General features: G+C 52.9%; 103 protein-coding genes (1 of these 103 running past the window's edge). 9 read left to right on the top strand and 94 right to left on the bottom strand.

Translation table 11 applies throughout. From position 1 onward, the window contains the following. Window positions 1–257 precede the first annotated feature (257 nt). The 28 genes from EDM54_RS06305 to EDM54_RS06440 form a co-directional block, all read right to left on the bottom strand. A complete protein-coding gene (locus EDM54_RS06305; RefSeq protein ID WP_003388386.1) occupies window positions 258–989 on the bottom strand; it encodes a M23 family metallopeptidase in 732 nt (243 codons plus the stop codon). Window positions 990–1,097: 108 nt separating this feature from the next. Beyond that, entirely contained in the window at window positions 1,098–2,102 is a 1,005-nt protein-coding gene (spoIID, locus tag EDM54_RS06310; RefSeq protein ID WP_039070266.1) for a stage II sporulation protein D, read from the bottom strand. Between the two features lie 141 nt (window positions 2,103–2,243). Further along, window positions 2,244–3,581 (bottom strand): UDP-N-acetylglucosamine 1-carboxyvinyltransferase, encoded by a 1,338-nt coding sequence (gene murA / locus EDM54_RS06315; protein WP_122957948.1) that lies wholly within the window; start codon window positions 3,579–3,581, stop codon window positions 2,244–2,246. Between the two features lie 18 nt (window positions 3,582–3,599). Continuing rightward, on the bottom strand, window positions 3,600–4,373 hold the full coding sequence (locus EDM54_RS06320; RefSeq protein ID WP_024983772.1) for a YwmB family TATA-box binding protein: 774 nt from the start codon (window positions 4,371–4,373) through the stop codon (window positions 3,600–3,602). A 98-nt stretch (window positions 4,374–4,471) separates the two neighbouring features. Next, window positions 4,472–4,702 carry a DUF1146 family protein gene (locus EDM54_RS06325; protein ID WP_003388393.1) on the bottom strand — a complete coding sequence of 77 codons (231 nt, stop codon included), beginning with the start codon at window positions 4,700–4,702 and terminating at the stop codon, window positions 4,472–4,474. 338 nt (window positions 4,703–5,040) lie between these two features. Continuing rightward, the gene (gene nuoN, locus EDM54_RS06330; RefSeq protein WP_122957949.1) at window positions 5,041–6,564 is read right to left on the bottom strand and encodes an NADH-quinone oxidoreductase subunit NuoN; all 1,524 of its coding nucleotides are present in this window, start codon (window positions 6,562–6,564) and stop codon (window positions 5,041–5,043) included. Window positions 6,565–6,567: 3 nt separating this feature from the next. Further along, on the bottom strand, window positions 6,568–8,103 hold the full coding sequence (locus EDM54_RS06335) for a complex I subunit 4 family protein (RefSeq protein WP_024983770.1): 1,536 nt from the start codon (window positions 8,101–8,103) through the stop codon (window positions 6,568–6,570). Next, on the bottom strand, window positions 8,093–10,015 hold the full coding sequence (nuoL, locus tag EDM54_RS06340) for an NADH-quinone oxidoreductase subunit L (RefSeq protein ID WP_122957950.1): 1,923 nt from the start codon (window positions 10,013–10,015) through the stop codon (window positions 8,093–8,095). Before nuoL ends, EDM54_RS06335 begins: the two co-directional genes overlap by 11 nt. 27 nt (window positions 10,016–10,042) lie before the next feature. After that, window positions 10,043–10,354, bottom strand: a complete 312-nt coding sequence (gene nuoK, locus EDM54_RS06345; protein ID WP_003388398.1) for an NADH-quinone oxidoreductase subunit NuoK — start codon at window positions 10,352–10,354, stop codon at window positions 10,043–10,045. Continuing rightward, window positions 10,351–10,860 (bottom strand): NADH-quinone oxidoreductase subunit J, encoded by a 510-nt coding sequence (locus EDM54_RS06350; RefSeq protein WP_003388399.1) that lies wholly within the window; start codon window positions 10,858–10,860, stop codon window positions 10,351–10,353. The genes nuoK and EDM54_RS06350 overlap by 4 nt, the downstream gene beginning before the upstream one ends. A gap of 2 nt (window positions 10,861–10,862) precedes the next feature. Next, entirely contained in the window at window positions 10,863–11,276 is a 414-nt protein-coding gene (nuoI, locus tag EDM54_RS06355; protein WP_003388400.1) for an NADH-quinone oxidoreductase subunit NuoI, read from the bottom strand. A 45-nt stretch (window positions 11,277–11,321) separates the two neighbouring features. Continuing rightward, window positions 11,322–12,332, bottom strand: coding sequence for an NADH-quinone oxidoreductase subunit NuoH (nuoH, locus tag EDM54_RS06360; protein WP_171506720.1), 1,011 nt, complete (start codon window positions 12,330–12,332; stop codon window positions 11,322–11,324). Next, entirely contained in the window at window positions 12,329–13,477 is a 1,149-nt protein-coding gene (locus EDM54_RS06365) for an NADH-quinone oxidoreductase subunit D (RefSeq protein WP_003388402.1), read from the bottom strand. Before EDM54_RS06365 ends, nuoH begins: the two co-directional genes overlap by 4 nt. Window positions 13,478–13,480: 3 nt before the next feature. After that, entirely contained in the window at window positions 13,481–14,587 is a 1,107-nt protein-coding gene (locus EDM54_RS06370) for an NADH-quinone oxidoreductase subunit C (protein WP_122957951.1), read from the bottom strand. Then, the gene (locus tag EDM54_RS06375; protein ID WP_003388404.1) at window positions 14,584–15,102 is read right to left on the bottom strand and encodes a NuoB/complex I 20 kDa subunit family protein; all 519 of its coding nucleotides are present in this window, start codon (window positions 15,100–15,102) and stop codon (window positions 14,584–14,586) included. The genes EDM54_RS06370 and EDM54_RS06375 overlap by 4 nt, the downstream gene beginning before the upstream one ends. Then, window positions 15,093–15,464: an NADH-quinone oxidoreductase subunit A gene (locus tag EDM54_RS06380; protein WP_003388405.1), complete on the bottom strand. Its 372-nt coding sequence runs from the start codon at window positions 15,462–15,464 to the stop codon at window positions 15,093–15,095. The genes EDM54_RS06375 and EDM54_RS06380 overlap by 10 nt, the downstream gene beginning before the upstream one ends. A 157-nt stretch (window positions 15,465–15,621) precedes the next feature. Then, window positions 15,622–16,365 carry a DUF6042 family protein gene (locus EDM54_RS06385; RefSeq protein WP_003388406.1) on the bottom strand — a complete coding sequence of 248 codons (744 nt, stop codon included), beginning with the start codon at window positions 16,363–16,365 and terminating at the stop codon, window positions 15,622–15,624. 238 nt (window positions 16,366–16,603) lie between these two features. Further along, window positions 16,604–17,005, bottom strand: a complete 402-nt coding sequence (locus tag EDM54_RS06390) for a F0F1 ATP synthase subunit epsilon (protein WP_024983766.1) — start codon at window positions 17,003–17,005, stop codon at window positions 16,604–16,606. 25 nt (window positions 17,006–17,030) lie between these two features. Further along, the gene (gene atpD, locus EDM54_RS06395; RefSeq protein WP_003388408.1) at window positions 17,031–18,440 is read right to left on the bottom strand and encodes a F0F1 ATP synthase subunit beta; all 1,410 of its coding nucleotides are present in this window, start codon (window positions 18,438–18,440) and stop codon (window positions 17,031–17,033) included. Window positions 18,441–18,488: 48 nt separating this feature from the next. Next, complete coding sequence (gene atpG / locus EDM54_RS06400) at window positions 18,489–19,349, bottom strand: ATP synthase F1 subunit gamma (protein ID WP_003388410.1); 861 nt, start codon at window positions 19,347–19,349, stop codon at window positions 18,489–18,491. Between the two features lie 74 nt (window positions 19,350–19,423). Then, window positions 19,424–20,935, bottom strand: a complete 1,512-nt coding sequence (atpA, locus tag EDM54_RS06405) for a F0F1 ATP synthase subunit alpha (protein WP_003388411.1) — start codon at window positions 20,933–20,935, stop codon at window positions 19,424–19,426. Window positions 20,936–21,040: 105 nt separating this feature from the next. Further along, window positions 21,041–21,568, bottom strand: coding sequence for a F0F1 ATP synthase subunit delta (locus EDM54_RS06410; RefSeq protein WP_003388412.1), 528 nt, complete (start codon window positions 21,566–21,568; stop codon window positions 21,041–21,043). Beyond that, window positions 21,565–22,068 (bottom strand): F0F1 ATP synthase subunit B, encoded by a 504-nt coding sequence (atpF, locus tag EDM54_RS06415; RefSeq protein ID WP_003388413.1) that lies wholly within the window; start codon window positions 22,066–22,068, stop codon window positions 21,565–21,567. The genes EDM54_RS06410 and atpF overlap by 4 nt, the downstream gene beginning before the upstream one ends. A 185-nt stretch (window positions 22,069–22,253) precedes the next feature. After that, a complete protein-coding gene (gene atpE, locus EDM54_RS06420; protein ID WP_003388414.1) occupies window positions 22,254–22,475 on the bottom strand; it encodes a F0F1 ATP synthase subunit C in 222 nt (73 codons plus the stop codon). Between the two features lie 49 nt (window positions 22,476–22,524). Beyond that, on the bottom strand, window positions 22,525–23,346 hold the full coding sequence (gene atpB / locus EDM54_RS06425; protein ID WP_003388415.1) for a F0F1 ATP synthase subunit A: 822 nt from the start codon (window positions 23,344–23,346) through the stop codon (window positions 22,525–22,527). Window positions 23,347–23,416: 70 nt separating this feature from the next. After that, on the bottom strand, window positions 23,417–23,785 hold the full coding sequence (locus tag EDM54_RS06430) for an ATP synthase subunit I (RefSeq protein ID WP_003388416.1): 369 nt from the start codon (window positions 23,783–23,785) through the stop codon (window positions 23,417–23,419). 11 nt (window positions 23,786–23,796) lie between these two features. Further along, on the bottom strand, window positions 23,797–24,006 hold the full coding sequence (locus EDM54_RS06435) for an AtpZ/AtpI family protein (RefSeq protein ID WP_003388417.1): 210 nt from the start codon (window positions 24,004–24,006) through the stop codon (window positions 23,797–23,799). Window positions 24,007–24,206: 200 nt separating this feature from the next. Continuing rightward, complete coding sequence (locus EDM54_RS06440) at window positions 24,207–25,403, bottom strand: acetyl-CoA C-acetyltransferase (protein WP_003388419.1); 1,197 nt, start codon at window positions 25,401–25,403, stop codon at window positions 24,207–24,209. 270 nt (window positions 25,404–25,673) lie between these two features. Here EDM54_RS06440 and EDM54_RS06445 point away from each other — a divergent pair, with 270 nt between their 5' ends. Continuing rightward, a complete protein-coding gene (locus EDM54_RS06445) occupies window positions 25,674–26,159 on the top strand; it encodes a PPC domain-containing protein (protein ID WP_003388420.1) in 486 nt (161 codons plus the stop codon). A gap of 253 nt (window positions 26,160–26,412) precedes the next feature. Here EDM54_RS06445 and bioC read toward each other — a convergent pair whose 3' ends face one another. From bioC to EDM54_RS06525, 15 genes are all read right to left on the bottom strand, one after another. Beyond that, on the bottom strand, window positions 26,413–27,222 hold the full coding sequence (gene bioC, locus EDM54_RS06450; RefSeq protein ID WP_031932674.1) for a malonyl-ACP O-methyltransferase BioC: 810 nt from the start codon (window positions 27,220–27,222) through the stop codon (window positions 26,413–26,415). After that, window positions 27,212–27,958, bottom strand: a complete 747-nt coding sequence (locus EDM54_RS06455; protein WP_031932675.1) for an alpha/beta fold hydrolase — start codon at window positions 27,956–27,958, stop codon at window positions 27,212–27,214. The genes bioC and EDM54_RS06455 overlap by 11 nt, the downstream gene beginning before the upstream one ends. Further along, complete coding sequence (gene bioF / locus EDM54_RS06460) at window positions 27,955–29,241, bottom strand: 8-amino-7-oxononanoate synthase (RefSeq protein WP_003388424.1); 1,287 nt, start codon at window positions 29,239–29,241, stop codon at window positions 27,955–27,957. The genes EDM54_RS06455 and bioF overlap by 4 nt, the downstream gene beginning before the upstream one ends. Window positions 29,242–29,254: 13 nt before the next feature. Then, complete coding sequence (gene bioB / locus EDM54_RS06465; RefSeq protein ID WP_122957952.1) at window positions 29,255–30,253, bottom strand: biotin synthase BioB; 999 nt, start codon at window positions 30,251–30,253, stop codon at window positions 29,255–29,257. A gap of 18 nt (window positions 30,254–30,271) precedes the next feature. Further along, window positions 30,272–31,012, bottom strand: coding sequence for a dethiobiotin synthase (gene bioD / locus EDM54_RS06470; RefSeq protein WP_003388426.1), 741 nt, complete (start codon window positions 31,010–31,012; stop codon window positions 30,272–30,274). Continuing rightward, window positions 31,009–32,364 (bottom strand): adenosylmethionine--8-amino-7-oxononanoate transaminase, encoded by a 1,356-nt coding sequence (gene bioA / locus EDM54_RS06475; RefSeq protein WP_122957953.1) that lies wholly within the window; start codon window positions 32,362–32,364, stop codon window positions 31,009–31,011. Before bioA ends, bioD begins: the two co-directional genes overlap by 4 nt. Window positions 32,365–32,521: 157 nt before the next feature. Then, window positions 32,522–35,683, bottom strand: a complete 3,162-nt coding sequence (locus EDM54_RS06480; protein ID WP_024983757.1) for a phosphodiester glycosidase family protein — start codon at window positions 35,681–35,683, stop codon at window positions 32,522–32,524. A 218-nt stretch (window positions 35,684–35,901) separates the two neighbouring features. Beyond that, window positions 35,902–37,050, bottom strand: a complete 1,149-nt coding sequence (wecB, locus tag EDM54_RS06485; protein WP_003388429.1) for a non-hydrolyzing UDP-N-acetylglucosamine 2-epimerase — start codon at window positions 37,048–37,050, stop codon at window positions 35,902–35,904. 13 nt (window positions 37,051–37,063) lie between these two features. Beyond that, complete coding sequence (gene upp / locus EDM54_RS06490; protein ID WP_003388430.1) at window positions 37,064–37,693, bottom strand: uracil phosphoribosyltransferase; 630 nt, start codon at window positions 37,691–37,693, stop codon at window positions 37,064–37,066. Window positions 37,694–38,325: 632 nt separating this feature from the next. Continuing rightward, window positions 38,326–39,576: a serine hydroxymethyltransferase gene (gene glyA / locus EDM54_RS06500; RefSeq protein ID WP_003388432.1), complete on the bottom strand. Its 1,251-nt coding sequence runs from the start codon at window positions 39,574–39,576 to the stop codon at window positions 38,326–38,328. Window positions 39,577–39,663: 87 nt separating this feature from the next. After that, window positions 39,664–40,233, bottom strand: a complete 570-nt coding sequence (locus EDM54_RS06505; RefSeq protein ID WP_003388433.1) for a TIGR01440 family protein — start codon at window positions 40,231–40,233, stop codon at window positions 39,664–39,666. A 1-nt stretch (window position 40,234) separates the two neighbouring features. Continuing rightward, window positions 40,235–40,690 (bottom strand): ribose 5-phosphate isomerase B, encoded by a 456-nt coding sequence (gene rpiB / locus EDM54_RS06510; protein ID WP_003388434.1) that lies wholly within the window; start codon window positions 40,688–40,690, stop codon window positions 40,235–40,237. 187 nt (window positions 40,691–40,877) lie between these two features. Further along, entirely contained in the window at window positions 40,878–41,327 is a 450-nt protein-coding gene (locus EDM54_RS06515) for a low molecular weight protein arginine phosphatase (RefSeq protein ID WP_003388435.1), read from the bottom strand. 108 nt (window positions 41,328–41,435) lie between these two features. Then, on the bottom strand, window positions 41,436–41,996 hold the full coding sequence (locus tag EDM54_RS06520) for a manganese efflux pump MntP (protein WP_003388436.1): 561 nt from the start codon (window positions 41,994–41,996) through the stop codon (window positions 41,436–41,438). A 75-nt stretch (window positions 41,997–42,071) separates the two neighbouring features. Further along, a complete protein-coding gene (locus tag EDM54_RS06525; RefSeq protein ID WP_024983754.1) occupies window positions 42,072–43,151 on the bottom strand; it encodes an L-threonylcarbamoyladenylate synthase in 1,080 nt (359 codons plus the stop codon). Window positions 43,152–43,376: 225 nt separating this feature from the next. Here EDM54_RS06525 and EDM54_RS06530 point away from each other — a divergent pair, with 225 nt between their 5' ends. Beyond that, entirely contained in the window at window positions 43,377–44,174 is a 798-nt protein-coding gene (locus EDM54_RS06530) for a DUF3298 and DUF4163 domain-containing protein (RefSeq protein WP_031932678.1), read from the top strand. 101 nt (window positions 44,175–44,275) lie between these two features. Here the strand turns inward: EDM54_RS06530 and spoIIR are convergent, their stop codons facing one another. From spoIIR to EDM54_RS06600, 14 genes are all read right to left on the bottom strand, one after another. Beyond that, window positions 44,276–45,145: a stage II sporulation protein R gene (spoIIR, locus tag EDM54_RS06535; protein ID WP_003388439.1), complete on the bottom strand. Its 870-nt coding sequence runs from the start codon at window positions 45,143–45,145 to the stop codon at window positions 44,276–44,278. Between the two features lie 260 nt (window positions 45,146–45,405). After that, complete coding sequence (gene prmC, locus EDM54_RS06540; RefSeq protein ID WP_031932680.1) at window positions 45,406–46,308, bottom strand: peptide chain release factor N(5)-glutamine methyltransferase; 903 nt, start codon at window positions 46,306–46,308, stop codon at window positions 45,406–45,408. Beyond that, a complete protein-coding gene (prfA, locus tag EDM54_RS06545; protein ID WP_003388441.1) occupies window positions 46,292–47,368 on the bottom strand; it encodes a peptide chain release factor 1 in 1,077 nt (358 codons plus the stop codon). The genes prmC and prfA overlap by 17 nt, the downstream gene beginning before the upstream one ends. A gap of 238 nt (window positions 47,369–47,606) precedes the next feature. Beyond that, window positions 47,607–48,104, bottom strand: coding sequence for a YhcN/YlaJ family sporulation lipoprotein (locus tag EDM54_RS06550; RefSeq protein ID WP_122957954.1), 498 nt, complete (start codon window positions 48,102–48,104; stop codon window positions 47,607–47,609). Between the two features lie 85 nt (window positions 48,105–48,189). After that, window positions 48,190–48,762, bottom strand: coding sequence for a thymidine kinase (locus EDM54_RS06555; RefSeq protein WP_024983749.1), 573 nt, complete (start codon window positions 48,760–48,762; stop codon window positions 48,190–48,192). 178 nt (window positions 48,763–48,940) lie between these two features. After that, window positions 48,941–49,141: a 50S ribosomal protein L31 gene (rpmE, locus tag EDM54_RS06560; protein WP_003388445.1), complete on the bottom strand. Its 201-nt coding sequence runs from the start codon at window positions 49,139–49,141 to the stop codon at window positions 48,941–48,943. 105 nt (window positions 49,142–49,246) lie between these two features. Then, the gene (locus EDM54_RS06565) at window positions 49,247–50,518 is read right to left on the bottom strand and encodes a radical SAM family protein (RefSeq protein WP_003388446.1); all 1,272 of its coding nucleotides are present in this window, start codon (window positions 50,516–50,518) and stop codon (window positions 49,247–49,249) included. A gap of 70 nt (window positions 50,519–50,588) precedes the next feature. After that, window positions 50,589–51,485, bottom strand: a complete 897-nt coding sequence (locus EDM54_RS06570; protein ID WP_003388447.1) for a M23 family metallopeptidase — start codon at window positions 51,483–51,485, stop codon at window positions 50,589–50,591. A gap of 106 nt (window positions 51,486–51,591) precedes the next feature. Then, a complete protein-coding gene (rho, locus tag EDM54_RS06575) occupies window positions 51,592–52,869 on the bottom strand; it encodes a transcription termination factor Rho (RefSeq protein WP_003388448.1) in 1,278 nt (425 codons plus the stop codon). 51 nt (window positions 52,870–52,920) lie between these two features. Then, complete coding sequence (gene glpX / locus EDM54_RS06580; protein WP_003388449.1) at window positions 52,921–53,883, bottom strand: class II fructose-bisphosphatase; 963 nt, start codon at window positions 53,881–53,883, stop codon at window positions 52,921–52,923. A 28-nt stretch (window positions 53,884–53,911) separates the two neighbouring features. Further along, the gene (gene murA, locus EDM54_RS06585; RefSeq protein ID WP_003388450.1) at window positions 53,912–55,195 is read right to left on the bottom strand and encodes a UDP-N-acetylglucosamine 1-carboxyvinyltransferase; all 1,284 of its coding nucleotides are present in this window, start codon (window positions 55,193–55,195) and stop codon (window positions 53,912–53,914) included. 94 nt (window positions 55,196–55,289) lie between these two features. Next, window positions 55,290–55,934 (bottom strand): fructose-6-phosphate aldolase, encoded by a 645-nt coding sequence (gene fsa / locus EDM54_RS06590; RefSeq protein WP_003388452.1) that lies wholly within the window; start codon window positions 55,932–55,934, stop codon window positions 55,290–55,292. A gap of 15 nt (window positions 55,935–55,949) precedes the next feature. Further along, window positions 55,950–56,804, bottom strand: coding sequence for a class II fructose-1,6-bisphosphate aldolase (gene fba, locus EDM54_RS06595; RefSeq protein WP_122957955.1), 855 nt, complete (start codon window positions 56,802–56,804; stop codon window positions 55,950–55,952). Between the two features lie 101 nt (window positions 56,805–56,905). Continuing rightward, window positions 56,906–57,280: a response regulator gene (locus tag EDM54_RS06600; protein WP_003388454.1), complete on the bottom strand. Its 375-nt coding sequence runs from the start codon at window positions 57,278–57,280 to the stop codon at window positions 56,906–56,908. Between the two features lie 158 nt (window positions 57,281–57,438). Between EDM54_RS06600 and EDM54_RS06605 the strand changes: the two genes are divergently transcribed. Beyond that, window positions 57,439–58,236 carry a lipid II flippase Amj family protein gene (locus EDM54_RS06605; RefSeq protein ID WP_031932681.1) on the top strand — a complete coding sequence of 266 codons (798 nt, stop codon included), beginning with the start codon at window positions 57,439–57,441 and terminating at the stop codon, window positions 58,234–58,236. Window positions 58,237–58,376: 140 nt separating this feature from the next. On the opposite strand, the gene pyrG is transcribed toward EDM54_RS06605, so the two are convergent. From pyrG to speE, 19 genes are all read right to left on the bottom strand, one after another. After that, entirely contained in the window at window positions 58,377–59,978 is a 1,602-nt protein-coding gene (pyrG, locus tag EDM54_RS06610) for a CTP synthase (protein ID WP_003388456.1), read from the bottom strand. A gap of 214 nt (window positions 59,979–60,192) precedes the next feature. Continuing rightward, window positions 60,193–60,747 (bottom strand): DNA-directed RNA polymerase subunit delta, encoded by a 555-nt coding sequence (rpoE, locus tag EDM54_RS06615; protein ID WP_003388457.1) that lies wholly within the window; start codon window positions 60,745–60,747, stop codon window positions 60,193–60,195. A gap of 330 nt (window positions 60,748–61,077) precedes the next feature. Further along, window positions 61,078–64,329: a fused isobutyryl-CoA mutase/GTPase IcmF gene (icmF, locus tag EDM54_RS06620; protein WP_003388458.1), complete on the bottom strand. Its 3,252-nt coding sequence runs from the start codon at window positions 64,327–64,329 to the stop codon at window positions 61,078–61,080. Between the two features lie 56 nt (window positions 64,330–64,385). Continuing rightward, complete coding sequence (locus EDM54_RS06625; protein ID WP_003388459.1) at window positions 64,386–65,015, bottom strand: TetR/AcrR family transcriptional regulator; 630 nt, start codon at window positions 65,013–65,015, stop codon at window positions 64,386–64,388. 158 nt (window positions 65,016–65,173) lie between these two features. Next, entirely contained in the window at window positions 65,174–66,121 is a 948-nt protein-coding gene (gene meaB / locus EDM54_RS06630; RefSeq protein ID WP_024983746.1) for a methylmalonyl Co-A mutase-associated GTPase MeaB, read from the bottom strand. A gap of 33 nt (window positions 66,122–66,154) precedes the next feature. Beyond that, on the bottom strand, window positions 66,155–67,297 hold the full coding sequence (locus EDM54_RS06635; protein WP_003388464.1) for an acyl-CoA dehydrogenase: 1,143 nt from the start codon (window positions 67,295–67,297) through the stop codon (window positions 66,155–66,157). 27 nt (window positions 67,298–67,324) lie between these two features. After that, a complete protein-coding gene (locus EDM54_RS06640) occupies window positions 67,325–68,467 on the bottom strand; it encodes an acyl-CoA dehydrogenase (protein WP_003388466.1) in 1,143 nt (380 codons plus the stop codon). Window positions 68,468–68,498: 31 nt separating this feature from the next. Next, entirely contained in the window at window positions 68,499–69,350 is an 852-nt protein-coding gene (locus tag EDM54_RS06645; protein WP_003388468.1) for a 3-hydroxybutyryl-CoA dehydrogenase, read from the bottom strand. 19 nt (window positions 69,351–69,369) lie between these two features. Then, complete coding sequence (gene mmgA / locus EDM54_RS06650) at window positions 69,370–70,548, bottom strand: acetyl-CoA C-acetyltransferase (protein WP_122957957.1); 1,179 nt, start codon at window positions 70,546–70,548, stop codon at window positions 69,370–69,372. A gap of 325 nt (window positions 70,549–70,873) precedes the next feature. Further along, on the bottom strand, window positions 70,874–72,103 hold the full coding sequence (locus EDM54_RS06655; protein ID WP_024983743.1) for a hypothetical protein: 1,230 nt from the start codon (window positions 72,101–72,103) through the stop codon (window positions 70,874–70,876). After that, the gene (locus EDM54_RS06660; RefSeq protein ID WP_003388473.1) at window positions 72,094–72,639 is read right to left on the bottom strand and encodes a sigma-70 family RNA polymerase sigma factor; all 546 of its coding nucleotides are present in this window, start codon (window positions 72,637–72,639) and stop codon (window positions 72,094–72,096) included. Before EDM54_RS06660 ends, EDM54_RS06655 begins: the two co-directional genes overlap by 10 nt. Before the next feature lie 122 nt (window positions 72,640–72,761). Further along, window positions 72,762–74,834, bottom strand: coding sequence for a heterodisulfide reductase-related iron-sulfur binding cluster (locus EDM54_RS06665; protein WP_122957958.1), 2,073 nt, complete (start codon window positions 74,832–74,834; stop codon window positions 72,762–72,764). Between the two features lie 495 nt (window positions 74,835–75,329). Further along, window positions 75,330–76,682 carry a lysine 2,3-aminomutase gene (gene kamA, locus EDM54_RS06670; protein ID WP_003388475.1) on the bottom strand — a complete coding sequence of 451 codons (1,353 nt, stop codon included), beginning with the start codon at window positions 76,680–76,682 and terminating at the stop codon, window positions 75,330–75,332. A 270-nt stretch (window positions 76,683–76,952) separates the two neighbouring features. Continuing rightward, window positions 76,953–78,398, bottom strand: coding sequence for a sigma-54 interaction domain-containing protein (locus tag EDM54_RS06675; protein ID WP_122957959.1), 1,446 nt, complete (start codon window positions 78,396–78,398; stop codon window positions 76,953–76,955). 65 nt (window positions 78,399–78,463) lie between these two features. Further along, window positions 78,464–78,856 carry a hypothetical protein gene (locus EDM54_RS06680; RefSeq protein WP_003388477.1) on the bottom strand — a complete coding sequence of 131 codons (393 nt, stop codon included), beginning with the start codon at window positions 78,854–78,856 and terminating at the stop codon, window positions 78,464–78,466. Between the two features lie 105 nt (window positions 78,857–78,961). Next, a complete protein-coding gene (locus EDM54_RS06685) occupies window positions 78,962–79,378 on the bottom strand; it encodes a YwiB family protein (RefSeq protein ID WP_024983738.1) in 417 nt (138 codons plus the stop codon). Between the two features lie 45 nt (window positions 79,379–79,423). Next, window positions 79,424–80,674: an MFS transporter gene (locus EDM54_RS06690; protein WP_003388479.1), complete on the bottom strand. Its 1,251-nt coding sequence runs from the start codon at window positions 80,672–80,674 to the stop codon at window positions 79,424–79,426. A 530-nt stretch (window positions 80,675–81,204) separates the two neighbouring features. Further along, window positions 81,205–82,077: an agmatinase gene (gene speB / locus EDM54_RS06700; protein WP_003388480.1), complete on the bottom strand. Its 873-nt coding sequence runs from the start codon at window positions 82,075–82,077 to the stop codon at window positions 81,205–81,207. An 18-nt stretch (window positions 82,078–82,095) separates the two neighbouring features. Further along, window positions 82,096–82,929, bottom strand: a complete 834-nt coding sequence (gene speE, locus EDM54_RS06705) for a polyamine aminopropyltransferase (protein ID WP_003388481.1) — start codon at window positions 82,927–82,929, stop codon at window positions 82,096–82,098. A 303-nt stretch (window positions 82,930–83,232) separates the two neighbouring features. On the opposite strand from speE, the gene EDM54_RS06710 reads away from it, so the two are divergent. Then, window positions 83,233–85,284, top strand: coding sequence for a transglycosylase domain-containing protein (locus tag EDM54_RS06710; protein ID WP_003388482.1), 2,052 nt, complete (start codon window positions 83,233–83,235; stop codon window positions 85,282–85,284). Between the two features lie 76 nt (window positions 85,285–85,360). Here the strand turns inward: EDM54_RS06710 and EDM54_RS06715 are convergent, their stop codons facing one another. After that, complete coding sequence (locus EDM54_RS06715) at window positions 85,361–85,639, bottom strand: hypothetical protein (RefSeq protein ID WP_003388483.1); 279 nt, start codon at window positions 85,637–85,639, stop codon at window positions 85,361–85,363. A 248-nt stretch (window positions 85,640–85,887) separates the two neighbouring features. Further along, window positions 85,888–86,385, bottom strand: a complete 498-nt coding sequence (locus tag EDM54_RS06720; RefSeq protein WP_003388484.1) for a YwhD family protein — start codon at window positions 86,383–86,385, stop codon at window positions 85,888–85,890. A gap of 182 nt (window positions 86,386–86,567) precedes the next feature. Here EDM54_RS06720 and EDM54_RS06725 point away from each other — a divergent pair, with 182 nt between their 5' ends. Further along, a complete protein-coding gene (locus tag EDM54_RS06725; protein ID WP_003388486.1) occupies window positions 86,568–86,867 on the top strand; it encodes a hypothetical protein in 300 nt (99 codons plus the stop codon). Window positions 86,868–87,084: 217 nt separating this feature from the next. Here the strand turns inward: EDM54_RS06725 and EDM54_RS06730 are convergent, their stop codons facing one another. The 14 genes from EDM54_RS06730 to mnmH all read right to left on the bottom strand — a co-directional run bounded on the left by EDM54_RS06730 (window position 87,085) and on the right by mnmH (window position 107,196). Beyond that, window positions 87,085–87,399, bottom strand: a complete 315-nt coding sequence (locus tag EDM54_RS06730; RefSeq protein ID WP_039071036.1) for a hypothetical protein — start codon at window positions 87,397–87,399, stop codon at window positions 87,085–87,087. Window positions 87,400–87,432: 33 nt separating this feature from the next. Next, window positions 87,433–90,093, bottom strand: a complete 2,661-nt coding sequence (locus EDM54_RS06735) for a lipase/acyltransferase domain-containing protein (protein ID WP_122957961.1) — start codon at window positions 90,091–90,093, stop codon at window positions 87,433–87,435. 69 nt (window positions 90,094–90,162) lie between these two features. Continuing rightward, complete coding sequence (locus EDM54_RS06740) at window positions 90,163–94,179, bottom strand: ABC transporter permease (protein WP_141334148.1); 4,017 nt, start codon at window positions 94,177–94,179, stop codon at window positions 90,163–90,165. A gap of 4 nt (window positions 94,180–94,183) precedes the next feature. Beyond that, window positions 94,184–95,077 carry an S-layer homology domain-containing protein gene (locus EDM54_RS06745; protein ID WP_031932694.1) on the bottom strand — a complete coding sequence of 298 codons (894 nt, stop codon included), beginning with the start codon at window positions 95,075–95,077 and terminating at the stop codon, window positions 94,184–94,186. A 76-nt stretch (window positions 95,078–95,153) separates the two neighbouring features. Next, window positions 95,154–95,552: a thioredoxin family protein gene (locus tag EDM54_RS06750; protein ID WP_003388494.1), complete on the bottom strand. Its 399-nt coding sequence runs from the start codon at window positions 95,550–95,552 to the stop codon at window positions 95,154–95,156. Between the two features lie 237 nt (window positions 95,553–95,789). Continuing rightward, on the bottom strand, window positions 95,790–96,314 hold the full coding sequence (locus EDM54_RS06755; protein ID WP_003388495.1) for a YwgA family protein: 525 nt from the start codon (window positions 96,312–96,314) through the stop codon (window positions 95,790–95,792). Continuing rightward, complete coding sequence (locus EDM54_RS06760) at window positions 96,307–97,602, bottom strand: HD domain-containing protein (RefSeq protein ID WP_003388496.1); 1,296 nt, start codon at window positions 97,600–97,602, stop codon at window positions 96,307–96,309. Before EDM54_RS06760 ends, EDM54_RS06755 begins: the two co-directional genes overlap by 8 nt. A 584-nt stretch (window positions 97,603–98,186) precedes the next feature. Further along, window positions 98,187–101,300 carry an efflux RND transporter permease subunit gene (locus tag EDM54_RS06765; RefSeq protein ID WP_122957963.1) on the bottom strand — a complete coding sequence of 1,038 codons (3,114 nt, stop codon included), beginning with the start codon at window positions 101,298–101,300 and terminating at the stop codon, window positions 98,187–98,189. Next, window positions 101,297–102,529, bottom strand: a complete 1,233-nt coding sequence (locus tag EDM54_RS06770) for an efflux RND transporter periplasmic adaptor subunit (RefSeq protein ID WP_003388498.1) — start codon at window positions 102,527–102,529, stop codon at window positions 101,297–101,299. The genes EDM54_RS06765 and EDM54_RS06770 overlap by 4 nt, the downstream gene beginning before the upstream one ends. Window positions 102,530–102,607: 78 nt before the next feature. Further along, window positions 102,608–103,234: a TetR/AcrR family transcriptional regulator gene (locus EDM54_RS06775; RefSeq protein ID WP_003388499.1), complete on the bottom strand. Its 627-nt coding sequence runs from the start codon at window positions 103,232–103,234 to the stop codon at window positions 102,608–102,610. Between the two features lie 239 nt (window positions 103,235–103,473). Then, complete coding sequence (locus tag EDM54_RS06780; RefSeq protein WP_081924370.1) at window positions 103,474–104,430, bottom strand: RluA family pseudouridine synthase; 957 nt, start codon at window positions 104,428–104,430, stop codon at window positions 103,474–103,476. A gap of 71 nt (window positions 104,431–104,501) precedes the next feature. Beyond that, on the bottom strand, window positions 104,502–104,672 hold the full coding sequence (locus tag EDM54_RS26400) for a hypothetical protein (RefSeq protein WP_170208343.1): 171 nt from the start codon (window positions 104,670–104,672) through the stop codon (window positions 104,502–104,504). Window positions 104,673–104,977: 305 nt separating this feature from the next. Next, entirely contained in the window at window positions 104,978–106,090 is a 1,113-nt protein-coding gene (locus tag EDM54_RS06785; RefSeq protein WP_003388501.1) for an aminopeptidase, read from the bottom strand. A gap of 38 nt (window positions 106,091–106,128) precedes the next feature. Next, window positions 106,129–107,196 (bottom strand): tRNA 2-selenouridine(34) synthase MnmH, encoded by a 1,068-nt coding sequence (mnmH, locus tag EDM54_RS06790; protein ID WP_122957964.1) that lies wholly within the window; start codon window positions 107,194–107,196, stop codon window positions 106,129–106,131. Window positions 107,197–107,284: 88 nt separating this feature from the next. Between mnmH and selD the strand changes: the two genes are divergently transcribed. The 4 genes from selD (at window position 107,285) to EDM54_RS06815 (ending at window position 111,813) form a co-directional block, all read left to right on the top strand. Then, window positions 107,285–108,337, top strand: a complete 1,053-nt coding sequence (gene selD, locus EDM54_RS06795) for a selenide, water dikinase SelD (RefSeq protein ID WP_122957965.1) — start codon at window positions 107,285–107,287, stop codon at window positions 108,335–108,337. A 486-nt stretch (window positions 108,338–108,823) separates the two neighbouring features. Further along, window positions 108,824–110,092, top strand: coding sequence for an MDR family MFS transporter (locus tag EDM54_RS06805; RefSeq protein ID WP_122957966.1), 1,269 nt, complete (start codon window positions 108,824–108,826; stop codon window positions 110,090–110,092). A 486-nt stretch (window positions 110,093–110,578) separates the two neighbouring features. After that, window positions 110,579–111,199 (top strand): hypothetical protein, encoded by a 621-nt coding sequence (locus EDM54_RS06810; protein ID WP_003388507.1) that lies wholly within the window; start codon window positions 110,579–110,581, stop codon window positions 111,197–111,199. Window positions 111,200–111,243: 44 nt separating this feature from the next. Next, window positions 111,244–111,813 (top strand): hypothetical protein, encoded by a 570-nt coding sequence (locus EDM54_RS06815; RefSeq protein ID WP_024983728.1) that lies wholly within the window; start codon window positions 111,244–111,246, stop codon window positions 111,811–111,813. Between the two features lie 57 nt (window positions 111,814–111,870). On the opposite strand, the gene EDM54_RS06820 is transcribed toward EDM54_RS06815, so the two are convergent. Together EDM54_RS06820 and EDM54_RS06825 are read right to left on the bottom strand one after the other, a co-directional pair. Then, window positions 111,871–114,879, bottom strand: coding sequence for a DUF4855 domain-containing protein (locus EDM54_RS06820; RefSeq protein ID WP_255320286.1), 3,009 nt, complete (start codon window positions 114,877–114,879; stop codon window positions 111,871–111,873). A gap of 91 nt (window positions 114,880–114,970) precedes the next feature. Next, window positions 114,971–115,343, bottom strand: partial view of a THUMP domain-containing class I SAM-dependent RNA methyltransferase gene (locus EDM54_RS06825; RefSeq protein WP_031932561.1) — the final stretch only. It continues 788 nt past the right edge of the window; only the last 373 of its 1,161 coding nucleotides appear in the window; its start codon lies beyond the right edge, outside the window — the gene reads right to left on this strand; the stop codon is at window positions 114,971–114,973.

A 115,343-nucleotide genomic window follows, 5' to 3' on the forward strand; every position in this document is an offset into this window, starting at 1 on the left:
CTTAACGAGGCTGCAGGATTCACTTTATGTTACGGCCTGCTGATTTGCTCGCACTCTTTCGAGTTACTTTGTCACAGGGCTTCAACCTTAGGATTTCTCCACCAGTTGCCTGTCAGCTACGAGGTGACTTGGCTCCTGCCTCGGTTGGACTTTCACCAACTAGCAATTAACGGCTTGCTGGGCACGCTTCATAAAAAAAAGCCTGCAGAGCGAACCTCTCTACAGGCTTGTCGGCATTTCTGAAATTCCTGGAATCGTTATTGATCCTGCATTTCCGATTGGAGCAGGTATTGCTCCGGATCGACAGACGCACCGTCAACGCGAACTTCGAAGTGAAGGTGAATACCGGCATCCTTTTCATACACGCTGCGCCCCGCTGTACCCAGCACCTGGCCTTGGGTTACTTCATCGCCAGGCTTGACATTCACTTTGTCCAGGCTTTGATACACGGTGACCATCTTGTCGGCGTGCTCGATTTCCACCACGCGACCGACGAGCGGATCGTTTTCCACCTTGCTCACCTTGCCAGGCAGAGCGGCGGTTACATCAAAGCTCTTGCCGTCAGTCGACTTCAGGTCGATACCAGTGTGCGGCATAAACGTGTTGTCATACTTGACGAGAGCTTTTTGCTGTACATCCTTGGACGCTTGCTCGTCGAAGAAATTCATTCCCTTTTCGTACTGAACTCCTTTGGCTACAGGCCAAGCAAGCTGTTGAACGGTTCCAGATACCGGAACAGCGCTGTTTTCGTCAGCTTCAGACGGATCTTTGGCGCCTTCCTGCGGTGTCGTGATCGCAATGCCGCCCTCGGCTTGGCCGGGGAGATTGTCGGTCACACCGCCGCTCTGATACCACATCACAAAAGCGAGAATAATTGCTGCGGTGCCGATGTAGATCGCCGGAAACGCCCATTTTTTGCCCAAAACGTTTTTCCAGGAGCTTGCCTTTTTGAATGGAATCGGTTGATTTTGATTTTTTTGATCTTCCATTGTATTCATCACCTCATCCCTCAGTATCGCCAGATTTTCGGCGGATAAACCTGAGAGAGAGGGGAAACTTGTAAATTTGCTGAAAACAGCCTTTTTTCTCTTTTGCCTTTATCCTTTCAGGATGAGGTCGCAATTTTCCAAGGCGATTCCCTGGTAAAAGTATTTGACGATCTGCTCGGCACTCTTCCCTGCCTTCGCCATTCCGTTGGCCCCCCACTGGCTCATCCCGACACCGTGGCCGTATCCTTTGGTCGTAATATGGACTTCATTGCCTCGCAGCTCCAGCGTAAAGGCGGAAGATTGGAGTCCGAGCTTCTCGCGGAATTCCCTGCCGCTGAACTCTTTTCCGCCAATGCTGATTTTGCCCACGCGATTGCCCGTCGTCCGCTCCACGATGCGATACCAGCTGCCATTGCCGGAGGCTTCCTTTGTCAGTTTGATTCCGAGACGCTGCTCCAGGTCCGCTGCGGCGATTTTGACGGTTTTTTCAAAGCTGGGCGATTGAATGTCCCAGGGGCTTGCCACGCTTTTCAAATAGGGAACCGGCTCTTCAAAATACTCGTTGGCATTTTCCGTAAACCCATTGCTGGTGGAGAAAAAGGTCGCGTCGATCGGCTTGCCTCCGTAGGTCAGAACGACCCCGGCCGTCGCCTGCACAGCCTGGCGGATGCGCGCGTTTTTCCACTCGAATTGGTCCCCCCAGTTCTGCTTGCGCTGCGCCTCGTCGAGAAAGGCCTGATGCTTCACCGTATCGGTGACCTGTGCTCCCTTGGGAACGTCATCAAATTTCTTCGCATCGAGCCTGCGGATGATGTACGTACGGGCTGCCATCGCCTGGGCCTTGAGCGCCTCCAGCTCGAACTCTGCCGGCATCTCCGCCGCCACTACGCCCTCGATGTACGTTTCCAACGGCATCGTTTCCACAGCCTGTTTGGCGGTCCGATATACCTTCACCTCGATCGCCGACTGATGAACAGCCGGGTTGTTCGGGGCAGAGACTTGCGGAAGCCCCTCGCTTCCGGGTGGAGAGGAAAAAAAGTAGACCAGCGCGGCAGGCAGCATCACGAGCAGTATCGGCAATCCGATGAACCACGCCACCAGGTAACGTTTCATGCGTCATATCCCCCCTCTTGTGCTGGACTATTTCAGTCTATGTCCAAGCCTCGGGAGGTAGAACGAGAGAATAAGAGAGATGGAAGAGTTTGCTGAAAATGAAAAAGACTTCCCCGCTTACAGGGAAGTCTCGGTATGTGTTTACGCAAAATTGGGAGAAAACTGGACTTTGATCGGTTCGGTTTTTACCTGTTCAACCGCTTCTGTCTCGACTTCTTTCGCTGGCGAAACACGCTCTACAAGAGCGCCCAGGCCGCGAAGCTTTTCCGTGAACTGGACATAGCCCCGGTCGATGTGGTGAAGGCTGCTCACTTCTGTTTCGCCCTCGGCCACCAGGCCCGCCAATACGAGCGCAGCTCCTGCTCGCAAATCCGTCGCCGCCACTTTGCTTCCGGTCAGCTTGGCGCCGCCTTCCACGATCGCGCTGCGTCCCTCAATCTTGATATTGGCATTCATCCGGCGGAATTCTTCCACGTGCATAAAGCGATTTTCAAAAACGGTCTCGGTAACGATGCTGGTGCCTTCCGATGCCAATAGCAGCGCCATCATTTGCGACTGCATGTCCGTCGGGAAGCCGGGATACGGCAAGGTCTTGACGTCGACAGCCTTGAGACGGCCATTGCTTCTCACGCGAATGCCGTTCTCCTGCTCGTCCACTTCCACGCCCATTTCTCTCAGCTTGGCAGTAACGGACTTCAAATGATCACAGATTGCACCTTCGACAAAAACGTCCCCGCCTGTAATCGCGGCAGCTACCATGAAGGTACCCGCTTCGATCCGGTCCGGAATCACGCAGTGCGTGCAGCCTTTCAATCTCTCCACGCCTTCGATCCGAATGGAACCGGTACCTGCTCCGCGAACCTTGGCTCCCATCCCGTTGAGGAAGTTGGCCAAATCCACGATTTCCGGTTCTTCGGCTGCGTTTTCAATAACGGTGGTTCCCTCAGCCAAAGCAGCAGCCATCATAATGTTTTCGGTAGCGCCTACGCTGGCGATATCCAGGTAGATTTTCGCTCCCTGCAAACGTCCCTCGACACTGGCTTCGATAAACCCTTGTCCGATCTCAATCTTGGCTCCCATCGCTTCAAAGCCTTTGAGATGCTGATCGATCGGGCGGGTACCAATGGCGCACCCTCCCGGAAGTGCTACACGCGCCTTGCCTTCTCTGGCCAGGAGCGGTCCCATTACCAAAAAGGACGCTCGCATTTTACGAACCAGTTCGTAAGATGCTTCCACACTCGTCACATGAGAGGCGTTGATGGTCAGCACTTCTTTATCGTATGTAAGGGTGATACCCAATGTTTTCAGGAGATCGCATATGATCCTGACGTCTTCCAGAGCGGGTACGTCGTGAATGACGTTGGTTCCCTCTTCGGCCAGGATAGCTGCTGCAATAATAGGGAGTACGGCATTTTTGGCGCCGGAAACTTTCACATTCCCCGCCAAAGCCTTCCCACCGCGGACAATAATTTTATCCAATGTGTACCCCTCCGCGTGCTAATATTCCGCTGTGATAATCGGTGTACCTGCTGTAATCCACGTACCGTTCAAACTGTCCCGGTGAGTGGCGACCTGCAGATTCATCCGAGCTTGTCCGTTTAGTGATAAGAACGAATTCCACTCAGAAGTGTAACCAGATATGCTGACAACCGTCTCATCTTGTAAACGTTCCAATTCTTTTGCATGGAGGGCGTCAAATATCGACAAAATTTTCCCCTCCTGTTGATCAACACTCAGTTTAACATTGTACAATCCGCGAATACAAGTGCTAAATTGCGGAATGAAGCCGGCTTGCTTCAGGGCTTGTTCGTGCTTGTTCTGTATCAAATCAACATATGGTAGAGAATCGCGATTTCCTTTTATGGACAGTACTAGATATGTGTCGATACCATCTTTGTGAGGTACCCCGGTAACCTGATAATCGAGCTGAACCCCGTACAGATTGGCCGGGACCTGATAGGTAAACAGATGGGATGATTGCGTCCATTTTGCTTCGGATAGCGGCATGTCAAGCCGATCCGCCCATTTCGCAGCCAAATCCTTCATTTCTTCGGTGCCGGACAGTTTCCCCAAGGAAATGCGCGTACGCACCTCCACGCTTGCCACCCTGGCTCCCGAGCCTTCCAATACGTCGAACAATCGGGCAGATGCCCGCGTTTCCTGCTGCTCCTGATGTAGCTGCCTTTCGTTCTGCGCTTCTGCCGGCATCCACCACGCCGTACCCAGTGCAGCCAATCCTATCAAAACAAGCCAAACGTTCCGTTTCCCCATTTTTATCCCTCTCCCTTTTTACGCGCTTCTCTTTGTACTTCTCAGTTTGCACGTAAAACTGGTGGGATATACCAATCAATTCCTGTCGAATCCTGCGGTCAGGAAAAGATTTGCCCGAAGATCAAGGACCAGCCGAGATATTCCATGAGAAAGCTCGCCATCTGGTATCCGAGAAAGATGGACATGATGATTTGCAAGAGCTTTGCTTGCGGCCCTTGCGGATTTTTCAGAAAGAGGTCAAATCGAAAAGCCTGCAGGGCCCACCAGCTGACGCCGATCAGGGCGACTGAGACGATAATGCTTACAAAACCGTACATACCTTGCGACACGTTTGTTTCCTCCTTGCCTTTCCGTTCATCGATTTTTCACTGGGATCAAACCAAAGACCGCTTTATACGTGGCTGTAGCGAGAAGAAGCACGGTGCCGTTCCTAACCGAAACTGAGTAAGTCGGAACTGAGTAAACCGGAACCGAGTAGCCGTACCGAGTAACCGGAACAGAGTAGCCGGAACCGAGTAGCCGTACCGAGTAGCCGTACCGAGTAGCCGGAACCGAGCAAACCAGAACCGACCGCACCACTTGCCTCTGCTCGCCACGGCAACTGATATGTAAAAAGGGGGCGGCTCGCAAGCCGTCCCCTCTATTGTACCTGATCCCTGACCGCAATTCATTGAAAGTTCGGTGGCAGCATGTCGCCAAAATTAAACCCGTGATTGAGGTGCGTTTGGACATAATCAGTCACAAGCCCCGGGAATGCGCCGAACACCACTGTGGCCAGCGCCAAAATCAGGACCAGCGCCCCAATCGTTTTCGGTACGGACAAAGGAGCCTCTGTCGCTCCCGGGCGCATGTACATCTGCCGAATGATGCCAAAGTAGTAGTAATACGACACGACACTGGTCGCGATCATAATCGCTGCAAGAACATAGCTCTGCTGCGCGATCGCCCCCATAAAGATGTAGAACTTCCCGAAGAATCCGGCGGATACCGGAATGCCGGCAAGCGACAGCAGGAAGATGCTCATCGACACTGCCATCAGCGGCGAGCGGTGATAAAGTCCTGCAAAGCCCTTCAGATCATCGGTTTGTTGATCGCGAGCAACCACCATGATGACCGCAAAGGCACCAAAGCTGGCCAGCAGGTAGGCGAACAGGAAGAATGTCACTTCGCCGAAAAACAGGATGGTCGGCGGCGCAAACGCCACCAGCATATAGCCCGCCTGCGCAATTCCGGAGTAGGCCATCATCCGTTTTACATTGGTCTGACGCAGAGCCATCGTGTTCCCGATAATCATCGAAGCCCCCGCTATGATCGCCAGGTAAAGCGCTCCCTGATCGAAAAAGAAACGCGTATCGGTCTGGATGTTGAAGAAGCCGATCAGCAGCAAGCGGAAGACGAGAGCAAAGCCGGCAGCTTTGGAGACGACCGCCAGGAAGGCCGTGACCGGAGTCGCCGCCCCTTGGTACACGTCCGGTGCCCACATGTGGTTGGGTGCAGCAGAGATTTTGAAGGCAAGCCCTACAGCCAAAAAGGCGAATCCCGCATACACCATAAACTCATAGCCGGCCATCGCCGCTTCGGACAGCCGTACGGAAATTTCATAAATGTTTGTCGTTCCGGTTAATCCGTATACATAGGACATCCCGAAGAGCGTCACCGCCGTGGAGATCGATCCCGAGACGATGTATTTAAACGCCGATTCATTGGACTGCAAGGAATGCTTGCGCAAGCCCACCAGAACGTACGAGGACATGGACAACAGCTCCAAACCGACGAACATGGTGATCAGATCGGCAGAAGAAGCCATCACCATTGCGCCCAGAAGACCGGTCAGCAGCAAGTAGTAATACTCGCCGCCATGCCTGATTTCGTCCTGCTTCATATAAGAGAGAGAAAGCAGCACGGTAAAGGCGACTCCTCCGAGGAACAGCAGCTTGAACGCATTTCCGTAATCATCGATGCGAATCGTATCCGCCATGTATGCGTACGGTTCATCCAGTTTCCCTATGTTTACAAAGACGAAAACGGCAGCCAGCACCACTCCCGCCAGCGTCAGCCACCCGATGACGGATTTGCCCAAACGCTTTCCGGCAAACAGATCGAGCAGCGACAGGGCGGTCGCGAATCCTAGAATGATGAATTCGGGCAGAAGGTAGCTCCAGTCATACGAGAAAATATCTTTTACGTCCATGGATTACCCTCCTATTCCCGTAACGATTGGGACGATCGTTTTCAACGTTTGCTGCAGAGGATTTGCCAAAACGGCCGGATAGACGCCGATCAGGATAATAAATCCGAGCAGGACGACCAGCGGCACAACCTCCATAGGCTGGGCATCTGCCACACCTGCAAACCGCCCCGGAGTCGGTCCAAACGTCGTTTTCAAAACAGCCCTCAGCAGATAGACGGCTGTGAGTACGATGCCAAGCGTACCGATAGCCGCCAGGATCGGCATTTGCCCAAACAAGCCGAGGAAGGCGAAAAATTCGCTAATAAAGCCGGACATCCCCGGCAGTCCCAGAGAAGCCATCGCTCCCGCCAGCATGATTCCGCTGGCGAACGGCATGGATTTCGCAAGTCCGCCCAGCTCGTCGATCATCGAGGTCTTGGTTCTCTCCCAAATCATGCCGATCAGGAAGAACAGCAGCGCGGAAATAAAGCCGTGCGAGATCACCTGGAACATCGCCCCCTGGAAGCCGATCGTATTCATCGCGGCAAATCCAAGCAGGACAATTCCCATGTGGCTGATACTGGAGTATGCCATCACCATCTTCAGATCCTTTTGGACAAAGGCCAGCACGGCACCGTATAGAATGTTAATTATTCCGAGCACAGCCATCCACGTCGCGAACTGGTAGGCTTGTTCAGGGAAAAAGCCGATACCCATGCGCAAAAGTCCGTACGCACCCATTTTCAGCAAGATGCCGGAGTGGATCATGACGATCGCCGGCGGAGCCTGCACGTGGACCTTCAGCATCCAGGTATGGAACGGAAAGACCGGCAGCTTGATCGCAAAGGCGATAAAGATCGCCAAAAACAGGCCGAAGCGGAACTCCGGCGACATGGCCGCTGATGCCGGATTGCCTGATGAGGCGAGAATCTCGGCGATTTTATCCATGTTCATCGTGTTCAGATACATAAACAGCACGATAAAGGCGATCAGCATGACTGCCGAACCGATACCGTTGTACAGCAAAAACTTGTTCGCAGCCTTTTCCCTCTCTCCATAGCCCCAGATGCCGATCAGGAAGTACGTCGGTACCAGTGTCAGCTCGAAGAAGATGAAGAACAAAAACAGGTTTTGCGAAGCAAACACGCCAAACATTCCGATCAGCAGGAGATGGAACAGGATGAAGTACTCCTTCAGCCGCTTCTTTTGATTCCATGAGGCTACAGCGGCCAGAGTCGCTATGATCGCGGTGAGCACGATCAAAGGCATCGAAATTCCGTCCACGCCCAGCTCGTAGCCAAGGTCAAACGAGAAGATCGCGCCCGACTGCTGCAGTCCGACCGGAATCGAGATCCATTTCGCCGTCTCGGTGAATTGCAAGCCTGAAGATTCGTAGTTGAATGACGCAAACAGCATGAGTGACAAGGCCAGCGGCAAAAGTGTGCCCAGCACGCCAATTTTCTTGATCACGCCTCCTTGATGCCGGGGAACGAACGCCAGTATCAAGACAGCCAAAAGCGGTGAGAAGACGATCAATGTAAGCAGTATACTATTGGCCAATCCCAAGGACTCCACCTCCCTGCGCCGTCAAAGTGATGGCGACAATCAACAACAGCAAGCCAAACAGCACCATGGCCCCGTACGATTGCACCTGACCGTTTTGAGCACGTCCATGCAGTGCGCCGATGCCTCGGGTAATTTTCGCTATCAAAGAAACCAGGCCATCAACGATATACTTGTCGAACAGATTGAGCAGGTAGCCGAGCCAGCCGAGCGGAACAACCACTACATAATGATAGAACTCGTCTACGAAATACTTGCGATAGGACAGTTGGTACAGCCACGGCATCGCTTCCGGTATGGCATCGGAAGGAATAGCCCGCTTTCCGTACATCAGCCAGGCCAAGAGGATTCCCAGGATCGACACCCCGAGCGCCGCGATTTGCAGCCAGGCTGCCGCGTGGCCTTCTCCTGCGCCAAACACGTCCTCAATGATCGTGCCTACTTCTCCGCTCAAGAGCCAGTCGCCAAAGACCGGCGCATACGGCGTATTGATGAAGCCCGCAACAATGGCCAGAAGCGCCAGAATCAACAGCGGTCCGGTCATGACTCCCGGCGACTCATGCGCTTCATGCTTGCCCCGCGCTTCTCCGGCAAACGTCAGGAAGAACAGACGGAACATGTAGAACGCCGTAAAGAACGCAGCCAGTATCGCGATAAACAACAGATCGTAGCGATGCGCTTCGTAAACCGCGCCGAGTATCGCTTCTTTTGACCAGAATCCGGCAAACGGGAAAATTCCCGCAATCGCCAGACAACCAATCAAGAAGGTCAAGGCCGTGATCGGCATTTTCTTCCATAAGCCGCCCATTTCAAAGACATTCTGGGTATGTACGGCATGGATCACGCTGCCTGCCCCCAAAAAGAGCAGCGCTTTGAAAAAGGCATGTGTCATCAGATGGAATGTACCTGCCACGTAACCGGCTGCCCCGGCTACCCCCAGCGCCAGCATCATGTAGCCGAGCTGACTCACAGTGGAATAGGCAAGCACGCGCTTGATATCTTTTTGTGTCAAGCCGATGGATGCCGCAAAAATGGCGGTGAATCCACCGATATAGGCAACGACGTTCAACGCCGCATCCGAAGCGATAAACAGCGGGTACGTCGCTGCTACCAGATATACCCCGGCCGCTACCATTGTCGCCGCGTGGATCAACGCAGACACAGGTGTCGGACCTTCCATCGCGTCCGGAAGCCACGTGTGCAGCGGAAACTGACCCGATTTCCCGATCGCGCCGACAAAAATCAGGATAGCCGCCAACGTGATCATCCACGGCTCCAGTTTTCCGAGCGCAATGCTGTCAAAGATTTGTGACAGTTCAAAGCTGCCGGTCCACCAGAACAGCAGACAGATCCCGATGAAAAGACCCAAATCGCCGATGCGGGTGACGATGAACGCTTTTTTCGCCGCAGCTTTCGCTTCCGGCTTGAAATAGTAGTAACCGACAAGCAGGAACGAACATACTCCAACCAATTCCCAGAAAATGTATATTTGCAGAAGGTTGGGGGCAATCACCAGACCGAGCATGGAGAATGTAAAGAGCGCCAGGTACTGGTAGAACACCGGAAAACGCTCATCCCCGTGCATATAGCCTTTGGAGTAGATTTGTACGAGCAAGCTGACGAGGGTGACAATCAACAGCATCAACGCATTCAACTGGTTGATTTCAAACCCCATGGTAATGACAATATCCCCAACCTTCAGCCAATCGATCGAGAACTTGTAGTCAGTCGCTCCCTCCTGAAACCTCTGCCAGAAGGTCAGTACCGCCAATCCGAATGAAACGGCAGTAAAGAGAATTCCGACAGCAGCTGCTCCTTCTTTCAACTGACGGCCAAACGAGACGATCACGATGAAAGCAAGAAGCGGAAACAGAGGAATCAACCAAGCGTATTGCATAAGGGTATCCATCTTTGTCCTCCTTTTCGAATCCCTGTCCTAGCGTTTCATCGAATCCATCTCATCGACATTGACTGTTTCCTTGTTGCGGTACAAAGCTATCAGGATTGCCAGCGCGACCGCTACCTCAGCCGCGGCCACCGTCATGGTGAACAGACTGAAGATATGTCCCGTAACCGCCGGATACAGCCCGTATTTGGAAAAGGCAACCAGGTTGATATTGACCGCATTGAGCATCAATTCAATCGAAATCAGGACGACGACGGCATTCCTTTTGGTCAATGCACCGTACAAGCCTACGCAAAAAAGGATCAAGGCCACTAACAAATAGGAGGTAATGCTTACGCTCATTCCTTGTTCCCCTCCTTCTTCGCCATGATGATTGCGCCTACCAAAGCCACTAACAGAAGTACGGAAATCAGCTCGAACGGAATCACGTACCTTTTAAATACGTCTAAACCGATCTGCTTTACGTTGCTGACATCTGAAGCAGCCGTTTCCGGTGGTGCCGGCCATACGGAGCTCTGGATGCCCCAGAACATCAATCCGAACAACGCCGCCACAAAAATGAGGCTCAGCCAGTTTTTCCACGTGTTTCCCGTGCCCTCATCAGAAGCGTCGTGCTTGGTCAGCATGATCCCGAACAGCATGAGGATCGAGATCGCCCCGGAGTACACGAGAACCTGTGCCACCCCGACGAACTCTGCCCCCAGCAGGACGTACAATCCGGCGATGCTGATAAACGTAATCCCGAGCGAGATGACCATGTGCACGACGCGCGTAAAGCTGATCATGAACACGGCTCCGCCAATCGTCAGGAGGGACAGGACAAAAAAGGCAATAAACTCGCCAGTCATCGCTAGTTCTCCTCCCTGACATTGGTATTGTTGTCGTCGAGCCAGGTCAGGTTCTTGTACAATTCATCCCGGCTGTACGTTGCCAACTCGAAATTGTTCGTCATCACGATCGCTTCTGTCGGACAAACCTCTGTACACAGGTCGCACAAGATGCATATTTCAAAGTTGATATCGTAGGTGTCGATAATTTTTCCCTTTTTCTCCGGATCAGGATGGGGCTTGCCCGTCAATTGAATGCACTCTGTCGGGCAAATGCGCGCACACTGGTTGCAAACGATGCACTTCTCCGGCGAAAAATGCTGGATGCCGCGAAAGCGGGGCGGCATGGGAAAGGGCACATCCGGATAAAAGTGAGTCACCTTTTTCGCGGTCATTCTCTTAAATGTATACCCTAGGCCTTTGGCCAGTCCTAGCATGTGTGTCACCCCTCTTGGTCAAAATAGCAGTTATACCTGGCTTTTTTAGATCATGCCGCTTTGGTAGGAGATCACTACGGCGGTGATGAGAATATTCAACAGCGCCACCGGCAGGAGCACCTTCCAGGCAAACGACATCAGCTGGTCGACGCGGGGACGCGGCATCGTCGCACGCAGCCAGAACTGCAGGAAGACGTAGAGCAACAGCTTGACGGCAAACCAGACGATACCCGGAATAAAGCTGAGCGCCGGATGAATCGGCAGCCAGCCGCCGAAGAACAAGATCGTGACCATCGCACCCATACCGAACATATAGACGTACTCAGCCAGCATGAACATGGCGAAACGGAAACCGGAATACTCTACGTGGTAGCCCCCGACCAGCTCGGATTCGGCCTCCGGCAGGTCGAAAGGCGTACGGTTCAGCTCAGCCTGGGCCGCTACGAGGAATACGGCGAAGCCGAGAAACTGCGGAATGAAGTTCCACATATCCTGCTGGGCCAGGACGATCTCCCGCAGGTTCATGCTGCCCGTCATCAGGACAACCCCGACCACCGACATAACCAGCGGCACTTCATAGCTGATCATTTGCGCCGCGGAACGAAGTCCCCCGATCAAGGAATACTTGTTGTTGGAAGCCCAGCCCGCCGTAATCACGCCTAAAACGGTAATGCCCGACAGCGCGATGTAGTACAGGATCCCGATGCCGAGATCGGCAAACTGCAGGGTCTCTGTAAACGGCAAAACCGCCAGGACGGCAAAGGCAGGCGCGTACGCCAGTATCGGAGCAAGCGCATAAAGAGCCTTGTCAGCATGCTTGGGCCGCGTATCTTCCTTGATCAGCAGCTTCGCAACGTCTGCCACCGTCTGCAAGAGTCCCAAGGGCCCTACACGGTTCGGGCCGATCCTCGCCTGCATCCACCCGATTACTTTCCGTTCAAAATAAATCGCATATGTTACAAATCCCAACAAAATCACAAGCAACACTACAGCAGCGAGGAAAAACCAAAGTGCATTTCCCAGTGAAGGCGTCTGTTGCAACAGGTCTCGCATCAACAATCTACCTCCCCAAGCACGATGTCGATGCTGCCAAGGATTGCCACCATGTCGGAAATATTCTCTCCCTCAAGCAATTTCGGCAAAATTTGCAGATTGGTAAAGGAAGGGCGGCGGAATTTCAAGCGCCACGGCTTATCCTTTCCTTGGCTGGCAATATAGCAGCCGATCTCGCCCCTTGGCGATTCGATCCGCACATACGTTTCCCCTGCAGGCGGACGAATGACGCGAGGGACTTTGCCCATTACTTCGCCTTCGCTTGGGAATTGGTCGAGTGCCTGCTCAAGAATACGCAAAGACTGCTCGATTTCGGCAAGCCTCAGATGGTAACGGCTCATGCAATCCCCATCGGTCGAGACCGGGACGTCGAAATCAAACCGGTCGTAAATGCAGTACGGCTCATCCTTGCGCAAATCCCATTTGATTCCGGTCGAGCGGAGCATAACGCCGGAAAGCGAATAGTCAAGGGCTGTCTTTTGATCAAATTTGCCGATGCCCTTCAGGCGGTTAATAAAAATTTCGTTGCCTGTAACGAGTGCATGGTAATTGTTCAGTTCCTTCTTCATGTAGGCGACGAATTCCCGCACCTTGTCGATCCACCCTGGAGGAGCGTCCCATTTTACGCCGCCGATGCGCATGTAGTTAAAGGTCATCCGGGCGCCGCACAGCTCGTTGAACAGGTCAAGGATGGTTTCCCGATCCCGAAATGCATACAAGAACGGCGACATGGCACCAAGGTCGAGAAGATAAGTACCCCACCAGACCATGTGGCTTGCCACACGATTCAGCTCCATTGCGATCAGGCGCAAATACTGGGCTCTCTCCGGTATTTCCAGTCCCATCATCGTCTCCACAGCATGACAAATGACATAGTTGTTGGTCATGGCTGCGAGATAGTCCATTCGGTCTGTATAAGGAATAATTTGCGTATACGTAAGGTTTTCGGCCAGCTTCTCCGTACCCCTGTGCAGGTAACCCATCACCGGAATCGCTTCCTTGATGGTTTCCCCATCGATCTTGACTACCAGACGAAATACTCCGTGCGTACTCGGGTGCTGCGGGCCAATGTTGAGAAGCATCTCCTCTGTCCGAATACCGGTATCAGAAGAGATGGTTGAATTCGTAGTAAGAATGCCTTGGTTCATCTTCTACACCTCCTCGTCGTACTGCACGTAGTCCTTTCGAAGCGGATAACCGACCCAGTCATCCGGGAGCAAAATTCGACGCAAATCGGTATGTCCCGGGAAATGAATTCCCAAAAGGTCATAAGTTTCCCGTTCGTTCCAATCGGCGCCCTTCCATATGTCCACTACAGAAGCAACGGTTGGCTGCTCCCGATCGGTTTTTACCTTTACGGCAACGCTTTGTCTATTTTTGTAGGAATAAAAGTGATAGTACACTTCCATCCTGTCTTCGTAGTCCACACCGTGTAGATTGGACAGGTACTCAAAGCCCAATTCTTCGTCATCCCTCAGAAATTGAGCCACCTCGTGCCAGCGCTGGTTCTTGACGACCAGTGTCGGCACTTCTTTTGCCAATTCATTAATATAGGAGGATTCCAGTACCTCTGCACCAAACCTTTCGGAAATACGGGCCACGTATTTATCCAGAAAAGGCTGATTTTTCGACGGCTCTTTGGGAGCCACGGGGGCTGTCTCTGTATCTGCATCACCAGCTTTGGCAGCCTTGGCTTTCGCTGCCGCCGCAGCCGCTGCTTTTGCCTTGGCTGCTGCTGCTGCCTTCGCTTTGGCATCGTCTCCGCCAGCTTCGGCGGACTCACCACTCTGGCCAGCAGCTTCTCGCGCCGCTTTCGCTTTGGCTGCTGCTGCGGCTGCTGCCGCGGCCTTTGCCTTGGCTGCCGCTGCTGCTTTTGCCTTCGCATCCGCATCATCACCGCCGGCTCCGCTCTCAGCAGAACCTTCACGAGCCGCTTTTGCCTTCGCCGCTGCTGCTGCCGCTGCCGCCGCTTTGGCTGCTGCTTTTTCCTCCGGTGTCATTTCAGACACGGGCTTGCTCGGCGCTGCGGACTGGTCGAACGCTTTCGACTCGACCGCGGCTTGAGTGGGGTTATCTGGCTTAGCTCCAGCTTGGGAATCTCCAATCGGCTCCGCTCCAGCTTGGGCAGGTTCGGCTCCAGCTTGCTCGGCTGCCTGCTGTTCTTCTTTTGCTTTCCGCAAAGCTTCCGCCTTGGCTCTGGCTTCTGCTGCAGCCTTTGCTTTTTCTTCCGGCGTCGGTTTGCGTTTTTCTTCTGTCATTGATTCGTCACCTGCTTTCCAGTCTTAGCTTCGTAACGAATTTTTTCTTGAAGTTTGTTTATTCCGTAAATAAGAGCGGCGGGATTAGGTGGGCATCCAGGGATGTAGACATCTACGGGAACGATCTGATCAACACCTTTTACTACACTGTACGACTTGACGTAAGGTCCGCCGGCTGTAGCACAAGAACCCATCGCGATTACCCACTTCGGTTCTGGCATTTGATCGTAAAGTCTGCGGAGTAGGGGGGCCATTTTTTTCGTGACTGTTCCGGCAACGATCATGACATCGGATTGCCTGGGAGAGGCACGGAAAATGACGCCAAAACGGTCGAGGTCATAACGTGCGCCGCCTGTACCCATCATTTCAATGGCGCAACAGGCAAGACCAAACGTAAGCGGCCAAAGCGAATTGCTTCGTACCCACCCCTTTATCGTTTCCAGCGTCGTAAACATGACGTTGCGATTCAACTCTTCTTGCAATTCAGGCGCAATGCTCGTCAGATCTAGTTCCATTCCAGCACCTTCTTTCTCCATGCGTAAATCAGTCCAACCACCAGCAAGCAGATAAAGATCACCATCTCTACCAGGGCAAACAGTCCCAATTCCTTGTAGGCTACAGCCCATGGATAGAGAAAGAGTGTTTCCACATCAAAAATGACGAAGAGCAAGGCAAAGATATAATACTTGACGTTAAACCGTACCCAGCTGTCTCCGACTGGAATGTTACCGCTTTCATAGGTTGTCTGTTTTTCCGCTGTCGGCTTTTTCGGGCGCAGCATGGGTCCGATGATGCTGACTGTCGCCACAGGCAGCAACACCCCGAGGAACAAGAAAATCGCCACAATGACATAATTGTTGGTATAGATTTCACCCACTGACGTTCCCTCCGCTCTGTGAACATTAGAAAAAAATACCTTTATCATTATAGCAAATCGCCTACATGGTGTCTAACGAACTCATTCCATATGTACCAATAAAAGGAAAAACTTAGAGAATTTCTCCCTAAGTTTTCCATTCTGTGCATATTTTATTTTATTGAACGTTCGGAGAAAACTGCTGGCCGAGGAAGTCTTCATAGACGCGCTCCCAGACGATTGAGAACGTCATCGGCTCATCTTCCGGGATTTCCAGCATGTTCTCGATCGCCTCTTCCATGTAAGGAGTCAGCTTGATCAATACTTCTGCCAGCATCGAATCGTTGGTATTCAGCATTTCTTTCAGTTCCGCCTTGGTAAAGGTAAAGGACTCATCGTCACGCTCATGGAGCGTCATCACCAGACGGGCAAAGAACGGATGCACCAATGCTTCAAATCTTACATATCTCAATGCATACTGTTCTGCTTCAGTCAATTCGAATGTGTCCAGAGCGTCCGGGAATGGGTTGATCGGAATATCCCACACATCTCCTTTATCGATGAGCAGTCCCCATCTTTCAAAGAGAGCAATCGCTTCCTCGCGAGATTTCGGATACTCGTAGCCGGAGCGGACGATTACTTTTTTATGTCTTTCCAGCAGGCTCTTGTAGTTTTCAAAATCCTCTTTGGAGTTGAACATGTCTTCGGTCGGTTCGGCAAACAAGCCTTCCAAACCTTCAAAGCCATCTACGATCTCACGCATCTCTGCTTTGCTTTCTCCTTTGGTGACTGCATAGCACAGCGCTTGGAACAGCACATTCATTTCATGCGGAAGCACGTTGCTCCAGCCATGGCCCGCATACGCGCCAGGAATAGCAACGCCTTCGCTGCTGCTATCACGAACGTCTCTAACTGTTTGCATATGTTACACTCTCCTTTATCCCGATAGCCAATTCGCAATCCCAGTACCTAGTATCCCGCCGTCTTTGCTGCCGAGGCCGGGCATTAGGTTTATTATACACGGAATCAATAGGCGATTACCAACTCGAAAAAAAAATTGGGGGAAACTACCCCTGTTCCCTGAAAATGCTGGGGCCGCTCACTGTCCGTTCGATATACAACAAAGCCCCCGTCGCCAGAAGCGCGGGGACTTTTGTCATCTACTTATTTGTAACCTGAAGACGAGTGATTGCGCGTTGCAGTGCACGCTCAGCCCGACGCAAATCCAGGTCCGGATGTTTTTCGTTCAAACGCTGCTCGGCACGCTCTTTTGCTGCCTTGGCGCGGCTTGGATCGATATCCTCCGGTCTTTCTGCTGTCTCGGCCAAAATCGTCACCTTGTCGCCGCGTACTTCCATGAAGCCGCCGCTGACAGCCATTACGAGCTCCTTGTCGCCTTCGGTCTTGATCCGAACAGGTGCGATTTTCAGTGGAGTCACCATGGGCATGTGATTCGGCAAAATACCGAGATCCCCTTGTACGCCACGGGCAATGACCATGCTGGCTTCACCGCTGAACAAAACCCGTTCAGGAGTTACGACTTCTACTGTCATCTTACTCACTTACTGGTCTCCCCTTTCCAGGGTGTTACGCCATGGTCTTTGCACGTTCTACAACGTCTTCGATCGTACCAGCGTACAGGAATGCACCCTCAGGCAGGTGGTCGTGCTTGCCTTCGAGGATTTCCTTGAAGCTGCGAACGGTTTCCTTCAGCGGCACGTATTGGCCCGGGTTACCGGTAAACTGTTCGGCAACGTGGAACGATTGAGACAGGAAACGTTGGATGCGGCGAGCGCGTGCTACGATTTGCTTGTCTTCATCGCTCAGCTCGTCCATACCCAGGATCGCGATAATGTCTTGCAGTTCTTTGTAGCGTTGCAGGATTTTTTGAACGCCACGAGCCACATCGTAGTGCTCTTGACCAACGATGTCAGGAGACAGAGCGCGGGATGTGGAAGCGAGCGGGTCAACCGCAGGGAAGATACCCAGCTCGGCGATGGAACGCTCCAGGTTCGTCGTAGCGTCCAAGTGAGCAAACGTCGTAGCCGGTGCCGGGTCAGTGTAGTCGTCCGCCGGTACGTAGATCGCTTGAATGGATGTAACGGAACCTTTTTTCGTAGAGGTAATGCGCTCTTGCAGCTGACCCATCTCGGTAGCCAGGGTCGGCTGGTAACCTACCGCAGACGGCATACGTCCGAGCAAAGCGGATACCTCGGAACCTGCTTGGGTAAAGCGGAAGATGTTGTCGATGAACAGAAGCACGTCGCGGCCTTCTTCATCACGGAAGTATTCCGCCATGGTCAGACCTGTCAACGCTACGCGCAGACGCGCGCCAGGCGGTTCGTTCATTTGTCCGAATACCATCGCGGTTTTCGGCAGAACGCCAGCGTCTTTCATCTCATGGTACAAGTCGTTACCTTCACGGGTACGCTCGCCAACGCCGGCGAATACGGAGATACCGCCGTGCTCTTGCGCGATGTTGTTGATCAGCTCTTGGATCGTAACGGTTTTACCTACACCGGCACCACCGAAGAGACCGATCTTACCACCCTTGATGTAAGGAGCGAGAAGGTCAATAACCTTGATACCTGTTTCCAGAATTTCAACTTCAGTCGCTTGCTCCACGAACTCGGGAGCTTTGCGGTGAATCGGGTCGCGGCGCTCTACTTGACCCAGTTCTTTCAAGTCGATCGGCTCGCCGAGTACGTTAAATACGCGGCCCAGAGTAACCTCACCGACCGGAACGGAGATAGGCGCTCCTGTGTCTACAGCTTCCATGCCGCGCACCAGACCATCTGTAGTGGACATCGCAACGGCACGAACCAGGTTGTCACCCAGGTGTGTAGCAACCTCGACAGTCAAATCGATGTCGCGCTCACCGGCGCTTTGTGCTTTATGTTGAATTTTGATCGCATTGTAAATGGCAGGCAAATGTCCGCGGTCGAACTCGATGTCAACGACCGGACCCATTACCTGAACCACGCGTCCTTTCGCCATCTTACTTCTTCCCTCCTGTGAAACTGAATTGGGAGTCAACTTTCGTCTTTACGCCTGTGCGTTGGCACCGGAGACGATCTCGGAGATCTCCTGCGTAATCGCTGCCTGACGGGCACGGTTGTAGATCAACGTGTAACGTCCAATCATGTCCGTCGCGTTATCTGTCGCATTGCCCATCGCTGTCATGCGGGAGCCTTCTTCGGAAGCCTTCGCCTCGAGCATGGCGCTGTAAACAAGCGTTTCAGCATATTTCGGTAACAGATCAGCCAGGACTTCTTCTGCATTCGGTTCGTACTCGTAATTCGTCGTACGCCCGTTGCTGCTCTCGGGAGCCTCAAGCGGCAAAACACGCTTGATCGTAGGCACCTGAGAGATCGCGCTCTGGAACTTGTTGTAGCACAAGTAGAGCTCGTCGATCTGCTCGTCCGCGAACAGCTGCACGGCTGCACTGGCGATCTTCTTGATATCAGCAAAGGCAGGGTTTTCTATGCCGGTTGCCTCGTCAATGACGGGGTAATTGCGCTTCGTGAAAAAATCACGGCCTTTACGTCCGATTACGAAAATGCCGTATTCGTCCTTGGACTTGTGCTTCTCGTTAATGGTCTGGATCACGGTACGGATCATGTTACCATTGTAACCGCCTGCGAGACCGCGGTCAGAGGTGATGACAATATAGCCGGTCTTTTTCACAGGGCGGGATTGCAGCATCGGATGCTTGGAACCGGTGGTGCCACCTGCGATGCTCGCAATCACTTCCTGAATCTTGTCGGCGTACGGACGGGCCGCTTCCGCCTTCTCCTGGTTGCGGCGAAGCTTTGCAGCCGCCACCATCTTCATCGCCTTTGTGATCTGACGGGTATTTTTCACGCTTTTAATACGGCGTCGAATCTCACGTATTCCTTTAGCCAATCGTTTTCACCACCTTGGGGACACATGCCGAACTTTTCGGCCCGGCATGCATCAGTTGTCTATTGGATTAACGTTTAGCGAGTTACCGAAAAGCCTTTTTTGAACTCTTCGATCGCTGCGTTGAATTCTTTTTCATCCGGAAGCTCTTTCGTCGTGCGGATGTGCTCCAACAGCTCAGGCTTGTTGGACTCAAGATACGACATCAGTTCCTTCTCGAAGCGGCCTACAGCCTCTACCGGAATATCATCGAGGTAGCCTTTGGTTGCGGTGTAGATGATCGCAACCTGCTTCTCAACCGGAATCGGCTCGAATTGGCCTTGCTTCATTACTTCCATCAAACGCTCACCGCGAATCAGACGGGCTTGCGTCGCTTTGTCAAGGTCGGAACCGAACTGGGCAAACGCAGCCAGCTCGCGGTATTGAGCCAGCTCAAGCTTGAGCGGACCGGCAACCTTTTTCATCGCCTTGATTTGCGCCGAACCACCTACGCGGGATACGGACAGACCGGTGTTTACCGCTGGGCGTTGGCCGGCGTTGAACAAGTCTGTTTCAAGGAAGATCTGACCGTCAGTGATGGAAATCACGTTGGTCGGAATATATGCGGAAATGTCGCCCGCTTGGGTTTCGATAAACGGCAGGGCAGTCAGTGAACCTGCGCCCAGTTCATCGGACAATTTCGCTGCGCGCTCCAGCAGACGGGAGTGCAGGTAGAATACGTCACCAGGATACGCTTCGCGGCCTGGAGGACGACGGAGCAGGAGGGACATTTCGCGGTATGCGGCAGCCTGTTTGGACAGGTCATCGTATACGCACAGAACGTGTCCGCCTTTGTACATGAAGTACTCACCCAGCGTAACCCCAGCATAAGGAGCCAGGAACAGCATCGGAGCCGGATCGGACGCAGTCGCGGAAACAACGATTGTGTAGTCCAGAGCGCCGTGCTTGCGCAGGGTTTCTACGATGTTTGCAACGGTCGATTGCTTCTGACCGATCGCCACGTAGATACAAATCATGCCATTGCCTTTTTGGTTGATGATCGTGTCGAGCGCCACAGATGTTTTACCTGTTTGGCGGTCACCGATGATCAGCTCGCGCTGTCCGCGGCCGATTGGAATCATCGCGTCAATCGCTTTGATACCGGTTTGCAGCGGTTCATGAACAGATTTACGCGCCATAACGCCCGGAGCCGGACTTTCGATCGGGCGGAATTCGGTCGTATGGATTGGGCCGAGGCCGTCAATCGGCTGACCGAGCGGGTTCACTACGCGGCCCACCATTGCTTCACCTACAGGCACCTCCATGATGCGGCCTGTACGTTTTACTGTATCGCCTTCTTTAATGTCACGGAACGGACCAAGAATAACGACACCCACGTTATCTTCTTCCAAGTTGAGTACCATACCCATTACGCCGTTTTGGAACTCGAGGAGCTCCCCGGCCATTGCTTTTTCCAAACCGTGAACGCGTGCGATACCGTCACCAACCTGGATGACCGTTCCTACGTCCACAACTTCAATTTCAGATGTAAAATTAGCGATCCGCTCTTTAATGAGGGAGCTAATCTCTTCTGGTCTGATTGCACTCACTTAACATTCACCCCATTCGTCCAACATCTTAATAGAGGGTGTTTAAAGCTCATATGAATGCCTGGCCTTTCGGAAGTTGACCAGGATTCCCGCTTTAAACGGCATTTATGCTTGATGCGCGAAAAGTTCCAACTTCGTCTTAATGCTTCCGTCATACAAACGGTCGCCGATCTTGATCACAATTCCACCGAGGATGGACGGATCCACAACGGTTTGCACGCGCAGCTTCTTGTTCAGTCTTTGACCGAACTTCTCGGCCAGCTCCGCTTGCTCTTCGGCGCTCAATGGCTTGGCGCTGGTGACGATGGCGTCGGCAATGCCGCGCGCTTCGTTTGCCAGCTTCACGAAAGCCTGCTGGATCTGTGCCAGCTGCGCTTCCCGTCCGCTTTCAATCAGGACGGTCAGGAAATTGTGAGTCTCTTCGCTGATGTGACTTTTGAACAGGTCATCCACCAGCGTTTTCTTCGCTCCCGCCGCGATATGCGGGTGTAGCAGGATTTTGCTCAAATCGGCGTTTTGCTCAACCGCTTGCACGACTGCGCCAAGGTCAGCTTCCACCTGATCGATTTTCCCACGCTCGCTGGCCACTTCAAAAAGGGCGCGGGCGTAGCGCTTTCCTACTGCGCTGCTCATAGGCGATCTCCCACTTGAGCGAGGAATTTGTCAACGGTTGCTTTTTGCGCTGCTTCGTCCAGTTCTTTTTCAATGATCTTGGAAGCCAAGAGAACGGACAGACCTGTCATTTGATCGCGCAGCTCCGCTTTCGCTTTTTCTACTTCGCGAGCCAGTTCCTTGCTGGCATCAGCCTTCATGCGCTCAGTTGCAGCTTGCGCATCGGCAACCAGCTTCGCGCTTTCGTCCGCAGCTTGTTTCGTAGCGCGGTCGATAATTGCTTTTGCTTCTACACGAGCCTCGTCGAGGACGCGGCGTTGTTCGGCGAGAAGAGCTTCCGCTTCTTGGCGGCTCTTTTCAGCCGAGGAAATTTGGGATTCGATATGCTGACGGCGCTTTTCCATGATTCCTACGATAGGGCCCATGGCCAGTTTTCGAACAACCAGCAGCAACACCAAGAATACGATTACTTGGGTAAGCAAGTCTCCAAGGTTAAGGGAGACGGCACCAAAGTCGAGCATTTGTTTCACTCCTTCCTTACAAACAGGAGAATGTATATCTACGGATTAAAGCCGCTTCTTTCCTAGATAACCCGGCTGCGCCAGCTAAAAAGGCGGACGGAGCCACAAGCCACCAGGGCAAAAATAAGTTCTGATGACTAAAATAGAGGCGAAGGTCAAGCCCCCGCCCATCAAACCTATGCTTTTTACAGACGACCGAAGAGGATGAAACCGATCGCAACTGCGATAATCGGAACCGCCTCGACGAGACCGAGACCCAGGAACATGAGACCCATCAGGTTGCCGCGCGCTTCAGGCTGGCGAGCTACGCCGTCAATTGTACGGGAAATAACGAGAGAGTTACCAATTGCTGCACCAAGAGCAGCCAGACCAAATATGATACCGATTGCAAGAGCCAAACCTTCCATTGTAAAAAAACCTCCTTAGTGTGTGTAAAAGATAGAAATCTACAGTGAATTAATGTTGGTCATTCACTTGTTGTGAAATGTATACCATCGCCAACGTGGTGAAGATAAAGGCTTGGACAGAGCCGACAAAGACGGAGTAGCCCAGCCACAGGAACAACGGAATGCTTCCGAAGATTCCTACGCTCAACAGGAAGGCGATCAAAACCTCACCGGCAAAGATGTTACCGAATAGACGCAGAGGAAGCGTCAACGGCTTAATAATGAACTCTTCCAGAATGTGAATCGGGTTCAGGAATGTATGCTTGAGCCATCCGCCGAAACTCTTCTTCATCCCCAGGTAGTGCGCGTAGAGCAGCACCACAAACGCCAGCGCAAAGGTTACGCTCGGGGTAGCAGTCGGCGATTTCCACCAACCGATGACTACGCCGTGGCTGTGAGGATCGGTAGCGTTCAACTCTTCATTCAGCTTTTCCAGCTTCTGCTTCTTGGCTTCATCGTCGCTCGCCAGCGTCAGCGCATCGACTACCGTCTGGCTCATTTGTTGACCCGTATTCGGATCGTTGTGATGAGACGTATTCACGTTAAACACAAGGCCCAGCTGGTTGCTGATAAAGATGTAGAGGAACAGGGTCAAGGCTAGCGTAACAAAATGCGCTGCCTTTTTCGGCTCGATATAGCTTTTGGTGATGCCTGTGACGAAATCGACAATCCACTCCATCACGTTTTGCCCGCCTCTTGGAGCAGCGGTGGTCAGGTTGCGGGTCAGACCCACACACAGAAGCAGAACCACCAGGGAGCTTACCAAAATCGCAATGATGGTCGAGACATCAAAAACCATGCCCAACCACTCAAATCGCAGAGAATAATGCATGTATTTCACCCCTTTCTTCCGCGCGAGTCTATTACCAAGTCATGTACAGAGTAAAAAAATGCTGCAAAATCTATTTTAAGGAGCGGTAAACGAAAAAGAAGCCTAACACTTGAAAGAGGAAAAGGCCGATCAGCACGCCCGACAAAACAAACAGATGGGGGAAGCGGATCGTCAGAAATACGGCGAATCCAGCCAAGAGGAGGCGTTGCAGCATGCCTGTTCCTTTTGGACGGACGCTCGGGTCGACAGCCATCTGGCCGATGCGCCAAGTCTTGCTTACGAGCACGGTGCCGCCCAGTAGGCTGCACCCCATTCCAAGCAGGAGGCTCTGCAAAAACAGCCGATATGGAGGCAAAACGGCCCAGAGTATAGCAACCAGGGCCACACAGAAAAAAGCATAGCGAAAGGTTGCTCGCATAGCCGAAGTAAACGTTTGCATGTTCTATCTCCCTACAAATACCCGCGAACTATGCGGTAGACGCTATACACGCCAATTCCCAATCCGAGAAGGAGCCCAACCATCAAGAACCAAGGTTTGGTAGACAGAAGACTGTCAACGTATCTGCCCAGATAGACGCCGCCAATGACACAAACGGCCATGTCCGCACCTATCAGGCTCACTAGCGTGACGGCTCGCCACGGATTATCGATTTTCGGCACATAACCGTCCCCTTTCATACACAAGGAGAGGGCAGGTTGTCAAGTGCCCCTATGCCCTCATTCATATTAACGAAGATTTATTCCATTTGTCAACGTGCGATAGGTTCTGTACACAAAGCGTTCACATTTGAAAATGACGCGGTTTTTTTGCAAAAACAGCCCTTTCTCTCCGGCCGTCAAAACTGGAAAAACTATCTCTTCTACTGATTGATTTTTTCAACAACCGTGGCTACTCCTTGGCCGCCGCCGATGCACAGAGTCGCTAACCCATATTTTGCCCCTGAACGCTTGTTCAATTCATGTACAAGCGTCACCAGTATTCGGGCTCCGCTCGCGCCGATTGGATGGCCGAGAGCGATCGCTCCGCCGTTCACATTCAGCTTCTCACGCGGAATCCCGAGTTCTTTTCCGACTGCCAGCGATTGCACGGCAAACGCCTCATTGGCTTCGATCAAGTCCATTTGCGCAAGCGTCAGACCCGCTTTTTCCAGTACGCGGCGCGTCGCCGGAACCGGTCCGATGCCCATGATGCTCGGGTCGACACCTGCACTAGCATTGGCGACAATCCTGGCCAGCGGTATTACACCGAGCTCGCGTGCCTTTTCTCCCGACATGATCAAGAGAGCAGCCGCTCCGTCGTTGATGCCGGAAGCATTCCCTGCTGTAACCGTACCGTCCTTTTTAAACGCGGGGCGGAGCTTTCCGAGTGCTTCCGCTGTTACACCAGCCCGCGGGAATTCGTCGACGCTGAACATGATCGGTTCGCCTTTTTTCTGCGGAATCGGCACGGGAACAATTTCATCTTGAAAACGTCCTTCGCTTAGCGCACGCTGCGCTTTTTCCTGGCTCCAGGCGGCAAACTCGTCCTGTTCTTCTCTCGTCAGCCCATACTGCGTGCACAGATTTTCCGCTGTAATCCCCATGTGATAGTCATTGAACGCACACCAGAGACCGTCGCGGATCATGCTGTCGACCACCTTTTGATCGCCCATCCGGTAGCCGCCCCGCGCCCCTTCCAGCAGATATGGCGCCTGACTCATATTTTCCATGCCCCCGGCAAGCACGACCTCGGCATCCCCGGAGAGAATCGATTGCACCGCCAAGTGGACCGCTTTCAGCCCGGATCCGCACACCTTGTTGATTGTCATGGAAGGTACCTGCTGAGGCAGCCCAGCCCGGATCGCCGCCTGTCGGGCAGGATTTTGCCCAAGACCGGCCTGAAGCACATTGCCAAGTATCACTTCATCGACAGCTTCTTTGGCGACGCCAGCGCGTTCGAGTGCCGCTTCCAGCACAACGGCTCCCAACTGTGTAGCGCTTACCCCTGCCAGCGCTCCCTGAAAATTGCCGATAGCCGTCCGAACGGCGCTTGCAATTACGATTTCTCTTTGACTCACGAAAAATCACTCCTCGCAAAACTGGATGAAAGCATCTTCATACCATTCCATTTCTGATCGAAATATTCCTGCATTTTTGAACAATCTGCCTGGAAAGCTGTCCCCGCTCAAACTCCGAAGCTGCAAGAACCCGACAAGAATCTCTTGCTTGTGCTAGAGGTCTTAATGATTTTGAGAGACAACGGTCCATATTTTCAGTTTACAAATAAATTTAAATTTTGTATATTTTATCCATGGAATCGAATACCAATTTATGGAGGTACTCTATTTATGAAAAAATACTTGAACCTCTTCCTTGGACTTGCTCTCGTATTTACGTTTTCCAGCTCCGTTTCTGCAGCAGGAAAGCAGCAATCAGCGCAGGTACATAAGCTTTCAGCAGCTCCTGCGGCAACGTATCCTTTTGAAAGCGAACCGAATAATACAAGACGCGAAGCAAACCCGATACTTGAAGATGGCATCAGAGGCACCATCAGTTCGGCCACAGATGAAGATTGGTTCTCGTTTGTCGCTCCGATCAACAACGAGGAACGGCTGTTGCTGTTGATTCCATACGGAAGCTACGACTATGATTTGTACGTTTATGAATTGGTAGGAAAAAATCTCGATCAAATCGCTTCGTCTACCCGCGCCGGAAATTCGGACGAGTCTCTCCGTTTCGATGCGGAAGAAGGAAAGACGTATTACATTCTCGTAAAATCGTACTCGGGCTATACGGATACCGATCCATATACGCTCTACTTCGACTTGAAATAAACGAGAGAGTTTTGCGAGACTTCGCGCTTGATCCGTTAGCAAAACCCGTCCTGATCCATTGCCAGGACGGGTTTTTTGTCGTCGTGATCGGCTCCCTGTGCAACATCGAATCCGAACAGGAAAATCAGCCGGATGCCGCATTTTGGTGCAGGAAACACTTGAATTCGGCTCTATCTTGGTTTTCACTTTATCTTGGATTTCGCTCTATGTTTAAACAAACGGTGAAGGCTGTTTCTTTCCAACAACGCAAGGGCTATGCCTTTTTGGCCCGTATAAAGACAAGCTCGTACGTAACCGGTACGCCTCTTTCATCCCCGTACAAGCGTTGGTACTCTGCCATCATCGCGGTCAATAATCGCCGCTGCCCCAATCCAGCGCCGCTGCTCTTTCCTCCCGCATTTGCCCCGATCGCTTTGACAGCCTGCAAAAAGCTGCGGACGTCGGGGTAGTAGAGCGTTCGCCTGGTCCGCTCAGACTCCACGGACGCAAACCCTGCCCCCAGACAAATATCCCGCCATTGTTCCGGGGTCAGATAGGAAAGACCATGCCGCTCTGGAGGCCGATCAAGCAGGCGGTAGGCGGAGTCAAAGGAGCGATGCAGCTCCTGAAAGGTTCCCGGCCCAAACGTAGAGAAGAACAGCTGCCCCCCGGGTCTTAAAAGCTTGTATAATCCCGCTGCCGTTCGGGCTGGCTGCTGGAGCCATTGGAAACAGGCGCTGGAGGCGGCCAAATCGTATGTCTCGGATCGCTCCTCCCATACCCATCGTTCCACATCAGCCAGCTCAAACCGTATGCGCGTATCTTCCCTGAAACGCTCGCGTGCCTGCTTTACCATCCCCGGCGCGATATCAAGCGCCACATACTCGCATAGGGGAAACTGCGCTCGCAAAAGCCGGGTCAGCCCGCCGGTGCCGCTCCCGATCTCGAGCAGGCTCTGCACCTGCCGGGTCCCGGAGAAAATTGACTTGGCCAGAATGGAAGCCATCTCCTGCTGGACGACGGCGTACTGATCATAAGTGGCTGCCTTTGCGCTGAAACGTTTGCTGACAAGTTCATTTGCCATACCTGCCCACCATCCTTTTGGCTTCTTCTATGATGATTTCCGGATACAGGAGCGGGATGGCGTGGCCGCCGCCCGGAACAGACACCAGCCGGGCAGAGGAAAGAGCGGATGCGGAAAGGGCGGATGCAGATAGGCCGGATGCGAGCTCCACTCCTGCCCGGTAGGGACAGATCCCATCCTCTGTTCCGTGAATCACCGTGACGGGACAGGCAATCTCCGGCAGCAGCGGACTGCAATCCTCCTTTTGCAGGTAGGATAGACCGGCAAGCAGTGTCGGCTGCGGCCATTTGTCAGCCAGTCTGACCCCGACATCCGCAATCCTCTCCCTTTCTGCCTGCGTGAACATCGAGTAGTGAAAGTCGCCGATTACCTGTTCCCGGTTTCGGGTCAGCTTTCGACTCATGAGCCGCAGATGGGTGTCCTGCCATCCGCTGCTCCCATCGCCACGGCTGCCGACAAACCTCGCTGCGGTGCCAATCGCAATCAAACCGTCCACCGCGGATTCTTGGGCAAGGCGAAGCCCAAGCATGCCGCCCATCGACCATCCGATCACGATGAGCGGCATGGAGCGCAACGGTGAAAGCTGCTCGCGGACAGCCGTGTAAAACTGCTCGGGGTGAACAATCCGCGAGTAATCCGGTCTTCTATGCTCACAATCATCCAAGGCGTCAACAATCGGCTCCCAAACCTCATCGGGCATGGCCCAGCCATTTATCCACAGCATGACGGCTTTCATCTGTACGCCTCCTGTTCCGCATAAGCCACCTCACGTATCTGTTCCAGCACTCCAGCAAGTTCGGTTTTGGCATGGGTGGCCATGAGCGAAAACCGAATCCGCGCTTCGCCCTCGGGGACAGTGGGAGGACGGATCGCAACCGCCGATATGCCCCTTTCCGCCAGAGCACGGCTGATGCGAAGCGCACGGTCGTTGCTGCCGATCAACCAGGGGACTATCGGCGAATCTCCCTCCATCACGGATAATCCCGCCTGGCGCAGCTGATCCCGAAACCACCTGCCAAGTCTCCGCAGCCTCTCTCTTCGCCAGCCTTCCTCCTGCACGATCTGCAGGGACGCCTGAACGGAAGCGACGACCATCGGCGGCAAGCCCGTCGAGTAAATCAGCGGCCTGGCCGTATTGACCAGATAGCGGATCAGCACCTCATCCGCACAAACGTACGCGCCGTAAACGCCAAACGCTTTGCTGAACGTCCCCATGATCACGTCTACCCGCCCGTGCAAGCCGTATTCATGGCAAAGACCTTCTCCGCGCTCTCCACGAACACCGCCGGAATGGGCTTCATCAACCAGCAGCAAGGCGTGATAGCGGTCCCGGAGCTCCACCAGCTCGCGCAGAGGAGCGCTGTCACCATCCATCGAAAAGACAGCGTCGGCGACGATCAGCATGCGCCTTTTGCTTCCGCTGTGCTTCTTTAGCAGGGATTCCAGATGATCCATGTCGTTGTGCCGGTACCTGTAATGGTCTGCTCTGCTGAGAATGATGCCATCCACGATGCTGGCATGGTTGAGCCGGTCGCTGAACACAGCATCGCCTCGTCCCACCAATGCTGAAATCACACCGAGATTGGCCATGTAGCCGTTGGCAAACACCAACGCGGCTTCCCGCCCCTTCCACCTCGCCAGCTCTTCCTCCAGCTCGCTGTAGCAGACGTGATTGCCGCTGACGAGACGGGAAGCAGTCGCTCCCGCTCCAAGCCGCATGGCAGCGTCGGCAGCTGCCTGAACAAGCCTCAGATCCCCTGACAGTCCCAAATAGTTGTTGGACGAAAGGTTGAACAGCTTCTCTCCCCTGATCGACAGCCACTTGTCTGCGTCGTTTTCAGCCAGGTCGAAAACAAAATCCTCGCGCTGATCAAACTCGTCACGCAGGCAAGGCATGCCGGAAGGTGCAAGCGGCGAACAATCGATCTTATCGTGTTTTTGCAGCTCTCTGTACAAGAAGCTTTCCTTTCGTTTCGTCAACTCCGCTTCCATCCACGAATATCCGCTGTCTGCCGTCAACTGGGTCACACTCCTACAGCGCACACTGCTCAATCTCAAAGCCAAGGTCCTCAATCATTTGATGATCAAGCGTTACCTCTTGCCCGGGCGTCGTCAAGTAATCCCCTACAAAAATGGAGTTGGCGGCATAAAGGGCCAGCGGCTGAAGCGTACGCAGATTTTTCTCCCTGCCTCCCGCGACGCGGATCTCCTTTGAAGGGCAAATGAAGCGGAACAGGGCCAGCACCTTCAAGGCCTTCATTGCCGGTGTCCGTCCGCGATTTTCCAACGGAGTGCCTGGGATGGCGTTGAGAAAATTAACGGGGATCGAATCTGCATCGATGCTCCTCAGGGCGACAGCCATTTCCACAATTTCTTCGTCCGTCTCTCCCATCCCGATGATCACTCCGGAACAAGGCGACAGCCCTGCCTGCTTGGCCGCCTCTACGGTTTCTACCCTCTGGTCGTAGGTGTGAGTGGACGTGATCTGACCGTAATTGGACCGGCTGGTGTTTACATTGTGGTTGTAGCGGTGGACGCCTGCCTCTTTCAGGCGGGCCGCTTGCTCCGGCTTGAGGATGCCCAGGCAGGCACATATTTTCAGCGGCATCGTCTCGCGGATCTCCCGTACTGCTTCGATCACCTGTTCCAGCTCGCGTTCCGTCGGTCCGCGGCCGGATGCCACGATGCAGTATGTGCCCGCTTGCCTGTTCTGCGCCTCACGAGCACCGGCTATCAGTGTTTCCTTGTCTAAAAAGGCGTACTTTTCAATCGGAGCATTGGACACGATGGACTGGGAGCAGTAACCGCAATCCTCCGGGCAAAGACCGCTTTTGGCATTGATGATCATGTTCAGCTTTACTTTTTTTCCATAGAAATGCTTGCGGACCTGAAAAGCCGCCTGCAGGATCGGCAGCGCCTCTTCATCGTCTGCTTGCAGAACGGAAAGCGCCTCCTCTTGTGTCAACAAATCTCCCTGCAGCGCTTTTTTGGCCAGTCGGCTCCAGTGCACCGTGTTCAGACTCACGCTCATGCTCTTTCTCTCCTCTTCTTATCGTGTGGAAATGGAAAACAGCTCTCGAATCTTTTCTGTATCGGCGTAAGCTCGTATCGCTTCTGTGACGGAGGTCTGCGAGATTTCCCCCTCCATCCAGGGGATTTGTCCCAGCACTTGCACTCCGGCGTACTCTTCGATCAAAGCGGCATTGCTCTCCATGCTTTTATCGCTGTCATTCGGGCGATAACCGTTCAGGATGACGCCTGCTACCCTGAGACCATGCTGACGGGCATAGGCCACAGAAAGAATCGTATGGTTAATCGTCCCTAGACCGGCCCTTGCCACAAGCAGTACCGGCATTCCCAGATAAGCCGCAAAATCGACGATCAGCTCTGTCTTTGTCAGCGGCACGGCGAGTCCGCCCGCCCCCTCCACCAGAAGAGCCTTGTATTTCTGTTTCAGCGGTTCTCCTGCTGCTGCGACCCGGGGCAATGAAAGCGCAACTCCCTCAGCCTCCGCAGCGAGCAGAGGAGCAAGCGGAGCGGAAAAAGAAAAGGGAGCAATCTCTTCTGGTGCATCACTGACACCCGAAATGGCGCGGAGCAGATAGGAGTCCCGCATTTCCTCGGTTTCTCCTCCTGACTGAACCGGCTTGTAAACCCCTATTTCAAGTCCGTCCGCTCGCAGGACGGCTGCCAGACCGGCGGTGATTATCGTTTTTCCGACACCCGTATCCGTTCCGGAAACAAAAAGTCCTGTCCATTTCACCGGCTTATCGGCTGCGACATCGCTCATCCTTCCGTCACCTCCCGGATCGAGGCCGCCAAAATGTCGACCATCGCGGCCAGGTCATCCTCTGTGCTGACCAGCGGCGGTATGAGCACGATCACGTTCCCGAGCGGTCTTGTCAGCAGCCCTCGTTCGCGGGCCGATTTCGTCACCCGCACACCGATGCGCTCATTCCAGTGGTAGCTTTCCTTTGTGTGTTTGTCGCGTACAAGCTCGATCCCGACCATGAATCCTTTTTGCCGGACCTCGCCTACGTGCGGGAATGCCGCCAGCGGCCTTAGCATTTCCCCCAGCTTCTCCGATTTTGGGGCTACCTCATCGACAAGCCTCCGCTGTTCCATCAGTCGCAAATTGGCCAGGGCGACTGCGCAGCCGAGCGGGTTCCCCGTGTAGGAATGCCCGTGGAAAAAGGTTTTCTGTTCTTCGTAATCCGCGTAAAAGGCTTGGTACACCCGCTCTGTGGTCATTGTGGCAGCGACAGGCAAATAACCGCCGGTAATGCCCTTGGCGATCGTCATAATATCCGGTACAACCCCTTCATGCTCGCAGGCGAACATTTTCCCCGTACGGCCAAATCCGGTCGCCACCTCGTCCGCGATGAGCAGCACATCGTACTTCTTCGCCAGTTCCGCCATTTTTTGAAGGCAGCCATCCGGCATCAAAATCATCCCGCTCGCTCCCTGGACGACCGGCTCGACGATCAGCGCTGCGATCTCGTCCGCTTTTTCTTCCAGGAGCTGCTCGAGACAGGCTATTGTCGTATCTGCTGCCGATTTTTCGCCCTCGTGGCGATACGGGTACGGATACGGAATCGTGTACGGGGAAAACAGCAACGGTCGGTATACCTCGTGGTACAGCGGGATTGCCCCTACGCTGACTGCACCGATGGTATCCCCGTGATAAGCGTTTTTCATGGTGATAAAGGAGCGCTTGCCGGTTTTGCCGAGATTTTGCCAGTATTGAAACGCCATCTTGATCGCGATCTCCACTGCCGTAGCGCCGCTGTCGGAGTAAAACACCTTGGTCAAACCTGGAGGCGCGATCCGAACGAGCTGCTCAGCCAGCAGGATCGACGGGATGTTCGCCATCCCCAGCAAAGTGGAATGCGCGACCTGGTTCAGTTGGTCGACAATGGCCTGATTCAACTCCGGCACATTGTGTCCGTGGACGTTGAGCCAGACGGATGAAAACCCGTCGTAGTAGGCCTTTCCCTGGACATCGATCAGTTTGATGCCTTCTCCTCTGGCAATGATCACCGGGTCATCCGCTATGTAATCTTTCATTTGGGTGAACGGATTCCAGAGGTACTCCTTGTTTTTCCGCGCGAGCTCTTCGTAGCTGTACGGTGAAATAGACATGGAACAGCCCTCCTCCAAATTTATTTGTTAACCATTTAGTAAAATTAGTTAACAAATAAAGTATACCTGCCTCCTTTGTTTTCCTCAATAGACTGTTAGGAGCAGAAACACAAAAAACCGGCCTCTTCACTTTAAGAAGAAGCCGGTTTTACAGGTGCTACGATTTGTTCAATATCCGATACAGCGCGACGACAGTAACTGCCCGGGTCGCCGGTTTATTCGGTTCAAATTTGCTGCCCAGCGGGTCTATCAGTCCCTGGCCTACCGTGTTGTTGATCGACTGGGTCGCCCAGGATGGCCACGACTTTTTGTCCGACATCGCTTTGGCAGGAGTCGCCTTTTTCTTCAGTACACGGTCCAGAATAACGGCTGCCTCTGCCCGGGTCACAGGCTGATCCGGACGGAAGGTGTTGTCCGGGTAGCCTTTTACTAGCCCTTTGGCAATCGCTACTTGGACTGCTCCCTGGGCATAGGCCGGAACTTTGTCCTTGAAGCTCAGCTTGGGCGACGCTGGCAGCTCCCAGTTAAAGGTACGGGCCAAAAGCGTGACGTACTGGGCCCTGGTGAGGGCGACCTCGGGACCAAACGTCGTTTCCGTCAGCCCCTTTACGTACCCTTTTTCAGCCATCCAGGTGATTTCCTTCTTGGCTGCGTGTTTGGAAATGTCCGTAAAGGCTGCACTGCCGCCCGCACCATCCAGATAGTACGGAATGTAGGTACCGTAGTCATTTACCTCGTAGACCCACTGTCCCTGCGCATTTCTCGTACCGAGCAGCGGGTCAAACGTCTTGTTGATTTCGTTTACGTACAGGAGACCTACTCCTTTGCCGGCGATCCAGTTCTTCGGCGTCAAGGTCAATGTCAGCGGAGATGTGGTGATTCTGTCATCCTGACCGTCTTTGTACGTCTCCGGCTTGATCGTAAAGGAGTAGTCAGCCGGGACATAGCCTGGAAGCGGCTGCGGCACGATCGAATTTACTTTGATCGAAGCCATGTCCAGGAAAGGCGCTGTACGCTCAAACGAGTAGCCCAGATCGAGCTCTGCTCCCAGCGAGAGCGTTCCCGGCACCTCTGGAACGACGTTGGTTCCTTTCGGCGCTGTCCCTGCGGAGCCTGGCATAATGAGCGAGACTTCGTCAAAGTACAGCGTGCCTTTGTCTTGCTGGTGGCCGTCTTCCGGACGATCCACAACGTAGATGCTCTTCAACTGCAGCGGATAGGCCACGTTTGCCGGGAAGTAGCCTTTTACCTGCTTCCATCCGGTCCAGTCAATCTCTTGGGCCAGATCGACGTAGACAGGCTTGCCGTGGGCGTCAATTACTTCGGCCCGCAGCCAATGCTTGCTGTTGTCGCCGTTTACCCACAGGCCCAGACCGATCGGCTTGCCCGGGATCTGCTGCGGCTGGGCGGCGATCCGGCCGTAGGCAAAGCGCAACTGGCCTTGAGGCGCTCCGGTGAAGTTGTACGCCAGCTTGGCTGACTTGTGCGTCCGGAATACAGGATCGGATACTGCCGTAAACGAACCATGCGAACTCAGCGACTCAGGGATGGATGCGTGGTGCATGCCTGCCTGATTGTCAAAGGTGATCCACGGCTGTTCCAGCTGACCTACGGTAAACGGAACATTGGTCGCTACGCCATCGTATACGACGGTCAAGGTGCCGTTGCCCGTCTCTTCGCCTGCGATCAGCTGCAGCTGGTCGTTTACAGACGCTACCTGGGAATCCACGCTGGTCTGGACGCTGAGCGGCGTCGCCTGCACCAATTGACCTTTTTTCGTCTTGATTTTCACGTCGAGTGTGAGCGTTTGGCCCGGTGCGACAGAAATCGGGTTAGGCGACACGACTATCTGCTGCACTTCGCTTCCGGAGATTACGTGAACCTCTTTTTGCTGCGCGACGCTTCCCGATCTCGCCGTAAAGGCAATCTGCCCGGATTTCATCGGCGTGAACTTGTTGCCGGTAAACGAACCGGCATCTGGTTGGTTTGCCTGCCAGGAGATCATCGAAGGATCAATGGCGTATGGCTGGTAGTGAGTATCGTACGCTTTGGTTGTAAATTCTGCCGTTTGGCCAATCAGCATCTCGGCCGGGCCATTGATGACAAAGCCCTTCAATTCTCCCGGAGGAGCTGTATTGTAGACCGCCAGTCCCGTAGGCACTCGCCGCTCGGAACCTCCTGTCGTCTTGATTGCCAGGTTGGCTTGCGTATCGCCAAGCATCCGTACAGACATCGTGGTGGAGCCTCCACCGTCGAAGTTGACGGCCCGATATGAGCCAAGCTCGGCCATGATTTTGGCCAGCTCGTCCAAATAAACGCCATTGGTGCCGTCAATTGTCACCATCAACAACGTTTTTCCATCCTGTGTGATGCCGACAGCCGTCCGCGCATTCAGAGACACGATCGATTTGTCCGCCTGAAACGACGTAAGCGCCCTGCCCTGGTCAACCAGCAGGACGTTCCCGCCAACCGCCTGCGCCCAATCGTGGCTGTTCGGAGTAGTCTGATACTCGACATGAGCCGTCGATCCGACCGGGAAGTTCTGTTTCAGGAAATTGGCTGCTGTTCCATGCCCCCACAGCACATAGCCGTTGTAAGGGATGTAGAAGCCCGGTTGATTGATGCGTACTTCCTTCGCCACGTTGTCCACAAACAAGACCTCGACGACATCCTTGTAGCCGGGAATCGTACCCAGGCTTGTCTGGCCGAACGAAGGCGTGTACATGTTCAATTGGTTCATATGGCTCTTGCGATTGTCGCTGGGATTGTACTCTTCCTTGTTCACCCCTTGCAGCGGGAACGCATTGCCGTTTGGCGCCGTTACTTTGCCGGTAAACCCAAACTTTTCGATCAGAGCCGTTTTGTCACTGGTAATCCCGAGGCTGTACCAGTAAGACACCAGCCCCATTGACGACACCAGTTCTTTGTCTTTCATGACGATTCCGAATGGTGCGCCGCGTTTGGACATGTTGAAAAAGTCTGCATTAATCGCGGCAACCGCTCCTGTTTCCCGGGCCATCTGGGTAACGGTTTGACGATCTGTCAGCTTTCCTTTCGTGCCATAGACCGGCTTTACCTCGACATAGGGGTTGGTCAAATCAACCTTGGTCACCATGACATTGATTTGTTTATCTGCAAAGGACTTCGTATATTTATGTAAGGTAGTACCTTCCCCAATGGTCGTTTGCCACATCAATTGCAGCATACTCGTCTCCGCCCGCGCCTGAGCCACATTGCTTGCCAGCGGCGCAAACGGAGCAAAAGCTCCCCAGGCCACAGCGGCAGCCGTGAGCAGCGACAAAACCTTCCGCGCTCTCATGTTGATAACTCCTCTCCCATTTCCTTCTCTGTGTCTGCTTATGTACACAACTATATAATAGACGCTGTGACAGGGGGGATAGTTTCGGTCTTCCATGCAGATTCCGCATTGGAAAAACGAACCAATGTAAACATTTTACATTGACATCGAAAAAGAGGCGCTGAAACCACGCGCCTCTTTGTTGTCCGTTCTCGTTGGGGTATGGAATTGGAATAGCGTTAGCGGCCGGGCGTAAACGGCTCGGGACGCTCCTGTCTCATGCCAAAGTGGTGAAGAATCGCCTCGACAATGCGGCGTGACGCTTCTCCGTCTCCATACGGGTTGGCTGCCTGCGCCATCTCATGGTAGGCGGCGGCATCGCGCAGCAGGTGATCAGCCATCCGGTACACCTGATCTTCGTCCGTTCCTGCCAGCTTCAGCGTTCCAGCAGCGATTCCTTCCGGCCGCTCCGTCGTGTCGCGCAGCACCAGCACTGGAACACCGAGAGATGGAGCTTCTTCCTGGACTCCCCCCGAATCCGTCAGGATCAGATGGGCACGGCGGGCGAAGTTGTGAAAATCAAAAGCATCCAGCGGCTCGATCAGATGAATGCGATCGTGACCGCCCAGCACCTCCTGCGCCACATCCTGGACAGCCGGGTTCAAGTGAACCGGATAGACGACAGCGATATCCTCATGCTCGTCGATCAGGCGTCTGACCGCACGGAAAATGCGGCGCATCGGCTCGCCCAGATTCTCGCGGCGGTGAGCGGTCATCAGCACCATCTTTTTCCCCTGCACCCGATCCAGTACCGGATGGGTGTAATCGTCCCGGACTGTCGTTTTCAGTGCGTCGATCGCCGTGTTTCCGGTAATGTAGATGGACTCCTCCGGCTTGTTTTCCCGGCGCAGGTTGTCTGCGGAGCCTTCCGTCGGCGAAAAATGGAGATCTGCCATGACGCCAGTCAGTTGGCGGTTCATCTCCTCAGGGAACGGGGAATACTTGTCCCACGTGCGAAGCCCCGCCTCCACATGTCCGATCGCCACCTGGTTGTAGAAGGCTGCCAGGCTGGCTACAAAGGTCGTGGTCGTATCGCCGTGAACGAGGACAATGTCTGGTTTTGTTTCCTTGATCACTTGGTCGAGCGCTTCAAGTGCCCGGGTCGTGATCTGCACAAGCGTCTGCCGGTCCTTCATGATGTTCAGGTCGATATCAGGCTGAATATGGAAAATCTCCAGCACCTGATCCAGCATTTGACGGTGCTGCGCTGTCACGCAAACAATCGGTTCGATGTGCTCTTCATGCTTGCTGAGCTCATGGACGAGCGGCGCCATTTTGATCGCTTCCGGCCGCGTCCCGAAGACAGTCATCACTTTTAGCTTCTTCATCGGATTCCCTCTCCTACTTTGTCCCAAACAGTCGGTCGCCGGCGTCGCCAAGACCCGGGATGATGTAGCCGTGATCGTTCAGGTACTCGTCAATAGCCGCTACGTAGATATCGACGTCAGGATGCTCGTCCTGGACCAGCTTGATGCCTTCCGGAGCTGCGATGAGGCACATCAGCTTCATGCTTTTCGCTCCGCGCTTTTTCAGGGCATCAATGGCCGCGGCAGCAGAGCCGCCGGTCGCCAGCATCGGGTCGATTACGATCAGTTCACGCTCCGCGATATCCGTCGGCAGCTTTACATAGTACTCTACGGGCTGCAGTGTGTCCGGATCGCGGTAAAGGCCCACGTGGCCTACCTTCGCAGCCGGGATCAGCTGCAGAATCCCGTCCACCATTCCCAGGCCTGCGCGGAGAATCGGGATCAGTCCCACTTTTTTACCGGCAATTACACGCGCTTTGCAGGTTGCCACCGGCGTTTCGATGGTTGTCTCCTCCAGAGGCATATCTCGGGTGATCTCGTAAGCCATCAGTGTGGCTACCTCGTCCACCAGCTCGCGGAACTCTTTGGTTCCCGTGTTTTTGTCGCGGATGAATGTTACCTTATGCTGGATCAGCGGATGATCTAACACGTATACGCGGCTCATGTATGTTCCTCCGTTTCCACTTGTCAATATATCCTTTCCATAATAGCGGAGGGAGGGGCGGACGTCAATTTGCGTAATCTTTCGTCATTAGGGGCTTTGGTTCGACACCTTTTTGGGCAAGAGCAATAATGAAAAGATCTTTGTTCGCGGCTTTGGTGGAGGAGATGAAAGCGGAGAAAACGCTCAGGGTTCGGTGGGACACTGCCTGGGGGTATGCGCTGTCCGGCCCTGCTCCAAAAGCGGAACGCGGCCAAAAGTCGTTGATTCTGGGGGTGTCTCAGAGGTTGGCCGCTAAAAGCGTGTTCCGCTTTTGGACCATGGCCTGGGAGGTGTCCCAAAGACCCTTCGCTTTTTTCTCCGCTTTCATCTCTACATCCGTTGGGGTGGATCGGTCTTTGGGCTTTTCGTTGGCAAGATCGAAGAGGTGGAGGATAGATCGGACGGATGTACCTTGGCCGTTGCTTTTGTGTGGGCCTCGTAGCTTTTGGATGATTGGATGGTTTCTATAGACGAAAAAAGGCCCCGCTTATGCTTGCGAGGCCTTTTTACTATGTTTGCTATTTGTAATTTGCTAATGATGTCGCTTGATGTACTTGCAGGTGTACCGACCTTATCTTTCCAGCCTTTCCCGCTTATACAGTCAGGCCTTCGTACATCGGGAAGCGTTGGCAGAGGGCGGAGACGCGTTGTCTTGCTTCCTCGTGCTTGGCCGCATCTTCCGGGTTTTTCAGGGTGAGCGCAATGATGGCTGCTACTTCCTTCATCGCTGCTTCGTCAAATCCGCGGCTGGTCACTGCCGGGGTACCCATGCGGACACCGCTGGTGACAAACGGGCTTTCCGGATCGTAAGGAATCGTATTTTTGTTGGTCGTGATATTGACTTCATCGAGCAGATGCTCAGCCACTTTTCCAGTCAGGCCGAGGTTGCGCACATCTACGAGGACGAGGTGGTTGTCCGTTCCGCCAGAGACGAGCGTCAATCCCTCTGCTTGCAGGGCTTCGGCAAAGGCGCGGGCGTTGTTTACGATTTGCTGGGCGTACGCCTTGAATTCAGGCTGGAGCGCTTCGCCAAATGAAACGGCCTTGGCTGCGATGACGTGCATCAACGGCCCGCCTTGCACGCCCGGGAATACGGACTTGTCGATAGCCTTGGCAAATTCTTCCTTGCACAGAATCAGACCGCCGCGAGGACCGCGCAGGGTCTTGTGCGTGGTCGAGGTAACGAAGTGCGCATGCGGCACCGGATTCGGATGCAGTCCAGCCGCCACAAGTCCGGCGATATGGGCCATATCCACCATGAAGTACGCACCGACCTCGTCGGCGATTTCACGGAATTTGGCAAAGTCAATCGTGCGCGGATACGCGCTGGCTCCTGCCACGATCAGCTTCGGCTTGTGCTCAAGCGCTTTGGCGCGCACATCATCGTAATTGATCAGATGGGATTGCTCGTCCACTCCGTATTCGACGAAATTGTAGAGAGACCCGGAGAAGTTGACCGGGCTGCCATGCGTCAAGTGCCCGCCGTGAGACAGGTTCATCCCCAGCACGGTATCGCCCGGCTTCAATATGGTGAAGTAGACAGCCATATTGGCTTGGGCGCCGGAGTGAGGCTGTACATTGGCGTGTTCGGCACCAAACAGTTCCTTGATGCGGTCGCGCGCGATGTTTTCCACGATGTCTACATATTCACAGCCACCGTAGTAACGACGGCCTGGATAGCCTTCAGCGTACTTGTTGGTCAATACCGTTCCCATCGCTTCCATGACGGCACGGCTGACGAAGTTTTCAGATGCGATCAGCTCGATTTTGTCCCGCTGTCTGCCCAGTTCCAGACCGACCGCTTCCGCTACTTGTGGGTCCTGTTTGCGCAAAAACTCTAGCATGGTTTTTTCTCCTCCTGGATCTTTGTTTTAGTTATGAAAAGGGGTTCCCGCAAAGGGGAACAGCCATAACTGGCGAAAATGCCACAGTCACATGCAGCTTTGATTGGACGAGGTGCGCTCATAGACGGCACGGGAACCGCCGATCAGCTTCGGACGGGTGCGCGCTGCCGTTACATGCGCCTCTCCGATCTGGCGAATGGTCGGCCGGACCGGTACCGCTACATGCTTCAGATGCATTCCGATCAGGGTATCTCCGATGTCGATGCCCGCGTGAGCCTTTATGTGCTCGACAACAACGGGAGCTGCCATCTGTTCAAAGGCGCAAGCTGCCATTGAGCCGCCCGCGCTGGGAACAGGCACGACAGAGACCTCCTCAAGCCCGCATTTCTCCATCGTCTCCCGCTCGACCACGAGAGCTCTGTTCAAATGTTCGCAACATTGGAAAGCCAGCGAAAATCCCCGTTCTTGCGCCGCAGCGGAAATTCCCCGGAACAGGGCCTCCGCCACCTCCCGGCTGCCCGCTTTGCCAATGTGTTTGCCGGCCACCTCGCTGGTGCTGCAGCCGATAACAAGCAGCATGCCCGGCCGAAGCTCGGCCAAGCCCGCTACCTCGGAAACGACTTCCCTGGCTTGCTGTTCGATGCGAAGCAGGTCCACCTTACTTCACTCCCGCATGTTTGGCTTCGATCTCGGTGATCTTCTCCACGCGGCGCTCGTGGCGGCCTCCTTGGAAATCGGTCTCCAGCCAAATCTTGACGATGTCAAGGGCAAGGCCGGGGCCGATAACCCGCTCACCCATTGCCAGCACGTTGGTGTTGTTGTGCTCCCGCGTCGCTCTCGCCGAAAATGTGTCATGGACAAGTGCGCAGCGGATGCCGGGAACCTTGTTGGCTGCGATCGACATCCCGATCCCTGTCCCGCACACCAAAATGCCTCGGTCAAATTCTCCTGCCGCTACCTTTTCCGCAACAGGAAGAGCATAGTCCGGGTAGTCGACCGAGTCTTCGCAAGAGCAGCCGAAATCGGCCACTTCCACGTTCATCGTCGCCAGCAGCTTCTTGATTTCCTCTTTTAATTTATATCCACCGTGGTCGGCACCAATCGCCACTTTCATCAGTATCCCTCGCTTACGCTTTTGCTATTTTTATTATAACTCAGATAACGCCCGGTAAAAAGTGAACATTTTTACTAAAAACAAAGATAATGTTCGTCCATTAGCAAGGTTTAGGTAAAAGTCTACCAAAAACTTGCGACAATTGCTATCGGATTGGATCCGGGCATCTTTTGTCTGGTCCAGCAATCTACTGCTGCCGGGACAAGTGAGCCCAAAGCTTGTCCAACAGGACCTGGATTTCACGGGCACATTTGCGGTATTCCTCGACCGTACCGCCGAACGGATCGGCAATATCGCCCCCGTCATTGGCGCCGACGTATTCTTTCAAAGTAAACACTTTTTGCTGCGCCTCAGGAAAGTAGCTGACAATCAGCGACTTGTGACTGTGGGCCATCGTCAGAATCAGGTCAGCCCAAAGGATCAGGTCACCGTTTATCCGCGTAGCCTGATGGTTGTGATCGATTCCGCACTCCGCCAATACTTGAACAGCCTGCTGAGAAGCCGGCTGCCCTTCGTATGCAGCCACGCCCGCAGACCTCACTTCCCAATCGCTGCCTGCCGCAAGTGTCCGAAACAACGCCTCTGCCATCGGACTGCGGCATGTATTTCCCGTGCATACAAACAAAATCCGTTTCATGCTTTCAACTCCTTCCTTGTGCGCTGCCTTTCGCCTCCCGGAATGGACAAAAGGGCAAAGCCGATCCGGGCTGCCCGCTTGAGGAGAAGCTGCCGGGCCATAGTCGCTTCACAGGATAAATTTCAACCCAAAACCAAGCAGGATAAGTCCTCCTAATACTTCGCTGTATTCCCCCAGCCATCCTCCCATACTCCGCCCAATCAGCAGTCCACAATAAGACATCGTTCCTCCCATTATGCCAAACAATGTGACTGCCAGAAACCGGTTGATCTCCATCAGTCCGAACGAAAACCCTACCGTCAATGCGTCCAGGCTGACGCTGAAGGCAAACAGAAGCAGTCCGAAGCCCTTCGTCCGCAGCATGCTTTTTTCGTCACCGTTGGCAAACCCGTTCCAAATCATATGTACGCCGATGCCCATCAGGACAGTTCCCCCGACGAAAACCGCTATATCCCCGATCATATCGGATAAGTAGCCGCCCACTGCGATCCCGACCAATGGCATAGCGATGTGGAACAAGCCGATCGTAACGCTCACTTTCAGTATCTCTCTCAGCCGAATGCCAATCATGCCCACGCCTACTCCGAGTGAAAAGGCATCCATACTCAAAGCAAGAGCAATCATGAGCAGAGTCAGAAACTGACCCCAGTGAAATAAGGCAAGGTCCACGTCGCTCCCCTCCTGTCTTCACTTTTATGCGGACAAGAGGGAGTTTAGACATGCTGATAAAAGCCAAACCTTTCGTTACACAGCCAAAATGCGTCCTCCCGCAGCTTTTTCCAGCCTGTTCATGACAGCCATGCCGATGCCTGAGCGCGGAAATGTCTCGCCGACGATAAATTGCACCTGTTCGTCGTCAAACTGCCGGAGAACACCGTACAAGTGCTGGGCTACCTGTTCAAGCTCCGAGCGCGAACCGACAGAAATGACCACATCTGCTACCTGCTGCTGCCGCCAGTAGGGGAGCGATTCCATTGTTGCCATCACGCCCGTCTTGCGCCCGTGCCGTTTTGCCTCGGCGAGCATGGCTCGCATCTGCTCGTACACCCGGGACTCCTCGCCATCGACGAGCCACATTTCCCCTTCTGGAGCGTAGTGCGTGTACTTCATCCCCGGCGAGCGCGGAGCTTCTGCCGCATCCGGCAGGAAGGCCGGATCGATCGCCACCTCTCCGATGACTTCCTCCAGTTGCTCGCGCGTAATTCCGCCCGGTCTGCAAATAAGCGGAGGCTCTACCGTTACATCAAGCACGGTCGACTCTACACCCACGCCAGTCGCTCCGCCGTCTACTACGCCGACGATCCTGCCTGCAAGGTCTGCCATGACATGCTCAGCTGTCGTAGGACTGGGTCTGCCCGAGCGATTGGCACTGGGAGCCGCCACAGGGACCCCCGCCTGTTTAATCAGCGCCAATGCCACGGGATGATCCGGCATACGCACGCCCACCGTATCAAGACCCGCCGTCACCAGCGAAGCCACTCTCTCTGTTTTTGGCAGGATCAAAGTCAATGGTCCCGGCCAAAACGCCTCAATCAGGGCAGCGCCTTTCTCCGGAAGAGACGATGCAATATCGTTAACCTGCTCTTTATCTGCAATGTGAACAATCAGTGGATTGTCGCTCGGTCTTCCTTTTGCCATGAATATTTTTTCCACAGCCTCGTCAGACAATGCATCGGCCCCCAAACCATATACGGTTTCCGTAGGAAAAGCCACGGTTTCTCCAACACGCAAAAATTGGGCTGCATCCACAATCTGTGTACAAGCTTGGAGATTTTCCACATTTTTATCCACAATCCATACCTTTGTTTTCCGTTCCAAAGCCATCTGTCAAATTCCTTTCCAATACGCATCTTCGTATACGATTTGTGCCTTAAGTATAGTGTTGGAAGCAAAAGTTTTCAACAGCCTGTGAATAACTTGTGAATAACTTGTGGCAGTCGGTGGAAAACAATCCTGTTACTTTTTTTTAACCTTCACCCTTGTTTCCTTGTAGTATCATTTATCTATCAAATAACATCCATTGTTTTTCCGCGAAAGGATTGAGGAAGCATGAAAACCCCGTCCAAGTCCATTGTCACCAGCCTTGTTGGCGCAGCGTTCTTGCTCGCCGCTGTCAACGCCCCCGCTATGGCTGCCGCCACATCGGCAACAACGCCAGCCATAGCGGCGCCTTCGGCTGCACCTGCACAAAAAGCTCAGGTACAGGGAGTCGTTTTCACTCCGAAAACGATTCAGGCCAAAACGGCCGAGTATGAAGCGAAGATTTCTATTCCTGTCATCAGCGGACTCAAAGACAAGGCGTTTGAGACCAAGCTCAATGCTGAACTGCAAAAACTTGCCCAGGACTCGCTCAAAGAAACGCAAGACATGGCCAAGGAAGATGCCGCCACCGCCAAAAAATACGGATACGAGCTTCGGCCCCATGCTCTGGACATCTCCTATGAAGTGCACATGAACGGCAAGCTCGTATCGTTCGCCGTTCAAACGTACCGCTACACAGGGGGCGCCCACGGGATAACAGATGTTGTCTATTACAACCTCGCCAATGTGGAAAAAGCGAAGAACCTCCAGCTTTCCGATCTTTTCCGCCCTGGATATGACTATCGCTATGTCCTGAGCCATTTGATTGCCCAACAAATCAAAGCAGACCCGGATTTGAGCGGGATCGCGGACGGATTCCCCGGCGTTTCCGAAAACCAGTCGTTTGCTTTCGAGAATGGCAAGCTTGTCATTCATTTCGGCCAATACGAAATCGGTCCCTATGCCATTGGAATGCCTGCTTTCACCATTCCTACCGGGAACGTCTTTAACCTGTATAATCCGGAGGTTGCCCAATTGTTGAAGTAAGGCTTGTTTGTATCGTGCAAACGGGATGAGTTATAAGCAATGAAGAGCCCAGCCATTAAAAAAAGCCTGCTCCATAAGGAACAGGCAGGAGAGGGGCTTGGTTAGAAGAGGGAAGCCAGCTTGTCCCAGAGGTAAAAACGGACTTCCACTTTTGGCTGTACAGGGGCAGTCTCCTCGCTTTGGCCTGCGTCTTCCCGAGACTGCTCTTGTACAGAGACACTTCCTGAAAAGGCTTGTACAGATATGTCACCAGCATCCTGATGATCGTTGGTTTCGGCTGTGGCTCCCATCCAGCTTTCTTCCATGCGAGACAGGCGCCACTGCTGATGGGACGCGCGCTCTTCTTCCAGATCGTTCAGAGGAGCGTTTTCCCCGGTATTTTTCGATATAGGTTCCAAGTCGGCAGTCGGTGCTTTGGCATCGGCTGCTGTTTTCGTTGGGAGTGATTCACTTTCATTTTCAACTTGAGCGGACGCGATCGCGTCGCCGTTGGACATGTCGATAAAGCAGAGCGGCGGAAACAGTACGCACCACCAATTTTGTCCCTGTGCGTCGCCGATGCGGACGCGGAGCGCTTCGTAATCACCTGCGGGATAGACGTAGGAGCCGTACAGCTTCGTTGGAAACGGCACCCGTCCAAAATCAACTTCTGCTTTATACGAGAAGCCCCGTTCGCGCATGGTCTTATCGACAAGTGCCTGCAGCTCCGGCAATTTGCTGGCGACGATCACCTTCGCTTCATCGTAGGAACGGATGTCTTTTACCCAGACGTTCATTTGATCGACAATGGCATCGCGGACTTCCCGCTTCAGCCACTGGTCTTGTATGGAATCGCTGTTGGCGATAATTCGCAGTCGGATAGACTCCTGAGGGATCGGTCCATTGTCGAGCACGTTGGCGGATGTAAGCTGTCCCTCCCAGCTCATCATCAGTGTCAAAAAGCTAAACGCTACGAAAAAGAACCGTTTCATAGATACCCTTCTCCCTCTCATAACTGATTTCTCTTCTGTCTCTCTTTAGAAATCAGTATGGACAGGGAGGGGCGGAAATATACCTATCGATTTGAAAGATTCAGACGGGAGCGTCTGGAGCTTCCCATTTTCGCATAGTGTTCACGTTACCGACCAACCATATAATACCATATTTTGCAATTATAACAAAACAAAAAAACGGCTGCTTGAGCCGCTTTCTTTGATTTATCTTCGATTTCTTCTACCCCTCTGTTTCCTCTCTATTCCTTCCGACCCGTTCTGATCCCGATTACGACGCGGTCGATTCCAGCCAAATCAGCGACGATCTCTACCTGGTCAATCACCCCTGAAGCCTTCATCAGACTGGCGACATCACGGGCTTGATGTATTCCAACCTCAAACCCGACCAGAGCTGTCTGCTTCAAAAGGCTTGGCAGGGCATCGCAGAGACGGCGATAACAGTCCAGACCGTCGTCTCCCCCGTCAAGCGCGAGCCGAGGCTCATATGCCTTTACTTCATCATCCAGCTCATCTACATCGCGGCTTGGTATATAAGGCGGATTGGACACGAGAATGTCTACGCGCTCATGGGCCTCCAAAAGCGGCTGTACCAGGTCCCCTTGCAAAAAGCGGACCCTGGCTCCGAGCTGCTCCGCATTTTCACGGGCAATGGCCGTAGCATCGGGAGAAAGATCCACTGTGCTGACCTGCCAGTGAGGCCGTTCACAAGCAATGGTGACACAGATGGCTCCGCTGCCTGTGCCGATATCGACGACCTGCAGCGATTGATCGGCCGGCCATAGCTTCTCCGCCCGGCAAAGCAGCTGCTCCACGAGTATCTCCGTCTCGGGACGCGGAATCAAAACACCGGGACGGACGTGAAAGGGACGTCCGTAAAACTCCTGGGTTCCAAACATGTACTGAAGCGGCTCGCGGCGGCTCCGCCGTTCGCACAGGGCCGCAAGCTGGTCGCGCGCTGCCACAGGAATCGGTTCGCCCATCGAAATCAAAAATCTCGTCCGGTCCCAGCCCAGACAGTGCCGTACCAGCAGTTCCGCTTCAAACATAGGATCGGCTACTCCCTGTTTGCGCAAAAAGGAAGAAGCCCGCGAAAGGGCTTCTCGTATCGTCACGACATCGGACCAATCAAGCTGTGTGTGCATGGCTTTTCAACTGCTCCGTCTGTTCGTGCAGCATCAGGTTTTCAATCACTTCGTCGATCTCGCCCTCCAGGATCGCCTCGAGACGATGCAGAGTAAGGCCGATTCGGTGATCGGTCACGCGGCTTTGCGGAAAGTTGTACGTGCGAATCCGCTCACTCCGGTCACCCGTTCCCACAAGGCTTTTGCGTGTAGCATCCTGCTCCGCCATCTGCTGCTGCATGTGGTAATCGTACAGGCGGGCGCGCAGTACGCGCAGGGCTTTATCCTTGTTGGAATGCTGCGATTTTTCGTCCTGACAGGACACCACGATGCCTGTCGGGATATGCGTAACACGAACAGCGGACTTGGTCGTATTGACGCTCTGTCCACCCGCACCGCTGGAACAGAAAGTATCGATGCGTATATCTTTTTCGTTGATTTCCACTTCGACGTCTTCGGCTTCCGGCAGTACCAGCACCGTAGACGTAGACGTGTGAATCCGGCCGCCCGACTCGGTTGCCGGAATACGCTGCACGCGATGTGCACCGCTTTCAAATTTCAGCTTGCTATAGGCCCCACGGCCGCTGACAGAAAAGACAATTTCCTTGTAACCGCCGATGTCAGTCGGATTGGCTTCCAGAACTTCCACCTTGAAACCGTGCCGCTCTGCATAACGCGTGTACATGCGGAACAGATCGGACGCGAACAGCGCCGCTTCATCACCACCGGCAGCTCCGCGAATCTCCACGATAACGTTTTTATCGTCATTCGGATCTTTTGGCAGCAGCAGGATTTTCAACCGATCTTCCAGTTGTTCCTTGCGTTTGGCGAGTTCCGCGATTTCCATTTTCACCATTTCGCGCATCTCGTCATCCAGCTTTTCTTCCTGCATCGCCTTTGCGTCCTCATACTGAGATACTACCGATTTGTATTCACGATAAACGGTCACAGTCTCCTCCAGAGAAGACTGCTCCTTGGACAGTTCCCGCAGCCGTTTGGTGTCACTGATGACATCGGGGTCGCATAGTAGATTGGTTACCTCTTCATAACGCTCTTCAACCGCAGACAAGCGCTCGAACACTGTCATTCACCCCATTACGAAAAAATTAAGTACTTGCTTTCACTAAAAATCCTATGAAGAAAGCTTCCTGTTTTGCACTGCAGTGCCATCGCCAGGAAGCGAAGCCTGCCAGTAAAAAAATATTGAAAGTAACAGAATAATTATAGGGGGAAACCCCGAAAAAGTCAAAGAAATACATGATCTGGCGGTGTTTTCCTGCTCATGAAAAACAGCCCGGACAAGCCGAGCCGTCAGATGGTTATCGGTGATACGCGTCGTTTGACGTGACGTGGAAATCATAGCGGGGTATTTTTTGCCGCAAGGCCGCGATGACTTCTTGTTCGATGGTGCGAGCCTGATTGGCCGTTACATTCGGGATCAAGTCCAACGTAACGTATGCGTTCCCGCCCACAAGGGTAACCCTTGCATCCTCCACACCGGATACCGATCTAGCCATCCTCTCCATGTTGTCCATGTCAACCTGGGTATTGCGAACGTTGGCGTGGCCGATGATCAGATTCGGGTTCTGGTTTCGTCCCATCAAGGGATCGCGATCCTCCATCGGCGGAGCCCCTCTGTCAATGATATCTCCGCTTCGGTCACTCTTGATCGTAGCGTGCTGTTGCGGATCGTAGCTGTTGGCGCCATAGCTTTTTTCCTGCGGCATCGTCCGGCCGCAGCCGACCGCAGCCACAAGCAACAAAGCTGCAGTACCGAATGCAGCTGCCGCGCTTTTTCCATAGGGCAGGCGTCGCATAAAAAAGCCACCTCCTGTTTGTCATAGTGTGCGCAGCAGATGAAATCTCCATGCACAGACAACAGAAAAGCGGCCATACGCCAGCCTATTCCACCGGCGGGTGGTAGTAATGACGACGGCAGACGCTGCTGTAGGTGTCGTTTCCGCCGATCTCGATCGTTTCGCCGGTATATACCGGTTTGCCGTTTTTGTATTTCAGAATGTGCGTCGCTTTTTTATTGCAGTAGACACAAACCGTTTTGATTTCCTCGATCTTGTCCGCTTCGCTCAATAATCCGGCGCTGCCTGGGAATAATTCGTTTTTAAAGTTCTTCAATAAGCCGTACACGATCACCGGTATATCCAGCTCATCGACGATCCGTACCAGCTGTTGAACGTGTTCCGCATGCAAGAACTGTCCTTCGTCCACAAGAACGCAATCAGGATAAGGCTCCTCGGCAGACACAACCGCATATATATCGGTGTCATCCCCGATCGAAATGGCTTCGCGGCTAATCCCCACCCGGGAGGCTACCTTCCCGACGCCGTAGCGGTCATCGATGGCGGGTGTGAAAACCAGAACTTTTTTTCCTGACTGTTCGTAATTATGGGCCACGGTCAATAACTGAATGGATTTGGAAGCGTTCATTGCTCCATAGCGAAAATATAGTTGCGCCACGTCTATTGTCTCCCTTTGCTTTTGTTAAACGTATTTATCTCGGGCACGGTCTGGGTCTCCCACAGCCTATACATCTATTGTATGGGTTCATTCCGGCAGACGGGAAGAGCATTTTTGGTGATCGGGGTAAAAAAACAAAACCAGGCAGATTGCTCTACCTGGTCGCTCCAATCTCCGATTAGGAAAGATTGTATTTGCGTTTGAAACGGTCCACACGGCCGCCAGCATCGACGAATTTTTGTTTACCAGTGAAGAACGGGTGGCAGTTGGAGCAGATCTCCACGCGCAGCGCTTGCTTCACGGAACCGGATTCGAATTCGTTACCGCATGCACATGTTACTTTCACTACATTGTAGTTAGGATGAATTCCTGGTTTCATCTCACATACACCTCTTTTCCGCCCTGAATCGTTTGCCGAAACAGAGTTATATAGAAAATACACATAGAAAATAGTAGCATGGCCAGCATCGAAAAGCAACTGAATTTACTTCTTATCCAGCCTTTTCCTCCGCTGCAAATCCTCCGGCGGAACATGTGTAAATGAACCGATGACGACGTCAGGCAATTCCTCCTGGTAAATTTCGATTGCCTGCTTCATGCCGAACACCTCTCCCTTGGCTGGCGGGATCATTGCCAGATAGCTCTCGGGATCGATATTCAGGTTGCGAAGCTGGATCAGCTTGATGCCTGTCCGGCGGATAAACTCGATCATCGCTTCCATTTCCTCTTCGCGGTCGAACACGCCTGGGAAGCACAAGTAGTTGATGGACGTGTACACACCTTTGGAAGCGGCGTACTCCGCCGAGCGGGCCACATTTTCCAGCGTGTAGTTGCGCGGACGATAATACGCGTTGTAATGCTCGTCAATCGCGCTGATGATGCTCACCCGCATCAGGTCAAGACCGGCATCGACGATCCCCTTGATGTGATCGGTCAGGCCCGCATTCGTGTTGATGTTGATAAAGCCCATATCTGTCTGTTCCCGCACCCGGCGCATCGCCGGAACGATGATGGACGCCATCGTGGAAGGCTCCCCTTCACAGCCTTGTCCAAAGCTGATAATGCTCTCCGGTGTCTGCAAATGATGCAGCATCACCTCGACCAGCTCGTCCTCTGTCGGCTTGAAGTTCATCCGCGTCTGCGGAGACGGAAAACCGCTGTCCTCAGGCTGCTCGGAGATACAGCCATAGCAGCCGGCATTGCACGTATACGAGACAGGCAGGCTTCCTTCCCAACGATGGAAGAAGTTGTTGGAAGCTGTCAGGCATTCGTATTCCAATGCACAGTGTGACAGGTGGTGGAGAATCCGATTTTGCGGGAACATCTCCAACGTCTTCTCTACGCGCTGACGAAGCTCGTCCATCGGGAAATGCAGCGGGTTCCACTGGTGCGGATCATCGCTCTGACGGCCTGCTACCCAGAAACGATCGTCTTTCCATACAACTGCTGTATATCCAAACAGCGGAAACTTGCTATTTTTGTCGGTCTTCACGTAACCAGGCAGCAGCAGCCGTGTAAAGCCTTGAGGGATCAAGGCTCCTACCGACGTATAGCCGTCGAGCTTTACCATCTCGCCTGTGTCCGGGTCCATCCCGACCGGAACGGTATCGGGCAGGCTGACGAGTGTAGCTCCCTCTGGCAGCGGAATCAATTCTTCTTCCAATACTTCCGTCAATATATCTCCATTGCGAGCCACCGCGAGCAGCTCGGGGTGGTCGTATACATTGCCTTTTTCATCTGCGTACACTAAAAACATGGTACAATCGCCTCGCTTTTTTCGCTCAGCCCATTGTAACGCAACGATCAGACAATGTAAATGTGAACGGTTACCTGCTGAGGTAACGAAGCGGATTCATGGGGACGTTATCCTCTCTGACCTCAAAATGGAGATGGTAACCCGTCGAATCGCCGGTACGTCCCATGTAGCCGAGCATTTCTCCCCGCTCCACGTGCTGTCCCGGCTGCACGATGATTTTGCGCATATGGGCATAATACGTCTGCAAGCCTTCCCCGTGATCCAGAATGACGATGAAGCCGTAACCGCCCCGATTTCCACCCGCTTCCACCACAACGCCTTCTTTCGCAGCGTAGATCGGGGTCTGCCCTTCGCTCTGGTTCCACATGTCCAATCCTTTGTGCATCCTTCCCCACCGCGTACCAAAGCCGCTTGTCACAGTCGCTTCCTTCACCGGCCAATCCATAGCCCGCGAACGGTTGGCTTGGCGGCTGGCCGTCGTAACCGCATTACGCTTTCGCTGCCACTCTTTGGCAGTCAGCGAATTCATGTCAGAGATGGGGATATGAATGGTTTGACCTATGTAGAGGTTGTCCTCCATCAGCCGGAGCAGCGGGTTTCGCTCCAGCAGCATTTCTTTGCTTACACTGTAGCGTCTGGCGATGCTGTCCACCGTTTCCCCTCTCCTGACGGAGTGGGTAATCTCTTCTTTATTCAAAACCAGCTTCATGCCGATTCCCATCAGATTCGGCTTTACCATCCTGTTTAACTCCAACAGTTGTTTTAACGTCAATCCGTAGCGTTCGGCTATTTCCGACATCGTGTCCCCGTATTTTACGGTGTAGGTCATCACTTCACTTCTATTCGTCGAAGTCGGTTTGTCCAGGGAAGCAAAAGGGTTAAATGCTTCAAACAGGACCTGTTCGACTACGGCCTGTTTCACTTCGTCGCGACTCCCCCACCCTGCCGGCAGCTGCTCGTAATCCACTGACATTCCTCCTTCACGCCTGCGTTTCTGGCAGATTTGCCCTCAGTATCTGCACGAGCACTCTTTTATACGATATGCCTCGTCCGCATAAAAAATGACGGCGAGTCTAAGAACCCGCCGTCACTGTGCTTTGTTTTCCACGTGTCTGTTTCGTTTCGATGCTTTGCAAAAATTCTTCGTTTGTTTTGGAGTCTGCCAGTTTCTTCAAAAAGGACTCTACGTATTCCGAGGTTTCGTTCATGCTTTTGCGAATCGCCCACAGCTTTTCCAATTCTTCCTTGGAAAGGAGCAGCTCTTCGCGCCGGGTACCGGAGCGGCGAATATCGATCGCCGGGAAAATGCGGCGTTCGGACAGCTTTCGGTCCAGATGCAATTCCATATTGCCGGTTCCTTTGAATTCCTCGTAAATGACATCGTCCATGCGCGAACCCGTCTCTACCAGTGCAGTCGCCAAAATCGTCAGGCTGCCGCCTTCCTCGATGTTGCGGGCCGAGCCGAAGAACCGCTTCGGACGGTGGAACGCGGCGGGATCAATACCTCCCGAAAGCGTACGTCCGCTGGGCGGGATAACCAGGTTGTAGGCCCGTGCCAGACGGGTAATCGAATCGAGCAGGATGACGACATCTTTCTTATGCTCGACCAGCCGCTTGGCTCTTTCCAGCACGAGCTCCGCTACCTTGATATGGTTTTCGGGAACTTCGTCAAATGTGGAAGCGATTACTTCTCCCTGTACAGAACGCTGCATGTCGGTTACTTCCTCCGGGCGTTCATCGATCAAGAGAACAAACAGGTGGATGTCCGGCCGATTAGCAGTGATGCTGTTCGCGATTTCCTTGAGAAGTATGGTTTTGCCGGCCTTGGGGGGCGCTACAATCAAACCGCGCTGGCCGAGACCAACAGGGGCGATGAGATCCATCAGGCGGGCGGAAACGCGTTCTGGCGACGTTTCCAATACGAGTTTGTTTTGAGGATATAACGGTGTCAAGGCGGGGAAATGAAGTCGTTCGGCTGCCAATTCGGGGTCTTCTCCGTTTACAGCCTCTACTTGCAATAATCCGAAATAACGTTCATTTTCCTTGGGAGGTCGCACCTTACCAGATACCAAGTCTCCCATCCTCAGATCAAATCGGCGAATCTGCGACTGGGAGATGTAAATGTCCTCCGAGCTCGGGAGGTAGTTGATAGGGCGCAGGAATCCGTAGCCTTCCGGCAGGATTTCCAGCACCCCTTCCATAAACATCAGACCGTCTCTTTCGGCTCTGGCTCGAAGGATGGCGAAGATCAGCTCCTTCTTCTTCAGCTGGGAGTAATAAGGGATTTGATACTCCTTCGCGAGCTTGTAGAGATCGGTCAACTTCTTTTCTTCTAGTTCTGAAAGTAACATAATTCCACCACTCTTTATTTACTCTTCATCTATCTTCGTCTATTTGCTGCATTACAATACCAGACGAGGCTTGCGTTCCAAGCGGTGGGTTCCTTCGATGAAACGGATTGTTCCTGTCTTGGCTCGCATCACGACGGAATGAGTCGTAGCGCGCGTGCCCTGAATCCGAACGCCTTGCAGCAATTCACCGTCGGTAACGCCTGTGGCGGCAAAGATAGCATCGTCTCCTTTGACCAGATCATCCATGTGCAGCACTTGATAAGGATTGACCAATCCCATGCGTTTGCAGCGTTCCACTTCCTCTGCATTTTGCGGCAGCAGCTTGCCCTGGATCTCACCGCCCATACACTTGAGCGCTACAGCAGCCAGAACACCCTCAGGAGCTCCTCCAGAACCGAACAGGATGTCTACACCCGTATCCTCAAAAGCCGTGTTGATCGCTGCGGCTACGTCTCCGTCGGAAATCAGCCGGATGCGAGCACCTGCTTCGCGGATTTCATGAATAATCTTCTGGTGACGGTCCCGATCCAGCACGATCGCGACCAGGTCGCTGATGTCTTTGCCTTGCGCCTGGGCTACCGCCTTCAGGTTATCCTTGATGGGCGCGTTGATGTCGATCTTGCCCACCGCTTTCGGGCCAACGGCGATTTTCTCCATGTACATGTCAGGGGCGTGCAGCAGGTTGCCTTTGTCTGCAACGGCGATAACCGAGATAGCGCCCCACGTTCCCTTGGCAACGATATTGGTGCCCTCAAGCGGGTCTACGGCTACATCGACTGCCGGGGCGACTCCCTGGCCCAGCTTTTCACCGATATACAGCATCGGGGCTTCATCCATTTCGCCCTCGCCGATGACGACTGTCCCATCCATCGGTACGTTTTCAAATTCTTTGCGCATTGCGGTCGTGGCCGCATCGTCAGCCTCATCCTTTTTGCCGAGACCCATCCAACGCGCAGAGGCAAGTGCGGCTGCCTCCGTAACACGTACCAGTTCAAGCGTTAAACTACGTTCCATTCTGGAAGACTCCTCTCCTGGCAATGAGTTACTGCTGTTGACGTTCCTTTTCTCCCAAGCTAACCCGCCGAACATTCGCTCCCAGGCTTTGCAGCTTGCTGACAAGGTTTTCATACCCGCGGTCGATATGCTCTAAACCTTCCACCTCTGTCACGCCGTTCGTAGCCAAACCGGCGATGACTAAAGCCGCGCCTGCCCGCAGGTCGGAAGCAACTACCTTGGCGCCGTTCAATTGGCTGCCTCCCTCGATAATTGCCGAACGGCCCTCGATCTTCAGGTTGGCACCCATACGGCGCAGCTCGTCTACATGGCGGAAACGGGCGCTGTAAATGTTGTCGGTCACAATGCTGGACCCCGAAGCCAGAGTGAGCAGCGTCGTGATCGGCTGCTGCAAGTCCGTCGGAAAGCCTGGGTACGGACTCGTCTTTACATCAATGGATCGGTACTGCCCATTGCCGTTCACCTGAATACAGTCGTCCATTTCCAGCACGTCCACGCCGATCTCCCGCAGTTTGGCTGTGACAGACTCGAGATGCTTGGGAATCACATTTTCAAGCGTGACGCTGCCATTGGTCGCTGCTGCCGCTATCATATACGTTCCGGCTTCGATCCGGTCGGGAATGATCGTGTGGCGACAGCCGCGCAGGCGGTCTACCCCTTGGATCCGGATGAGATCGGTCCCGGCTCCCTTGATGTTGGCCCCCATATTGTTGAGCAGGGTAGCTACATCGACGATTTCCGGCTCGCGAGCCGCATTTTCGATAATCGTGACACCCTCTGCCTTGGAGGCTGCCAACATAATGTTGATAGTCGCCCCCACACTGACCAGGTCGAGGTAAATACGGGCGCCCTTCAATCTGCCATTCGGGGCTTGAATCGTCATTACACCATTTTTGTTCGTCACTTTGGCGCCGAGTGCTTCAAACCCTTTAATGTGCAGGTCGACTGGACGCGGCCCCAAGTCGCACCCTCCCGGCAAGCCGACGCGCGCTTCCCCGAACTTGGCCAGAAGCGCCCCCCACAAATAATAAGAAGCGCGCAATTTTTTTACGCGTCCATTGGGCATCAGCATCGACTTCATCGGGCGGCCGTCCACTTCCATCCAATCATCTTCGAACAACACATCGGCTCCCATTTCTCGCAGGAGTTCGTGATAGATTTCCACATCTTGAATATGCGGCAAATTCTCAATCACAACCGGCCCGTCTGCCAGCAGCGCAGCAGGAACCAGGGCAACGGCACTGTTTTTTGCCCCGCTGATGGTAACCGAGCCCTGAAGCGGGGTTCCCCCGTTGATGATCAGCTTTTCCATGTTTTGCTCTCCTCAGGCTTAATCGGGAAATGAGCACCTTCCCCAGCGGAAAAGGTGCTCTTATATTTATACGTACAATACGATCAGTTGGGACTTACTTTTGCATTTTTGCCCAGTCGGACAAGAACTTCTCCAGACCGCTGTCAGTCAACGGATGCGCAATCAACTGATGAAAAACCTTGTGGGGAATCGTCGCAAAATGGGCTCCGCGACGAGCGGCTTCCGTCACATGGACTGGATGGCGTACCGAAGCGGCGATAATTTCTGTCTCGATACCGTGAACAGAGAAAATTTCCGCAATATCTTCGATCAGCTGCATGCCGTCATGACCGATGTCATCGAGACGTCCCAGGAACGGAGATACATACGTCGCTCCGGCACGTGCTGCGAGCAGCGCTTGATTGGCCGAAAAGACCAATGTCACATTGGTGCGAATCTTCCGCTTGGCAAAATACTTGACTGCTTTCAGGCCTTCTGCCGTCATCGGAACCTTGACGACAATGTTTTTGGACAAAGAAGCAAGCTTTTCGCCTTCTTCGATCATGCCCTTGGCATCAGTGCTGATGACCTCTGCACTGATCGGACCGTCTACGATGTCGATAATCTCTTTCAAGGTCTCGATAAAATCGCGGCCTTCCTTGGCTACCAGAGAAGGGTTGGTCGTGACCCCCGCCACTACGCCCCACTCGTGAATCTCGCGGATTTCATCGACGTTTGCCGTATCAATCAAAAAGCGCATGATGGACCTCCTTGGTTACGCACGATTGCTGCTGCCGAACAGGCGCATTTTGCCTTTGACAACTTCCTTGATCGCCTCGCGAGCCGGACCGAGATATTTGCGCGGGTCGATCTCGTTCGGCTTGGCTGCCAGCACCTTGCGTACTGTTTCCGTGCATGCGACTTGACTTTCTGTATTTACGTTGATTTTTCCGACACCGAGAGAAATCGACTTGACGATCGCTTCGTCCGGAACACCGGAACCGCCGTGAAGAACGATCGGGGAACCGATGCTGTTTGCAACCTTCTCGATAATGTCGAAACGGATTTTCGGCTCGCCTTTGTACATGCCATGCGCTGTACCGACAGCAATAGCCAGGTAGTCTACTTTGGTTTCTTCCCAGAAACGGATCGCTTCTTCAGGATTTGCAAGAGTAGCGTCTTCTTCGTCAACAGACAGATCATCTTCTACTCCGCCAATGGTACCGAGCTCGCCTTCAACAGAGACGCCAACTGCGCGGGCAGCCTCCACAACCTGTTTCGTCAGGCGAATGTTGTCCTCGAACGAATGGTGAGATCCGTCGAACATCACGGAAGAAAAGCCGGCACGGATACATTTCATGACGATGTCAAAGTTGCTGCCGTGATCGAGGTGCAGCGCAACAGGAACGCCGGAGCGCTCTGCCGCTACCTTGGCAATCGCGACCGTGTAATCCAGGCCCATGTACTTGAGTGCGCCTTCAGACACGCCGAAAATGACCGGGGATTTCTCTTCCATAGCAGCTTCCGTAATCGCTTGCGTAAACTCCAGGTTATTGAGGTTGAACTGTCCGACAGCATATTTATGCTTCTTGACGTCTTCGGTAAAAGCGGTCATAGGTACTAGTGGCATATGATAATCCTCCTTAGCAGACTCTGTAACGTGGCTTATTATACCACAGACATCTGCTTGTTAACAGGTACGCTTGTCTTGATAGATATATCCAGGATTGCTCAACAGGCCAACTGCTGATGAACAGCGAGGCGAAGCTCGTCAATATCAAACGGCTTGGTGAAGTGTGTCAACGCCCCCAGCTGTGTCGCTTCTTTAATCATGTCCAGTTCGCCGTAGGCCGTCATCATGATAACCTTGATATCCTGATTGATTTTTTTGATGTGCTTCAAAATCTCGATGCCATCCATCCCGGGGATTTTCATATCCAGAATGACCAGATCCGGAGACTCTTTTTCGACGATTTCCAGAGCCATCTTCCCATTCGCAGCCTGGAATGTTTTATAGCCTTCCTTGCCAAGAACCTCGTACAGCAGGATTCGTATGCCGTACTGATCATCGACAACCAACACTTTTTTATCCCGTTTATCCTGCATGTTTCGTCCATCCCCCTGCTTATAAGGCCGTAAACTTTATAACCTTGATTCGCCTAAATTCAGGAAAATCCTGCTCCTGTCCTTGAAATTTTCCCGCATCCCCGTCTTCGAGTATAATAATTGGCAACCATTCGTATATGTGAGGAGACCCCGCTGCCATGAACATGGTTTGGATTATTTGCCTGTTTACCTTCGTTATCCATACATCGGAGACGCTCTCCTACGCGCTGCGGTACGCTGGCATACAGACCGGGAGGCTCGCCGTAGCGCTCTCCCTGACCGGAATTATCGTCCTCGTCTCCCGCACCTCCAACATGATACAGGCTCCGTTCACCGGGGGACTGATCGACCATGCGTCTGCTGAAAATACGGATGTCCTTCCCTTTCTGCACATGATCATCGGTATGGCGTCACTGGGGACATTGGCGGCTATTCTGCTGTTTCCGACACTCGTGCAGCTGTCAAAACGGCTGATCGCCCACCTGGAGCTGACAGGCTCGCTTCCCCAGATGCTAAAGACGACTGTTTCCATCCATAGTATCCGTCAGGTCAAGCATCACATACGCTTGCCGCGCCTGCCTGACCTCGCCCGCTTTCGGATCAAGGGCATCCCGTACAGGCTGCTGCTTTTAAATTGTATGGTTACCGGAATCTACACGACCGGCGTGCTAGCCACCCTTTACGCTTCGCTGCTTGTGCCCGAGTTCAAGGCGACAGTCTTGTCGGCATCCGGGACCATCAACGGCATCGCCACGATCATCCTGACCATTTTCATCGATCCGCAAGTGGGACTCTTGACAGACAAGGCGATGCAAGGGCAGAGCGAGATGACACATATCCGCGACATCTATTTGGGACTGATGATCTCGCGCTTTTTCGGCACGTTGCTGGCACAGCTTTTGCTCGTGCCCGCCGCATACTGGGTCGCCTGGATCGCTCCTCTGTTTCAGACGTAGAGGGAGGGCGAAAAGGTTCCACGCGCACTGTTTTTTGGAAAATTAATCCAGCTCCTGCACCTATCCGGGCAGACTGGTTTGGAGCATGCAAAAACGCACCAGCGGAGGCTAAATCCGCTCGTGCGTTTTTCTTTGGCTTACTATCGTTTATTGGTCAGAGATGCGTGTACAAAATCGCGGAACAACGGCTGCGGACGGTTCGGACGGGACGTGAACTCCGGATGGAATTGGGTCGCCAGGAACCATGGGTGGTCTGCCACTTCCACGATTTCTACCAGACGTCCGTCTGGAGTCGTACCGGAGAAGCGCATGCCCAGCTTAGCGAGCTGCTCGCGGTAGTCGTTGTTTACTTCATAGCGGTGGCGATGGCGCTCGTACACCATGGTGCTGTTGTAAGCACGCTCTGCCAGGCTTCCTTCGAGAACTTTTGTCGGTCCGCGGCCCAGACGCATGGTACCGCCTTTGTCCTCGATATTCTTTTGCTCAGGCAGCAGGTCGATGACGGGGTATTTCGTATCGGGGTTGATCTCGGAGCTGTTGGCTCCGTCCATGCCAGCTACATGGCGGGCAAATTCGATCACCGAGATTTGCATCCCCAGACAGATTCCCAGGAATGGGACCTTGTTCTCACGAGCGTAGCGGGTAGCTGTAATTTTGCCTTCGATACCGCGATCCCCGAAACCGCCCGGTACGAGAATGCCGTCTACATCGCCCAGCAATTCGTGCACGTTTTCCGGAGTAACTTCTTCTGCGCTTACCCACTTGATCTTGATCGCCGAGTCATTGGCAAAACCGGCATGATGCAGAGCCTCGGCTACAGACAGGTAAGCATCCGGCAATTCGACGTATTTGCCGACAATGGCAATACGGGTTGTCTTGGACAGGTTTTTGATCTTGGCCACGAGTGCTTTCCACTCTGTCATGTCCGCTTCCTGGCAGGTGAGTCCGAGATGACGGCAGACATAGTCGTCAAGTCCCTGCGCTTGCAGCTGGAGCGGCACGTCATACAACGTTTCCGCATCTACGCACTCGATCACAGCGTTTTTGTCGATGTCGCAGAACAGTGCCAGCTTGTCCTTCATGTCCTGGGACAGAGGCTGTTCTGTACGGGTCACGATGACGTTTGGCTGAATGCCCAGGCTGCGCAGCTCTTTCACGCTGTGCTGGGTCGGTTTTGTTTTCATTTCGCCAGCGGCTTTGATATACGGGACCAGTGTCACGTGAATGTACATCACGTTTTCGCGTCCAATATCGCTCTTGATCTGGCGGATCGCTTCAAGGAACGGGAGACTCTCGATATCGCCGACGGTTCCGCCGATTTCGGTAATCACGACGTCAGCTCCGGTCTCTTGTCCCGAACGGAAAATGCGGTCCTTGATTTCGTTGGTAATGTGCGGAATAACCTGCACGGTTCCGCCCAAATAATCGCCCCGGCGCTCCTTCGCGATTACGGTCGAGTAAATTTTTCCGGTCGTTACGTTGGAGTTGGCGCTCAGGTTGATGTCGATAAAGCGCTCGTAGTGGCCCAAGTCCAGGTCCGTCTCTGCCCCGTCATCGGTCACAAATACCTCACCGTGCTGATACGGGCTCATCGTACCCGGATCGACGTTGATGTATGGGTCACATTTTTGAATCGAAACCTTTAACCCTCTGTTTTTCAGGAGTCTGCCCAGAGAAGCCGCAGTAATCCCTTTTCCTAACGAGGATACGACCCCGCCTGTCACAAAAATGTACTTCGTCATCGTTTTACGTCCCCTCTTTCCCCTGTTTCCTGGATCAGTTGATATTGATGAATGCACGAATGAAGACGGCTCCCAAAAAAGAAAAAACAAAAGCGAGTCCTATCCCGAACGAATCGGGTAGGGGCACTTTTGTTTTGTAGTTTCCCATATAATATCCTTCTTCATGTGAAGCCCAAGGAGTATTTTATCTTGTCTTCCAAGCGTAAGTCAAGAATTATAAATCTTCATTTTCATCGTCGAATTCATCGACAGGATCTTCGTCTGCCAAATCGTCGTCTTCCTCTTCAAAAAGCTCTTCTTCCTCAAGCTCTTCATCTTCGTCGAGGTCGGGATCAAGCTCTTCTTCGAGATCGTCTCCATCTTCTTCCGTGAACTCGTCGTCTTCGAAGATCGCGATCTCGTCCTCTTCGTATTCCTCGACAAGCTCTTCCTCTGCCTCGTAATCGTCGAAGTCGTCGTCGAGGATAACCTTTTTCTTTTTGCCGCCTTCTTGAGTTTCTTCGACGGTATCCGTCGGGTACCAGCGCTTCAGTCCCCAGTTGTTGTCGCCCAGGCAGACAAAACGGCCGTCAATGTTCACTTCGGTATATACTTGAGCGATGATAGCCATTTTTTCTTCTTCGTTCATTCCGCGCAGCTCGGCCAATTGATCCATCAAATCGCGAAAATTGTGGGTTTGATTGGTTTCACGCAAAATTTCGTATGCGATATCGACCAAAGCCATTTCGTTTAGTTTTTCACGTTCCAGATGTGCAAGTATTTGACTCACCCAAGGCACGTCCTTTCATTTAGAAAACTTGGGCCACTGTCAAGCTTTCGTGAAGCCGACCGAGCCTTCATGATAACCGATGCTAACTGATAACCCACGGCCACAGTTAACCAACAATAAATTGGCTATGATACAGTATTCCTTATTTTAGACGAAAATGCAAGGGATTCAAACGCCGGTTTTGGGCAAATCTCCCGTTACGCTTCAAATCGTTGGGAAATGCCGGCAAAACCTGTTGGGGAATCCCGGAATAACCAGACGGAAAAGACGGGAAGCGGCTGCCGCCTCGGGAGGGACAACCGCTTCCGCTATGTGCGAGATCCTTTGTTTTTACATGTTGCGGCGGTACTGCCCGCCCACTTCGTACAAAGCGGCGCTGATCTGTCCGAGCGACGCCACCTTCACGGTCTCCATCAGCTCGGCGAAAATATTACCACCGTTCATCGCCACTTCCTGCAATTTTTTCAAGGCGGCGGGAGCGGCGTCGCGGTTGCGCTCCTGGAAGGCCCGCAGGTTTTGAATCTGCTGCTCCTTTTCTTCTTCTGTCGCACGGGCCAGCTCAATCTCGTAGTCTTCCTCGGAGGCATTCGGATTGAGGAAGGTATTGACCCCGATAATCGGCAGCTCCCCGCTGTGCTTTTTCATCTCGTAGTACATCGACTCATCCTGGATCTTGCCGCGCTGATATTGCGTTTCCATCGCGCCGAGCACGCCCCCGCGCGAATTCAGCCGCTCAAACTCCTGCAGCACTGCTTCTTCGACCAGGTCGGTCAGCTCTTCGATGATGAACGAGCCTTGCAGCGGATTCTCGTTTTTCGCCAGCCCCATTTCCTTGTTGATGATCATCTGGATCGCCATCGCGCGGCGGACGGAATTTTCCGTCGGCGTCGTGATCGCTTCGTCGTAGGCGTTTGTATGCAAGGAATTGCAGTTGTCGTAAATGGCAATCAAAGCCTGCAGGGTCGTGCGAATGTCGTTGAAGTCCATCTCCTGGGCGTGCAGGGAGCGGCCCGATGTCTGAATGTGGTACTTCAGCTTTTGGCTGCGCTCGTTGCCGCCGTAGCGGTTTTTCATCACCGTCGCCCAGATGCGGCGGGCAACCCGTCCGATCACCGTATATTCGGGATCGAGACCGTTCGAGAAGAAAAACGACAGGTTCGGCGCAAAATCGTCAATGTGCATGCCGCGGCTGAGGTAGTACTCCACATAGGTAAAGCCGTTCGCCAGGGTAAAGGCAAGCTGTGTGATCGGGTTGGCACCCGCTTCCGCGATATGGTAGCCGGAAATGGAGACCGAGTAGTAATTGCGCACCTTGTGGTCGATAAAGTACTGCTGGATATCGCCCATCATCCGCAGGGCGAACTCCGTGGAAAAGATGCACGTGTTCTGCCCTTGATCCTCTTTCAAAATGTCCGCCTGGACCGTCCCGCGCACAGTAGAGAGGGTGTATGCCTTGATCTGTTCATACTCCTCCGGCGTGGGCTGCCGCCCCTCGCGCTGGGCAAACTTCTCCACCTGCTGGTCGATCGCCGTGTTCATGAATTTGGCCAAAATCATCGGAGCCGGTCCGTTGATCGTCATCGACACAGACGTCGTCGGAGCACACAAGTCAAAGCCGGCATACAGCTTCTTCATATCGTCCAGCGTACAGACGCTGACGCCGCTTGTGCCGATTTTCCCGTAAATGTCCGGCCGGTAATCGGGGTCTTCCCCGTACAGCGTCACCGAATCAAATGCCGTGCTGAGCCGTTTGGCCTCGTCGTTTTGCGAAAGGAAGTGGAAGCGGCGATTGGTCCGCTCCGGTGTTCCCTCGCCGGCAAACTGGCGCTTGGGATCCTCTCCTTCCCGTTTGAACGGAAACACGCCTGCCGTATACGGATACTCGCCGGGAACATTTTCCTTGAGCGACCATTTCAAAATTTCGCCCCAATCCTGAAAATCCGGCAGGCTCACTTTGGGTATGCGGGTGCCTGACAGCGATTCCGTAAACAGCTTGGTCACGATCTCCTTGTCACGCACTTTGGTGACGAACTGATCCTGTTTGTACATTTCCTTCAGCTTCGGCCATTTGTCGAGAATTTGCTTGCATTCGGGATGAAGCTTGCTTTCAAAATGGGCGATCTGTCTGTCCAGAACCTCAGACACCTGCCGCGCATCCTCGTCTCCCGAGGCGAGCAGCGTCTCCTTGGCCCCGTGGAGCTGATACAGCTTGCGGGCGATGGCCGACTGCTCCTCGGTGAACTTCCGATGGCCGCGCACCGTGTTGGCAATTTCCTGCAAGTAGTTGTTCCGATCAGCTGGAATCAGCGACGGCTTGTGGGTTTTGACCGGAGTCGGATCGAGCTCGGACACCTGCCAATCTGCGCCCGTCTTTTCCACGATCTTGTGCATCAGGGCCGCAAACAGCACATTGGTTCCCGGATCGTTGAACTGGCTGGCGATGGTCCCGTACACCGGGATTTTTTCATCCGGCAGTTCAAATAGCTGGTGGTTGCGGCGATATTGCTTCCGCACCTCCCGCAACGCATCCTCCGAGCCTTTCCGCTCAAATTTGTTGATCGCGATCAGATCGGCAAAGTCGAGCATGTCGATTTTCTCCAGCTGAGACGGCGCGCCAAACTCGCTGGTCATGACGTACATGGAGACATCGCACACGTCGGTTACCTGTGCATCCCCTTGGCCGATCCCGCTCGTTTCCACGATGACGAGATCGAACCCTGCGCTGCGGACTACACGGATTGCGTCCTTTACTGCAGCAGAGAGCTCGGAGCCGGATTGCCTGGTCGCCAGGCTGCGCATGTAGACGCGCGGCGTGTTGTTGGCGTTCATGCGGATGCGGTCGCCGAGCAAGGCACCCCCTGTCTTTTGCTTGGAGGGGTCGACAGAGAGGATCGCTACCGTTTTGTCTGCGTACGTCCGCAGAAAACGGCGAACCAGCTCATCGGTCAGAGAGCTTTTGCCGGCGCCGCCCGTACCGGTTATCCCAAGGACCGGCACTACTCGCTCCGGCTCGGCGAGACGCTCCTCGACAGGCGCGAACAGCTCTGGGTCTTGCACAGCGTACTCCGCCAGCGAGATAAGGCGGGCGACAGCCTGATGATTTTGCCGCTGAAGCTCTTCCACTTCATTGGTAAGCTGTTTGACCGTCGGGAAATCGCATTCGCGGATCATCATATTGATCATTCCCTGAAGACCGAGTCTCCGCCCGTCGTCCGGAGAAAAAATCTTGCACACGCCGTACTCTTCCAGCTCCCGTATCTCGCGAGGGACGATAACGCCGCCCCCGCCGCCAAAGAGCCGGATGTGCCCGGCGCCGCGTTCTTTTAAAGAATCGACGATATATTTAAAAAATTCAACGTGGCCGCCTTGATAGGAGCTGATGGCAATTCCCTGCACATCCTCCTGGATCGCGGCGGTCACAATGTCATTCACGGATCGGTTATGCCCGAGGTGGATTACTTCCACCCCGGACGACTGCAAAATACGGCGCATGATATTGATCGATGCGTCGTGACCGTCATACAGGCTGGCTGCGGTGACAAAACGAACCTTGTTTTGCGGGCGATACACTTCCGTTTCCATCGATTTCACTCTCCCCGAAAAATCAAGTGACGCGCTCACCGAGCAGCTGCATAAGACTACTCGGAAACGCTGATCTCGCGCAGAAGCAATGCCGTCTGTTTGTCTGTGTACTCCTCCAGCGTATAGTGGCGCTTTAGCGCCCAGCGGCGGAATACCCACATCTCCCCGAGCACCATGATGTTGTCTGCCATCAGTTTGACGTGCTTTTCATCGATGCCGATGGAGCCGTCTGCAATGCCTTTGCGCAATATCTCTTCAAAAATTTGCGTGATTTCTTCCTCGCGCCTCAGCACATAGCGAAGCGTTTCTTTCGGCAATGACTTGGATTCTTGATAGATCAGCAGGACGCGGTCGCTCATCTGATCCATTACGCGGAAAAAGCTGCGCAAGGCAAGCTTCAGGTTTTTCAGGCCCGTTCCGTTAAAGGTGATGGCTTCACGCAAGCGGCTCTCCACTTCACCGTGAATCGCGTCACATACCAGATACAGGACGTCTTCCTTTGATTCGATATATTCATACAGGGTGCCGATGCTAAATCCTGACGCCCGGGCAATTTCACGCGTCGTTGTTTTGTGGAACCCCTTGTTGATAAACAGATCGACGGCAGCCTCGATAATCTGTTCGCGCCGTTTCTCGATCAGCTTGGGGTCCTTCACTAGCGACGGTATGTTTTTCTTCTTCTCCACGACATATCCACCTTTCCAACCGACTGAGCGTTTGGTCAGACAACATTTGGAAAAAGAAAGACCAAACGCGCTCTCTATGTTGATATCCACGTTATTATACGCCTGGAGAGCGCGGAAAGCCAATCTTTCTTTTTCCTGTCCGCAAGGTCCTTGTCTTTTCAGGATTTTTGCCCCCACCATTGCAGGATGATGCGTTCGGCGGCGCTGTAAGGGTCCTCCGCGCGGGAAGCCACCCGCTCCAGCGCTTCTGCGTGCCGACCGCTCTGAATTCCGGCTTGCAGCCGTTGAAAGAGACGGTCCCGGACGATATCCAGTACTTCTTCTTGCAGATGGCGGGAACGGCGGGCATCCGCCTCGCCGGACTCGTGCAGAAACTGCTGGTGGCGGTCTATTTGCTGCCACAAATCAGCCATCCCCTGCCCGCTGGTGGAAACCGTTTTGACGATCGGCGGACGCCAAGGGGCGTCGTGCTTGGCAAGGTCGAGCATCTGCTCCACTTCGATCTGCAGCTTTTCCGTCCCCGGCAAATCTGCCTTGTTGATGACAAACAAGTCTGCGATCTCCATGATGCCTGCTTTGAACGCCTGCACCGAGTCTCCTCCGCCGGGATTGAGCACCACCGCTGTCGTATCGGCGATGCTCATCACGTCCAGCTCGGATTGGCCTACGCCGACCGTTTCGATCAGGACCACATCACAGCCGTAGGCGTCCAGTACCCGGACAGCGTCCCGCGTATTGGCGGAAAGGCCGCCGAGACTGCCGCGTGTTCCCATGCTGCGGATGAACACCCCTTTGTCCAACGCGTGATTTTGCATCCGCACACGGTCGCCGAGCAGCGCCCCGCCGGTGAACGGACTGGTCGGATCGACCGCGACCACCCCGATCTTCATCTCCAGCGAACGCAAATAGCCGATCAGACAGTCAACCAGAGAGCTTTTGCCGGCCCCAGGCGAACCCGTAATGCCGATCAGTCTGGCCCTGCCGGTATGAGGAAAAAGCTCTTTTAAAATCTGGTTGCGCTCCGGATAGTCGTTTTCGATACAGGTAATGGCCCGGGCCGCCCCGCGCACATCTCCTGCGAGAATGCGTCTAGTGATTTCGTGCATGAAACGCCCTCATCTCACCCTATACTGTTCGCTCTACTCCTTCAGCAGATAGTTGCTGATCACGACGCGCTGAATTTCGTTGGTTCCCTCGTAGATTTGCGTGATTTTCGCATCGCGCATGAAGCGTTCCACCGGGTACTCGCGAGTGTATCCGTAGCCGCCGAATACTTGAACAGCCTCGGTTGTCACTTCCATCGCGATATCGCCGGCGAATACCTTGGACATGGCCGATGCTTTTCCGTAAGGCAGACCTTGATCCTCCAGCCAGGCAGCCTGATAAGTCAGGAGGCGGGCCGCTTCGATCTTGGTCGCCATATCCGCCAGCTTGAACTGTATCGCCTGCAGCGCCGCGATCGGCTTGCCGAACTGGTTGCGCTCCTTGGCGTAGTCGCGGGCGTGGTCAAAGGCACCCTGCGCGATTCCAAGCGCCTGGGCAGCGATGCCATTGCGTCCCCCGTCCAGCGTCATCATCGCGATCTTGAAGCCTTGCCCCTCTTCACCCAGCCTGTTTTCCAGCGGTACACGCACATCTTCGAAATTGACCGCAAGCGTCGGCGAGGAACGAATTCCCAGCTTTTTCTCCTTCTTGCCCATCGTGAAGCCTTCCATACCTTTTTCGACGATAAAAGCGGTAATCCCTTTATGCTTGAGCTCCGGCTGGGTGACGGCAAAGACGATGTAGATTTCCGCTTCCCCGGCATTGGTGATAAAAATTTTGCTGCCGTTCAGCACGTAGTGATCGCCGTCGCGAACGGCAGTAGTCTTCATCCCTGCCGAGTCAGAGCCGGACCCAGGCTCAGTCAGACAGTACGCCCCCATCTTTTTGCCTTCGGCGAGCGGGCGCAAAAATCGCTGCTTTTGCTCCTCTGTGCCGAATTTATAGATGGGCCAGCTTGCCAGCGAGACATGTGCCGACAGCGTAACGCCGATAGAAGCGTCTACCCGAGACAGCTCTTCTACCGCAATCACATAGCTGAGGTAATCGGCACCTGCGCCGCCGTACTGCTCCGGCCACGGAATGCCTGTCAGTCCCAGCTCGGCCATTTGCTCGAATATCGCTCTGTCAAACCGCTCTTCCTCATCCCGCTCTGCTGCAGTGGGAGCTACCTGGGTCTCGGCAAAATCGCGGATCATCTTGCGCAGCATCTCTTGTTCTTCGGTCAATTGAAAATTCATCGCTTCCACTCCCTGCGTCTCATTGTCCTAATCGCACAGCAAATGCTTGCCGATCACGATGCGCTGAATCTCGTTGGTTCCCTCGTAAATTTGCGTTACCTTGGCGTCCCGGAACAGCCTTTCAACCGGGTACTCGCGCGTGTAGCCGTACCCGCCGAAAACCTGCACAGCCTCGGTCGCCAGCTTCACGGCAGTATCGGAGGCGAATTTTTTTGCCATCGACGCCTCCATGCCGCACGGAAGTCCTTTGCTTCGCAGATCGGCTGCCCGATAAACAAGCAGTCTCGCCGCTTCCGCCATCGTCGCCATATCGGCCAGCTTGAAGGCGATCGCCTGCTGTTCGATGATCGGCCGTCCGAACTGCTTCCGTTCCTTGGCGTACTGCGTTGCGTACGCAAAGGCGGCCTCCGCGATCCCCAAAGCTTGGGCGGCAATCCCGATCCGGCCGACATCCAGATTCGCCATCGCGATGGTGAAGCCGTCTCCTTCTTCGCCCAGCAAATTTTCTGCAGGCACCCGGGCGTTGTCAAAAATCAGCTCCGTTGTGCTGGAGCCGTGCAGCCCCATTTTCTTTTCTTTTTTCCCTACTGAAAAACCGGGTGTGTCCTTGTCGACGATAAAGGCGGAGATTCCTCGCGTCCCCATCGACGGGTCTGTAACGGCAAAGGCGATGTAGACATCGGCTTCCCCGCCGTTGGTGATAAACACCTTGTTTCCATTCAAAACGAATGCGTCTCCATCCCGGACAGCCGAGGTGCGAATGCGCCCGGCGTCCGACCCGGCATTCGGCTCAGTCAGGGCAAAAGCCCCGAGCATTTTGCCCGCTGCCAGTTGCGGCACGTATTTGCGTTTTTGTTCGTCGGTGCCAAAGTACAAGATCGGGTTGGTACAAACCGACGTATGCACGGACAGGATCACCCCGACTGTCGCGCTCACTTTGGAAATCTCATGAATCGCCAGAATATACGACTGAAAATCAGCACCTGCACCGCCCCATTCTTCCGGAATGGGAATGCCCATCAAGCCGATCTCCCCCATCTTTTTCACGATCTCGCGGGGGAACTGTTCTGTCTCTTCCATGACCGGGATGAACGGAGCGATTTCCTTCTGGGCAAAATCACGGACCATGCGACGCATCATGTCCTGCTCTTCATTGAGTCGAAAATCCATGTCAGTCCTACCTTTCCCTATATGAATCCTCTCAGTTGTACACGTAAAACCCCCGACCGGATTTTTTGCCCAGCCAGCCTGCTTTTACGTACTTGCGTAGCAGCGGGCAGGGGCGGTATTTCGAGTCGCCGAAGCCTTCGTACAGCACCTCCATGATGTAGAGGCAGGTGTCCAGCCCGATAAAATCAGCGAGGGTAAGCGGCCCCATCGGGTGGTTCATGCCCAGCTTCATCACTTCATCGACAGCCTCGGGCGTAGCCACACCCTCGTATACGCAATAGATCGCTTCATTGATCATCGGCATCAGTACGCGGTTGGAAACGAAGCCGGGAAAGTCGTTGACGCTGACAGGCACCTTGCCCATCTGTTTGGACAAATCCTCGGTAAGCTGGTACACCTCGTCCGCTGTCTGAAGTCCGCGAATAATCTCCACCAGCTTCATGACCGGTACCGGATTCATAAAGTGCATGCCAATCACTTTCTCGGGACGGCTGGTCACGGCCGCAATTTCTGTGATCGGCAGCGAGGAGGTGTTGGAGGCGAGAACTGCATGTGCCGGGCATACCGCATCCAGCTTTTTGAAGATTTCCGCCTTCACAGCCATGTTTTCGGTTACCGCTTCTACCACGAAATCGGCCTTCTCGCCATCGGCCAGATCGGTAGAAAGGGTGATGCGGCTGAGAATGTCCGCTTTTTCTTGCTCGCTCATCCGTCCCTTTTCCACATTGCGGGACAGGTTTTTATGGATCGTCCCAAGGCCGCGGTCCACAAACTCCTGTTTTACGTCGCTCAGGATCACTTGAAAGCCGGCCTGCGCCGATACTTGCGCAATCCCGCTGCCCATCTGCCCTGCTCCCACGACCATGATCGTTTGTACGTTCATATCCGCTCCTCCGTTTCGGCTATTCTACTTTGATCAAAATGGCGTCACCCTGGGCTGCCCCGCTGCAGATCGCTGCGACGCCAAGTCCGCCGCCCCGCCGCTTCAGCTCGTGAGCCAGATGGAGAACAATCCTCGCGCCGCTGGCTCCGATCGGATGGCCAAGCGCGATGGCTCCCCCGTTCACGTTTACCCTTTCTTCATCCCAGCCGACGATTTTTCCGCTGGTCAACGTGACAGCGGCAAAAGCTTCATTTACTTCAAACAATTCAATCTCTTCCAGGCGGGTGCCCGTCTTCTCCAGCAGCTTCTGGATTGCCAGCCCCGGCGTGGTGGCAATGTAGGGGGCTTCTGCTCCTACCTGCGCGTGTCCCAGAATCGTGGCAAGCGGCTTGACCCCCGCTTCCGCGGCTCTCTCCTCTGACATCAGCACCATCGCTGCCGCGCCGTCGTTGATTCCTGGCGCATTGCCCGCAGTGATGGTTCCGTCCTTTTTGTAAACAGGAGGCAGCTTCGCAAGGCCTTCCAAAGTCGTGTCGGGCCTCGGTGCCTCGTCACGGGTGACCAGGAGCGGCTCTCCCCTTCGCTGGGGAACAGCTACCGGCACGATTTCTTCGTCAAACAAGCCGGCATTCATCGCCTGCACAGCACGCTGCTGGCTGCGATATGCCCAGCGATCCTGCTCCTCGCGCGTAATGCCGTACTCTTCGGCAACATTGCTGCCGTGTATCGCCATCGGGACCTGATCGAACGGACAGGTAAGGCCGTCGTGCATCATCAGATCCTGCAGCGCGGCGTCGCCCATCCGCAGTCCGTATCTCGCTCCAGCCAGCGCGTAAGGGGCGTTGCTCATGCTTTCCATGCCGCCCGCCACGATAATCTGTCCGTCGCCTGCGCGGATAATCTGGTCGCCCATCGTAACGGCCCGCATGCCGGATGCACACACCTTGTTGATCGTCTGGCTGGCTACGCTCCACGGTACACCCGCTTTGCGCGCCGCCTGCCGGGAAGGGATTTGCCCTGCGCCAGCCTGCACGACCATGCCCATGATCACTTCATCGACCTGCTCTGCGGATACGCCTGATCGCTGCAGCGCTTCCCTGATCACGATCGCACCCAGATCTACTGCCGATACATCCTTCAATGAACCGCCAAGCTTTCCAAACGGAGTACGGGCTCCACCTGCAATCACCGTTTTCATCATCCGGTTCCTCCCTGTATGGTGACATCCAGAAAACCAAACTGAACGAGCGGTCGCTCATTTTTCTTCTCTCTTCATTTTGCCCCCTTCTTTCCGAATAGTCAATGAATATACAGCAGAAAACCTCGATTTTCGTCGAGTCCAATTTGCGCCAAGCCGGAACGGACTGGAAAAGGCTGGCCAAAACTCAAAAAACAGGCCTGACCGTAAAGCTGGGCAGGCCTGTTGTCTGTATGGTCTGTATGGTCTGTCTAGTCGGTATGTTGCTATGTCGGTTTATTGCTAAATTGCTATGTCGCTTTTGTCAGTTTTGTCTATATAGCTGTTACTGAATCGGCATCCAGCTTACCTTCCAGACGCCTTCTTGATTTTTGACCAAGCGGAAAGGGAGTGCTTCCCTGCCGTCTGAAAACTGCATGTAGACGATCGCTTCTGCCAGATACTTGGACTTTTGTCCGGAAGGGCTTTCCGGTTTTTGCTCCTTTGTCTCGAAGCCGATCACATGCGCTCTCAGATCTGCCAGCCGTTTTTGCGTGTTCTCCGCTCCTGCCGGGTCGTTTTTGACATCCTCCAGAAACGCCTCCAAAGAAGGCTTTGCGGAGTCGTCGCCGCCATCAGCGTAGAACGCGTATTGTGTGAGGAGGTCCCCTTCTTCTTCCGCATGGAGGTACAGCTTGAGGATGTCTGCCGGCTTCAGCCCGTACAAGACCCCATCCTTCTTTGTCTCCACAAACCCGAAATACGCGTTTTTTAATGAATCGCCAAGGTCAAGGACAGAGGGGGATGGACGCTCATTCAAAATCTCCATGCCGACGGTTCCGTTTGGCCGCATCATGTAAAAATAAATGTCGTTTTTCTCTCCCTGTACGTACTGAATCGAGTACATATACAGTTTTTTCTCTTTCCACCCGATGAAAAGATTGAGTCCGACCTTTCTGGCTTTTAGTCCTGTTTCATCGACTACGTATTCCGGCTCTTCGGGAACATATCCCTCCTGCTTGAAGAAGCTGATGTTCCAAAATTCATCAGCGCCATTTTCCAAATCCCCATTGTCATCAACGACATTGTAGGGCGCCTGGATTCGCTTTTTTACCTCTTCCTGCGTCAGTCCAATGCGCAAAGCCTCTTTGATCTCCTGCACCTTGTTTTGAATCTCCTCGTCGCTGGGGCCGCTTAGCTGGTCAGTGCCCGGCGGCTGTCCAATTCCCGGGGAAGTACCCGGTGCAGGTGGTGTTGGCGCCGTTCCTGCGGGGAGAGAAGGTGGATCGGCAGGAACCGGATCCACTGGACCAGGCCCAGTCGTCACATGCCCGCCGGGAGCCGGGTTGGATGGTCCAAAGAGTGGGCCAGAAAATAGCAGGAGCGATGCTGCTGCCACTGCCGCAGCCCCAACCTTATACAGGGAGCGATGCCCGAACTTTCGCTCGGCCGTTTTCTGTCCGCCCCGCGCCTTGCCCAAAATACGCTCCTCCAGCTCGGCGGTATCGTCCATTTCTCGCAGAATCGCCTGGTCAGCCGTCTGTTTAAATTCCCGCAGACGTTTTTCTAGATCCATTCCAGTCCCTCCTTTTCCAACTGTTCTCTCAGCTTTTGGCGCGCCCGATGCAAACGGGTATGGATCGCTCCCGCAGAAATATCCAGGATGTCGGCCATTTCCTCAATCGACAGCTCTTCATAGTAGTGGAGCACAATGATTTGCCGATGGGTGGGCGGCAGGCTCATCACCAGTCTGGCAAAGCGAATGCGGCTGTCGCTTTGCAGCACGGCGGACTCCGTATCCCCGACCACCTCTACATCCACCTCTGCGCGGAAAAACAGATGGCGAAAAGACCAGGAGCGCAAATATTTTTTCGATTCATTGACAGCAATTTTGTATACCCACGTCTGCATCGAGCTTTCCTCGCGAAAGGAAGAGAGATTCTTGTACGCTTTGAGAAAGACCTCCTGGGTAATGTCTTCCGCCAGATTTCGGTCTTTGACGATTAAGTAAACCAGCCGCAATATCTTTTTTACATAGCCGCGAACCAAACTTTCAAAGACAGCTTCCTTTGTTTTTTCCAACCGAATGTTGGCCTGTTCCAGCTTTCTCACTCCCCTCTCCTTTATTGATCCGGCTGGCGATGATTTCTTACATCGAACATACAGGTTTTTGAAAAAAAATCTCCTTGGCCCCCGTTTGAAGGGACAAGGAGATTGCAGGCCTCGCCGATCCGCTAGATGGCATCCGCGAGAATTTCCGCGATGTCGCGTGTCTTTACTTGCTCTTCCAGCTCTTTCATTTTTACGCCGTCGTTCATCATCGTCAGGCAGTACGGACAAGCGCTGGCGATGGCTGTCGGTTTGACCTCGAGGGCCTGCTCGGTGCGGGCGACGTTTACCCGCGTTCCTTCGTGCTCCTCCATCCACATCAGGCCTCCGCCTGCTCCGCAGCACATGCTGTCGCAGCCGCTTCGCTTCATCTCTGCGATTTCGACGCCCGGGATGGCCTCCAGTATTTGGCGGGGCCTGTCGTAAATCTCGTTGTAGCGGCCCAGATAGCAGGAGTCGTGGTAGGTGATCCGCTCTTTCACTTCTTTTGTCGGCTTGAGGCGGCCTTCGCGCACCCATTCGGCGAGAAGCTCGGAATGGTGGTACACCTCGGCCTCCAGGCCAAATTCCGGGTATTCGTTTTTAAACGTATTGAACGCATGCGGGTCGCAGGTGACGATCTTTTTCACGCCGTACGCCTGGAACAGCGCGATGTTTTCCTGCGCCAGCTGCTGGAACAAAAATTCGTTTCCGATGCGGCGGGCCGTATCGCCGGAGTTTTTCTCCTCATTGCCGAGAATGGCAAATTTGACGCCTGCCTCATGCATCAGCTTGACGAACGCCTGGGAAATCTTTTGGCTGCGAATGTCAAAGGAGCCCATCGAGCCTACCCAGAACAGGTATTCAAATTCTTCCGTGTTTTGTACGGTAGGAACTTCATATTGCCCGTTCAAGCCTTCGATCCATTTCATCCGGTCCTTGCGGTTGATCCCCCATGGGTTGCCCTGCCGCTCGATGTTGTTCAAGGCGCGCTGGGCTTCCTGCGGCATGCTGCCCTCGGTCATGACCAGATAGCGCCGCATATCGATGATTTTATCTACGTGCTCGTTCATCACCGGGCACTGGTCCTCGCAGTTGCGGCAGGTGGTACAAGCCCACAGCTCCTGCTCGGTAATGACGTCGCCGATCAGGTTTTTGTCGTAGATCGAAGCTGCTGCCCCCTCCGAGGCTGCTGCCGCTTCGCCAGCCTGAAACGCCAGCTGGTTTGCTGTCGCATTGGCGAACGCGAAGCTCGGCATCCACGGTGTGCGGGAGGTTACAACTGCTCCTTTTTCCGTCAGGTGGTCGCGCATCTTGGTGATCAGATCCATCGGGGAGAGCATTTTACCCGTGCCGGAAGCGGGACACATATTGGTGCAGCGGCCGCACTCCACACAAGCGTACAAATCGATCAGCTGCGTCTGGGTAAAGTCTTCGATTTTGCCTACCCCGAATACTTCTTGCGTTTCGTCCTCAAAATCGATGCTCGACAGCTTGCCTGCCGGCCCCAGCTTTTTAAACCAGACGTTGACCGGAGCAAAAATCAAGTGGGCGTGCTTGGATTGCGGCACGTAAACGGCAAAGGCAAGCAGGATCAGCAGGTGCAGCCACCAGAATACGTAAAACAGTGCGGCAGCCGCTGTCTCCGAGATTCCCGCGAATATTGCCGCCATGGCGGACGAGATCGGAGCAAAGCCGGATGCTTCGTGACCGAGCCAAAGCTGCTCAAAGGCCAGCGACAGCAAAACGGTAGCCATCAAGGTAGAGATGAACAAAAGCACCAGGCCGGACTTGAAGCCGCGTTTCAAGCGCTTCAGTTTTTCGACGTAGCGGCGGTAGAAGGCGTAGCCGACTGCTGCCAGAATCAAAAACGCCGTGATCTCCTGCATCAGGCTGAAGTACTTGTGAGCGCTGCCAAACGGCAGCTCGAAGCCTTTGACCAGCCCCTTGACGATCAGCTCGATCGCCCCGAACTGCAGGATAATAAAGCCGTAAAACATGACGACGTGCATCACGCCGCTCTTCTTGTCCTTGAGCAGCTTTTTGTGAAAGACGACGTTTTCCAGCATCAGGTTGATGCGTGCGCCAAAGTCGTCCTTTACATCCGGCTTTTTCCCCAGTTTGATGAAGAGATACCGGCTGTACACCACATGGCATGCGAGGTACAAACCGTATGCGAGCACCAGAAAAAACGCGATGAGATTGATTAGAGCCAGCACGGTTCTCAGCTCCCCCTTTTTCGTGTTCGACTGTTGTTTTCTATCTTATCAGAACTGACAGAAAAAATGAATGACCATTCACTCATTATTTTTTCTTTCCTGAAACTTGTCCAGACCGAGCGTTCGTTCAGGATAGCGTATGCACTGATCTTAACACATATGCTGCTCTCTCGTCATCTCCCTTTCTCCGGACGAACCGTTCCAGATGATGGTCGTGGCAAAGAAAAATCGCCTTGGAGCAAGCGAGCTGGACGGCTTCGCTTTTCCAAGGCGGTCTTTTGTACAAGAGCGGGTCGGGATGCTTTTTTCCGCTCGGGGCTATATTTCATCAGTGTCCTGCTTCCGTTTGCCGATACTGGTTTTATGATCGGAGCCTGTTTTAATCCTCCGACGCTTGCCTCTCAGCCCACGGGCTACTGCAATCTCTCGTAGTTTGTTTCTCTGTCACGGCCCGCTTGCAAACTCCCGACGTTTGTTTGGCCGTAGCGGCCCGCTTCAGTCCCCCGACGCCTGTTTCTCCGTCGTGGCCTGCTTTTTCTCGCGCTGCTCCTGCCGCACATCGGCCAACGACTTGACCTTGGTCGCCTTGATCCGCTTGTTGCGCATCAAGCCTGTCGGCTCCAGATTGTCGGCTTCGTCTTTCATCAGCGCTGCAATGCCGACCGCTTTTCCTTTGGCCGCCTTGCAGTATTCGCAGTTCTCCTCGTCGTGGGCGTGATACTTCTTCGGCTCCGGATAGGACGTGATCACACCCTCAAAGTTGCGCAGCACGACTTTGTCGGCCGACTGTGAAACGATGTAGTTCGGCATGACCGGAATTTTGCCGCCGCCGTGCGGAGCGTCCACGACAAAGGTCGGGACGGCATAACCGGATGTATGGCCGCGCAGATGCTCGATGATTTCGATCCCTTTGCTGACCGGCGCGCGGAAGTGGCCGATCCCCTCGGAGAGGTCGCACTGATAGATGTAGTACGGACGGACACGAATTTTCACCAGATCGTGCACGAGTTTTTTCATCGTGTTCGGACAGTCGTTGATTCCGGCCAGGATAACCGCCTGGTTGCCCAGCGGCACGCCTGCGTTCGCCAGCATTTCACAGGCCTGCTTGGCTTCCGGAGTAATCTCCTTGGGATGGTTGAAGTGCGTATTCAGCCAAACCGGATGGTATTTTTTCAGGATGTTGCACAGGTTTTCCGTGATGCGCTGCGGGAAAACGACCGGAGCCCGCGTACCGATGCGGATGATTTCCACATGCGGGATTGCCCGCAAATTGCTGATGATATATTCCAGAATGCGGTCATTGATCAGAAGGCCGTCTCCGCCGGAGAGCAGCACGTCCCGCACTTCTGGCGTATTGCGGATATAGTCGATACAGGCGTCGAGCTGCTTCTTGGGAACACCCATGCCGATCTGGCCGGAGAACCGGCGGCGTGTACAGTAGCGGCAGTACATGGAGCACTGGTTGGTTACGAGAAACAGCACCCGATCAGGGTAGCGGTGAGTCAGCCCCGGCACCGGCGAGTCGGTATCCTCGTGGAGCGGGTCTTCCATATCGTATTTCGTCCGGACCATCTCGGAGGACAGCGGAACGGACTGCATCCGTACCGGGTCCTTCGGATCGTCTGGGTCCATCAGCATGGCGTAATAAGGGGTGATGTTGAGCGGAATGGTCTGGTTGGAGATGCGAACCCCTTCTTCTTCCTCCGGTGTCAGGTTGATCACTTGCTTCAATTCGTCCACGGTGCGAATGGTGTGGGTCAACTGCCACATCCAGTCGTTCCATTGTTCTTCCGTAACATCCTTCCACAATTCAATCTGGCGCCAGTCGCGCTTGGTGGCTACCGTCATGTCTGTCATCCCCTCTCATCGCGTGTCGATAACACGTGTTTCGCTCGACAAGTACGAGATGCAACACTCGTGCCAACCAAATCAAAAAATTCGGAAAATATGAAATACGCCTTAGTTATTGAACCAGCGATCCCTTACAAAACCGGGCTTTGCTGGCAATGCAATGAGTCTTTTCTTTTTGTTCTCCCAAGAGCCTGGACGGGTCTGCCCTCGTCTTTTCAGTCAATCTTGATGATCTCAACTGCCGAAAATTCGGCACTGGGACGATTGCTATCGATTCGCCCCGGATCGTTGCGACAGTTTGTACTGCAGCGTTTGGCGCGGAATCCCGAGCAATTTTGCTGCCCTCAGAATGTTCCCCTCCGTCTCTCGCATCGCCTGCTCGATCATCTGCTCTTCCACATCGCGGAGCACCTCCGGCAGGGAAAGCTGGCCGGTTTTCGGGACTAAACCCATACCCCGGGAGCTTTTTTCTGCGGGGAATAGAGCGATCCCGGACATCCTGTCGAGCAGATGGAGCGGCAAGTGCTCCGCTTCGATCAGATCGCCCTCCACCATGTTCATCGCCGCTTCGATCACATGCTCCAGCTCGCGTACATTCCCGGGCCAGTCATATCTGGAAAACAGCGCGGATACTTCATCGCTTATCCCCTGCACCCGCATCTGGAATTTCTGATTGTACTTTTCGAGAAAATGACGTACCAGAAGGAAAACGTCCTCTCTGCGGTCACGGAGCGGCGGCAGCTCAAATGAAACGACATTGATCCGGTAGTACAGGTCTGTCCGCATCGCTCCCTTGCTGACCAGCGCCAGTGGCGGCTCATTGACGGCGGCAATTACCCTCACATCCACCCGGGTCGAATGGCTGCTGCCGATCCTGCGTATTTCCCCGTCCTGCAGTACGCGCAACAGCTTCGCCTGCAAATCGAGCGGCATGCTGTTCAGCTCATCGAGAAACAAAGTTCCTCCATCTGCCAGCTCGAACAATCCGGGCCTGTCATCTGCTCCGGTAAAGCTGCCTTTCACAGTCCCAAAAAGAAGACTCTCCAGCAGGGTAGCCGGGAGCGCCGCACAGTTTTGGGCAATAAACGGCTGGCTGCTTCGCGCAGATGCCTGATGAATCGACTGGACAAACAGTTCCTTGCCTGTCCCTGTCTCGCCATAGATCAACACAGGAGACGAGGTTCTCGCTGCCCGCCTTGCCCGATCGATCAGCTGCATCATCCGATCATTGTCGGTCAAAATATCGGCAAAGTGAAAGGAGAGTCCGTCTCCGACGGCTTTCTGCCCCCGCTTTGCCTTTTTCGGCTTGCTGATTTTTGCCTGGAGATCCAGCAGCTTTTCCGAAAGCTCCTTGAGCTTCCCGATATCCTTGGCTACCTCCACCGCACCCACGAGCCGTTTGCCGACCCGGACCGGGAGCGTCGTATTGATCGTCTCCACTCTCACGCCCCGCCAGTTGGTGTACGCCTGAGGCTTGTTGAAAATCGGCTCGCCGTTTGCAATCACTGTCAGCAGTGTGCTGGAGTGCCGATCAAGCGACGGGAAAACCTCAAGCAGCGGCTTGCCCAATACCTCTTCTGGTGTAAGCCCGTCCAGCTTTGCGGCGACGTGGTTGTAAAAAATCGAGATGCCATTGGCATCGACGACGTGAATTCCTTCATCAATAGCTCCCAAAATGGCCTGCAGCATTTCCACCGTTTCCGACATTGGCATCCGCCCGCATACCTCCTTTTACACAAGCTGCCAAAAAATCATCACTATGCCGAATATTCAGCACTTTATCGTTGGCGTTCAATCTGAGCCGCGACGACAATCGTATAGAGAACATGCCCGACGATCCAGATGAGAAACGCGACAAATGACATCGGTGTGCCGCTAAGCAGACTGAAGGGCAGGTAGGCCACCGTAAAAGCTAGTGCCCAATACAGCAGAAATCGAACTGTTGCACGGCGATCGCGGGGGTAGAAATACGCCATGAAAAACACGACGACCACGCTGATCAGCAGGTGAATCAATAATTCGATGACGGATGGAAGCCCGGCCATTCCCGGCACATAGCTGACATCGATCAAGACGGCAAACGTGGATGTTCCAAACAGCCCATCGCACAAAGCCAGAAATGCTGCAAGAATCAGACCGGCGATCAAGCCGTTGACCAAGACAAAGGTCATTTTCTGTTCCCTCCTCTGCCGCAAGCTACCCCTATTGTACAGGAAGAAAGACCGCTCATGAAAGGGCGGTCTTCGTCATCAGCACGTGTCCGTCCGGTTTCTTGTTCATTGCCAGCTTATCTGCAGGGAAATTTCGTGGTCTCCCGCATATTGCTCGTTCAACCAGAGCTGGTAAGAGATTTGGATCACGGACGGTCGTTCATTTTCATCATTTCTTTTCATCTTGTACACATTGATTTCCATAGAGAAAATCCCGTGGGGACTGTGGTACGTCGTGCGGTCCGTTTCTCCCTTTTGAAACCGTTGCTTCGTCTGTATTGCCCCCTGCCGCAGGAGGGAGATGCTCTGCTGCGAAAATTTCCAGACGGTGTTGACCTCTCCGGCGCCCTCCATCTGTTCTTTATAGGTAAGATACCAGTCGCTTCCTTTTTGCGTGCAGCGACCAAGGTATTGATGGGTATCTTCTTGCCATTCATCGTACATTTTATGCCTGGATGTCAATTCAACTTGTACTTCTTGCATGTGCAGACGGTCCTCGCTTTCCGGACAGCTATTTCCTCGTCCATTCTACGCCCCGCGCTCTTTTGTTGCAACCATCGATTCCTCCTGCGGCAGTCTGAGCAGGTAGGGCATGGATACGCCAACTCCAACCGCTGCCAGCAGCAATAGCCCAGCCAGCACGAGATAGCCGACGCCCGCTCCCGTACTGTCGACCATAAAGGTGAACAGCCCGATCAGGAGCAGACGCATCGCCATCCCGGCAGAGTTGAAAAAGCTCATCACTCTGCCCATCACCTGTTTCGGCACTACGTTCATATAAAGCGTCTGGCGGACCAGCCGCACCGAAGCATTGCACCAGCCGAAAAATACGGAAGCAGCTACAAACCCCCACCCCTGCGCGATTGCTACCATCGCTATCGTCGCTATCGCAAACAGCAGCGTGTTGCCCACCATGGCAGACAGCTGACCCGTTTTTTTGACGATGACGGAGACGAGGAAGCCTGCTCCTACAGCGCCTATCGCATACGTGACTTCACCCATCGAGAAAATATCCACTTCCGCCCTCAAGGACTGATTGACGTAGACAGGAGCCAGCAGGTTGCTGGCCATGACCGCTATGAACGGCATCATGGCAGAGAGTCCGAAGATGAGAAAGCCGCGCTTGGAGCGGATGTACTCCCAGCTTTGATACAGCTGGCCGGTCCAGGAGACGCTGCTGTTCTTTTTCGCCTCTGCTTCCAGAGTAAAAGTATAGGACATCGTCGACATCAGCAGGTAGGCGATCAAATATGTAAGTGCATTGATTAAAAGGACGATGTGAAGGCCGAACAGGTTTAGCAAAAACCCCGCAAAGGCGCCAGCCAGTACGGTCGCAGTCTGTCCTTCTACCTCCAGCAGGCTGTTGATGTCGTTGTAGTGCCTGGGGGAAAAGCTTTCCTGCACCAATGCGGCCTGTGCGGGATAGTGAATTTGATACATCAGGGTGGTCACCAGATAGACGGTGATCAGCATCCATTCCGCATAGGAACCGTAAAATCCCCAGATGGCGAGAATTCCCAGGACGGTAAAGCCGATGGCATGCTCTGCCAGCATCATCCTCTTTCGGGACAACCGGTCGATCAACGTGCCGATATACGGTCCGATAAAGAACATCAGCACAGCGGAAGTGAACATGGTCGTTCCTAACAGCTCGGCTGAGCCGGTGGACTCGACCAGGTACCAGGCGATACCGATCATGGTCATTCCTTGGCCGAATCCGGAAAACAGATTGGAGAAAAACAGCTTTTTGAATTCGCGGTTGCTGAATACCTCTTTCATGGCTGACAGCCCCTTTTTTCTTCGATCCTCTTTTTATCATAATAGCTAGAATATTCTATTTTGTAAATAAAAATGTTTATTATGTGAGCTGGTCTTGCTGAAAAGCTTCTTTATTCCGGCTTTGGGGGAGGAGATGAAAGAGGAGAAAAACGCTACAGGTTCGGTGGGACACCTGCTGGGGGTTTGACTGGCCGACTCCATTCCAAAAGTGGAACCGCGTCCAAAAGCAGCTCTTTCAGGGAGCGTCTCAGAGTTGGACGCTAAAGGCGTGTTCCACTTTTGGAACGAAGTCTTGGTTGGTGTCCCAAAGACCTTCGCGTTTTTCTCCTCTTTCATCTCTACAGCTGCCTTCGTTTATACGGACTATTTTTCGCAAACTCAAAGAAGAAAGGCTCTGAGCGCTTTTACGTTTTTATAATCAAATTGATAATTGAAAACGCCTCCGGCAAAAAACCGAAGGCGTCTCTGGATAACATCATGGATGGACCACATCCATATGTTGTAGCTTTGTTGTGATTCGCAGCAAAACTTTATTTTACGAAGCCCAAAATCAATTCGCGCAGGATTTTGGACGCGACGATTTGGGTCATTTCGCTGTGGTCGTAGACCGGTGCTACTTCGACCAGGTCGCAGCCGATGACGTTGGCTCCGTTTTTGGACATAAAGTGGATGGTGTCGAGCAGCTCGCGGGACGTAATGCCGCCCGCTTCTGTCGTTCCCGTTCCTGGCGCATGGGCAGGGTCCAGCACGTCGATGTCGATGGTCAGGTAGATCGGGCGGTTGCCGATGGTCGGCAGCACTTGCTTCACCGGTTCCAGGACATCGTATTTGTACAGGTGCATGTTTTCCTTGGCCCATTCGAATTCTTCCTTCATGCCGCTGCGGATGCCGAAGGAGTAGACGTTTTTCCCGCCGATGAGATCGCACGCCTTTTTGATCGGCGTAGAGTGGGAATACGGATAGCCCTCGTAGTGATCACGCAGGTCGGTATGGGCATCGAAGTGGAAAATGACCAGATCGGACTTGTACTTTTCGTAAACGGCTTGGAACACTGGCCAGGAGACCAGATGCTCGCCGCCGAGCCCGATCGGCATTTTGCCGTCTGCCAGCACTTTGCGGACAAACTCGCGAATCGCGTCGAGGCTTCCCTCGACATTGCCGAATGGCAGCGGAATATCGCCCGCATCAAAGTATTTTACGTCTTCCAGCAGCCTGTCCAGGTACGGGCTGTACTCTTCAAGGCCGATGGAGACCTCGCGAATGCGGCCTGGGCCAAAACGGGAGCCCGGACGGAAGCTCACTGTCCAGTCCATCGGCATGCCGTAGATGACTGCCTGGCTTTCCTCGTAGTTGGCGTGGCTGCGGATAAACACGTTGCCCGAGTATGCTTCGTCAAAACGCATGAATTCAGCCCTCCGTCCTTAGTCGCGAGTCAGCTCAGCCACGAAGTTAGGCAGCTTGAAAACAGCGTGGTGAATCTCCGCATTGTAGTATTTGGTGCCCAGATCCTTGATCTTGCTTGCGTCCACTTCCAGCGGATCATGCTGTTTGGAGCCGATCGTAAAGCTCCACAGACCGGATGGATAGGTCGGGATGCTGCACGTATACAGACGGGTCACAGGGAAAATGGAGCTGATATCTTTAAATACGCGCTTGATCAGGTCACGGTTGAACCATGGGGATTCTGTCTGAGCCACCATGATGCCGTCCGGTTTCAACGCGTCGTAAATGCCTTGATAAAAGCCTTTTTCAAACAAGCCTACTGCAGGGCCAACCGGTTCGGTCGAGTCGACCATGATGACGTCATATTCACCCTTGTGGTCGTGGATGTGCTTGATGCCGTCAATCACTTGCACGTCGACGCGCGGATTTCCGCTCAGTTCGCTTGCGATCTGCGGGAAGTACTTTTTGCTTGATTCAATAACACCGCCGTCGATTTCAGCCAACACGGCTTTTTCCACGGAAGGATGCTTGACGATTTCACGGATAGCTCCGCCGTCTCCTCCGCCTACGACCAGAACCTTCTTCGGGTTCGGGTGAGTATTGAGGGCCACGTGAGAGATCATCTCATGATAGACGAACTCATCCACGTCAGTAGTCATGACCATGCCGTCGAGCACCAGCATACGTCCGAATTGCTTGGTGTTAATAATGTCCAGCTGTTGAAAATCCGTTTTTTCGCTGTATAAGGTCTCGGTAATTTTTGTTGTAATACCGTGATTTTCCGTTTGTTTTTCGGTGTACCACAGTTCCATGTTCATGATTATGTACCCTCCTTTTAATAACCGCATTGGTTGAAAAAAGCGACCAAAGCCGGGCCAGAGGCCGTTCTTGCCGTAATGGTCTACGACAGAAGCGAATGTTTCATAATTCGTATCTGCCAAGAAAATTATAGTAGCTGGCCCCCAAAATGCAAGATTTTTTTCAAAAACAATCATCCCCGGCAGGAAGCCAAGTTTATCCAGGTCCGTTTTTTCCCATACTAGATAGGAAAAACGATTCGTTTGTTTAGTATGCCCCGAAGAGCAAAATATTTTGGGAGGAAAGGACGAGATGTCATGGAAGTGATGCGGGAAGCTCCGCTGATCCGATACCTTCGCTTGGCAAAGAAATTCGTAAAATTTCTCATACTCAGCCTATTGTGCTGTTCGTTTGCTGCCCTGATGCTCATTCTGTACCTCCGCTCGCAGCCGCTGCCTGAGGTGTTCATCAATCAGACCACCACGATTTATGCGGAAAACGGCGAAGTCCTCGATACGCTGCATCGCGGGCAGAACCGGATCGTCGTACCGCTCAAGGAGATGGCGCCCTCGCTCGTCCAAGCGACAGTAGCCATCGAGGACCGCTCTTTTCACGATCATTACGGAATCGACTGGAAACGGTTGGCGCGCGCTGCCTATGTGGATGTCATCCATATGGAAAAGGTGCAGGGAGCAAGCACCATTACCCAGCAGCTGGCGCGAAATCTGTACCTGACGCTGGACAAGACCTGGGAGCGAAAAATCAAGGAAGCGCTCCTCGCCATCCAGCTTGAGCTCAATTACAGCAAGGACGAGATTCTGGAAATGTACATGAACCAGATTTACTACGGCCATTCGGCTTACGGCGCCCAGGCGGCAGCCCAGACGTATTTTGGCAAAAACGCCAAGGACCTGACATTGGCCGAAAGCTCCATGCTGGCCGGAATTCCGAAAGGTCCATCCTACTACTCCCCTTATGTAGATTTTGAAAAGGCCAAATCCCGCCAAAAGTTGATTCTGCAAGCGATGCAGCGCTCTGGATACATTACGGCGGAGCAGGCAGAGAAAGCCTTTGCCGAACCGATCAAGCTGAAGGACCGGGCTCAGGAAAAAGCGGTTGAACAAGCCCCCTATTTTCTTGACTACCTGGCAAGTCTGGTCAAAAACAGATACGGGATTGATGAGGAAACCTTTATTCACGGGGGCTTGAAGATTTACACGACACTTGATCCGGCGATGCAAAAGAAAGCCGAGGAAATCATCGCCGCCACCTTGCCCAAGGACAACCCGGACTTGCAGGTCGCCCTGGTAGCCATGGACCCCAAAACCGGACACGTCAAAGCGATGGTCGGCGGGAGAGATTATCAAAAAAGCCAGTACAACCGGGTTCTTGGAAAACGTCAGCCAGGCTCTTCCTTCAAACCGATTCTGTATCTGGCTGCCCTGCAAAACGGGTATACGCCGCTGACGATGATGAAAAGCGAGCCGACCGTCTTTACGTACGACAAGGTCAAGCAGTATATCCCGCGCAACTTCGGAGAGCGCTACGCTCACGACTTTATCAGCATGAGGGAAGCGATCAAAACCTCTGACAATATTTACGCTGTCAAGACGATCGACCATTTGACGCCGCAAAAGGTGGTCGAGCAAGCGAAAAGCCTCGGAATATCCAGTCCGCTTCAAGCGGTTCCTTCCCTGGCACTGGGCACGTCACTGGTTTCGCCTTTTGAGCTGAATGCAGCATACGCTGCGTTTGCCAACAAGGGCGAGTATGTAAAGCCGATCGCGATCACGCGCATTGAGGACAGCCAAGGGAACATTCTCGTGGAAGAAAAAACGGAAAGAACCCGGGTCGCTGATCCTGTCGCATCCGCGCTGCTCACCAACATGATGCAAAGCGTGTTTGAACGGGGCGGCACCGGTTACCGCGTCGCCAACATACTCAACCGCCCGGTGGCGGGCAAGACCGGCTCGACCGATTATGACGCGTGGTTGAGCGGCTTTACCCCTCAGCTCGTCAGCACGGTCTGGGTAGGCTATGACCAAAATCGCAAGGTAGATGACGTAAAGGAAGGCTATCTTTCCAAAAAGATCTGGGCCGAATTCATGGAAAAAGCACTGCAGGATCAACCGCCTGCCTTGTTTGAAATGCCCGCTGGGGTCGTTTCGGTCTATATTGATTCCAAATCGGGGAAACTGGCCACGGAACACTGTCCCGACCCACAGCTTTATTACTTTGCCAAAGGGACGGAGCCGCAGGAGTTCTGTACAGATCACCTTCCGCCAAACGAATCCCCGACTCCGCTCTCGCCTCCCGATTCGCCTTCCTTCTGGCAGCGAATGGGCAGTTGGTGGAGCCCGTCACAGTGATAGGGGAAGCTGCCGGTTTTTCAAAAAAAAGGGCCACACCTCATGCAGAACATCTGCAAGGGTTTGGCCCTTTTTGCTACTGTAACGTTGGCCGGGCAGCTTCGCCCTCTCCGGCCGTCTGTTCGCCGCCACCGACCACGCCATTTCCGTCCGTAAACAGGTGGTCGTTGTAAATGGTGATCATTCCGGCTTTTTCTAATTGATCCAGCACCTCAAACAGACTCTCCCGTTTACCGGCTGGCAATCGACCGATAAAGGTATTGATCTGCTGCGGAGAAACATGCGAGCGAAAATGGACGCCGCCATGTCGTACAAAGTGATCGTGTTCACCTTGTGTTCGGGTATGATCGGTCAACCGAAACGCCCCCTTGCTTCGACAATTTGGCCGTGCACAGTTAGTTTGTTTCGTATCCCTCGGGCGGATGCCCTGAAAATATTGTGTGAGCGCCTTCAAAAAAAGACAAACAGGGAAAGAGTGACGGCTCTCTCCCTGTTTGCTAACCTAGTGTAAATGTATACAGCTATGGAATTAAGTTTACCTGACTTCAATATTACTAACAATTGATTTCCTCATTTGTTCACATACCGTTCAAGATTTCCAACTCAGGCCAATCCTTCCTTTAACTCTGCGGAAGAATTGTTCCACATTTCTTCATTGTGCTCGATCAGCATCTTTTTCAATGCTGCTTTTTCTTTTTCGTTCAATTCAGAGACCATGATCCGCCGCTTCATGGAGTAGTCCATCCGATTGACGTGGTCCGCCAAAATCTTGTAGCCACGGCGCGCTTCCCGATCAATTTCCATATAGCATGCCGTTACGCCTGCATAATACGGACCTGCTTCATTGCGGTCTACCGTTACCCATACGACCCAGTAAGGCTTTCCGTTCGGAACCTCTTCCTTGTTCGTCGTCCATTTGATGCCTTTTTCAACGGAGCTTTTGGCATGAAGCGCTCCCATATCAATATAGGCTTCGTCCCCGTCGATAATCACAGACGATACGGCAGACAAGTCAAGGACGCCCTGACCATAACCGCCATGCACGTCAGTTTTGCCGCTGACGATCGTAAATCCGCCCTTTTTGCTATCAAAAATATCCATGCGTAACACCTCTTTGCTCACAGACTCTTGAGGATATTCTACCCCGAAACCACGCTGCACGCAATTTGTCCGCTTGCCCTGCTTTGACGGGCAGCACATTGCCACAGAACATTTACGTTCATACATCGGGCTCAGGAGGGGCACATTATGCTTATGCAACTGCATTGAAGGAGAATTACGCGATGACCGAAATGAACAATACGCAATCCCATGATCATCCAAGAGAACGCGATATCGAATTGAATAGACAACGCCAGCTGCAGGAGCCTTATCCTGCCGCAGCCAGAGCGGTAGACCAAATCGTTGCGGAAAAACGCGCTGAATCCCCACCTGGAGCCGGGCTCTCGAATGCTCCGGAAGAATTGGCGGGAATGGGCGACGGACTGGAAACGGATATCCCCTCCAATTACCAGGCCAGCTTTGGCCGATTGCCGAAGAGTCAATCCAGTTTCTCTGTAAAAAGAGACCCCGGGAGATTGTAGATTCAGCTTTGGAAAAGTCTCAAAATGAAACAGTCAGAAAGCGGAAGAGTACGAAAGCAGATTCGTACGAAAGTGGAACAGTACGAAAGTGGAACAGTACGAAAGCAAATCAGTACACGAAATCAATTCAGTACGAAAACAGTGGGCCGCCGTTTTACAGTAGGCGGCCATGCTACTTTTTAACAGGATCAATTGATCCCTTCCTGGATAATTCCTTTTACCCGCCTGTTTCTTTTTGGTTTTGGAAGGCTTTGACTGCTTTCTGGATTTGCCAAATAAGCAGTTGTACATTCCACGCGGTGTTGATGGCCAGAACAAGACTAAATTCCCAATCCAAAACAATCCACCCTTCCTTTGGACGGGCAAGCTCGTAGAACAAGAATGAAAGAGGCAAAGCTACGAAAATATTGATTAACGCTCTTGTTTTGAAAATGATCGTCGAAAAACCGCATATGGTTAATACTAATAACGGAATTCCGGTTGACCAGCCATAAATGATCGGACCTAAGACAAGGATAAAAAAGTAATCCAAATTTGCCCTCTCCTCCATTTTTAACGATTACTTTTATGTTTCACGCTTTAAAGCGTCTTCCTCATTTTTATCATCTTCTTCGTATTCCGCTTCCTCATTCACTTCTTCATCGTCAGAATTTTCATTCCCCTTTGATGAGTATGTGTCTATTAAAAAGGGAGAGACTTCCATGCCATTGCGCAATTGCAAACGGTCTTCGAACACCAACGGTTCCAAATCCAACACATGGATGACAACGATATTTCCGTGATACTCTACCTGAAGATTCTCCCAGTGTTCCTTTTTATCTGCTAAGATCGTCATTGTTTGTCCCGACTTTGTAAATGTAATCTCAGGAAACTCGCCATCCTCCCGCGAGATAATATAGTACAGATAATCCGGCTTCTGCGGTTTCTTTCTAAGGCCTGCCTGTATTTTTTCTACGCCTTTCAACAATTGGACAACTTGTTCAATTACCAGCGGGTCCTTGGGCAAAGCTGCATGGGCTGCCACTGCGTAAAACTTTTTAGCAATATCGCTTTGACCGTATTCGGCGCTTATATAGGGCACTGTTCCATCTCCTTCTCCACTATCATAAAAGGGCTTTAGAATATTTCTGCTTGTATTGTATTCGTAGCCAAGCAAAGTTTTTTGTCCGGTTCCAATAATGGAGTATTGCTGGACCCTCAATGTCCTCTTGTCCCATTTATTGTGTAGTGCCTCGGCCTGACGAACCAATGGGGTATAAGCAATCTTGACACGGCTGTCAGTCACCATGTCTTCATAGGTAAAGCTGTAAATCGGGTCTCTTTTTAAAACGATCGCCTTGTCAAAGTAAGTCGGTGATGGCAGCAGCTCGTAGACAGCGGGGGCATATTCTGCAATCACCTTCCCTGTTTCTTCGTGTAAAAAAGGCACTCCGAAGTTATACCCGAATTGGATGGCCTGATAAGCTCGAGGTGAGCCTAAAAAGGGGGTGCCCATATAAATGATTCGTTTTACCTTCGGCTGATAGGAAGCGTTTGATAGCAAGGTTTCTCTTGCCAACAGACCACCCATGCTATGGGCAACCAATTGAACCTGGCTTGCGCCTGACGCCTTTAGGGCCTCATCGATTTTTTCCTTCAGATATTTGGCATTGTCCTTGTTGCTGTAACGCCAATCATAGGGCATCGCAAACATGGTAATGTTTTTTCTGTATCCTTCTGATTCCAGACGTTTAACCATGCTGGCGTACTGCTCCGTCTCTTCCTTCACTTTATCAACTGGAAAGTAAGACAAATATTCAATCGCACGAAATCCCCCGTCTTCTTTCTCCGGGTAAACGGTAAATCCTTTGTTGAGGGACTCTACCTCGACACTGTTTTTCGCCACTGGCTTCAAGGGAAGATACATGCGATGGCGTGGATCGCGAATTCCAAAAACGATGTTATCCAGTGAAAGCCATGCTTCTAAGGTCAGCCTTTTTTCCTTTGCTTCCAGCCTTGATCCGCCAATCCCCGGAATCAAAATGACGGGGATCGTATTGCTGGTCACCTTCAAATGGTAGGAGTGATTCTTGAAGCCGGAGGTGCGGCTGGCAGCAACTTTCAGGTAGTATGTGCCGGGGTCTGCGTTAAACAAAATCTCCTCGTCCTTATTCTTCGGCCTGTCCGAAAACGCGATCTGCTTGTTGTCGCTGTCGAACAGGTACAGGTCCAAATCCATGCCCTCGGGAATATCCCAAAGCTTCGCTTCAATTGTTGAAGCCAGGTCTAAAGTAAGCTTGTAATAGTCAACATCACTTCGGTCATGGAGATTTGCAATGATTTCGCCATTATCAAGGGGATGTGCGTCTTTTATCGTGTTATTCGGCTCATACTCGTCCGGCTTGCCTTCCTCGCCAGTGTAAAAATCGCCCCGCAACAAGTAATAGCTCGAACGGTCAAACGTTCCATTATTCCCCATTATTTGAACATAGTACAATCGGTTTTTCTCAACTGCAATCTCCTCGACCTTTTGATCGGCCTGCCCTGGTTTGGTGGATCTCCCAATTTCCCTTTTCTCATCATCGAATACAAACAAGTGATAGTTCGCATTGGATGGCACCTGAGTCAATGAAAATGTTAGCGTCCCGTCTTTGGCAGGCTTGATCTTCCACGTATCAATATCGTCGCCAGTCGAAATTCTCCCGTGGGCATTTTTCCCCGCAAACATCCAGTCCGCTTTGGCAAACGTATCGTTCCGTTCCACCTCAAAGGTAGCTGGCACCCTGCGCAACGCGGATTCACTCGGTTTTTTCTTTCCTGCAAATCGGCGTTGGAAATCTTCATCCGCCTCCTCCAACTCTGCCTGTTCCAGCAGCTCCTCTCCGTCCGCATTTTCCCCGTCTAGGTTCGGCGGCGCTTCAGGCATATCAGCGGTCTCATCTACATCTGTCTCGTCTCTTACATCTGTCTCGTCTCTTACATCTGTCTCATTGCTTACATCCGTATCTCCCGGTACATCAGGTATTTGGGGCACCTCAGAGCCATCCTGATCCGGCTCCGATTCAACGCCATCCCCTGCTGTCTCCTGCGGCGGATGGTCCGCCTCGGCTTCTGCGACAGTCCCAGTGTCTTCATTCCAGCCAACGGGTTGACCCATCCTTTCTTTGGCTATACCGGCTGGAACAATACTGGAAAGCAAAAAGACCACCATGACCAATATGCTCGCGATCCTGATTCGCTTATTCACATAAAACCCCCCTAGCTTGTTCTTCTTCCACCGTAGGAAAAGACAGATAGGGGGTGCAAATATATTTGCCTATCGAGTTGTGTGATTGCGGATTCCCTGACGCTCCCAAGCATTTGCTGTCACGGCAAATGGCACACGATAATCGGTCAGTTCATGACCTTGGCCATTCTGTTTGTTCGGAAACGCGAATCCCTTTACGACACCAAAGCGGAACTGCACTGAGAAATGAACAGCGTAAGTGGAATCCTTTTTAAACCCTTTTTGCTTGTCTCCCATCAAGGGAGTATCGACCCCCATTTCCCGCACTCCCAATTTGGGAACGGCATAAGACGGCCCCTGCCACCAAATCGGTGTTGTCTTTTTCAGCGAAAGGGTCGATTGGAGCGTCGTGTTCCGGAGCCCCGTTTCGGAGATCCAGGATTGCGCCGCTGCAATGTCGGGATAGAGTGCGCTGACTGGGTGGCGATGGCGAGGTTCCAGCACGACATGGGTCAAAATTCGTTCGCCAGCGTAAAAGTCATCCGGCTTATTCACCGGATAGCGGTCCCGCGCGGTGTACTCCTGCCACTCGCTTGTATGGCGGAGTACCCCTTTGGCATTTGGCTCAAATACCCCAAATTGACGCTCACTGCCTTTTACCGTTATGGTGTAGCGCCCCGACATGCTTTGATGCACGGTATTGGACTGGCAGGTCTCCTCTCCTTCTTCTCCGTCCTCCCCTGCGCTTTTGGCACAACGGTCGTACGAGAGGGCAAATTGCACACTGTAGTCCATCGTGATGACAAATCCGTTGATTTCGGCTTTGTATTTCATCGGGTTCAGAACCTGTCTCCAAGTCGTTTCTGTCGGCACAGTCGTACCGGTGTACAAGTAATCGCCGCCCATTGAGGAGCTGCTCACCTTCCATTCCTGAGGCGTCCCTGGACCCGATACTTTCAGATCGAGCTGCGTCGGGCTATACACCGCCAGGCTCTTTGCATCAGCAATGTACCCAGGGCTGACTGTTACACTTGCATTCTTGATTCCTTCCCCGCTGGCTGATTGCAGCAGCTGCGACTTGTATGTCTCGATATTCTGATTGATTTCCCGTTTTACTTGATCAAAGCCTTGATTAATCCTGGTTTGGTCAATGACGACGCGAATCTTCGCCGGCTCTCTCTCCCAGACCCCATCCACATTGACCTGCAGTCTCTGCAGTTGGCGGCCATCACTGTCATAGATGTCGAGTCCAATTTCACCGCCATCGAAGTCTCCTCCTCCAACCGGCGGATTCGGTATCTCCGGTTCTTTCGGCTCGTTTCCCCCGCCTTCATCACCTGTTACCTTTACGGGCCAAACTGCGCGGTTATCCGGCCAAATGGTCTCGTTATCAGGTTTGTCTTTATCCGGGTTGATATGGGCGATAAAATCCTCCGATTTTTTCGGATATTTGGTTGGAACGGTAATCTTCCGCACCTCTCCGGGTTTAAACTTGGCCACGTCCAGCATTGTTGCTTTGTCTGAGCTTTCCCAGCGGACGGCCAGCTTGGTATCGTGTTCCTGCTTGCCGTCATTCTTCACATCAAAGGTTATCGTCGCATCTGATCCGGCTGCTTGCGGATCAGCAGGGGTTATCTTGAAGCTGCTTTTTACGATGAGCAGGTTTTCTCCCTCGGGTTTTGGCGGCCCTTCCCCGATCTGTACAAAGAAAAAGCCATCACAATCCGCTGCTGTGCGATCCTCTGCATAAAATTCAACCTTGTACAATCCGGAAAGAGGAAAATAACCATCTGTGGCCGGGTCCATCGGAAAGATGATTTTTTGCTGGTATCTTGCATTCGTTGAATCGGAAAGCCATTTCCCATCGCGTTTTCGCTCCCAGGAACGTTTGTCTGGATCGAAATAATAGGTAACAAAGTCTATCTTTTCATCAGCAAAGAGTGTAAAGGAATGCCAGGGATCGGTCCATTGCTCCGGACTCATTTCCAGCGTCTCGCCGCGTTTAACCGGCTTGCTCCAAACAACGTCATCATCGCCGTATTTGCCGCCCGCTATCTTTGCTGTAAGAATGTAGCATCTTCTATCAGACAGAATCGGGAAGGTCATTTCTACGACACAATCTCTGTCACTTATGAAGACTAGTGTTACATCATCCCCGGCGTCAATCGTTTTCGGTAAGATCAACCGGAACCTTTCATTTGCTGCAAGCTTGCCAGACAGCGGTTTGTTCCTGTCCCCCTCTTTTATAAACCAAGAACCAGCGACATCGGCAGAAATATCCGTATGGGTATCGTACCCGTCCCCTGTAGCGGTCAGATTGGAGAAATAGAGATACTTCAAACCATTGTAGAGATTCTCTCCTGCCGGTGGATAATAGCTCGGAGGCTCACCATAAGCTTTAAATCCTATGCGTTTTTGTTCGTCGATCGTACAACTTGTATCCTTTACTTTGATTGTAATCGTCCACTCACATTCTGGGCGCTTTTCAAAGTCTGTTCGCTTTAGTTCCAAGGACAGCTTGTACGTTTTCCCGCGTTCCAGGGGAATGTCATAGCTTCTATCCGGACCTCGGTAAGGCAAGGAAACATGATCGGAGACATACGGACGCACGCGGCCATTGTCTCCCTCATCCAACGGGATTACCCTTTCTCGGCCATCAGGCATCGTAACATTCCACGTAGTATGAAACGGTTGCGTTTCACCGCCGCTATCTTTGTATGAAGCTACAAATTTCAGACTTTCTCCGGGCATAACTTCAATGACTCCACCCCTTGGAATGGCGTCTCCATTCACTTTGACGATGGGACAGCTATCGTACTTGTCGTTTGGAGAACCAGCATAAAACTGCTTGTCCCAGCATAGCGTACCGTCGTCGCTTACGTATTTCACTGTAAAGGAGCCTGATGAGGGAACGTACATGATCCCCACCTTCCTGTTGTTCCCGGAGCCTATTTGCATCGGGGTGCCGTTGTAGGAAAAGGTGCCGGGCTTTGATGCGGTGAAGACGACCCTTGCATCTCTTTCAATGCGTTCCGTATCTCCTCCGCTCGGTACACCCTGCCGTTCCGTATCGTTTTTCTCTCCTTCGATTCGTATTTCCATGGTCGTTTTTTTGCAACCGGTTGGTGGTGGATCGGGGTCTTTGCCCCCGCCATTGTCCTCACCGGGAGGCGGTGGTACCTCGCCAACAACAAAAGGTGCTGCATAAGCAACACCTTGTCCGTCTACCGCGGGAGCATTTTTTGTATTTCTTGCATGGGTATCTGTGAATAGGATTCGTGCTTCATAGTTTCCAGCTTTAGTGGGTACCCATGTTTTCTGTGGAAAGTTTACAGATTGGCCGCTGCCGTTTCCTTCCCCACTAATCGGATACTCTGTAATCGCCTCAGAGAATGCCTTTTCGGTCTGCCCTGTATCTAGATTGTAGATGTAATAGTTTAAGACTTTTAATCCGCGATTGTAGATACTGTAGTCTTTTCCTTGGGCAGTTATCGTAACAGTTTGTCCGACTTCATATTTTGTCTTGTCGGTTTTGATACTTCCATCGGGGCGCTGGGTTGTGGTGAAGCTGGTTACCCCGACGTAGACTCCTTTCTCATGGCTCTGGGCTGCACGGTAACTATAAGGATTTCCCCTTCCACCGGACATTTCTGCTACTTTAGAAAGGAGGTATCCAGTATACTCTCGTCCTCCCCCTTCAGTAATACTTCCACCATAAAGTCCATTGTTGCTAGTCATGAAGGAGGGATTGCCGTTAAAGAGTCTCGCCCAGTCTCGCGCTTCGTCTAAATCGACAATTGGATATCCGTTATCTACTTTCGTCGATGCTTTTGAATAGTTGGCTACCTTACCCGTTCCATTTGTAGCTCCAGAATATCGTACGTCGGCTATAGTGAGGGACATATACTCCCTAAGGCCGAAACCGTTAACAAAGCTTTCATCGCTATCCCTAATCGCATAATGCTCATCTATCCACCCAGGAATTCTACCGTAAGTGTTTGGCGTAAACGTGTTGGCACCTACCGTAGGAGTGAAAAGAAAAGTGTTAAATGCACATACAATAACACAAAGTGTTGTTAGTACCCTACTCAGGAATGTTTTATGCAATTTATCACCTACTATTTTCCCGCTCGAGAGTACGAAAATCTCGATAAAGGTAACTAGCTAATGACTTTGCTTCTCCCTGAAACTTAACTGTCAGCCTGATATATTCTACCTCACTAGCACTGAATGAGATATTCCCGGAATATATCGAAGAAACCTTTCCATCCTTAAATTGTACGTAAAGTCGAATATCATACCCCTTGCCCGATGGCACAGTTCCACGTAATATTCCCCCAGAAACCTTTAAGGAGTTATGAAATCTTGTAGCGATCTTCTCTCCTTCTTGAATACTCAAAAAGTCTGTATGCAGCACATAAAGAGCTGCTGCCTGTTCACCCCTACTTAGAGTTCCAAGAGCATCATACCGTGTGGTAGAAACTCCATTTGGAAATGCCCCCAATTTGCCAGAAATCCAGTGAGAATCTACCGCATCAGTAATATAGTACTGGGGATTCCGCTGGTACCCTTTACGCAAACTCTTCCAGGCATTGACCATCAATCTGCTAGCTTCCTCTCGATTCATAACTTTATTTGGATTGATCTCAACACCATCAAGAATTCCATCACGCTTTGCACGTTCATAGTAAACTTTCGCCCAATGATTTTCAGGTAATTCTTGTACAGGCTCACCCGAAGTCAACCCCTTAACATTTACCAGACCTGCAACCAAATCCGCCTGAGTAATTGGTTTGTCAGGCTGAAAACTCCCATCCGGAAAAAGCCACATCAATTTATTTTTCACAACATAATCAATCGCATCGCGATGTGGATGATTCTGATAATCACTTAGCTTGGCCGGTACTTGGGCTGCATTGGTTACCGGCACAAGAGCGGATAATCCTGCACCAATTGTCAGGACCAAAACAATTACGCTTGAAAAAAGTTTATAGAATCGCTTCAAGACACATCCTCCTTTTTCGCCATCTTCCCACACCTTTCTACCTTCCAATTATGGTATAAGTTACCTGTATAAGCAATCAAGAAGAATATGCGTCCATCTGCTTCTGAATAAACCGGTCAAGCACTTCCCCGGAAACATCCCCCTCCAGCTTATCCACTACCTTCCCATCCTTCACAATAAACACCGTAGGCGTAACCTCCGCACCCAGCTTTTCCGCCTCATCCAGCTCTTTTGGATTATGGATGTCGAGCCTTTCTACCCGCCAGCCAGAAGAAATATCCTGCACAGCTTCATCGAATTTAGGGGCGAATGTGGTGCAATATCCGCAACTGTCGCTGTACACGTACACGACCCTCCCTTGCTCCGCTCCCATCGTGACAGACATGAGAGCTGCGGCGAACATGCACCCGAGCACAAAGGTTATCCCCCAAATCCAGCGCCAGTTCTTTCCTCGCTGCTTGTATCCTGTCTTCATGAGGGTTCCCTCCCGAACAAGCTTTATAGTGTGTGTTGCTAACACTGTAATGGCGATATGCGTTTGTCAAAGAACGGTGAGTCCATTATGCCGTTTTCTCCTGGGACAAAAAAAAGCCGGTCATCTGACCGGCTGGTTGGCGAAAGGTACCGCAGCAGGCGCTAAAAACCCCGCTGCGCAAAACGTATTCATCATGGAAACAAGAAAGATGATTGCATTTTTTCCAACACAAAAAAACTATATCAACGGGGTATGACCAGCTTTCGTCAGCTCGCGGAGCTCTTCGATAAAAGCCAACCCCTTTTGAATCTCCTCTTCGGTATAGCGCTGTTTGCTCTTAAAGGTAAAAATCTTCGCTTTCATTTCTTCATAGGGAAGATGATTGAAGTAAAGGATGGTCGAGACCAGCTCAAGAAAACGGGAGTTCTCCTCGTTCATCCGCCGGATTGCTTGCTCGCCCAGTCCGAAATCGACTTCGTGAAAACGCAAAAAATCACGCCCGGTGTCATTCAGCGTATACCGGTACATGTGAATGGCCCCTTTGGTCTCCACCTGCTCGTCCAGAAGTCCCATGTTGCACAGCTCGTCCACGCGCAAGGTCAGCTCCTCCGAGTAAGGACCGTACATATGAAACTCGAACCGCTCATCGAAGTCCATATCCAGATGTTTCGCTATGTACACCATCTTTTGCAGCTTTTTGCGACCGCTCACTTCGCCCACGGTCTCGATTAAACGTATGATTTTGGCGTGACGCCTAAGCATCCTCCATCACTCCCAGACGATCTCGTATCTTTCCGGAGAGCTCCTCCGGCAATGCCATAACCTTGTCCATAGGAAAATACAGCTTGTAGTCAAACCGGCGTTTGCCGCTGATCGCCTGCACGATCTCCGACTTCTCCGACAGCTCGGTCAGCTCGCCTGAAGGCATTACCAGCATGATCGGAATCCGCTCTTCATCTTCGCCAGCACGGTAAAAATCATACGGAAGATCGGAGGTCGTGTCCACTTCCAAATAATAGGCCGGATCAATATCCGCAGACTGGAACAGCTCTTTCAAGTCTGCCAGCAAGCGGAAATCTCTTGGGTTATATTCGACGTATTTAAAGAGATTCCTGTCGAGAAAACGGGCGCATAAATCTTTCAGAACGGCATCATTTTCATTGCGCCAGAGCTGCATGTAAAAGAGAATGACCGACTCATCGAGGGACAAATAATCGGCAAGCTCTACTTGTTCGTTTAGAAACGGCAGCAGGAGAGTCGGCTCCTGACGGAAGGGAAAGCCTTGCAGAAACAGCTCTTTCGCACGCTGAAAAATCTTGCGCAGAACCACTTCCGCACTGCGCGTCACCGGATGAAAATAAACCTGCCAGTACATCTGATAGCGGGACATGATGTAGTCTTCGACGGCGTGCATGCCGCTGTACTTAAAGACAATTCCGTCTTCGCCCGGACGCATGACGCGAAGAATCCGCTCGATCTCGAAATTGCCGTAATTCACGCCCGTGTAATACGCGTCGCGCAGCAAATAATCCATCCGGTCAGCGTCGATCTGGCTGGAAATCAGACTGACGATCAGCTTGTTGTCGTAAGTCTTGGCGATAACCTCAGCCACCCGTTTCGGAAAATCTTCACCCATGCGCTTCAGTATCCGGTTGATCTGGGTATCACCCTGCAGGATCGCCCTTGTCCAATCCTCATGATGATAGCGGAATACTTTTTCAAACGAATGGGAAAACGGCCCGTGCCCCACGTCGTGAAGCAGAGCAGCACAGAGACAAAGCAGCTTTTCTTCATAGGAAAGATGAATTCTCCCCTCGAACGTCTCCAGGATGCGGCGCATGATCTCATAGACGCCAAGCGAATGATTGAAGCGGCTGTGCTCACCGCCATGAAAGGTAAAAAAGCTCGTACCAAGCTGCCGGATGCGACGCAGACGCTGGAATTCCGCCGAATTGATCAAATCCCAGATCAGCTTGTCCCGTACATGTACATAGCTGTGCACCGGGTCTTTAAACACTTTTTCTTCGTCTAAAAGCTGGGGCTGTTTCAATCTGGTCACTCTCCCTTCCGGCTCGAAAAAATTCCTGGTTAAGTGGGCCGCGTTCAAAAAGTCCGGGAAAACCAGGCCGTTTCAGTTCAAGGCACGGCAGACCCCAGCAGCGGAGCACAGGTGCGGCTGTGTATGCTGAGCCTGTATGTGCGGAGCGCAGGTGAAGCTGTATATGCAGATGCTATGTATACGCGGATGGGTGGACAACAGCTTTTTCGGACCTGCGCCTCTCCCACATACGTCGCGGCATTACATGACAGTAGTCGGACCACATCATAAATTCGCAGCTTGCTTTTCCCGGACTTTTTGAACATCCTCTATCGGGATTATATCATATGCCTTGGGATGAAAATAACAGGCTTTGCCATTGCTATTTTCCCTTCGACATCCAGCGAGCTATGTACTTGTGTGCCTTCATTCGGGGAGGCTCGCGTTTGAAAGAGAAACGGACTTCTGTCCCTTAGGAGCAGAAGCCCGCCGCAAAGTGATAAAAGCATCTTTGCTGTATTCGGTACTTGTTTGTTTTCGGTACTAGTGTATTCGGTGCCTGTTTGTATTCGATGCTTTTACGTATCGAAACTTCGTTACCCTTCCAGCTCCGCCTCCGGCCCGTACAGATCAGGCCGCTTGGCTGCCAGTTTGGCTTTCCGCCTGGCCTTCCGCTCCGCGAGCACTGTGTAGAAAGACGGAACGACGATCAGCGTCAGCAGCGTGGAAAAGATCAATCCGAAGATGATGGTGACCGCCAGCGGACGGAACAGTACGTCCCCAAACAGCGCGAGCGGCGTCAGGCCCGCCACAGCCGTAAGCGAGGTCAGCAAAATCGGACGCAGACGCGCCTCTCCGGCCTGGATCACGGCCTGCTTCAGTTCCGCGCCTGCATGCCGCGCTTCTTCGATAAACTCGATCAGCACAATGCCGTTTCGCACCACGATCCCCGATAGCGAGATCGCCCCCATCATCGTCATGAAGCCGAGCGGCGTCTGCGTGACGAACAGCCCGATCAAGCTTCCGGCAAAGGCCAGGTACACCGTACTGAGAACCAGCACGGGAATGCTGAGCGAATAAAACTGCATCGCAATCAAAATCAGGATGAGGAAAAGGACGATGACCGACAGTTTCCCCATGTCGATAAAGATATCCGTCTGCTCCGAAGTCTCGCCGCCGATTTCCCAGCGATACCCCTCAGGGAATGAAATGGATTCGAGCAGCGGCTTGATTTCAGCCATGACCTCTGTCGCCGTACGGCCTCGCAGGTCGCTCGTAATCGTCACGGCACGCGAGAGATTCCGGTGCGGGATTTTTTGCGTGCTGAAAGTGGGCTTGACCTCTGCTAGCTGGGACAGCGGAATTTGCTCGCCTGCCGCATTGGTTACGGTCAGTCGCTGGAATAGGACGGTCGGATCGGCCGCTCCCTTTTGCATAAACAGCTTGATGTCAAGCAAATCCGCCCCCGTATCGAACTGACTGACGGTGATGCCTTCGCTGGCGAGGCGGAGCGTCTGCGACAGATCGTTGTAATTGACCAGCTTTTCCTTCATCAGCTCCCGGTTCACCACAAACTCCAGGGTGTACCGCTCGATTCCGAAATCGTCCTGAATGTCGTACGTGCCTTCCAGCTTGGCGATCCGGTCCTTGATATCCCCTGCTAACGAACGTAGCGTAGGAATGTCTTCCCCATATACCCGGATCACAACAGGCTTGCCGACCGGGGGACCTGCTTCCAGCTGCTTCGGCAAAATGCTCGCTTCCGGATAGAGCTTTTTAAACTCCTCGCGCCAAGGCTCCAGCATATCCTCAATCTTTACCTTTGACTTGTCAAAGCGGACGACCAGTTGCCCAAGCGTGATGCCCTCGCCGATTTCGGTATCGCCGCTGAACATTTTGGGGGCGCTGCCGCCCGCGTAAGCGGCGACCGACTCGATCCCCGGCTGCTTTTGGATCCAGTCCGACACTCCCCGTACGACCCGGTCCGTCTCCTCCACACTGGTCCCGACCGGCAGACGGACGTTGACGAGAAATTGCGGCCGCTCGTCGTTGGGGAAAAGCTGGATCGGTGTCAGCGGGATCAATCCGTAGGCGCTGGTGCCGATCAAAACGCCGACCATGCCCGCGAGCACGGGCCGTTTTAAAATCCGCGGCATCAGCTTGCCCGCGTACCAGTTCGTCAATTGGAAAATTTGCTTGCCGAGCAGCCCCGGCGGCTTCCGGTACCCTTCGACTCCGCCTCTGCGGCGATGTTCGTACCACTGCCGGAATATCGGGATAATCGTCAGCGACATGAGCATCGAAGCGAGCATCGTCAAGGAAATAATCACAGGCACGGGCCGGATAAACTGTCCGACGTTTCCGCTCATGAACAACAGCGGACCGAAGGAAGCGATTGTCGCAAGCGTTGCCGTGACGATGGAGATGGACACCTCTTTTGCGCCTTTGACTGCTGCCGGGAGCGGTTTTTCGCCCAGCGTGGACAGCCTCCGCTCGATGTTGTCATTGACGACCACGGCATCATCCACGAGAATCCCCAGCACGATGATCAGCGAGACAATCGAAATCATATTCAGCGTGATGCCCATGGAAGGCAGGAACAACAACCCCGATGCAAGCGAGATCGGGATCGCCAGCGCTACCACAAAAGAAGTGATCAGGTTCAATCCCAGTGTACATACCAACAGTACAGCCAAAACGGCGATCAGCATCTCGCGTGAAAGATCCCCGAACAGCTCATCGACGCGTTCCTTTTGCGAGTAAATGGAATGCTTCTGCGCCCATGCGGGAAGCGACTTCTCCAGCGTTTTCACCATCTCGTCGACGCGCTTTTGCAGGGACGGTACGTCGCTGCCTGTCTCGGCGTTGATGCTGATCGATACAGACGGCTTGCCATTGAAGTAGGAATACGACTCGATCTGCTCTGTGGTGAGCATGGCGCTACCGACATCCTTCAGATAGATCGGGAAGCCCTGCTGTGTCCGGGAGACGATGACGTCGTTTAAAGCCTCCACATCCTGGCTTTCCGCCAGCTTGAGCTGGTATGTGCGGCTATCGGCCGTCAAATCTCCGAGTGGAATCCGTTCGTTTTCCTTTTTGACCGCCATCAGCACCTGGCCCCAGGTCAGCCCGTACTGGCTCAGCCTTTGCGTATCCACCTGAATCTGGATCTCCTCGTCCGGCAAGCCTTTGATGGTCACGTCTGCCACATTGGGAATCGTGCGGAGCTGTTCTTTCCACGACTTCAGGGTGGACCTGAGGCTGTACAGCTCTTCGCGGGTGTCAGCCGTGATCGCGAGCGTCTGGACGAAGGTGCGGTTCAGGTCGTCATTGATGATCGGCTGCTTGGCATCCTCCGGCAAATCAGCCTCGGCATCCTTTACCTTTTTGCGCAGTTCATCCCACTTTTGTTTGGGATCGACATCTCCGTCTGTCTCCACGATAATGCTCGACACGCCCAGACCGGAGACAGACGAGACGTATTTCAGGCCTTGAAGCTCGTTGATTTTTTCCTCCAGCTTCTTGGTGACCGTCTGCTCTACTTTCTCTGGCGAAGCACCCGGATAAATCGTGGTGACAGTGGCAAGATTGACAATGATGTCGGGCTGCTCCTGCTTGGGGAGCTGGAAAAAGCTAAGAGAACCGATCAGGACGACCATTGTAAAGAACAAGAGCGTGATTTTTCGTTTGCGGACGATGTATTCAATCACTGTGGTTGTCCTCCTGCCGCCTCGATCGGATCGCCGTCAAACAACTGGTCTACTCCTTTGACGACAAGTCGGTCCCCTTCCTTCAACCCGCTGGTGATCTCCAGTCTGTTGCTGTTGATCTCGCCGATCGTCACCGGGGTTTTCACCGCTTTTCCGGCGCTTTCGACAAAGACGTGGGCCTCGCCCTGCCCTCGGCTGATCACCGCTTCGACCGGCACGTACAGCCCTGCTTTTCCTTGCACCGTTTTGGTCGCCTTCACGACCTGACCGGCGAACCAGTCGTGCTTCTCGTTTTTCACTTGTACCTCGACACCGATGGTCCCCGTGCTTTGGTTGGCGGCCGGGTGAATTTTCACCACCTTGCCCTCCCGCTTTTGCCCGTAAAGCTCAAGCGTAATGGCCTCACCTTCCGTCCAGGCAAAAATCTCCCGGTCTGGAACCGGCAGCACGACCTTCAATGTATCGATCTGTCCGATCCGGTAAACGGGGCTTCCCACACCGACCAGGGAGCCCGCCGATCCGAGCTTGGCGATAATCGTGCCATCGATCGGAGCGCGCAGCTGGGTTTTGGCCAGCGTACTGGCAGCCAGCTCTTTGCCGATCACGGCCTGATGGTAGCTCGCCTGGCTCAGTGTCTTGTCCTCGGCGCGAGCGCCCTGCGTAACCAGCGACAAGGCTTGCTGGGCGTTTTGCAAATCCGTCAGGGCAACATTTACGCGATTTTGCGCAGTCTCGTACTCGCTCTGGGAGATGGCCTTTTCCCGGTACAGCGCCTCAATCCGTTTGAAGTCGTCCTCCGCCTGTTGATGGGCGATCGTCGCCTTTTCCACAACCAGGCGCGCCTGCTCGATCTCCTGCTCGCGTGCTCCCTTTGTTACCTTTTCCAGCGTGGCTCCTGTTTGCTGAACGGTGGCACTGGCGGAAGCGACCTGAAGCGAATAATCGCTGCCGTCCAGACGAGCCAGGATGTCACCCCTTTTGACAGTGTCACCTTCGTTTTTGGCAAGCTCGGTGATCCGTCCAGCTACCTCGAACGAGACGAGCGCTTCCTCCAGCGGCTGCAATGTGCCGGAAAGCTCGGTTACCTTCACCGCCTGCTCCTGTTTCACCACGGCAAGCTCTACTTGCTTTACTTCGGACACAGCTTCCGCAGCAGGCTCCTGACTGCTGCAAGCCGTCGTCGCCAATAGCCCGGCGATTGCGAGAAAAGACAGCCATTGTTTTCTCATGTGACCCTCCACTCCATTCCCCTATATGTCCGCTCATCTACGTGCTTTCATCATATACAACTGAAAACTGGCAAAATTTCATCGGCTGCCGATGCCGCGCAGCAGAATGTCTGCACTGCTTTCCGTCATTGTCGGTATATCGATCAAGCTGTCGCAGTCTACCTTCACCCAATGCCTTGCCAAAAAAGAGTGGAAGAATGCCGAGACAAACATGTGGGCTGCGGTCGCAAAGTCTCCTTTGGGAAGAAGTCCGGCCTCATGCATCTCCTGCAGCTTTTCGCTCAGCATCTCATCGGCGATCTGCGGCATGCGGCTGAGCAGGTTGAAAACCTCTGGGTGATTCTGCGATTCGATCAGACAGATGATCAGAACTTCCTTTCGCTCCACAAGCGCGTTGTAATAGGCTTCGCCGTAGTGCATGAGCATCGCTTTGACGTCGTGGCCGCAGGCGTGAATCGCTTTTTCCAGCGCAGGGCGAATCTCGGTCATCTCCTCCAAAAGCTCGATGAGAATCCGCTCCTTGTTTTTGAAATGGCGGAAAATCGTCACTTCATTCACGCCGGCCAGCTCGGAGATTTTGCGAGTGGTTGCGCCCTTGTAGCCTTTCTGGGACATGAGCTGGCGGGCAGCAGCCAAAATCCGTTCCCTCGTTTCCTGTTCATCTCCTTTCCCGCTCTGGATTTTTTCGTGATCCGGCTTATCCATTTTGTTACCTCCGTATCATGCAAGCACTTGCTTTCACATGGCAATAATTAGCAAACCCATTATAACGGAGCTTTGCATGCATGTAAATACTTGCATGCGTTCCAAATGGGTTTTTGGACCCGGGCTTTTTTAGCGGAGCTGTAAGCCATACGTGAAACGTATAAATGCAGGGTCTCTTTCATTTCCTGTCAACATCAATGAAAAAAGCTGCTGACCGTATGGGTCAACAGCTCCAAAAACTAACGATTTGCCAGATTGTACTCCCTTTTTATCAATTCGTTCATGTCATCTGGTAGCGGCGCCTCGCAAACGATCTCCTGCCCGGTAATCGGATGCGGAAAGGAAAGCTTGCTGGCATGGAGGGCCTGACGCCTGAGCAAGTCCCTTCTGCCGCCATACATGCCGTCTCCTGCAAGCGGATGCCCGATGTGGCGAAAATGAACGCGGATTTGATGCGTTCGCCCGGTCTCCAGCCATACCCGGACAAGACTGGTATCCGCAGAAAAGGCCTCCAGCTCGTAATGGGTGACAGCCTCCTCCCCCCGTTCCGTTACCTTGCGGCGGGTAGGATGGCGGGGGTCTCGCCCGATAGGAGCGCTAATTGTACCGTTCGCCTCCTCCAGACGCCCGCAGACGACAGCGAGGTATTCCCGATGCAAGCTCCCGTCGCGCAGCAATCGATCAGCGAGCTGATGCCCGTAGCTGGTCTTTCCCACCAAAATGGCTCCCGAGGTCTCCTTGTCAAGCCTATGTACCGGATGGACGCGGTCCGGCTCGCCCTTTTCCCGCAAATACTCGGCAAGGGCATGAACCAGTGTGCCTTGTTGATCTTGCTTGACGGGATGGACCATCATGCCTGCCGGCTTGTTTGCGACCAGCAGATGCTCATCCTCGTACAAAATCTCTACAGGTAAAGCCGCTTCAACGCTCTTCCCCTGCTTTCGCTGGGCTGCTTGCTGCGGTGAAGCATCCTGCCCGGGCTGATCTTGAACCCTGACCGCTACCTTGTCCCCTGCTTTTACCACCCTTTTTAGAAAAGGGGGCTTCCGGTTCAGGAGCACTCCCTTGCTCCTCGTTAGCCGTTGCAGCATTCTCCCCGAGACATGGAGTTTTTCCCGGACGATGCTCTCGACAGTAAGCCCTGCGTCCGCTTCTGCCACCTCATATTCCAGCCAGCCTTTTTTGCTCAAGCCCATCTCCTGCTTTCGTTCTCATTTCCTCCTATTGTATCGGAAGATGATGAGCAAGCGCCAGTTGACCGCTTTGTTCAAAAGCGGAGTACAACATCGCTTATGCACCGGTCAAAGTCGACGGCTGCTTTTGCCTGCCCCATTTCCAGGCATTGCGTGACATATCCTTCTTCTGCGTGGTACTCCCGACCAATGAGGTTTCCGTCAAAAAACATATGCAAACGATGTTTCCAAAGCAAGCGGGTCATGGTAAACACCTCTTTTTTAAACTTATTTGTATATTAAGTATATTTTAGAGGTGTTATTTTGTAAACATTTTTGTTTATAAAGTTACAAAAAGACTTTGCCGGGTCGTGACAGCCATTGGCCACTGCTTGAACCTGTAGAATGGATGCCCCATATGCAAAAAACAGAAAACCCCTTGCTCGCACAAGAGGTTTTAACCAAGCTTCTCGCCGAACAGCCACTTGGATGGCAGCATCCGGGAGGTTCCGTATTTGGCTTTGAAATTCATCAGAGAAATGGCCATGCGTTCATTTCTGCACCTGCCCGCTTACCCTTTCAAATTCTCCGGGTTTAATCCTTGCAGTTCAGGCAGTACAAACAATCCGTCTTTGCGAATCAGCACGTCATCAAACCAGATTTCACCGCCGCCGTACTCAGGGCGCTGAATGTTGACCATATCCCAATGCACCTGGCTGCGGTTGCCGTTGTCCGCGTTTTCATAGGCGCGGCCGGGAGTAAAGTGAAAGCTGCCAGCGATCTTTTCGTCAAACAAAATATCGTTCATCGGGTGGAGGATATACGGATTTACCCCGATGGCAAACTCGCCGATATAACGCGCTCCCTCGTCACTGTCCAGGATTTCACCCAGCCGCTTGGTGTTATTGGCGGTTGCCTCTATGATTTTCCCGTTTTCAAAGGTCAGCTTGACGTTTTCAAAGCGGGTGCCCATATACGATGTCGCTGCGTTAAAGGAAATCGTTCCATTGACCGAATCACGCACAGGCGCCGTATATATCTCCCCGTCCGGGATATTGAACTCCCCTGCACAGATGATGCTTGGAATTCCCTTGATGGAAAACGTCAAATCTGTCCCCGGTCCGGTCAATCTCACCTTGTCTGTTCTCTCCATCCGCTCTTTGAGTGGCAGGAAAGCTTCGTGCATCTTTTGATAATTCACCGAACAGACGTCAAAGTAAAAGTCCTCAAATGCTTCCGTCGACATATTGGCGCTTTGGGCCATGGACGGGGTCGGGTAGTTGAGCAGTGTCCAGCGCACGTTGGAAACGATGTAATCATTGAGCGGCTGCACCACTTTATGATGGGCGCGGCGGCGATCTACGGGAACATCAGCGGACTCGCTGTCATTCGTCGGACCGTTGATCACAATGTAGGCCTGGATGTCTTTGAATTTGGGCTCGTTCCATTTGAGCATGTACGACGCTCGTTCCTCATCCGTCCCCATCATCAGCTCCCGCTCGATAGACGGATCGATGATCTGGACAAACGGATACGCTCCCTTGGCATACGCCTGTTTAACCAATTCCTTTGCCAGCGGGTGCCCTTCTCCTCGAATTTCTATCAACAAGCATTCCTTCTCCTGCAAACGAACAGAGTGATTCAGCAGGTTTTCCGCCAGCTTGACTATGCGTGGGTCCAGCATCCCATCTCCTCCTGCACCATAGTTTGATAAAAATAACTTTACCGAACTGGCAGATATTTTTCAATTAGTGCCTGGATGCTTTTTCCTGCTGCTTCCAGATCGGCGGCATCTACGCATTCGTGTATTTCTGTTACGTAATCCCTTTGCTTGTTTTGGTACCTAGGATCGTAGTAATGGACCAGCAGCGACGCGATCGCCTGGCGATAATCACCGGCTTGCAGAGCCTCCGTCAACAGCTTTGCCTGCGCGGTAGGAATGCGGCGGGCGATTTTTAGATAGGCGTCTTTTATTTTTTCCGCAAAATCCGGTCTCCAGGAAAAGGGAGTCACGTATTCATCATAAAGACGCTGAACCCGCACCTCCAGAGGAGCCGTCAACAAAATGTGGACAGCTTGCTCCTTGGCTTGGAGCAAAAACGGCGGGAGCAGCGCATTGCCGATCCGCCGGCTTTCCGCTTCCATGACAAAGTACGGCGCATCCTTCAGCCTTCGCAGCGTTTCAAACAAACGCGCGTCAAACATCTTCTGATTCGCCGGCTTTCCTTTGCCGATGTGCCCAAATACCGATCCGCGATGGCCTGCCATTCGCTCCAGGTCGAGGACAGGCAAGCCGGATGCCTCCAAATGGCGCAGCAGCTCTGTTTTCCCGACTCCTGTCATGCCGTGCAAAAGGAAGACCGGCCGATTCAGCTCATACGGCTCTATGGTGCCAACCACATGCTTGCGGTACGCACGATAGCCTCCGATCAGTCGGCGGACCGGGACACCGGCAAACGTGGAGAAGGTCGCCATCGCCCTGCTGCGCATCCCGCCCCGCCAGCAAAAAATCACCGGCGGTTCCCCCGTCTCCTCTCCCCTTTGCCGGATGGCTTCCATCAGCGTCTCCATTTTGGGAGAGACAATTTGCATGCCGAGCCACTGAGCCGCTGCTTGTCCCTCACGCTTATAGGCAGTTCCGACCTGTGCGCGTTCACTATCACTAAACAATGGAATATTGACCGCTCCCGGGATCGTGTCGCGGGCAAATTCCCCGGGGGAACGGGCATCGATCAGATTGGCGTATCCCCGATGCAGCATCTCTTCTACGGTTATATCTTGCAATGTCATGTCACCCTTGCTTCTGGTATCCTGAATGTATCAGCTTGTTTGTTTTTTCTATCTTATCATTATTCCTCGCTGGTCAGGAGGTCATAACATGTCTGGAACCATCAAGCTTACTGCTCTTACCCAAAAGGGAGGCTGCGGCTGCAAGATCAGCCCTGACGCCCTTTCGTCTGTACTCAAAAATCTGCCCAAGCCTGCAGAGCGCGATCCGCGTCTCTTGGTCGGCGTGGAGACTTCGGACGATGCCGGCGTCTACCAACTGACTGACGATTTGGCTATCGTACAGACGCTCGATTTTTTCACCCCGATCGTGGATGATCCGTACTGGTTCGGCCAGATCGCTGCTGCCAATGCGATCAGCGATGTTTTTGCCATGGGCGGAAAACCGTTGACGGTCATGAACATCGTCGGCTTTCCCATTCACAAGCTGGACCCTTCGATTCTGACGGACATCCTGCGCGGCGCCGCTGAAAAGGTCGCAGAGGCGGGTGCCGTGCTCGTCGGCGGCCACTCCATCGACGATCAGGAGCCAAAATTCGGTCTTGCGGTTACCGGTATCATCCACCCTTCCCGCGTGCTGACCAACGCCGGGGCCAAGCCGGGTGACGTGCTGATCCTGACCAAGCCGATCGGTGTGGGTATCCAAACGACCGCGATCAAGCGCGAAGCTCTTTCTCCGGAGAAGACAGAGCTGGTCATGGAAATCATGGCTACGCTGAACAAGCGGGCCGCTGAATGCATGCACGATTTTCCCGTGCACGCCTGCACGGATGTGACCGGCTTTGGCCTCATGGGGCATGCGCTGGAAATGGCGGAAGGCAGCAAGGTCGGCATCCGCATCCGCCAGTCACAAGTGCCCGTCTTGCCTGGTACCCGCGAGCTGGCTGAACAGGGCATCGTCCCGGGCGGCAGCAAATCCAATTTCCGCTGGGTATCGGACCGCGTCCGTTTCCCGGAAGCATTGGACGAAACAGACCGGCTGATCCTCTGCGACGCCGTCACCTCCGGGGGATTGCTGATCAGCCTGCCTGCTGCTGATGGCGAGCGGCTGCTGCAAACCCTGCATGCAAATGGAGTAGAGTGGGCCCGGATCATCGCGGACGTCGTAGAGGACCATCCAGGTATGATCGAGGTTCACCCGTAGAACAAAAAAATTTTCTTGCATTTTTTCCCGACAGTGGAGTATTCTAGTCAACAAGAGTCAATCTGGCAAAAAATTTTTGAAAGACGGGAGTGTTGGTTCATGTTGCTTTCTGTAGTTTCTACGATTTAGATTGGGGACCTTGTCCAGGGGTCCTCACCCCTGACAAAACCCTATCTGAATGCAAGAAGCTGCAGGATGCCTGAACCCGCTTCCGTCTTTTCTGATCTGGGACATTCGGTGTAGAATCGAGACCGTTCTTTTGTCGATTCTGCGTACGGGATACGTACCTTGTTTTCGCGTACCCCAAGACCCCGTCCCAGTATCCCGACCCAGACGCAAAAAGCGCAAGCGGAAGAGGTTTTCACACTCCTCCGTTTGCGCTTTTTTTCATAATCCAAGCCGAACCAGGAGAGAATCAGCCCCTCACAAAGGCGGGGCACCTGCAGATGCGAAACGAGCTTCTTTGAGAGATTGGAGGAAATTTTCATGTATTGGCGTTCTTGGGACCTCAACCTAAAGGTCCGCCTGTTCGGCGAGTTGATTACGCATACGTTTTTCTGGATGTACTTTCCCTTCATGGCCTTATATTTCAGCGATGTTTTCGGTAAGGATGTAGCCGGACTGCTGCTGATGGTTCCTCCGCTGCTCGGCATCGTCGCCAATCTGGCCGGCGGGTATCTGGCAGACCGGATCGGCCGTAGAAAGACCATGCTGATCGCCATTTTTTCATCATCCGTCATGTTTGCACTGTTTGCATTTTCGTCTTCGCCGTGGATGACTTACGTGGCTTTTATCGGCATTGGGATGGCCGGATCGATGTATTGGCCCGCCAGCTCTGCCATGGTGGCCGATCTGACAACGGAAGACGAGCGCCGCGTAGTCTTCGCCACCTTTTACACAGCGATGAACATCGGGGTTGTCGCCGGTCCCGTGCTCGGTTCCATCTTCTTTGTCCACTACCGCTTTGAACTGCTGCTCGCCTGTACCATCGTGGAATTTGTCTACGGGGTCTTGCTCTTCTTTTTGATCCGGGAGACGCTTCCTTCTCTCATCGGCAAGGCAGAGGCCGCGCCGGCCAAGCGTTTTTCGCTGAAAGAACAGTTCCGGAGCTATGCGGTCATTTTTACAGACAAACCGTTTGCCATCTACATTCTGGCTGGCATTCTGGTAGCCATCGCCTTCATGCAGCTGGACCTGTACATGGCACTGTACGTAAAAGAGCACGTGCCCAGTCAGCCGCTGGTCTGGTGGGGAGATTGGTCCTTTTCTATCGGGGGGACATCCGCATTTGGCTGGCTGATGGGATTGAACGGTCTTTTGGTCGTGCTGTTTACCCTGCCTGTCACCCGCTGGTTTCAGCACTGGAGCGACCGGAACAGCCTGATCCTCTCCTCCGTCCTGTACGGCTTTGGCCTGTTCCTGATGGCTTTTACGAACAACATTTGGCTGTTGTTCGGCTGTATGTTCGTACTGACTCTGGGCGAATTGATCCGCACGCCGGTCGTGCAGAGCTTTATCAGCAAATATGCGCCTGAGGACGCCCGGGGTCAGTACATGGGAGCATCATCGCTGCAATTTTCCATCGGCCGGTTTATCGCGCCGCTCGCCATCGGTCTGTCCGAGTGGCTGTCGCCGCTCGGCGTCTTCTCGATTATCTTGGGTATTTCGCTGTTGAGTGCTTTGCTGTATGTGTATATGTTCCGGTTGATACCGGAGGGTGGTGGTATTGAAAGAACATCGGGGTATGGAGGGTAAAAGACGAGCAAAGCAAAGTAGGAATATAATAAGAGATGCCAGGCGTGTCCTGTAAGATGAGGCTACTAGATTAAAACAAGAGGGTTTGTCTTCCGAGGGAGTTAGTCCCTCTTGTTTCTACTTAACTATCTTACCTTGTAAATGGTGTCCTTTCTACTTGTCCGAGACAAAGTTAACGACTTGTAATAAACAAATCAAGTAACAAAATGCTAATTGAAAATTATACAATAAATGGTTTATATTGTTGTTTATTACCAATATTATACAATTATAAAATATTTTTTGGAAAGGGTGTTTAGTTCTCTCTTGATGAATATAGTGAATCTGAAAATAAATATAATTTAAGTGATGTTACTTAAGAATATGTTAATTCTCATCCCCGTGAGTACAAAGAAAGAATTCGCAATCTAGACAAAGCAGTATGGAAAAAGGAATTAGTTGCTTTAGCAAAACAAGCAGATAGAATGGAAGAGGCCCAGAAAATAATTGATAGGGATAGAAAAAAAAGGAAAACTTAAAGATCAATATGAAATAAAATTTGCTGATGGTACCATTTTTAGAGCTAGTTTTAACACATCTGAAACAGACCCTCAAAGATATAAAGAACTAACAAAAGATCTAGCAGCAGCTCAATTACTACCTCACATTGCTGGTCCGTGGAATTATTCGACATATATTGACACACATACAACTCCTGATAAGTCGGGAAACTATGTCACAGGTCCATCGTGGGAGTTTCAACAAGGTATTAGTTACTCTAGAGTAGCGATAGTCCATCACTTTTATTTAAACAATAACAATACCCCCGGAAATATATTAGATGATGCTGTAAGCACGAATACATCAGCAACTAGTGGTGCCGCAGCAGGTTACGGAGTTGTAGAAATTACAGAAGAGTCTGTAAAAAACCCTTTTACTTATGCCAAAGGGATCTCAAGTTACATTCAATCCTACCAACCAGCGACAGCAAGAGTATCTAAGGCATTTTCTGCTAGTTTTCTGGGATTATCCATTAACGCTGGAGCCTCGGCAAGCTGGAAGCAATACGCAATTAGTGAGGTTGAAGGACCCGGTATTATTTACATGTTTGCCGCTATGTATAAATAAAAGTGGGGGAAACCCCACTTTTATTTAAGGAGGAAACCAATTTAATGAAAACTAAATTATTTTATACTGTACTGTTATTTCTGCTTTTATTAGGATGTCAACCTAAAGAAATAAACACCAGTCCAGAAACGATTAGTTTTACAGATGAAGACCAAGCGCTAATTTCATTTGTTCATCAAAAGACAGACGAAAAAATAGGTTCGAAAGTTGAAGATTTCAAAGTTGTGAAGGTTTCATATATCGAACAATCTGGATTTGGACAATTTATTTTTAATAAGAATGAGGAACGATTTGAAGGTTCATTCTATGCTGAACATAACAAAAACAACTGGGAGATTGTTCATCTGGAAATAGCAAAGATGGATGTTAACTCGCCGTTTACAAAACTGCAAGTAGTAGGAGGCTTGCGAAATAAAGACACTAATTTCCAAATCATTTGCGGAGTAATTAATGACAGCAGGATCAAATCGGTTCAAATTACATACCCAAATAATGAATCTTCCATAATAATGATCGATAATTATAAATACTACTTTGATGTTAGACTCGGTGTTAAAACGTTTTCCACAATCGTAGCGTACGACGAAAACTACAATGAAATCAGCTCTTATTAAAACTTGCTAAAAGGTCTGCTTCCCTTCGGAGGCAGACCTTTTTCAGCGTTCACAAATCTACTTGTTCACCGGAATTTCTTCCGGCAGATAATACTCATCCTGCTCAAACTTTCCTCGCATCCACTTATACGTGTCATCATAGATAGCGCGGATCACAGGATCATCGCTGTTCGCGGCGATCAGCAGCGTTTTCGAACCAAAATAATAGGCGTGAATATTATTTTTGTCCATACCGGCTTTGCGCGCCGCGATCAACTGGTTGTAGTACAGCTGGTAGAACTTCGGATCGCGGTACATCCGGTCGTCCCCTTCGATCTCGACGTCCATGCTGTACTTTTGCATCACTTCCACCGTTCCCTGGATACGCTCCAGCGGAACCGGCTTGTCGGTGTAGTAGGTCGGCTGCAGGAACGCATTGTCAAAATACAGGGACTTCCACTCGCTGAGCCCTGGCGCCCCGAAATAAGGAATCCAGTAATATCGCAGCGAATCGTTGTGGACCATGCTGCCCATGTGGCGGATCAGGTCTCGTTCCTTTGGAGCTCCGTCTTCTACCAGCTCATGGAACCAGTAGATGCCGTCGAGTCGCAGGTACTGGAAGCCAGCCTGATCCCAGCGCTTCTTCAGTTCTCCATAGTACCATTCCAATGCTTGCTTGCGGTTTTGGTACGCTTGCTCTTCGCCCACCTGCTTGGCGTTGAAGGAAAGCGACCCTTTTTTCGGATCGATCACGCCGAAGTCCGTTTGCGCCGAATTGGGGTACGGCAGCGCCAATACGACATTTTCTATCGTCGGCGATGCATACAGCGTTCCCCGCAAGCGGTTGAACTCTCGCATCGCACTGTTCAGCGCGTCGAGCTGTTGGTTGGAGCGGTACAAATCATCCAAATACTGCTTCCACCTGTCCTTGGTGGCCGGCATGGTCTGGTACGGCAGGAAGAGGATCGTATCAAACATCTGATCCCGCATGTACCCGTCTGTGGTTCGGTAGCCGACCATCGGGAGGAATTCTTCCTTTGTCCAGGTTCCCCGTTCGCCGTGTTCACCGGTATAGGCGAGAAGCATGTTCTCTACTCGGCGAGGCAACGGTTTTACCGCTTGGGGATCGGTCTGGTTGGCAAATGGCAGCAGCACCGGCGGCGCTGCGCTTCCCTTGCCATCCCTGCCCCATACTTCGAGCTGTCTGGCGAAGGCAAACACCTTTACCGGGAAGGATACCCGTACATAGCGGGTCTCCACCTGCGGCAGCGTAACGGCCAGCGTCCGCTCAACTACAGCATCCTCCGCCTGAGATACATCGTGCTTTGCTTTTCCGGCAAAATACCATGCTTTCCCGTCAGGGGACACTTCCACGTCCATCCACTCCGGAATGGTGATTCCTGAGGTTCTTTGATGCTTGAGCGTGAGCGTTACTCTCTCCAGCTGTTTGGCTTCCGGCAGCACAACCGTCACCTTTCGGCCAAATTGGCGATTGTAGCCCGTCCATGTCTCGGAAGGCGTGACCAAGCCGCCGACTGGGCCGGGATATTGTTTTTCGACTTCCTGGAAGAATGCATCTGCCATTCCAAACGTTTTTACGGATGTGAAGCTCCCCGGGGCGAGATTGACCAGCTCGTCCTCCTCGGAAGGCTGATCGACATCGCTGTCGGTGTTTTCGCTATCATTATCGTTGTTTTCGGCATTTTTGCTTTCGGTATCTTTATTTCCAGTATCCATGCTGTCGGTTTCTTTGCTGCCTGTTTCTTTGCTTCCAGTATCCTCGCTTCCGGCAGCTTTGCTGTCGCTACCCTTGCTGCTGGCTTCCTGGCCGCTGCCCGGCTGCGAACCAACCGCTTCATTTTTTTTGCCGTTCTCCGCCTTTTGGGACTGGCTGTCTCCCGCAAGCTCGGATGCTGCCGTGTCGGTTGTACTAGCTTGTTCTTTCTTTTCCGAATCAGGCGTTCCCGTTTTCTCGGATGCCTGTCCATTTTTGGATTCCGCCTGCTTTTCATCCGCATCCGCTTTTTTCGCGGCGTTGCCAGATTCCTTGGCGTCAGCGGCTTGCTTTCCTTCCGCCGTTCCCTTTGCATCCTGTCCTTTTGCCTCGTCTTTCTTCGGCTCGACAGGCGCATTCGTTATTTCCACGGGAATCGTCACTTGTTTGAAACCGACGTTTACCGTCAGTGTGCCTTTCCCGGCAGAGGGACCGGCGACGAAGGTGCCGTCCGGCAAGATCGTACCGAGCTCCGGGTGGTCAAACGCGAAGACCGGGGTAAACGGCAGGGCTCCTCCGCTCGGGCGTGTGACCTCTACGCGCTCGCTGGTGCCAGCCATCACCGTCAGCTTTGTCTTGCTGACGGCAAAATCGACTTTCTCCGCCAGCTGATAACGGGCATTCCAGACGCGCTCCGCGATGACAGCAGCGTCTCCTCTCGTCACCTGTCCCTGTGGACGGAATGCGCCATTGGCTCCCTTCATCCAGCCTTGGGCGGTGACGGATGCTACCGCTTCCCTGGCATAGTCGGCGATTTCATCCTCGTCGTCGTACGCTTCCTTCCCCAGTATTTGCTTCGGACCACTGCCCGCCTTCCAAAGCCTGTCTAAAATGACGGCCATCTCCTGCCGGGTCAGGGGATCTGCAGCCCCCAGCGTGCCATCGCTGCGTCCGTTCAGCACGCCAAGTTCCGTCAGGCCGTAAATGTACGGCGCATAAGGACTGTTCATCGACACATCCTCGTATTTCTCTTCTCTCGGCAGCTTGGGTTGTACCCCCATCACCTTTGCCAGCAAAACGAACACGTCTTGTCTGGAAATAGCCTCCTGCGGCAGGAACAGATTGTCCTTTTTCCCGCTGATCAGTTGAAGCGACGCCAAATGATTGACCGACTCGCGGGCATAGCTGTTCGTCAGATCGCTAAAGACAATCGCCTGTTCATCAGGCAAGCGCTCCGCCTCTGTCTTTTTGTCCGGCTCAGGGGCGGTGCCGGTCGGAACAGTCGGTCCCGTGGCGGCGGCTGCCGAGGTGGCCATCAATGAAAATGCCAGGAAAGCAGCCATTACCCTCCCTGCAGATCGTCTTACACCCATGTTTTCTCCTCCATTGCGCTTCTTTCTGCTTTGTGTTTGATTTGCTTACGTTACCCCACAAGAGACGTCCCGGTTCCTTTGAACAAACGAATCAATCCGCCGGGGTTTCTGATTTGTTCGGACGGGGCGGCCGCGGTCCAAAGAACTGGTAGTAGTCGACCTTGATATTTCCGTTGTACAGCTTCCGCTTCTTGCTCGCCTTGCGTCCAAAATGCTCCTCAAACTGCTCGTCCGAGGTCAGCATGTAGATGGACCATGTATCCAAGGTCCGCAGAGCCTCCGCCATCTCCCGATACAGGCGGGCGGCTTGCTTCCAGTCTCCGAGCCGTTCGCCGTACGGCGGGTTGCAGATCAGGTAGCCGTACTTTCGCTTGGTGCGGACATTGCGGACGTCCATCTGTTGAAAATGGATGTGCTCATCTACGGCTGCTTCGGCTGCATTCCGTCTCGCGACCCGCAAAATA

The sequence above is a fragment of the Brevibacillus borstelensis genome, from assembly GCF_003710865.1.
Classification (GTDB): Bacteria; Bacillota; Bacilli; order Brevibacillales; family Brevibacillaceae; genus Brevibacillus; species Brevibacillus borstelensis.

What these genes read in the sequence shown, in the direction of transcription:
- EDM54_RS06305 (WP_003388386.1), bottom strand. Translation starts at nt 989, where the DNA reads ATGGAAGATCAAAAAAATCAAAATCAACCGATTCCATTCAAAAAGGCA.
- spoIID (WP_039070266.1), bottom strand. Translation starts at nt 2,102, where the DNA reads ATGAAACGTTACCTGGTGGCGTGGTTCATCGGATTGCCGATACTGCTC.
- EDM54_RS06320 (WP_024983772.1), bottom strand. Translation starts at nt 4,373, where the DNA reads ATGGGGAAACGGAACGTTTGGCTTGTTTTGATAGGATTGGCTGCACTG.
- nuoN (WP_122957949.1), bottom strand. Translation starts at nt 6,564, where the DNA reads ATGGACGTAAAAGATATTTTCTCGTATGACTGGAGCTACCTTCTGCCC.
- nuoL (WP_122957950.1), bottom strand. Translation starts at nt 10,015, where the DNA reads ATGGATACCCTTATGCAATACGCTTGGTTGATTCCTCTGTTTCCGCTT.
- nuoK (WP_003388398.1), bottom strand. Translation starts at nt 10,354, where the DNA reads ATGAGCGTAAGCATTACCTCCTATTTGTTAGTGGCCTTGATCCTTTTT.
- EDM54_RS06350 (WP_003388399.1), bottom strand. Translation starts at nt 10,860, where the DNA reads ATGACTGGCGAGTTTATTGCCTTTTTTGTCCTGTCCCTCCTGACGATT.
- nuoI (WP_003388400.1), bottom strand. Translation starts at nt 11,276, where the DNA reads ATGCTAGGACTGGCCAAAGGCCTAGGGTATACATTTAAGAGAATGACC.
- EDM54_RS06365 (WP_003388402.1), bottom strand. Translation starts at nt 13,477, where the DNA reads ATGAACCAAGGCATTCTTACTACGAATTCAACCATCTCTTCTGATACC.
- EDM54_RS06370 (WP_122957951.1), bottom strand. Translation starts at nt 14,587, where the DNA reads ATGACAGAAGAAAAACGCAAACCGACGCCGGAAGAAAAAGCAAAGGCT.
- EDM54_RS06375 (WP_003388404.1), bottom strand. Translation starts at nt 15,102, where the DNA reads ATGGAACTAGATCTGACGAGCATTGCGCCTGAATTGCAAGAAGAGTTG.
- EDM54_RS06385 (WP_003388406.1), bottom strand. Translation starts at nt 16,365, where the DNA reads ATGCAAACAGTTAGAGACGTTCGTGATAGCAGCAGCGAAGGCGTTGCT.
- atpD (WP_003388408.1), bottom strand. Translation starts at nt 18,440, where the DNA reads ATGGCGAAAGGACGCGTGGTTCAGGTAATGGGTCCGGTCGTTGACATC.
- EDM54_RS06410 (WP_003388412.1), bottom strand. Translation starts at nt 21,568, where the DNA reads ATGAGCAGCGCAGTAGGAAAGCGCTACGCCCGCGCCCTTTTTGAAGTG.
- atpF (WP_003388413.1), bottom strand. Translation starts at nt 22,068, where the DNA reads ATGCTCGACTTTGGTGCCGTCTCCCTTAACCTTGGAGACTTGCTTACC.
- atpE (WP_003388414.1), bottom strand. Translation starts at nt 22,475, where the DNA reads ATGGAAGGTTTGGCTCTTGCAATCGGTATCATATTTGGTCTGGCTGCT.
- atpB (WP_003388415.1), bottom strand. Translation starts at nt 23,346, where the DNA reads ATGCATTATTCTCTGCGATTTGAGTGGTTGGGCATGGTTTTTGATGTC.
- EDM54_RS06430 (WP_003388416.1), bottom strand. Translation starts at nt 23,785, where the DNA reads ATGCAAACGTTTACTTCGGCTATGCGAGCAACCTTTCGCTATGCTTTT.
- EDM54_RS06445 (WP_003388420.1), top strand. Translation starts at nt 25,674, where the DNA reads ATGAAAAAATACTTGAACCTCTTCCTTGGACTTGCTCTCGTATTTACG.
- bioC (WP_031932674.1), bottom strand. Translation starts at nt 27,222, where the DNA reads ATGGCAAATGAACTTGTCAGCAAACGTTTCAGCGCAAAGGCAGCCACT.
- EDM54_RS06455 (WP_031932675.1), bottom strand. Translation starts at nt 27,958, where the DNA reads ATGAAAGCCGTCATGCTGTGGATAAATGGCTGGGCCATGCCCGATGAG.
- bioB (WP_122957952.1), bottom strand. Translation starts at nt 30,253, where the DNA reads ATGAGCGTGAGTCTGAACACGGTGCACTGGAGCCGACTGGCCAAAAAA.
- bioD (WP_003388426.1), bottom strand. Translation starts at nt 31,012, where the DNA reads ATGAGCGATGTCGCAGCCGATAAGCCGGTGAAATGGACAGGACTTTTT.
- bioA (WP_122957953.1), bottom strand. Translation starts at nt 32,364, where the DNA reads ATGTCTATTTCACCGTACAGCTACGAAGAGCTCGCGCGGAAAAACAAG.
- EDM54_RS06480 (WP_024983757.1), bottom strand. Translation starts at nt 35,683, where the DNA reads ATGAGAGCGCGGAAGGTTTTGTCGCTGCTCACGGCTGCCGCTGTGGCC.
- wecB (WP_003388429.1), bottom strand. Translation starts at nt 37,050, where the DNA reads ATGAAGAAGCTAAAAGTGATGACTGTCTTCGGGACGCGGCCGGAAGCG.
- upp (WP_003388430.1), bottom strand. Translation starts at nt 37,693, where the DNA reads ATGAGCCGCGTATACGTGTTAGATCATCCGCTGATCCAGCATAAGGTA.
- glyA (WP_003388432.1), bottom strand. Translation starts at nt 39,576, where the DNA reads ATGCTAGAGTTTTTGCGCAAACAGGACCCACAAGTAGCGGAAGCGGTC.
- rpiB (WP_003388434.1), bottom strand. Translation starts at nt 40,690, where the DNA reads ATGAAAGTGGCGATTGGTGCCGACCACGGTGGATATAAATTAAAAGAG.
- EDM54_RS06515 (WP_003388435.1), bottom strand. Translation starts at nt 41,327, where the DNA reads ATGAAACGGATTTTGTTTGTATGCACGGGAAATACATGCCGCAGTCCG.
- EDM54_RS06525 (WP_024983754.1), bottom strand. Translation starts at nt 43,151, where the DNA reads ATGGCTTTGGAACGGAAAACAAAGGTATGGATTGTGGATAAAAATGTG.
- EDM54_RS06530 (WP_031932678.1), top strand. Translation starts at nt 43,377, where the DNA reads ATGAAAACCCCGTCCAAGTCCATTGTCACCAGCCTTGTTGGCGCAGCG.
- spoIIR (WP_003388439.1), bottom strand. Translation starts at nt 45,145, where the DNA reads ATGAAACGGTTCTTTTTCGTAGCGTTTAGCTTTTTGACACTGATGATG.
- prmC (WP_031932680.1), bottom strand. Translation starts at nt 46,308, where the DNA reads ATGCACACACAGCTTGATTGGTCCGATGTCGTGACGATACGAGAAGCC.
- EDM54_RS06550 (WP_122957954.1), bottom strand. Translation starts at nt 48,104, where the DNA reads ATGCGACGCCTGCCCTATGGAAAAAGCGCGGCAGCTGCATTCGGTACT.
- rpmE (WP_003388445.1), bottom strand. Translation starts at nt 49,141, where the DNA reads ATGAAACCAGGAATTCATCCTAACTACAATGTAGTGAAAGTAACATGT.
- EDM54_RS06565 (WP_003388446.1), bottom strand. Translation starts at nt 50,518, where the DNA reads ATGTTTTTAGTGTACGCAGATGAAAAAGGCAATGTATACGACCACCCC.
- rho (WP_003388448.1), bottom strand. Translation starts at nt 52,869, where the DNA reads ATGTTACTTTCAGAACTAGAAGAAAAGAAGTTGACCGATCTCTACAAG.
- glpX (WP_003388449.1), bottom strand. Translation starts at nt 53,883, where the DNA reads ATGGAACGTAGTTTAACGCTTGAACTGGTACGTGTTACGGAGGCAGCC.
- murA (WP_003388450.1), bottom strand. Translation starts at nt 55,195, where the DNA reads ATGGAAAAGCTGATCATCAACGGGGGAACCCCGCTTCAGGGCTCGGTT.
- fsa (WP_003388452.1), bottom strand. Translation starts at nt 55,934, where the DNA reads ATGCGCTTTTTGATTGATACGGCAAACGTCGATGAAATCCGCGAGATT.
- fba (WP_122957955.1), bottom strand. Translation starts at nt 56,804, where the DNA reads ATGCCACTAGTACCTATGACCGCTTTTACCGAAGACGTCAAGAAGCAT.
- EDM54_RS06600 (WP_003388454.1), bottom strand. Translation starts at nt 57,280, where the DNA reads ATGCAGGATAAACGGGATAAAAAAGTGTTGGTTGTCGATGATCAGTAC.
- EDM54_RS06605 (WP_031932681.1), top strand. Translation starts at nt 57,439, where the DNA reads ATGAACATGGTTTGGATTATTTGCCTGTTTACCTTCGTTATCCATACA.
- pyrG (WP_003388456.1), bottom strand. Translation starts at nt 59,978, where the DNA reads ATGACGAAGTACATTTTTGTGACAGGCGGGGTCGTATCCTCGTTAGGA.
- icmF (WP_003388458.1), bottom strand. Translation starts at nt 64,329, where the DNA reads ATGGAAACGGAAGTGTATCGCCCGCAAAACAAGGTTCGTTTTGTCACC.
- meaB (WP_024983746.1), bottom strand. Translation starts at nt 66,121, where the DNA reads ATGCACGAAATCACTAGACGCATTCTCGCAGGAGATGTGCGCGGGGCG.
- EDM54_RS06635 (WP_003388464.1), bottom strand. Translation starts at nt 67,297, where the DNA reads ATGAATTTTCAATTGACCGAAGAACAAGAGATGCTGCGCAAGATGATC.
- EDM54_RS06640 (WP_003388466.1), bottom strand. Translation starts at nt 68,467, where the DNA reads ATGGATTTTCGACTCAATGAAGAGCAGGACATGATGCGTCGCATGGTC.
- EDM54_RS06645 (WP_003388468.1), bottom strand. Translation starts at nt 69,350, where the DNA reads ATGAACGTACAAACGATCATGGTCGTGGGAGCAGGGCAGATGGGCAGC.
- mmgA (WP_122957957.1), bottom strand. Translation starts at nt 70,548, where the DNA reads ATGAAAACGGTGATTGCAGGTGGAGCCCGTACTCCGTTTGGAAAGCTT.
- EDM54_RS06655 (WP_024983743.1), bottom strand. Translation starts at nt 72,103, where the DNA reads ATGGATCTAGAAAAACGTCTGCGGGAATTTAAACAGACGGCTGACCAG.
- kamA (WP_003388475.1), bottom strand. Translation starts at nt 76,682, where the DNA reads ATGACGGTAGCCACCAAGCGCGACTGGCGCCAGATTGAATTGTGGAAG.
- EDM54_RS06675 (WP_122957959.1), bottom strand. Translation starts at nt 78,398, where the DNA reads ATGCCAATGTCGGAAACGGTGGAAATGCTGCAGGCCATTTTGGGAGCT.
- EDM54_RS06680 (WP_003388477.1), bottom strand. Translation starts at nt 78,856, where the DNA reads ATGACCTTTGTCTTGGTCAACGGCTTGATCGCCGGTCTGATTCTTGCA.
- EDM54_RS06685 (WP_024983738.1), bottom strand. Translation starts at nt 79,378, where the DNA reads ATGCAAGAAGTACAAGTTGAATTGACATCCAGGCATAAAATGTACGAT.
- EDM54_RS06690 (WP_003388479.1), bottom strand. Translation starts at nt 80,674, where the DNA reads ATGAAAGAGGTATTCAGCAACCGCGAATTCAAAAAGCTGTTTTTCTCC.
- speB (WP_003388480.1), bottom strand. Translation starts at nt 82,077, where the DNA reads ATGCGTTTTGACGAAGCATACTCGGGCAACGTGTTTATCCGCAGCCAC.
- speE (WP_003388481.1), bottom strand. Translation starts at nt 82,929, where the DNA reads ATGGAACTGTGGTACACCGAAAAACAAACGGAAAATCACGGTATTACA.
- EDM54_RS06710 (WP_003388482.1), top strand. Translation starts at nt 83,233, where the DNA reads ATGGAAGTGATGCGGGAAGCTCCGCTGATCCGATACCTTCGCTTGGCA.
- EDM54_RS06720 (WP_003388484.1), bottom strand. Translation starts at nt 86,385, where the DNA reads ATGGATATTTTTGATAGCAAAAAGGGCGGATTTACGATCGTCAGCGGC.
- EDM54_RS06725 (WP_003388486.1), top strand. Translation starts at nt 86,568, where the DNA reads ATGACCGAAATGAACAATACGCAATCCCATGATCATCCAAGAGAACGC.
- EDM54_RS06750 (WP_003388494.1), bottom strand. Translation starts at nt 95,552, where the DNA reads ATGAAGACAGGATACAAGCAGCGAGGAAAGAACTGGCGCTGGATTTGG.
- EDM54_RS06755 (WP_003388495.1), bottom strand. Translation starts at nt 96,314, where the DNA reads ATGCTTAGGCGTCACGCCAAAATCATACGTTTAATCGAGACCGTGGGC.
- EDM54_RS06770 (WP_003388498.1), bottom strand. Translation starts at nt 102,529, where the DNA reads ATGAGAAAACAATGGCTGTCTTTTCTCGCAATCGCCGGGCTATTGGCG.
- EDM54_RS06775 (WP_003388499.1), bottom strand. Translation starts at nt 103,234, where the DNA reads ATGGATAAGCCGGATCACGAAAAAATCCAGAGCGGGAAAGGAGATGAA.
- EDM54_RS06780 (WP_081924370.1), bottom strand. Translation starts at nt 104,430, where the DNA reads ATGGGCTTGAGCAAAAAAGGCTGGCTGGAATATGAGGTGGCAGAAGCG.
- EDM54_RS26400 (WP_170208343.1), bottom strand. Translation starts at nt 104,672, where the DNA reads ATGACCCGCTTGCTTTGGAAACATCGTTTGCATATGTTTTTTGACGGA.
- EDM54_RS06785 (WP_003388501.1), bottom strand. Translation starts at nt 106,090, where the DNA reads ATGCTGGACCCACGCATAGTCAAGCTGGCGGAAAACCTGCTGAATCAC.
- mnmH (WP_122957964.1), bottom strand. Translation starts at nt 107,196, where the DNA reads ATGACATTGCAAGATATAACCGTAGAAGAGATGCTGCATCGGGGATAC.
- selD (WP_122957965.1), top strand. Translation starts at nt 107,285, where the DNA reads ATGTCTGGAACCATCAAGCTTACTGCTCTTACCCAAAAGGGAGGCTGC.
- EDM54_RS06805 (WP_122957966.1), top strand. Translation starts at nt 108,824, where the DNA reads ATGTATTGGCGTTCTTGGGACCTCAACCTAAAGGTCCGCCTGTTCGGC.
- EDM54_RS06815 (WP_024983728.1), top strand. Translation starts at nt 111,244, where the DNA reads ATGAAAACTAAATTATTTTATACTGTACTGTTATTTCTGCTTTTATTA.
- EDM54_RS06820 (WP_255320286.1), bottom strand. Translation starts at nt 114,879, where the DNA reads ATGGGTGTAAGACGATCTGCAGGGAGGGTAATGGCTGCTTTCCTGGCA.